The sequence below is a fragment of the Pseudomonas mucidolens genome, assembly GCF_900106045.1.
Taxonomy (GTDB): Bacteria; Pseudomonadota; Gammaproteobacteria; order Pseudomonadales; family Pseudomonadaceae; genus Aquipseudomonas; species Aquipseudomonas mucidolens.
This window is the reverse complement of record NZ_LT629802.1, coordinates 738916-853124: the sequence shown is the minus strand read 5'-3', so window position 1 is coordinate 853124 and position 114209 is coordinate 738916. Positions and strand designations below refer to the sequence as shown.

The 114209-nt window shown below is 59.4% G+C and carries 111 protein-coding genes and 1 pseudogene (1 of these 112 running past the window's edge); 25 read left to right on the top strand and 87 right to left on the bottom strand.

The features are described 5' to 3' along the window. Nucleotides 1–60: 60 nt before the first annotated feature. Together BLU75_RS04235 and BLU75_RS04230 are read left to right on the top strand one after the other, a co-directional pair. Nucleotides 61–477 (top strand): OsmC family protein, encoded by a 417-nt coding sequence (locus BLU75_RS04235; RefSeq protein ID WP_084381131.1) that lies wholly within the window; start codon nt 61–63, stop codon nt 475–477. 64 nt (nt 478–541) lie between these two features. Then, on the top strand, nt 542–1408 hold the full coding sequence (locus BLU75_RS04230) for a pirin family protein (protein WP_084381132.1): 867 nt from the start codon (nt 542–544) through the stop codon (nt 1406–1408). A gap of 100 nt (nt 1409–1508) precedes the next feature. On the opposite strand, the gene BLU75_RS04225 is transcribed toward BLU75_RS04230, so the two are convergent. The 4 genes from BLU75_RS04225 to BLU75_RS04210 all read right to left on the bottom strand — a co-directional run bounded on the left by BLU75_RS04225 (nt 1509) and on the right by BLU75_RS04210 (nt 5235). Beyond that, a complete protein-coding gene (locus BLU75_RS04225; RefSeq protein WP_084381133.1) occupies nt 1509–2237 on the bottom strand; it encodes a dienelactone hydrolase family protein in 729 nt (242 codons plus the stop codon). Between the two features lie 65 nt (nt 2238–2302). Further along, complete coding sequence (gene htpG / locus BLU75_RS04220; protein WP_084381149.1) at nt 2303–4207, bottom strand: molecular chaperone HtpG; 1905 nt, start codon at nt 4205–4207, stop codon at nt 2303–2305. 90 nt (nt 4208–4297) lie between these two features. Beyond that, the gene (locus tag BLU75_RS04215; RefSeq protein ID WP_084381134.1) at nt 4298–4762 is read right to left on the bottom strand and encodes a PaaI family thioesterase; all 465 of its coding nucleotides are present in this window, start codon (nt 4760–4762) and stop codon (nt 4298–4300) included. Next, nucleotides 4759–5235: a PaaI family thioesterase gene (locus BLU75_RS04210; protein WP_084381135.1), complete on the bottom strand. Its 477-nt coding sequence runs from the start codon at nt 5233–5235 to the stop codon at nt 4759–4761. Before BLU75_RS04210 ends, BLU75_RS04215 begins: the two co-directional genes overlap by 4 nt. Nucleotides 5236–5393: 158 nt before the next feature. Between BLU75_RS04210 and BLU75_RS04205 the strand changes: the two genes are divergently transcribed. Continuing rightward, complete coding sequence (locus BLU75_RS04205; protein WP_084381150.1) at nt 5394–5645, top strand: hypothetical protein; 252 nt, start codon at nt 5394–5396, stop codon at nt 5643–5645. A 191-nt stretch (nt 5646–5836) separates the two neighbouring features. Here the strand turns inward: BLU75_RS04205 and BLU75_RS04200 are convergent, their stop codons facing one another. From BLU75_RS04200 to sdhC, 12 genes are all read right to left on the bottom strand, one after another. Then, on the bottom strand, nt 5837–6832 hold the full coding sequence (locus BLU75_RS04200) for a zeta toxin family protein (RefSeq protein WP_084381136.1): 996 nt from the start codon (nt 6830–6832) through the stop codon (nt 5837–5839). A gap of 251 nt (nt 6833–7083) precedes the next feature. Next, nucleotides 7084–7824 (bottom strand): DUF599 domain-containing protein, encoded by a 741-nt coding sequence (locus tag BLU75_RS04195; protein WP_084381137.1) that lies wholly within the window; start codon nt 7822–7824, stop codon nt 7084–7086. A gap of 141 nt (nt 7825–7965) precedes the next feature. Continuing rightward, complete coding sequence (gene brnQ / locus BLU75_RS04190; protein WP_084381138.1) at nt 7966–9279, bottom strand: branched-chain amino acid transport system II carrier protein; 1314 nt, start codon at nt 9277–9279, stop codon at nt 7966–7968. 444 nt (nt 9280–9723) lie between these two features. Then, a complete protein-coding gene (gene sucD / locus BLU75_RS04185; protein WP_084381139.1) occupies nt 9724–10605 on the bottom strand; it encodes a succinate--CoA ligase subunit alpha in 882 nt (293 codons plus the stop codon). Further along, complete coding sequence (gene sucC, locus BLU75_RS04180) at nt 10605–11771, bottom strand: ADP-forming succinate--CoA ligase subunit beta (protein ID WP_003190011.1); 1167 nt, start codon at nt 11769–11771, stop codon at nt 10605–10607. Before sucC ends, sucD begins: the two co-directional genes overlap by 1 nt. Nucleotides 11772–11973: 202 nt before the next feature. After that, nucleotides 11974–13410 (bottom strand): dihydrolipoyl dehydrogenase, encoded by a 1437-nt coding sequence (gene lpdA, locus BLU75_RS04175; RefSeq protein WP_084381140.1) that lies wholly within the window; start codon nt 13408–13410, stop codon nt 11974–11976. Nucleotides 13411–13509: 99 nt separating this feature from the next. Then, nucleotides 13510–14730, bottom strand: a complete 1221-nt coding sequence (gene odhB, locus BLU75_RS04170; RefSeq protein WP_084381141.1) for a 2-oxoglutarate dehydrogenase complex dihydrolipoyllysine-residue succinyltransferase — start codon at nt 14728–14730, stop codon at nt 13510–13512. 43 nt (nt 14731–14773) lie between these two features. Next, a complete protein-coding gene (locus BLU75_RS04165; RefSeq protein ID WP_084381142.1) occupies nt 14774–17605 on the bottom strand; it encodes a 2-oxoglutarate dehydrogenase E1 component in 2832 nt (943 codons plus the stop codon). Between the two features lie 262 nt (nt 17606–17867). Beyond that, a complete protein-coding gene (locus tag BLU75_RS04160) occupies nt 17868–18572 on the bottom strand; it encodes a succinate dehydrogenase iron-sulfur subunit (protein ID WP_034118919.1) in 705 nt (234 codons plus the stop codon). Between the two features lie 11 nt (nt 18573–18583). Further along, a complete protein-coding gene (gene sdhA / locus BLU75_RS04155; protein WP_084381143.1) occupies nt 18584–20356 on the bottom strand; it encodes a succinate dehydrogenase flavoprotein subunit in 1773 nt (590 codons plus the stop codon). A 3-nt stretch (nt 20357–20359) separates the two neighbouring features. Then, nucleotides 20360–20728, bottom strand: coding sequence for a succinate dehydrogenase, hydrophobic membrane anchor protein (gene sdhD, locus BLU75_RS04150; RefSeq protein WP_084381144.1), 369 nt, complete (start codon nt 20726–20728; stop codon nt 20360–20362). Then, entirely contained in the window at nt 20722–21096 is a 375-nt protein-coding gene (gene sdhC, locus BLU75_RS04145) for a succinate dehydrogenase, cytochrome b556 subunit (RefSeq protein ID WP_084381145.1), read from the bottom strand. Before sdhC ends, sdhD begins: the two co-directional genes overlap by 7 nt. 362 nt (nt 21097–21458) lie before the next feature. On the opposite strand from sdhC, the gene gltA reads away from it, so the two are divergent. Continuing rightward, a complete protein-coding gene (gltA, locus tag BLU75_RS04140; protein ID WP_084381146.1) occupies nt 21459–22748 on the top strand; it encodes a citrate synthase in 1290 nt (429 codons plus the stop codon). 305 nt (nt 22749–23053) lie between these two features. Further along, nucleotides 23054–23971 carry an IS110 family transposase gene (locus BLU75_RS04135; RefSeq protein WP_084381955.1) on the top strand — a complete coding sequence of 306 codons (918 nt, stop codon included), beginning with the start codon at nt 23054–23056 and terminating at the stop codon, nt 23969–23971. 174 nt (nt 23972–24145) lie between these two features. Here the strand turns inward: BLU75_RS04135 and BLU75_RS04130 are convergent, their stop codons facing one another. The 3 genes from BLU75_RS04130 to BLU75_RS04120 form a co-directional block, all read right to left on the bottom strand. Further along, the gene (locus tag BLU75_RS04130) at nt 24146–25804 is read right to left on the bottom strand and encodes a cation acetate symporter (RefSeq protein WP_084380817.1); all 1659 of its coding nucleotides are present in this window, start codon (nt 25802–25804) and stop codon (nt 24146–24148) included. Continuing rightward, on the bottom strand, nt 25801–26112 hold the full coding sequence (locus tag BLU75_RS04125; RefSeq protein WP_084380816.1) for a DUF485 domain-containing protein: 312 nt from the start codon (nt 26110–26112) through the stop codon (nt 25801–25803). Before BLU75_RS04125 ends, BLU75_RS04130 begins: the two co-directional genes overlap by 4 nt. Nucleotides 26113–26343: 231 nt before the next feature. After that, the gene (locus tag BLU75_RS04120; protein ID WP_084380815.1) at nt 26344–27195 is read right to left on the bottom strand and encodes a glycine betaine ABC transporter substrate-binding protein; all 852 of its coding nucleotides are present in this window, start codon (nt 27193–27195) and stop codon (nt 26344–26346) included. A gap of 271 nt (nt 27196–27466) precedes the next feature. Between BLU75_RS04120 and BLU75_RS04115 the strand changes: the two genes are divergently transcribed. Beyond that, entirely contained in the window at nt 27467–29035 is a 1569-nt protein-coding gene (locus BLU75_RS04115; protein ID WP_084380814.1) for a glycoside hydrolase family 17 protein, read from the top strand. A gap of 7 nt (nt 29036–29042) precedes the next feature. Here BLU75_RS04115 and BLU75_RS04110 read toward each other — a convergent pair whose 3' ends face one another. Further along, nucleotides 29043–29411, bottom strand: a complete 369-nt coding sequence (locus BLU75_RS04110; RefSeq protein ID WP_084380813.1) for a hypothetical protein — start codon at nt 29409–29411, stop codon at nt 29043–29045. 236 nt (nt 29412–29647) lie between these two features. Here BLU75_RS04110 and BLU75_RS04105 point away from each other — a divergent pair, with 236 nt between their 5' ends. Further along, the gene (locus BLU75_RS04105; protein WP_084380812.1) at nt 29648–30946 is read left to right on the top strand and encodes a serine/threonine protein kinase; all 1299 of its coding nucleotides are present in this window, start codon (nt 29648–29650) and stop codon (nt 30944–30946) included. After that, nucleotides 30939–31727: an MlaA family lipoprotein gene (locus BLU75_RS04100; protein WP_084380811.1), complete on the top strand. Its 789-nt coding sequence runs from the start codon at nt 30939–30941 to the stop codon at nt 31725–31727. Before BLU75_RS04105 ends, BLU75_RS04100 begins: the two co-directional genes overlap by 8 nt. Nucleotides 31728–31784: 57 nt before the next feature. On the opposite strand, the gene BLU75_RS04095 is transcribed toward BLU75_RS04100, so the two are convergent. Next, entirely contained in the window at nt 31785–32699 is a 915-nt protein-coding gene (locus tag BLU75_RS04095) for a DUF808 domain-containing protein (RefSeq protein ID WP_084380810.1), read from the bottom strand. Between the two features lie 134 nt (nt 32700–32833). Here BLU75_RS04095 and BLU75_RS04090 point away from each other — a divergent pair, with 134 nt between their 5' ends. Next, the gene (locus BLU75_RS04090) at nt 32834–33442 is read left to right on the top strand and encodes a TetR/AcrR family transcriptional regulator (protein WP_084380809.1); all 609 of its coding nucleotides are present in this window, start codon (nt 32834–32836) and stop codon (nt 33440–33442) included. 208 nt (nt 33443–33650) lie between these two features. Here BLU75_RS04090 and BLU75_RS04085 read toward each other — a convergent pair whose 3' ends face one another. Beyond that, nucleotides 33651–34091, bottom strand: a complete 441-nt coding sequence (locus BLU75_RS04085) for a GlcG/HbpS family heme-binding protein (RefSeq protein ID WP_084380808.1) — start codon at nt 34089–34091, stop codon at nt 33651–33653. A gap of 243 nt (nt 34092–34334) precedes the next feature. On the opposite strand from BLU75_RS04085, the gene gcl reads away from it, so the two are divergent. From gcl to BLU75_RS04035, 9 genes are all read left to right on the top strand, one after another. Beyond that, nucleotides 34335–36110 carry a glyoxylate carboligase gene (gene gcl / locus BLU75_RS04080; RefSeq protein ID WP_084380807.1) on the top strand — a complete coding sequence of 592 codons (1776 nt, stop codon included), beginning with the start codon at nt 34335–34337 and terminating at the stop codon, nt 36108–36110. Between the two features lie 71 nt (nt 36111–36181). Next, nucleotides 36182–36964, top strand: coding sequence for a hydroxypyruvate isomerase (gene hyi / locus BLU75_RS04075; RefSeq protein WP_084380806.1), 783 nt, complete (start codon nt 36182–36184; stop codon nt 36962–36964). 150 nt (nt 36965–37114) lie between these two features. Then, nucleotides 37115–38005 (top strand): 2-hydroxy-3-oxopropionate reductase, encoded by an 891-nt coding sequence (locus tag BLU75_RS04065; protein WP_084380805.1) that lies wholly within the window; start codon nt 37115–37117, stop codon nt 38003–38005. A gap of 180 nt (nt 38006–38185) precedes the next feature. Further along, nucleotides 38186–39466, top strand: coding sequence for a glycerate kinase type-2 family protein (locus BLU75_RS04060; RefSeq protein ID WP_084380804.1), 1281 nt, complete (start codon nt 38186–38188; stop codon nt 39464–39466). Beyond that, nucleotides 39456–40871, top strand: a complete 1416-nt coding sequence (gene pyk / locus BLU75_RS04055) for a pyruvate kinase (RefSeq protein WP_084380803.1) — start codon at nt 39456–39458, stop codon at nt 40869–40871. Before BLU75_RS04060 ends, pyk begins: the two co-directional genes overlap by 11 nt. A gap of 119 nt (nt 40872–40990) precedes the next feature. Further along, the gene (locus tag BLU75_RS04050; protein ID WP_084380802.1) at nt 40991–41863 is read left to right on the top strand and encodes an urea transporter; all 873 of its coding nucleotides are present in this window, start codon (nt 40991–40993) and stop codon (nt 41861–41863) included. A 31-nt stretch (nt 41864–41894) separates the two neighbouring features. Beyond that, nucleotides 41895–42719 (top strand): ion transporter, encoded by an 825-nt coding sequence (locus BLU75_RS04045; protein WP_084380801.1) that lies wholly within the window; start codon nt 41895–41897, stop codon nt 42717–42719. A gap of 105 nt (nt 42720–42824) precedes the next feature. Next, the gene (locus BLU75_RS04040; protein ID WP_084380800.1) at nt 42825–43829 is read left to right on the top strand and encodes a sulfate ABC transporter substrate-binding protein; all 1005 of its coding nucleotides are present in this window, start codon (nt 42825–42827) and stop codon (nt 43827–43829) included. A 160-nt stretch (nt 43830–43989) separates the two neighbouring features. Then, on the top strand, nt 43990–45192 hold the full coding sequence (locus BLU75_RS04035; protein ID WP_084380799.1) for an MFS transporter: 1203 nt from the start codon (nt 43990–43992) through the stop codon (nt 45190–45192). Between the two features lie 14 nt (nt 45193–45206). Here BLU75_RS04035 and phnN read toward each other — a convergent pair whose 3' ends face one another. Next, nucleotides 45207–45773: a phosphonate metabolism protein/1,5-bisphosphokinase (PRPP-forming) PhnN gene (gene phnN / locus BLU75_RS04030; protein WP_084380822.1), complete on the bottom strand. Its 567-nt coding sequence runs from the start codon at nt 45771–45773 to the stop codon at nt 45207–45209. 475 nt (nt 45774–46248) lie between these two features. On the opposite strand from phnN, the gene BLU75_RS04025 reads away from it, so the two are divergent. Continuing rightward, nucleotides 46249–46794, top strand: a complete 546-nt coding sequence (locus tag BLU75_RS04025; protein WP_090221373.1) for a hypothetical protein — start codon at nt 46249–46251, stop codon at nt 46792–46794. A 191-nt stretch (nt 46795–46985) separates the two neighbouring features. Here the strand turns inward: BLU75_RS04025 and BLU75_RS04020 are convergent, their stop codons facing one another. The 10 genes from BLU75_RS04020 to ccmA all read right to left on the bottom strand — a co-directional run bounded on the left by BLU75_RS04020 (nt 46986) and on the right by ccmA (nt 54299). Next, on the bottom strand, nt 46986–47390 hold the full coding sequence (locus BLU75_RS04020; protein ID WP_084380797.1) for a hypothetical protein: 405 nt from the start codon (nt 47388–47390) through the stop codon (nt 46986–46988). A 15-nt stretch (nt 47391–47405) separates the two neighbouring features. Beyond that, on the bottom strand, nt 47406–48599 hold the full coding sequence (gene ccmI, locus BLU75_RS04015; protein WP_084380796.1) for a c-type cytochrome biogenesis protein CcmI: 1194 nt from the start codon (nt 48597–48599) through the stop codon (nt 47406–47408). After that, on the bottom strand, nt 48592–49065 hold the full coding sequence (locus BLU75_RS04010) for a cytochrome c-type biogenesis protein (RefSeq protein WP_084380795.1): 474 nt from the start codon (nt 49063–49065) through the stop codon (nt 48592–48594). The genes ccmI and BLU75_RS04010 overlap by 8 nt, the downstream gene beginning before the upstream one ends. Beyond that, a complete protein-coding gene (locus BLU75_RS04005; RefSeq protein WP_084380794.1) occupies nt 49062–49598 on the bottom strand; it encodes a DsbE family thiol:disulfide interchange protein in 537 nt (178 codons plus the stop codon). The genes BLU75_RS04010 and BLU75_RS04005 overlap by 4 nt, the downstream gene beginning before the upstream one ends. Next, on the bottom strand, nt 49595–51583 hold the full coding sequence (locus tag BLU75_RS04000) for a heme lyase CcmF/NrfE family subunit (RefSeq protein WP_084380793.1): 1989 nt from the start codon (nt 51581–51583) through the stop codon (nt 49595–49597). The genes BLU75_RS04005 and BLU75_RS04000 overlap by 4 nt, the downstream gene beginning before the upstream one ends. A 3-nt stretch (nt 51584–51586) precedes the next feature. Then, nucleotides 51587–52042, bottom strand: coding sequence for a cytochrome c maturation protein CcmE (gene ccmE, locus BLU75_RS03995; RefSeq protein ID WP_084380792.1), 456 nt, complete (start codon nt 52040–52042; stop codon nt 51587–51589). Then, complete coding sequence (ccmD, locus tag BLU75_RS03990; protein ID WP_084380791.1) at nt 52039–52215, bottom strand: heme exporter protein CcmD; 177 nt, start codon at nt 52213–52215, stop codon at nt 52039–52041. Before ccmD ends, ccmE begins: the two co-directional genes overlap by 4 nt. Continuing rightward, complete coding sequence (locus tag BLU75_RS03985; RefSeq protein WP_084380790.1) at nt 52212–52967, bottom strand: heme ABC transporter permease; 756 nt, start codon at nt 52965–52967, stop codon at nt 52212–52214. Before BLU75_RS03985 ends, ccmD begins: the two co-directional genes overlap by 4 nt. 85 nt (nt 52968–53052) lie before the next feature. Further along, nucleotides 53053–53721, bottom strand: coding sequence for a heme exporter protein CcmB (gene ccmB / locus BLU75_RS03980; protein WP_029292588.1), 669 nt, complete (start codon nt 53719–53721; stop codon nt 53053–53055). Continuing rightward, complete coding sequence (ccmA, locus tag BLU75_RS03975) at nt 53718–54299, bottom strand: cytochrome c biogenesis heme-transporting ATPase CcmA (RefSeq protein ID WP_231982609.1); 582 nt, start codon at nt 54297–54299, stop codon at nt 53718–53720. The genes ccmB and ccmA overlap by 4 nt, the downstream gene beginning before the upstream one ends. Nucleotides 54300–54550: 251 nt before the next feature. On the opposite strand from ccmA, the gene fliK reads away from it, so the two are divergent. Beyond that, nucleotides 54551–56128 (top strand): flagellar hook-length control protein FliK, encoded by a 1578-nt coding sequence (gene fliK / locus BLU75_RS03970; protein ID WP_084380821.1) that lies wholly within the window; start codon nt 54551–54553, stop codon nt 56126–56128. Next, entirely contained in the window at nt 56125–56454 is a 330-nt protein-coding gene (locus tag BLU75_RS03965) for an EscU/YscU/HrcU family type III secretion system export apparatus switch protein (RefSeq protein WP_084380788.1), read from the top strand. The genes fliK and BLU75_RS03965 overlap by 4 nt, the downstream gene beginning before the upstream one ends. Before the next feature lie 32 nt (nt 56455–56486). Here BLU75_RS03965 and BLU75_RS03960 read toward each other — a convergent pair whose 3' ends face one another. From BLU75_RS03960 to BLU75_RS03705, 52 genes and pseudogenes are all read right to left on the bottom strand, one after another. Beyond that, complete coding sequence (locus BLU75_RS03960) at nt 56487–56879, bottom strand: DUF2802 domain-containing protein (RefSeq protein ID WP_084380786.1); 393 nt, start codon at nt 56877–56879, stop codon at nt 56487–56489. Next, nucleotides 56880–57362, bottom strand: a complete 483-nt coding sequence (locus BLU75_RS03955; protein ID WP_084380784.1) for a chemotaxis protein CheW — start codon at nt 57360–57362, stop codon at nt 56880–56882. Nucleotides 57363–57433: 71 nt separating this feature from the next. Beyond that, nucleotides 57434–58222, bottom strand: a complete 789-nt coding sequence (locus tag BLU75_RS03950; RefSeq protein ID WP_084380782.1) for a CheW domain-containing protein — start codon at nt 58220–58222, stop codon at nt 57434–57436. Nucleotides 58223–58306: 84 nt separating this feature from the next. Further along, nucleotides 58307–59095: a ParA family protein gene (locus BLU75_RS03945; protein ID WP_084380780.1), complete on the bottom strand. Its 789-nt coding sequence runs from the start codon at nt 59093–59095 to the stop codon at nt 58307–58309. 51 nt (nt 59096–59146) lie between these two features. Then, nucleotides 59147–60034, bottom strand: coding sequence for a flagellar motor protein MotD (motD, locus tag BLU75_RS03940; RefSeq protein WP_084380778.1), 888 nt, complete (start codon nt 60032–60034; stop codon nt 59147–59149). Between the two features lie 15 nt (nt 60035–60049). Next, entirely contained in the window at nt 60050–60790 is a 741-nt protein-coding gene (locus BLU75_RS03935) for a flagellar motor protein (RefSeq protein WP_084380776.1), read from the bottom strand. Continuing rightward, entirely contained in the window at nt 60790–61935 is a 1146-nt protein-coding gene (locus BLU75_RS03930) for a protein-glutamate methylesterase/protein-glutamine glutaminase (protein WP_084380774.1), read from the bottom strand. Before BLU75_RS03930 ends, BLU75_RS03935 begins: the two co-directional genes overlap by 1 nt. Before the next feature lie 49 nt (nt 61936–61984). Further along, complete coding sequence (locus tag BLU75_RS03925; protein WP_084380772.1) at nt 61985–64204, bottom strand: chemotaxis protein CheA; 2220 nt, start codon at nt 64202–64204, stop codon at nt 61985–61987. 13 nt (nt 64205–64217) lie between these two features. Continuing rightward, nucleotides 64218–65006 carry a protein phosphatase CheZ gene (locus BLU75_RS03920; protein WP_084380770.1) on the bottom strand — a complete coding sequence of 263 codons (789 nt, stop codon included), beginning with the start codon at nt 65004–65006 and terminating at the stop codon, nt 64218–64220. Nucleotides 65007–65024: 18 nt separating this feature from the next. Then, a complete protein-coding gene (locus tag BLU75_RS03915; protein WP_165447502.1) occupies nt 65025–65399 on the bottom strand; it encodes a chemotaxis response regulator CheY in 375 nt (124 codons plus the stop codon). Between the two features lie 170 nt (nt 65400–65569). After that, nucleotides 65570–66310: an RNA polymerase sigma factor FliA gene (gene fliA, locus BLU75_RS03910; protein ID WP_084380766.1), complete on the bottom strand. Its 741-nt coding sequence runs from the start codon at nt 66308–66310 to the stop codon at nt 65570–65572. Further along, entirely contained in the window at nt 66307–67140 is an 834-nt protein-coding gene (gene fleN / locus BLU75_RS03905; protein ID WP_003192912.1) for a flagellar synthesis regulator FleN, read from the bottom strand. The genes fliA and fleN overlap by 4 nt, the downstream gene beginning before the upstream one ends. 106 nt (nt 67141–67246) lie before the next feature. After that, nucleotides 67247–68563 carry a flagellar biosynthesis protein FlhF gene (gene flhF / locus BLU75_RS03900; RefSeq protein ID WP_084380762.1) on the bottom strand — a complete coding sequence of 439 codons (1317 nt, stop codon included), beginning with the start codon at nt 68561–68563 and terminating at the stop codon, nt 67247–67249. Between the two features lie 11 nt (nt 68564–68574). Further along, a complete protein-coding gene (flhA, locus tag BLU75_RS03895; protein ID WP_373863661.1) occupies nt 68575–70689 on the bottom strand; it encodes a flagellar biosynthesis protein FlhA in 2115 nt (704 codons plus the stop codon). A gap of 324 nt (nt 70690–71013) precedes the next feature. Then, complete coding sequence (locus BLU75_RS03890; protein WP_084380758.1) at nt 71014–71220, bottom strand: cold-shock protein; 207 nt, start codon at nt 71218–71220, stop codon at nt 71014–71016. Nucleotides 71221–71759: 539 nt separating this feature from the next. Then, the gene (locus tag BLU75_RS03880; RefSeq protein WP_084380756.1) at nt 71760–72101 is read right to left on the bottom strand and encodes an FKBP-type peptidyl-prolyl cis-trans isomerase; all 342 of its coding nucleotides are present in this window, start codon (nt 72099–72101) and stop codon (nt 71760–71762) included. A 341-nt stretch (nt 72102–72442) separates the two neighbouring features. Then, nucleotides 72443–73579 (bottom strand): flagellar biosynthesis protein FlhB, encoded by a 1137-nt coding sequence (gene flhB, locus BLU75_RS03875; RefSeq protein ID WP_084380754.1) that lies wholly within the window; start codon nt 73577–73579, stop codon nt 72443–72445. A gap of 3 nt (nt 73580–73582) precedes the next feature. Next, nucleotides 73583–74368, bottom strand: coding sequence for a flagellar biosynthetic protein FliR (fliR, locus tag BLU75_RS03870; protein ID WP_084380752.1), 786 nt, complete (start codon nt 74366–74368; stop codon nt 73583–73585). Between the two features lie 4 nt (nt 74369–74372). Then, the gene (gene fliQ, locus BLU75_RS03865; RefSeq protein ID WP_034099472.1) at nt 74373–74642 is read right to left on the bottom strand and encodes a flagellar biosynthesis protein FliQ; all 270 of its coding nucleotides are present in this window, start codon (nt 74640–74642) and stop codon (nt 74373–74375) included. A gap of 3 nt (nt 74643–74645) precedes the next feature. Then, nucleotides 74646–75389, bottom strand: a complete 744-nt coding sequence (gene fliP / locus BLU75_RS03860; RefSeq protein ID WP_084380750.1) for a flagellar type III secretion system pore protein FliP — start codon at nt 75387–75389, stop codon at nt 74646–74648. Beyond that, nucleotides 75389–75826, bottom strand: coding sequence for a flagellar biosynthetic protein FliO (fliO, locus tag BLU75_RS03855; protein WP_084380748.1), 438 nt, complete (start codon nt 75824–75826; stop codon nt 75389–75391). The genes fliP and fliO overlap by 1 nt, the downstream gene beginning before the upstream one ends. A gap of 1 nt (nt 75827) precedes the next feature. Further along, nucleotides 75828–76295, bottom strand: a complete 468-nt coding sequence (gene fliN, locus BLU75_RS03850; RefSeq protein ID WP_084380746.1) for a flagellar motor switch protein FliN — start codon at nt 76293–76295, stop codon at nt 75828–75830. Nucleotides 76296–76335: 40 nt separating this feature from the next. Beyond that, entirely contained in the window at nt 76336–77304 is a 969-nt protein-coding gene (fliM, locus tag BLU75_RS03845) for a flagellar motor switch protein FliM (protein WP_084380744.1), read from the bottom strand. A gap of 9 nt (nt 77305–77313) precedes the next feature. Then, nucleotides 77314–77814: a flagellar basal body-associated protein FliL gene (fliL, locus tag BLU75_RS03840; RefSeq protein ID WP_084380742.1), complete on the bottom strand. Its 501-nt coding sequence runs from the start codon at nt 77812–77814 to the stop codon at nt 77314–77316. A gap of 117 nt (nt 77815–77931) precedes the next feature. Further along, nucleotides 77932–79278: a flagellar hook-length control protein FliK gene (locus tag BLU75_RS03835; RefSeq protein ID WP_084380740.1), complete on the bottom strand. Its 1347-nt coding sequence runs from the start codon at nt 79276–79278 to the stop codon at nt 77932–77934. A gap of 83 nt (nt 79279–79361) precedes the next feature. After that, nucleotides 79362–79709, bottom strand: coding sequence for an Hpt domain-containing protein (locus BLU75_RS03830; protein ID WP_084380738.1), 348 nt, complete (start codon nt 79707–79709; stop codon nt 79362–79364). Between the two features lie 30 nt (nt 79710–79739). After that, complete coding sequence (locus BLU75_RS03825) at nt 79740–81443, bottom strand: ATP-binding SpoIIE family protein phosphatase (protein WP_084380736.1); 1704 nt, start codon at nt 81441–81443, stop codon at nt 79740–79742. 11 nt (nt 81444–81454) lie between these two features. After that, nucleotides 81455–81760: an STAS domain-containing protein gene (locus BLU75_RS03820; RefSeq protein WP_084380734.1), complete on the bottom strand. Its 306-nt coding sequence runs from the start codon at nt 81758–81760 to the stop codon at nt 81455–81457. Between the two features lie 512 nt (nt 81761–82272). Next, nucleotides 82273–82722 (bottom strand): flagellar export protein FliJ, encoded by a 450-nt coding sequence (gene fliJ, locus BLU75_RS03815; RefSeq protein ID WP_084380732.1) that lies wholly within the window; start codon nt 82720–82722, stop codon nt 82273–82275. A 6-nt stretch (nt 82723–82728) separates the two neighbouring features. Next, nucleotides 82729–84087, bottom strand: coding sequence for a flagellar protein export ATPase FliI (gene fliI, locus BLU75_RS03810; protein ID WP_084380730.1), 1359 nt, complete (start codon nt 84085–84087; stop codon nt 82729–82731). Beyond that, nucleotides 84077–84841 carry a flagellar assembly protein FliH gene (gene fliH / locus BLU75_RS03805; RefSeq protein ID WP_084380728.1) on the bottom strand — a complete coding sequence of 255 codons (765 nt, stop codon included), beginning with the start codon at nt 84839–84841 and terminating at the stop codon, nt 84077–84079. The genes fliI and fliH overlap by 11 nt, the downstream gene beginning before the upstream one ends. A 10-nt stretch (nt 84842–84851) precedes the next feature. Beyond that, complete coding sequence (fliG, locus tag BLU75_RS03800) at nt 84852–85871, bottom strand: flagellar motor switch protein FliG (protein WP_084380726.1); 1020 nt, start codon at nt 85869–85871, stop codon at nt 84852–84854. Continuing rightward, nucleotides 85864–87642 carry a flagellar basal-body MS-ring/collar protein FliF gene (gene fliF / locus BLU75_RS03795; RefSeq protein WP_084380724.1) on the bottom strand — a complete coding sequence of 593 codons (1779 nt, stop codon included), beginning with the start codon at nt 87640–87642 and terminating at the stop codon, nt 85864–85866. Before fliF ends, fliG begins: the two co-directional genes overlap by 8 nt. A gap of 16 nt (nt 87643–87658) precedes the next feature. Continuing rightward, nucleotides 87659–87988 (bottom strand): flagellar hook-basal body complex protein FliE, encoded by a 330-nt coding sequence (fliE, locus tag BLU75_RS03790; protein ID WP_084380722.1) that lies wholly within the window; start codon nt 87986–87988, stop codon nt 87659–87661. A gap of 131 nt (nt 87989–88119) precedes the next feature. Next, complete coding sequence (locus BLU75_RS03785) at nt 88120–89505, bottom strand: sigma-54-dependent transcriptional regulator (protein WP_084380721.1); 1386 nt, start codon at nt 89503–89505, stop codon at nt 88120–88122. Between the two features lie 6 nt (nt 89506–89511). After that, nucleotides 89512–90723 (bottom strand): sensor histidine kinase, encoded by a 1212-nt coding sequence (locus BLU75_RS03780; protein ID WP_084380719.1) that lies wholly within the window; start codon nt 90721–90723, stop codon nt 89512–89514. Nucleotides 90724–90833: 110 nt separating this feature from the next. Next, nucleotides 90834–92309 carry a sigma-54 dependent transcriptional regulator gene (locus tag BLU75_RS03775; protein WP_084380717.1) on the bottom strand — a complete coding sequence of 492 codons (1476 nt, stop codon included), beginning with the start codon at nt 92307–92309 and terminating at the stop codon, nt 90834–90836. Between the two features lie 173 nt (nt 92310–92482). After that, nucleotides 92483–92779, bottom strand: coding sequence for a flagellar protein FliT (locus BLU75_RS03770; protein ID WP_084380715.1), 297 nt, complete (start codon nt 92777–92779; stop codon nt 92483–92485). Between the two features lie 25 nt (nt 92780–92804). Further along, on the bottom strand, nt 92805–93194 hold the full coding sequence (gene fliS, locus BLU75_RS03765; protein WP_084380713.1) for a flagellar export chaperone FliS: 390 nt from the start codon (nt 93192–93194) through the stop codon (nt 92805–92807). A 125-nt stretch (nt 93195–93319) separates the two neighbouring features. Beyond that, complete coding sequence (fliD, locus tag BLU75_RS03760; protein ID WP_084380711.1) at nt 93320–94687, bottom strand: flagellar filament capping protein FliD; 1368 nt, start codon at nt 94685–94687, stop codon at nt 93320–93322. Between the two features lie 82 nt (nt 94688–94769). Further along, nucleotides 94770–95114: a flagellar protein FlaG gene (locus tag BLU75_RS03755; protein WP_084380709.1), complete on the bottom strand. Its 345-nt coding sequence runs from the start codon at nt 95112–95114 to the stop codon at nt 94770–94772. A gap of 72 nt (nt 95115–95186) precedes the next feature. Then, nucleotides 95187–96890 carry a flagellin N-terminal helical domain-containing protein gene (locus BLU75_RS03750; protein WP_084380707.1) on the bottom strand — a complete coding sequence of 568 codons (1704 nt, stop codon included), beginning with the start codon at nt 96888–96890 and terminating at the stop codon, nt 95187–95189. 161 nt (nt 96891–97051) lie between these two features. Then, complete coding sequence (locus BLU75_RS27145) at nt 97052–97204, bottom strand: hypothetical protein (RefSeq protein WP_157720752.1); 153 nt, start codon at nt 97202–97204, stop codon at nt 97052–97054. A 16-nt stretch (nt 97205–97220) separates the two neighbouring features. After that, on the bottom strand, nt 97221–98150 hold the full coding sequence (locus BLU75_RS03745) for a ketoacyl-ACP synthase III (RefSeq protein ID WP_084380705.1): 930 nt from the start codon (nt 98148–98150) through the stop codon (nt 97221–97223). Between the two features lie 288 nt (nt 98151–98438). Beyond that, nucleotides 98439–100058: a flagellar hook-associated protein 3 gene (locus BLU75_RS03740; protein WP_084380703.1), complete on the bottom strand. Its 1620-nt coding sequence runs from the start codon at nt 100056–100058 to the stop codon at nt 98439–98441. A gap of 14 nt (nt 100059–100072) precedes the next feature. Beyond that, complete coding sequence (gene flgK / locus BLU75_RS03735; RefSeq protein WP_084380701.1) at nt 100073–102118, bottom strand: flagellar hook-associated protein FlgK; 2046 nt, start codon at nt 102116–102118, stop codon at nt 100073–100075. 10 nt (nt 102119–102128) lie between these two features. Next, on the bottom strand, nt 102129–103385 hold the full coding sequence (flgJ, locus tag BLU75_RS03730) for a flagellar assembly peptidoglycan hydrolase FlgJ (RefSeq protein WP_084380699.1): 1257 nt from the start codon (nt 103383–103385) through the stop codon (nt 102129–102131). Nucleotides 103386–103395: 10 nt separating this feature from the next. Continuing rightward, a complete protein-coding gene (locus BLU75_RS03725; protein WP_090221610.1) occupies nt 103396–104484 on the bottom strand; it encodes a flagellar basal body P-ring protein FlgI in 1089 nt (362 codons plus the stop codon). Between the two features lie 27 nt (nt 104485–104511). Continuing rightward, complete coding sequence (gene flgH / locus BLU75_RS03720; RefSeq protein ID WP_084380697.1) at nt 104512–105207, bottom strand: flagellar basal body L-ring protein FlgH; 696 nt, start codon at nt 105205–105207, stop codon at nt 104512–104514. A 53-nt stretch (nt 105208–105260) separates the two neighbouring features. Further along, nucleotides 105261–106046 carry a flagellar basal-body rod protein FlgG gene (flgG, locus tag BLU75_RS03715; protein WP_084380695.1) on the bottom strand — a complete coding sequence of 262 codons (786 nt, stop codon included), beginning with the start codon at nt 106044–106046 and terminating at the stop codon, nt 105261–105263. 75 nt (nt 106047–106121) lie between these two features. Continuing rightward, complete coding sequence (locus BLU75_RS03710) at nt 106122–106862, bottom strand: flagellar basal body rod protein FlgF (RefSeq protein ID WP_084380818.1); 741 nt, start codon at nt 106860–106862, stop codon at nt 106122–106124. 349 nt (nt 106863–107211) lie between these two features. Beyond that, nucleotides 107212–108772 (bottom strand): annotated as a pseudogene (locus tag BLU75_RS03705) (sigma-54-dependent transcriptional regulator). Nucleotides 108773–109049: 277 nt separating this feature from the next. On the opposite strand from BLU75_RS03705, the gene phhA reads away from it, so the two are divergent. The 3 genes from phhA (at nt 109050) to BLU75_RS03690 (ending at nt 111499) form a co-directional block, all read left to right on the top strand. Continuing rightward, nucleotides 109050–109841 carry a phenylalanine 4-monooxygenase gene (gene phhA / locus BLU75_RS03700; RefSeq protein ID WP_084380691.1) on the top strand — a complete coding sequence of 264 codons (792 nt, stop codon included), beginning with the start codon at nt 109050–109052 and terminating at the stop codon, nt 109839–109841. Nucleotides 109842–109946: 105 nt separating this feature from the next. Next, nucleotides 109947–110303: a 4a-hydroxytetrahydrobiopterin dehydratase gene (locus BLU75_RS03695; protein WP_084380689.1), complete on the top strand. Its 357-nt coding sequence runs from the start codon at nt 109947–109949 to the stop codon at nt 110301–110303. Continuing rightward, nucleotides 110300–111499, top strand: a complete 1200-nt coding sequence (locus tag BLU75_RS03690) for an amino acid aminotransferase (protein WP_172832061.1) — start codon at nt 110300–110302, stop codon at nt 111497–111499. The genes BLU75_RS03695 and BLU75_RS03690 overlap by 4 nt, the downstream gene beginning before the upstream one ends. Before the next feature lie 50 nt (nt 111500–111549). Here BLU75_RS03690 and BLU75_RS03685 read toward each other — a convergent pair whose 3' ends face one another. Beyond that, nucleotides 111550–112467 carry an IS110 family transposase gene (locus BLU75_RS03685; protein WP_084381955.1) on the bottom strand — a complete coding sequence of 306 codons (918 nt, stop codon included), beginning with the start codon at nt 112465–112467 and terminating at the stop codon, nt 111550–111552. 250 nt (nt 112468–112717) lie between these two features. Next, on the bottom strand, nt 112718–113527 hold the full coding sequence (locus tag BLU75_RS03680) for a UDP-2,3-diacylglucosamine diphosphatase (protein ID WP_084379375.1): 810 nt from the start codon (nt 113525–113527) through the stop codon (nt 112718–112720). 134 nt (nt 113528–113661) lie between these two features. On the opposite strand from BLU75_RS03680, the gene BLU75_RS03675 reads away from it, so the two are divergent. Then, nucleotides 113662–114209 carry the 5' portion of a helix-turn-helix transcriptional regulator gene (locus BLU75_RS03675; protein WP_084379376.1) on the top strand. It continues 211 nt past the right edge of the window, so only the first 548 of its 759 coding nucleotides appear in the window; its start codon is at nt 113662–113664; its stop codon lies beyond the right edge, outside the window.

Sequence of the window (114209 nt, the reverse complement as noted above, 5' to 3'; positions counted from 1 at the left end):
CACGTGCCAGCATGCTCTATAACTGCATGTCCTTCATCCTGTCACCTTATGAGGTTTGCCATGCCTGTTACCGTGAATACGCTGAACGCCGAAAACTTCCGCCATAGCGTCCACGTCAATAAACACGAGTTGTTTACCGACCTACCGAAAAGTCTCGGCGGCGACGATTCAGCGCCCTCCCCCCACGACTATTTCGATGCCGCACTTGCTTCATGCAAAGCCTTGACAGTCAGGCTCTACGCCCAGAAAAAAGACATCCCGCTCACTGGCGTAACGGTGGAAGTGACCCACGACAGCGAGGAAGAGCAAAAAGGCAAGTACAGACTCAGCGTCAAACTGACGCTCAAGGGCGTGCTCACCGACGCGCAGCGCGATGAACTGCATCGGGTAGCTGACAAGTGCCCGGTACACAAGCTGATGACCACCGCCGAAATCAGCATCGAGACCCGACTTGCAGAAGGCGCTTTCAGCCAATAACCCCCCTGTCCCGTCGAGCGGGTTATGCTCAAGCCCTCCAGACCCGCTCAGATTGGAATGCACCATGACCACATTGACCGTGATCCACCCTCGTCCCGAAGATGTCGAGGGCCAACCGATCCTGCGTCCGCTGCCTTCAAGGGAGTGTCGCAGCGTCGGGCCCTTCGTGTTCTTCGACCACATGCTTGCAACCCGCTACGCCCCGGGCACCGGCATGAACATTCGCCAGCATCCGCATATCGGTTTGTCGACCCTGACCTATCTGTTTGAAGGCGAACTGCTGCACAAAGACAGTCTCGGCTCCGATCAGCTGGTCAAGGCCGGGGATGTCAGCTGGATGACCGCCGGCAGCGCCATCGCACACGTCGAGCGCACGCCCCAGGCTCTCAAGACCAGCGGCTTCAGCCTGCATGGACTGCAAGTGTGGTTGGCCTCGCCCAAAACGCATGAGCAGGGACCTGGGCATTACAGCCATCATCCGGCCGCGACCTTGCCGCTCAGTGACACCTTGGGCGTCAGTATTCGTCTGATTGCCGGCACCGGTTTTTGTCTGGAATCACCGGTCCCGGTGCTGTCGCCGACGCTGTACGCCCAGGTGCGGATGCAGACGGCGACCACCCTGCTGATCCCCGATGAGCATGAGGAACGGGCGGTGTATGTGCTGGAGGGAGAAGCACAACTGGACGACGAACCGCTGGAGGCGCATAGCCTGGTGGTATTACCCAAGGGCCAGAGCATGGCGCTATTTGCCGAAACCGACTGCCATCTGGTGATCTTCGGTGGCGCACCTCTGGACGGGCCACGGCGGATCAACTGGAACTTTGTGGCGAGCGACCCGGCGTTGATCGAGCAGGCGCGACAACGGTGGGCGGCCGGGGATTGGCCGACGGTGCCTGGTGAAACTGAAAGAATTGAGTTGCCTGTGAGGTAGCATTCGCGAGCAAGCCCGCCGACCGCATTCATCCTGCAGGAATGCGGTCGAATGTGGGAGCGGGCTTGCTCGCTAAGAGGCCAGAACAGGCACTGAAGATTTAGCCCTCGAACACTTCATCCAGCAAGTTATGCATCGACTGGAAGGCCCGCGCAGCGGTTTTCGCGTCGTACATCATCTTGCCCGGCACATTCGCCTGCGGGTCAGTAAACGAATGCACCGCGCCGCCATAACTCAACAGTTGCCAATCCACGCCCGCCGCGTTCATCTCTTCTTCAAATGCCGGCAACTGCTCTGTTGGCACCAGCGGATCGGAGGCACCGTGCAGTACCAGGACTGAGCCCTTGATACGCTTCGCGTCCGCCGGATTTGGCGTGTCGAGGGTACCGTGGAACGAAATCGCGGCCTTCAACGGCGCACCGGTACGCGCCAGTTCCAGGGAGCAGCATCCACCGAAACAAAAACCGAAGGTTGCCAGTTTCGTCTTATCGACTGCTGCTTCGGTTTGCCCTTGCAATTGCTCGAACGCCATTTGCATGCGCGTGTTCAGCAATGCCCGGTCGTTCTTCAATGGCATCATCGCAGCGCCGGCTTCGTCGCCGTTGGCGGGACGAACGGCCTGCCCGTACAGGTCGGCGATCAGCACCACGTAACCCTTGGCAGCGACCGCCCTGGCAATCTCTTCGGCGCCCGCACTGACCCCCATCCAGTTCGGCGCCATCAACAGGCCTGGACGCGGGGTCTTCTGACTCGCATCAAACGCCAGTCGGCTTTCATAGGACTGGCCATCAATTTGATAGATCACGGAACGTACGGTGACTTGGCTCATCATCTTCTCCAGTTAAGGTCACTAGAACGAAAAAACCCGCCGAAGCGGGTTTTTCTACAGCGGTGTTAAACCGACAATTCAACCAACAACTTGTTCAGTCGACGCACATAGGCGGCCGGGTCTTTCAAGCTGTCGCCGGCAGCCAGGGCTGCCTGGTCGAAGAGGATGTGCGACAGGTCGCCAAAGCGCTCTTCACTCTGCTCGCCATCGAGTTTCTCGATCAGCGGATGCGCCGGGTTGAATTCGAAGATCGGCTTGGAGTCCGGAACCTTCTGACCGCTGGCTTCGAGGATCTGGCGCATCTGCATACCCAGGTCCTGCTCGCCGATGGCCAGGATTGCCGGCGAATCGGTCAGACGGTGGGAAACCCGCACTTCACTGACAGCATCGCCCAACGCAGTCTTGATTCGCTCAACCAGGCCTTCCTTGGACTTGGCCACTTCTTCAGCGGCTTTTTTGTCCTCTTCCGAATCCAGGTTGCCCAGGTCCAGATCACCACGCGCCACGTCGACAAAGGTCTTGCCGTCGAACTCGTTGAGGTAGCTCATCAGCCACTCGTCGATACGATCAGTGAGCAGCAGCACTTCGATGCCTTTCTTGCGGAAGACTTCCAGGTGCGGGCTGTTTTTGACCTGCGCGTAGGTTTCACCGGTCAGGTAGTAAATCTTGTCCTGACCTTCCTTGGAGCGAGCCAGGTATTCGGCCAGGGACACAACCTGTTCGCCTTCTTCGCCCTGGGTGGACGCGAAGCGCAGCAGGCCGGCGATTTTTTCCTTGTTGGCGAAATCTTCTGCCGGACCTTCTTTCATGACCTGGCCAAAGTTTTTCCAGAAGCCCTTGTACTGCTCAGGCTCGTTCTTCGCCAGTTTTTCCAGCATGTCGAGGACACGCTTGGTCAGTGCCGACTTCATCGAGTCAATGATCGGATCTTTCTGCAGGATTTCACGCGACACGTTCAGCGACAGGTCGTTGGAATCAACCACGCCTTTGATAAAGCGCAGGTACAGCGGCAGGAAGGATTCTGCCTGATCCATGACGAATACGCGCTGCACATACAGCTTCAGGCCTTTCGGCGCTTCGCGCTGGTACAGATCGAATGGCGCACGGGCCGGTACGTACAGCAGCGAGCTGTATTCCAGCTTGCCTTCGACCTTGTTGTGGCTCCAGCTCAGCGGGTTCTCGTAGTCGTGACCAATGTGTTTGTAGAACTCCTGGTATTCCTCGTCCTTGATCTCGGTACGCGGACGGGTCCACAGGGCGCTGGCGCGGTTGACCACTTCCCACTCCGCGGCAGGCGCTTCTTCGCCTTCCGCCGCGGCTTGTTCTTTCGGCAGCTCGATCGGCAGGGCAATGTGGTCAGAGTATTTTTTGATGATGTTGCGCAGGCGCCAGCCATCGGCAAACTCGTCGTCAGCGGACTTCAGGTGCAGGACGATACGCGTGCCACGCTCAGCTTTCTCGACGGTAGCGACTTCAAACTCGCCCTCGCCTTTTGACGACCAATGCACGCCTTCGCTGGCGGCAAGGCCGGCGCGGCGGCTGAATACTTCAACCTGGTCGGCAACGATAAACGCGGAATAGAAGCCCACGCCGAATTGGCCGATCAAGTGCGAGTCTTTTTTCTGATCGCCGGACAGGTTCTTCATGAAATCGGCGGTGCCGGATTTGGCGATGGTCCCCAGATGGGTGATCACATCCTCGCGGCTCATGCCGATACCGTTGTCTTCGAGGGTGACGGTTTTCGCGTCCTTGTCGAAGCTCACGCGGATTTTCAGTTCAGCGCCACCTTCCAGCCACTCGGGCTTGGACAGCGCTTCGAAACGTAATTTATCGACAGCATCAGAGGCGTTCGAGATCAATTCGCGAAGGAAGATTTCCTTGTTGGAATACAGCGAATGGATCATGAGGTGCAGCAATTGCTTCACCTCGGTCTGGAAGCCCAGGGTTTCCTTTTGAGTTTCCACACTCATGGTCATCAAACTCCAATATGGATGGCAATGGCCGCCCCCTTGAGGGTTGGCGACGGGTTGTCATCAAAGTTGGGGGCTAAGACCAGGATTTCAAGGGCGGCTGTACTCCGGGATTTTGAAATGGGCACGGGCGGTGGCGATAGGTTCAGCCTGGGTGCTTTGCCAGGCGGTGATCGCGACATTGGCCACCCGTCGCCCCTGACGCCACACCTGGCATTTGGCGTAAGTGTCGCGCAACTGCCCGGCACGCAGGTAATCCAGGGAAAAATCGATGATCTTCGGCAGGCTTGCCTGCGTGTCCGGCGCGCCGATGAATACCAACAGATGCAGGGCTGCCGACAGCTCCATGAAGCCTGCGATCACCCCGCCATGGATTGCCGGCAATATAGGGTTACCAATGTTGTCCTTGTTGGCTGGCATGCAGAACAACAACTCGTCGCCCTGGCGCGTGCATTCGATGCCAATCAGCCTGGCATAGGGAATCTGATCGAGCAGTGTCTTGTAGTCACCACGTCGGTGCGCCTGCTCCATACGCGTCCTGAATTGATGAGTCATGCCCGCTCTCCCTTGACCACACTGCCCAAACCCTGTGCGCCCTTGAGCCGCTTGCCCATGCGCATGAACGTGCCCACCACATGGGCAATCGGTCGCTCTGGATCATCCTGATAGGCAACACCACGGGTAAAAATCACATCCGTGGTCACGCGATAACATTGAGCGAAACCGAACACCGCTTTGTGAGGCTCGGCCTGGTGCATGTAATCAATGCGCAAGTCCAACGTCGGACACACTTCGAACTCCGGCAGCACACACAAAGTGGCCATGCCACAGGCCGTATCCATCAACGAGGTCAGCGCTCCGCCGTGGATCACCCCGGTTTGCGGATCGCCGATAATATCCACGCTGTAGGGCAACAGCAGCGTCATGCCATCGAGATTCGCGTCATGTACCTGGATACCCAGCACCTGACAATGGCGCAAGGCCGAAACGAAGCGTGCGGCACGCTCTAAAATGGGCTTGTCAGTCATTTGATAAAGACTCTTATTAGTGTTGCCTCGGTAAAAAAATCATCACGAAAGAGGGTGCCATAGCGAAATGCCTTATATATCTTTAAGACCGAAGGAACTAATACGCGCACCCTATGCTCGAAAGGCCAGTAGATATCTTCAATAAGGAGAAACACCCCATGCGCAAGACTTTCGCTGTTTCCTTGATGTTGGCCGCTGCCCTTGGCCTCGCTGCCTGCGATAAAAAATCCGAAGACAAAGCTCAGGATGCCAACCAACACGCTGAACAAGCTCAAGAAAAAATGAGTGAAGCTCAGGATAAAGTGAACGACGCTGCAAAAGAAAACGCCGAAGCAGCCAAAGCCCAAGCCGAATCTGACGCAGCCGCGGCTAAAGAAACTGCTCCTGCTACACCTGCAACCGGTTCTTGAGTCTGACGACTTCAACAGCCATGTTGTGAAAGCACGCCCGTCCTGAGGAAATGTTGGTAACGTCACTGCTGTCGCGTTGCCAGTTAGTCAGGAGCCGGGATAAAAAATGCCCCAGTCGTTATGACCGGGGCATTTTTTGTCGAACATTCAGGCCAGGCCGTTTACCCTGCCTGCCCTTGATAACCTGCGAATCAAACGTTGTTGCACCTTAATTCCGGGTTCCTGAACTGCAAGTTGAACGCCACCAGCGCCGCCAGCTTTTCAAACAAACCTGACGGGTCGGTCTGACTGCTAGCCCTTCCGCGCTCGATAGCCTCGACAATTTCGTCAGCTGACACCTTGCCGGAGGATTGATAGTAGGTTTCTGCGCCGCGACCGCGCACGACTACTTCGTGCAGTTCGGGCAGCAGCCTGTTCAGCTTCTGCGGATCGGTCAGGCTTGTATAGGCATCCTCATGATAGTTCATGGGTGTGCATCTCGCGCCCTCGGCAGAGTTGCTTCCTTGATTGATGTTTTTCAGGCCGGACTCATACCTGGAAAGAACCCCCATCGTACTGGTGGCTTTATCCACCGCCAGAATAGTCAAGGAAACATGATAGCCATTGTCCCTGGAAGACTTGACCAACTTGAACATTTCATCGTCTCGGGTATTGATGGATTCTTGCACCACCATGTTCAGTCGGTTATCAAAACCATAGTTTTTTAACCCTTCGACCAAATAGCGCGCAGTTTCCTTGCTGCCGGGCACTGTGCCGGGATATCCCTTGCAGGCCTGCGCCGAATAGCCCGGCACAAAACGTTTAAGGTCGTCGTAATCAATAATTAGAGCACCGTCCAGCTTTTCCGAAATACGGCTGGTGGCGGTTGACTTGCCGGCACCCATTTGGCCGGTAATGATGTGCATCTGCGGGTGTTTGCGGGGGGTTGCATGGGCTGCCAGTTCTTTAATAGCCGCGGTCAATATCCGACTGTTCTGTAGATCGTCGGCTGGCATGACCTGCCGAGGATCTGTCGTCACTGCGACCTGACGCAGCTCATGAAAACTATGGCACCTGCCTTGGCTTCCCAGGCGCGCTTGTGGCGCAGCACTCAGGCTGCGCGTTTGCTCTCTGGATGGGTGGTCAATAACAGCATGGGCGATATAAGTTGTATTTGCCGATCCTTGGGAAACAATCATATTGTTCATGCCACCGCAAAGTAGTTGAAAGAGCGGCGATTTTTACTTGCTAAAAACACATCGGTCAAGCTACCGAAAAGCGCGGATATAGATATAAATATTTCAGCAACCAACTGTATGAAATTTCTTGCCGGGTAAGCATTTCAATTATTTCGACATATATTATTTTTCAATATATAACTTCAGGATGTTCATCGCTACGTCCAACGCCAACCCCCAAGACTGCCCCTTAACCGCAATCAACACACCAGATGCGATAGTCACGACGTCGTATCTTTGGTCGATTCAGGCAAGGGTGCCTCTGTAGGGGTATAGACCATCACCTCCAGAACGTCGGAATGAAATTCCCGGCGGTACAACACCAGCACGACGCCTGCACTCATCAGCATGAACAGCCATGGGCTGATAAACCAGGCCAGCATGGTCATGCCGAAATAATAGGAGCGCAGGCCAAAGTTGAACTGGTTGGCGGCCATGGAAATGACGCGCGCTGCTCGAGAGGCAAATGCCTTGCGCTCCTGCTCCGAGACAAGTCGTTCGCCGACCATCGGCGCCGAGCCCACCAGAATTGCCGCAAAGTTGTATTGACGCATGCACCAACTGAACGTGAAGAAGGCATACACGAAGACCAACGCCAAACACAGTAACTTGATCTCTGACATGCCTCGGGATGCTTGTTGCACCATTGGAATATCCGCCAGCAACGATACCGCCCGCTCAGACGCACCCAGCACGGTTAAAATACCGGCAAGAATAATCAGGGTGCTGGAGGCAAAGAACGACGCGTTACGCTCCAGATTGCCAATCACGCTGGCATCAGCGATGCGGTTGTCGCGCAACAGCATCCGACGCATCCAGTCTTCACGATAAAGGTGCAGGACGCTGGCCAGGCACGCGGTATCCCGCGCTTTCCAGCTGGCGTAACGGGTGTACCCACCCCAGCAGATGACAAACCAGAGCGCGGCAAGCAGGTGAATCAGGTTGGCTTCGACGAACGACATGCGGTTCCCTATAGGCATTGGCGAAATGACTCTGTGCCTGTTCGACGTTAGCTCAGAGAAAAAGACACTGCCTGTCGTCCATAAAAAATGCCCCGGATCGTTTGATTCGGGGCATTTCAGTGTCAGCTGGGGACAGATATTTTAGGCAATGGCTTCGCTGCGCTTGCCGAGCATCCGGTCAATGACCACAGCCACCACCAACGTCATCACCGACGGCACCAGCCAGGCCAGGCCCTGATCGCTCAGCGGCAGATGAGCCAGTTGCGTCGGCATCCAATGCGTCAGGCCTGCGCCTTTGAGCGCGTCAATGCAACCGAAGATGAACGACACCAGCATGACCGGACCGACAATACGCCCTTGCTCTTGCCAGAAGTCCTTGCAGAAGCTCAGGGCCACCAACACGATGCAAGGCGGGTAGATCGCGGTGAGCACCGGGATCGAGAACGCAATCAGCTTGGTCAAGCCGAGATTCGACACCACCAGCGAGAATACTGCGAGGATCACGACCAGAGTCTTGTAAGACAGCGGCAGCACACGGCTGAAATACTCGGCGCAAGCGCAGGTCAGGCCTACCGCGGTCACCAGGCATGCCAGGGAAATCAGTACCGCCAGGAAGCCGCTGCCCAGGGAGCCAAAGGTGTGCTGAACGTAAGCGTGCAACACTGCCGCGCCGTTAGCCGCGCCCGCCGCCACTTCGTGGCTGCTTGAGCCGAGGCGAAACAAGCTGATGTACACCAGCGCCAGGCCAACACCGGCAATCAAACCGGCAATGATCGCGTAGCGAGTGATCAACTGCGGTGACTCGACACCACGAGAACGAATGGCGTTGACGATGACGATACCGAATACCAGCGCGCCAAGGGTATCCATGGTCAGGTAACCATTGATGAACCCCTGGGAGAACGGTGCCGCCACGTACTCGGGCGTCGCGATCCCTACATTACCGGCCGGCAGCGCAAAGGCCGCGATGCCGAGTACCGCCAGGGCGATGATCTTCAAAGGCGCCAGGAAACGGCCCACTGTGTCCAGCAAACGCCCTGGGTACAAGGAAATGAAGAACACCAGCAGGAAGTACACCGAACTGTAGAGGAACAGCGCCAGCGGGCTTTCGCCGGTCAAGGGTGCCAGGCCTACTTCAAAAGACACCGTCGCGGTACGCGGGGTAGCGAACAACGGCCCGACCGCCAGGTAGGCAACCGCGGCCAGCAAGCCACCGGCGAACTTGCCGATGGGGCTGCTCAACGCATCCATCCCGCCACCGACCTTGGCCAGAGCGACAACGGTGACGACAGGCAAGCCGACGGCGGTAATCAGGAAGCCCAACGCCGCCATCCAGACATGAGGTCCGGACTGCAAACCGACGATAGGCGGGAAGATGATATTGCCAGCGCCCACGAACAGGGCAAATGTCATAAAGCCCAACGCCAGGATATCCTGGCTTTTCAACACTTTCATTTGAGGAAATACCACACTACTGAATCGGAATTTAGAGGGGGATTCCCTATGGATGAGGGAACTGCTGCCAACCCGGATGGGGGTCGACCGTTCTAGCGTGCAGCTTCTTTTTGGGAGGCGGACGCATAAAGAGGCGGCAAGGTTACCGAATTCGCCTGACAAACGCACTGTTGCGGTGCGGACTGTCCGATAAGCGACATTGTAATGTCGCGTTTTCGTACGATTCGAGCCTTACACGCCACCTGTAGGAACGAGCTTGCTCGCGAAAAAACCGACGATAACGCGTTCCTTCCGGTTTAACGCGGTGACCCGGAGTACTTCGCGAGCAAGCTCGCTCCTACATAATTTCGGTGAGCCCAAAAAGATAATTCTGGTGAGTCCATAACGCACAAAGGCCACCCGAAGGTGGCCTTTGTGTGGTGAAGCGTCAGCTAAGCGCGAAGCTTACTTGACTGCCCAACCCGTCAGCTCGGCCAGGGCCTTGCCGATGTCTGCCAGCGAACGCACGGTTTTAACACCTGCGTCTTGCAGCGCAGCGAATTTTTCGTCCGCAGTGCCCTTGCCGCCAGAGATGATTGCGCCAGCATGGCCCATGCGCTTGCCCGCAGGAGCAGTCACACCAGCGATGTAGGAGACAACCGGCTTGGTCACGTGTGCCTTGATGTAGGCAGCCGCTTCTTCTTCAGCCGAACCGCCAATCTCACCGATCATCACGATCGCTTCGGTCTTCGGGTCTTCCTGGAACAGCTTCAGGATGTCGATGAAGTTCGAACCCGGGATCGGGTCACCGCCGATGCCGACGCAAGTCGACTGACCGAAACCGGCGTCAGTGGTTTGCTTCACAGCTTCGTAGGTCAGGGTGCCGGAACGCGAAACGATACCGACCTTGCCTGGCAAGTGAATGTGACCTGGCATGATGCCGATCTTGCATTCGCCTGGGGTGATCACGCCTGGGCAGTTAGGGCCGATCAGGGTAACACCCAGCTCGTCGCACTTGACCTTGGCATCCAGCATATCCAGGGTAGGAATGCCTTCAGTGATGCACACGATCAGCTTGATGCCGCCGAATGCTGCTTCCAGGATCGAATCCTTGCAGAAAGGAGCTGGAACGTAGATCACACTGGCGGTAGCGCCAGTTTGAGCAACAGCGTCTTTCACGGTGTTGAACACTGGCAGGCCCAGGTGCTCGGTACCGCCTTTGCCTGGCGTTACGCCGCCAACCATCTTGGTGCCGTATTCGATGGCTTGCTGGGTGTGGAAACTACCTTGCGAACCGGTAATACCCTGGCAGATAACTTTGGTGTCTTTATTGATCAGGACGCTCATTATTTGCCCTCCGCAGCTTTGACAACTTGTTGAGCAGCGTCGGTCAGGCTGGTTGCAGCGATGATGTTCAAACCGCTTTCTGCCAGTACTTTAGCGCCCAGTTCAGCGTTGTTGCCTTCAAGGCGAACAACAACCGGGATTTTCACGCCGACTTCTTTCACTGCACCGATGATGCCTTCGGCAATCATGTCGCAACGAACGATGCCGCCGAAGATGTTGACCAATACTGCGGCGACGTTGGAGTCGGACAGGATGATCTTGAACGCTTCGGTAACGCGTTCCTTGGTAGCACCGCCGCCCACGTCGAGGAAGTTGGCAGGTTTGCCGCCATGCAGGTTGACGATGTCCATGGTGCCCATGGCCAGGCCAGCACCGTTGACCATGCAGCCGATGTTACCTTCCAGGGCTACGTAGTTCAGTTCGAACTTGGCAGCGTGCGCTTCGCGCGGATCGTCCTGCGACGGATCGTGGAAAGTCTTCAGCTTAGGCTGACGGTACATGGCGTTGGCATCGATGTTGATCTTGGCATCGAGGCAATGCAGATCGCCGTCAGCCTTGATCACCAGCGGGTTCACTTCCAGCAGGGCCAGATCGTGATCCTGGAACAGTTTGGCCAGACCGACGAAGATCTTGGCGAACTGGGCAACTTGCTTGCCTTCCAGACCCAGCTGGAAAGCCAGCTCGCGACCTTGGAATGGCTGAGCGCCAACCAGTGGATCGATAGTGGCCTTGAGAATTTTTTCCGGGGTTTCGTGAGCGATCTTCTCGATGTCCACGCCACCTTCGGTGGAAGCCATGAACACGATGCGACGGCTCGAACGGTCAACGACAGCGCCCAGGTACAGCTCTTTAGCGATATCAGTGCACGATTCAACCAGGATCTTGGTGACTGGTTGGCCATTGGCATCAGTCTGGTAGGTCACCAGACGCTTGCCCAGCCACTGCTGTGCGAAGGCTTTGGCGTCTTCTTTACTGCGAACCAGCTTGACGCCGCCCGCTTTACCGCGACCACCAGCGTGGACCTGGGCTTTGACAACCCACTCGCTGCCGCCGATTTTGTCGCACGCTTCTGCTGCTGCTTCCGGGGTGTCTACTGCGTAGCCCTTGGAAACTGGCAGGCCGTATTCAGCGAACAGCTGCTTACCCTGATACTCGTGAAGATTCATGCTTTTTACCGTCTTCGTTAGGTACTGCGCATTCGGCGCTGCGCTCTTTATGAGTGCCGCGCCACCTGTGACTGCTGCTTGCCCAGCTCCACCGCCCTAAGGCCTGCAAAGCTGCGCAAGGCTGCGTCCAGCGGATATTCCGCGGTGAGTCTTGCGCGCAAGGCTCACGACGGGCAACCGCCGTGGTTTCTTATTATCTCGATTAGCGCTTTTTCTTGTTGGCGATGTGGATGGCATGGCCATTCACTGCCAACGCGGCTTCATGCAGCGCTTCGGACAACGTCGGATGGGAGAAGACCATCATACCGATGTCCTCGGCACTGGTGCCGAATTCCATACCGATTGCGCCCTGCTGAACCAGTTCCGCTGCGCCTGGGCCAATCACATGGACGCCCAATACGCGATCAGTCTTGGCATCAGCGATGACTTTGACAAAACCACCGGTGTCGTTCGCTGCCATGGCACGGCCAGAAGCGGCAAACGGGAAGGTGCCGACGTTAACTTCAACGCCTTCAGCTTTCAACTGCTGTTCGTTCTTGCCGACCCATGCAATTTCCGGATGGGTGTAGATGACCGACGGGATCAGGTCGTAGTTCATCTGGGTCTTGTGACCCTTGATGCGCTCAACCACCATGATGCCTTCTTCGGACGCCTTGTGTGCCAGCATCATGCCGCGGACCACGTCACCGATGGCGTAGACGCCTGGAACGGTGGTCGCGCAGTAGTCGTCAACGTGGATGAAGCCACGCTCATCGATGGTCACGCCACAGTCGGAGGCCAGCAGGTCAGTGGTCACCGGACGGCGACCAACGGCAACGATCAGCTTGTCGAAAGTGATGGTCTGTTCGCCATCCTTGTCGGTGTAGGTCACGACAACTTCTTCGCCGTTGACCTTGGAACCGGTCACACGAGCGCCCAGCTTGATATCCAGACCTTGTTTGGTCAGGGTTTTCAGCGCTTCTTTGGACACTGCGGTGTCGGCAGCCAGCAGGAACGTGTCCAGGGCTTCCAGCACGGTCACTTCGGAACCCAGACGGGACCAGACCGAACCCAGTTCCAGGCCGATCACACCAGCGCCGATCACACCCAGGCGCTTTGGAACCGATTGGAATTCCAGAGCGCCGGTCGAATCAACGATCACGTTCTGATCAACTGGAGCCGGTGGAATGTCGATTGGACGGGAGCCTGGCGCGAGGATCACGTTCTCGGCTTCGATGATTTCAGTCGAACCGTCGGGCTTGGTGATTTCAACTTGCTTGCCGGCCAGCAGTTTGCCGTGACCTTGCAGGGAAGTGACGCCATTGGCCTTGAACAGAGTGGCAACGCCGGAAGTCAGGCCTTTAACGATGTTGGCCTTGCGGCCGACCATCGCTGGCACGTCCATGGTCACGCCAGCGTGGTTGATGCCGTGGATGGCAAAACCGTCCTGGGCTTCGTGGAACTTCCAGGAGCTGTCCAGCAGCGCCTTGGACGGAATGCAACCAACGTTCAGGCAAGTACCGCCGAGCGCCAGTTTGCCTTCCTTGTCAGTGTATTTTTCGATGCAGGCAGTCGAGAGGCCCAGCTGTGCGGCCTTGATGGCGGCAACGTAGCCACCAGGGCCCGCACCAATCACTACAACGTCAAATTTCTGAGACATGAAAATAGATCCTCTATTTAGCGGCAAGCTTCAAGCTTCGAGCTGCAAGCCAAGCTGCTTTTCTTGCAGCTTGTAGCTTGCAACTTGAAGCTGCTTCAATCAAATATCCAGGAGCAAGCGAGCCGGGTCTTCCAGCAGGTTCTTGATGGTCACCAGGAACGTCACGGCTTCTTTACCGTCGATCAGGCGGTGATCGTAGGACAGTGCCAGGTACATCATCGGACGGATCACGACTTGACCGTTGATCGCCATAGGACGCTGGATGATGTTGTGCATCCCCAGGATCGCTGCTTGTGGCGGGTTGACGATCGGCGTCGACATCATCGAACCGAAAGTACCACCGTTGGTGATGGTGAAGGTACCGCCGGTCATCTCATCGATGGTCAGCTTGCCGTCACGGGCTTTCTTGCCGAAGCTGGCGATGCCGCCTTCGATTTCAGCCAGGCTCATCAGTTCGGCGTTACGCAGAACCGGCACTACCAGGCCACGGTCGCTGGATACGGCAACGCCGATGTCCGCGTAACCGTGGTACACGATGTCGCTGCCGTCGATGGAGGCGTTGACTGCCGGGAAGCGTTTCAGCGCTTCGGTGGCCGCTTTCACAAAGAACGACATGAAGCCCAGGCGCACGCCATTGTGGGACTTCTCGAACAGATCCTTGTACTTCGAACGCAGCGCCATGACTTCGGTCATGTCCACTTCGTTGAAGGTGGTCAGCATCGCCATGTTCGACTGAGCTTCAACCAGACGCTTGGCCACAGTGGCACGCACGCGGGTCATCGGTACACGCTTCTCGGTGCGGTCGCCAGCGGCGAACACTGGAGCAGCGGCAGCCGGGGCAGCAGCCTTGGCAGGCGCGGCAGCCGGAGCGGCTTTCTTGGCCTCGACCGCGGCAACCACGTCTTCCTTGGTCACACGACCGTCTTTGCCCGTGCCCTTGACGGAAGCCAGGTTGATACCATTCTCTTCAGCCAGCTTGCGAGCGGCAGGCGCGGCGATAGCATCTTCGTCAGCAGCAGCCGGAGCGGCGGCTGGGGCAGAAGCAGCTGCAGGAGCGGCGGCGGCCGGAGCTGCAGCAGCGCTGCCCTCTTCGATCGAGCCCAGAACCTGGTTGGACAGAACGGTGTCGCCTTCATTGGCAACGATTGCGCCCAGCACGCCGTCGGCTTCGGCCAACACTTCGAGAACGACTTTGTCGGTCTCGATGTCGACGATCAGGTCGTCACGCTTGACGGCCTCGCCTGGTTTCTTGTGCCAGGTGGCAACGGTGCCATCGGCAACCGATTCCGGGAATGAGGGGGCTTTGATTTCGATAGCCATTATCTGTGGTCCTTAAAATTCGGTTTCAGTCAGCGCGAAGGCGTTAAACAGTGAAAGCATCTTGCAGCAGTTTTTCCTGCTGCTCGGCGTGCATCGATGCATAACCACAAGCAGGTGCGGCAGAAGCGTCACGGCCCGCGTACTCGAGTACGAGAGACTTGTTGTGACCGCCAACGATGCGACGCATGTGGTGCTGGCTGCAGTACCAGGCCCCTTGGTTCATCGGCTCTTCCTGACACCAAACGATGTGTTTGAGGTTGGAATAAGGCGCCAGGACTTCAATCAAGTCGTCCTCGGGGAATGGGTACAACTGCTCAAGACGCACGATGGCAATGTCATCACGACCTTCGGCACGGCGTTTTTCCAGCAGGTCGTAGTAGACCTTGCCGCTGCACAGCACCAGACGAGTGACCTTTTTCGGATCATGCGCATCGATTTCCGGAATAACGGTCTGGAACGAACCTTCGGCCAGATCTTCCAGGGTCGAGATGGCCAATTTATGACGCAACAGCGATTTCGGCGTCAGGACTACCAATGGCTTACGCAGGGGACGAATCACCTGACGACGCAGCAAGTGGTAGATCTGGGCCGGCGTAGTCGGCACGCACACCTGGATGTTGTGCTCGGCGCACAGCTGCAGATAACGCTCCAGACGGGCCGATGAGTGCTCCGGCCCCTGACCTTCATAACCGTGTGGCAGCAGCATGGTCAGGCCGCAGAGACGACCCCACTTGTGCTCGCCGCTGGTGATGAACTGGTCGATAACCACCTGTGCACCGTTGGCGAAGTCACCAAACTGGGCTTCCCAGATCACCAACGCTTGAGGCGTGGTGGTGGCGTAGCCATATTCGAACGCAAGTACGGCTTCTTCGGACAGGAACGAATCGTACAGATCGAAGCGTGGCTGGCCCTTGTACAGGTTTTGCAACGGGATGTAGGTGCCCGCGTCTTTCTGGTTGTGCAATACCGCGTGACGGTGCGAGAACGTACCACGGCCAATGTCCTGGCCAGTCATGCGGATCGGGTGACCTTCGAACGCCAGGGTCGCGTATGCCATGGTTTCGGCATAACCCCAGTTGATCGGCAGGCCGCCGGCTTGCATCTTCTGCCGGTCTTCGTAGATCTTCGCGACCTGACGCTGAACCACAAAGCCTTCCGGAATTTCCAGCAGCTTGGCGGACAGTTCCTGCAAGGTCTTGAGATCGAACGTGGTGTCGTGACGCGCAGTCCAGGCGTGGCCCAGGTACGGACGCCAGTCAACGAACAGCTCTTTGTTCGGTTCCTTGACCAGGCTTTTCACAACATGCAGACCGTTATCCAGCGCGTTGCGGTATTCATCGACTTTCGCCTGAACACGCGCCTCGTCCACCACGCCGGCCTTGATCAGGCTATCGGCATACTGTTCGCGGGTGGTGCGCTGCTTGGTGATCCGCTGGTACATCAACGGCTGGGTGCCGCTAGGCTCATCCGCTTCGTTGTGACCGCGACGACGGTAGCAGACCAGGTCGATCACCACGTCACGCTTGAACTGCATGCGGTAGTCGATGGCCAACTGGGTCACGAACAGCACCGCTTCCGGATCATCACCATTCACATGGAGGATCGGCGCCTGGATCATCTTGGCGACGTCGGTTGCGTACTCGGTGGAACGCGAATCCAACGGGTTGCTGATCGTGAAGCCAACCTGGTTGTTGATGACGATGTGGACCGTGCCGCCAGTCTTGAAGCCGCGAGTCTGCGACATCTGGAAGGTTTCCATGACCACGCCCTGACCGGCGAATGCCGCGTCACCGTGGATGGAAATCGGCAGGACCTTCTCACCGCTCGAATCATTGCGACGGTCCTGACGAGCACGCACCGAACCCTCGACCACTGGGGAAACGATTTCCAGGTGGGATGGGTTGAATGCCATGGCCAGGTGGACTTCGCCGCCGGTGGTCATCACGTTGGACGAGAAACCCTGGTGGTATTTGACGTCACCGGAGCCCAGCTCGACCTTCTTCTTGCCTTCGAACTCGTCGAACAGCTCGCGCGGGTTCTTGCCGAAGGTGTTGACCAGCACGTTCAGGCGACCACGGTGGGCCATGCCGATGACGATTTCCTTGGTGCCGTAGGAGCCGGAGCGCTGGATCAGTTCGTCGAGCATCGGAATCAGGCTTTCGCCGCCTTCCAGGCCGAAACGCTTGGTCCCCGGGTATTTTGTGCCCAGGTATTTTTCCAGGCCTTCGCCAGCAGTGACACGTTCAAGCAGATGGCTCTTGATGTCAGCCGAGTAAACCGGACGACCGCGCACGCCTTCCAGGCGCTGCTGGAACCAGTGGCGCTGCTCGGAATCGGTAATGTGCGTGAATTCAGCGCCAATGGTGCGGCAATATGTCTGCTGCAACGCTTCGTGAATTTCGCGTAGGCTCGCTTCCTCTTTGCCGATGAACAGGTCGCCGGCACGGAAGGTCGTATCTAGATCGGCATTGGTCAAGCCGTAGTGATTGATCGACAGGTCTGCAGGTGCAGGACGCTGCCACAGCCCCAGCGGGTCAAGCTGGGCTGCCTGGTGGCCACGCATACGGTAGGCCTGGATCAGTCGCAATACTTCAACTTGCTTCTTCTCGTGCTCACTGCTCACGCTGCCGGCAGATACCGGTTGGGCGCGGCGCTGGTTCTTTGCCAGCAGCACGAACTGATCGCGAATCGTAGCGTGCGATACATCGGTGGCAGCGTTGCCGTCAGTAGGCAACGTCTGAAATTTGGTGCGCCATTCTTCTGGCACAGCGTTAGGGTCGTGCAGGTAGAGCTCATAAAGCTCTTCCACATAGGCAGCGTTACCACCTGAAAGATAGCCGCTGTTCCACATGCGCTGCATCACGCTTTCTTGCATGCTTGGTCACCCTCGATTTGGGGACACCACCGGCGAAAACACCGAGTTTGCTTGCAGAAGTCCGAGTGCAGCGACTAAAACAAGCCACTTAGGATCACGCTGATAGTTCGGGTACCAACCCGAATGCCCCTGCTTGTCTCATTTCTTCAAAATAAGAGCCACGGCTTTGTAAGTCGCTGCTCAAGTTAAAACTACGGCGCCGGTTGAAGCCTGCGCCGCAGCATCTACGGGCACAACGGTCCTGCTTTTACCACAACGTCAGTTACACGCCGCTCTGCAGCAGCATGTTACGGATGTGACCAATGGCCTTAGTCGGGTTCAGGCCTTTGGGACATACGTTGACGCAGTTCATGATCCCGCGGCAGCGGAATACGCTGAACGGGTCATCGAGTGAAGCCAGACGCTCGGAGGTCTTGGTGTCACGGCTGTCTGCCAGGAAGCGATAGGCTTGCAGCAGGGCAGCTGGACCCAGGAACTTGTCCGGGTTCCACCAGAAGGACGGGCACGAAGTCGAGCAGCAAGCGCACAGGATGCACTCGTACAGACCGTCGAGCTTCTCGCGCTCTTCCGGGGACTGCAGACGCTCGATGGCCGGAGCCGGCGTGTCGTTCTGCAGGAACGGCTTAACTTTCTCGTATTGCTTGTAGAAGATGCTCATATCGACGACCAGGTCACGGATAACCGGCAAACCAGGCAGAGGACGAACGATCAGCTTGTTGCCTTTGACGACAGCGGACAGCGGCGTGATGCACGCCAGGCCGTTTTTGCCGTTGATGTTCATGCCGTCGGAACCGCAGACACCTTCACGGCAAGAGCGACGATAGGAGAAACCCTCGTCCTGCTCTTTGATCAGGGCCAGCACGTCCAGCACCATCAGGTCTTTACCACCGGTATCGACCGAGAATTCCTGCATGAACGGCGCAGCGTCCTGATCAGGGTTGTAGCGATAAACACTGACTTTCAACATGGCAGCCACCCTTAGTAAGTCCGAATCTTCGGTTCAAACGTCGGAACCGTCTTCGGCGAGAAGTTCACGGCACGCTTGGTTACGCGCTTGTCACCCGGGAAGTACAGGGTGTGGCACAACCAGTTTTCGTCATCGCGATCTTCAAAGTCTTCACGGGCGTGAGCACCACGGGATTCTTTACGAACCTCGGCGGCGATCGCAGTCGCTTCAGCCACTTCCAACAGGTTTTGCAGCTCAAGGGCTTCGATACGAGCGGTGTTGAACGCCTGGCTCTTATCGTTGATCTTGACGTTGGCGATACGCTTGCGCAGGTCAGCCAGCTGGGCAATACCCTTCTGCATGTATTCGCCGGTACGGAATACACCGAAGTAGTTCTGCATGCAGCTTTGCAGCTCGCGACGCAGGGTTGCCACGTCTTCGCCATCAGTGCGCTCATTCAGGGCGCTCAGGCGCGCCAGTGCGGCTTCGATGTTGGCGTCGGTGGCGTCATCGTATTCGATGCCGTCGGTCAGCGCCTTTTCCAGGTGCAGGCCGGCAGCGCGGCCGAATACCACCAGATCGAGCAGCGAATTGCCGCCCAGGCGGTTGGCACCGTGAACCGATACGCACGCCACTTCGCCTACCGCGAACAGACCATGAATGATCTCGTCCTGGCCTTCGGCGTTCTGGGTGATCGCCTGGCCATGAATGTTGGTCGGCACGCCGCCCATCATATAGTGGCAAGTCGGAACAACCGGAACCGGAGCAACCACCGGATCAACGTGGGCAAAGGTCTTGGACAGCTCGCAGATACCTGGCAGGCGGCTGTGCAGCACTTCTTCACCGAGGTGATCGAGTTTCAGCAGTACGTGGTCGCCATTCGGGCCACAGCCGTTGCCAGCGATGATTTCTTTAACCATCGAACGGGCTACAACGTCACGACCAGCAAGGTCTTTCGCGTTCGGAGCATAACGCTCCATGAAACGCTCGCCATGCTTGTTGATCAGGTAGCCACCTTCACCACGGCAGCCTTCGGTCACCAGTACACCAGCGCCGGCGATACCGGTCGGGTGGAACTGCCACATTTCGATGTCTTGTACCGGTACGCCAGCACGCAGTGCCATGCCGACGCCGTCGCCGGTGTTGATCAGGGCATTGGTGGTCGACGCGTAGATACGACCTGCACCGCCAGTGGCCAGAACGGTAGCCTTGGCGCGGATGTAGGTGGTTTCACCGGTTTCGATGCAGATGGCGATCACACCGACGAACTCGCCTTGCGCGTTCTTGACCAGGTCAACCGCGTAGTACTCGTTCAGGAACGTGGTACCGGCTTTCAGGTTGCCCTGATACAGCGTGTGCAGCAGCGCGTGACCGGTACGGTCGGATGCGGCGCACGTACGGGCAGCCTGACCACCTTTACCGTAATCCTTCGACTGGCCGCCGAATGGACGCTGGTAGATACGACCCTGTTCGGTACGGGAGAACGGCAGCCCCATGTGATCCAGCTCGAACACCGCAGCCGGGCCTTCCTGACACATGTACTCGATAGCGTCCTGGTCACCGATGTAGTCGGAACCCTTGACGGTATCGTACATGTGCCAGCGCCAGTCATCGTTCGGATCCGCGGAAGCGATGGCACAGGTGATGCCACCCTGGGCCGATACGGTGTGGGAACGGGTCGGGAACACTTTGGTGATCACGGCCGTCTTGTGACCGCCCTGGGCCAGCTGCAGCGCTGCGCGCATGCCGGCGCCGCCGCCACCAATAATGATAGCGTCAAAAGAAATCGTTGGAATGTTAGCCATGAATCAGATACCCCAGAGAATCTGCACACCCCAGACGAAGTAAGCGAACATTGCAACGCCGCATACTGCCTGGAAAAGGAAACGTACTGCAGTCGCGGACTTGCCCAGCGCCATCGGCGTCAGGTAGTCGGTCGCGATGGTCCACATGCCGACCCAGGCGTGAGCGCCCAGGGCTACAAGGGCCAGCAGACTGAAGATACGCATTCCGTTGTGGGAGAACAGACCGTGCCATTGAGCGTAATCAATGCCAGGGTTTGCAACGAGGTACCCGATCAGGAAAATGAAATAAGCCGCGAGAACGACCGCAGACACGCGTTGTGCCATCCAATCATAGAGGCCCGAACGCGACAGATTCGTAACGCTGGTTACCATATCCAAACTCCCGCAAGAACGATTACCACCACGGAAACGGCGATAACGATTTTCGAGCCCAGCTTGCCGCCTTCCAGCGTCTCACCGATACCCATGTCCATGATCAAGTGGCGCACACCGGCCACCAAGTGATACAGCAGAGCGGACAGGAGGCCCCACGCCACGAACTTGGCCAGCGGACTGGTCATGCATGCCTTCACCTCGGCATAACCTTCCTCGGAACCCAGGGATTTGCTCAATGCGTAAAGCATGATGCCCAAGCCCAGGAAGAGGATGATGCCGGAAACACGGTGCAGGAATGACGTTACGCCGGTGATGGGGAGTTTGATGGTCCTTAGGTCTAGGTTTACAGGTCGTTGGCTATTCACGGCTTTTTTTCACACTGAAGAGCCCCTAACAATCAGGGCAAAGTTGTTGGGGAGTGCACTGGTCAGGTAACCACCACCCAGGGATGCGACCCCCATCAGAACGGGCCCAAAAGCCCCTGGCGGTCGGAGGCCGAGTATAGACAGTTAGGTTACTAATGACAACGCGCACTCCTCACCCTAATAGCTGATTGCGCTGACGGCATAAAAGGCGTAAACGGCAGTCAATTTCGAGGAAAAAGTAGGGTTAAAGCCTTCTAGAGCAAGACTTTAGGCAAATTGACATCTGAATTTATCTCACTATAGTGGTGCGGGCCCTGCGTGGGGGGTCTGTCTGATGATTTGAAGCATAAATAGGAGGCCACATGGCTGACAAAAAAGCGCAGTTGATCATCGAGGGCGCAGCCCCCGTCGAGCTGCCCATTTTAACCGGCACCGTGGGTCCCGATGTTATCGACGTGCGGGGCCTGACGGCCACGGGCCGTTTTACATTTGACCCTGGCTTCATGTCGACTGCCTCTTGCGAGTCGAAGATCACCTATATAGATGGTGATAATGGCATTTTGCTGCACCGTGGCTATCCGATCGAACAGCTTGCAGAGAAATCGGATTATCTGGAAACCTGCTATCTGTTGTTAAATGGCGAATTGCCAACAACCGAGCAAAAAGCCCAGTTCGTCAGCACCGTGAAGAACCACACCATGGTGCATGAACAGTTGAAGACCTTCTTCAACGGCTTCCGTCGCGACGCCCACCCGATGGCGGTCATGTGCGGCGTAGTCGGCGCCCTGTCGGCCTTCTATCACGACTCCTTGGACATCAATAATCCGCAGCATCGCGAAATTTCCGCGATCCGTCTGGTTGCCAAGATGCCAACCCTGGCCGCAATGGTTTACAAGTACTCCATGGGTCAACCCATGATGTACCCGCGCAACGACCTGACGTACGCGGAAAACTTCCTGCACATGATGTTCAACACGCCGTGCGAGATCAAACCGATCAGCCCGGTGCTGGCCAAGGCCATGGACCGGATCTTCATCCTCCATGCCGACCACGAACAAAACGCCTCCACCTCTACCGTACGTCTGGCAGGTTCCTCGGGTGCCAACCCGTTCGCCTGTATCGCCGCCGGTATCGCTGCACTCTGGGGCCCGGCCCACGGCGGTGCGAACGAAGCCGTGTTGACCATGCTCGATGAAATCGGCGATGTGTCCAACATCGACAAGTTCATCGCCAAGGCCAAGGACAAGAACGATCCGTTCAAGTTGATGGGCTTCGGTCACCGGGTCTACAAGAACCGTGACCCACGCGCCACCGTCATGAAGCAGACCTGCGACGAAGTGTTGAAGGAACTGGGCATCAACAACGATCCGCAACTCGAACTGGCCATGCGCCTGGAAGAGATCGCCCTGACCGACCCGTACTTCATCGAACGCTCGCTATACCCGAACGTCGACTTCTACTCGGGGATCATCCTCAAGGCGATCGGCATTCCAACCAGCATGTTCACCGTGATCTTCGCCCTGGCGCGGACCGTGGGCTGGATTTCCCACTGGAAGGAAATGCTCTCCAGCCCGTACAAGATCGGCCGCCCGCGCCAGCTGTACACCGGCTACGAGTCGCGTGACATCACCAAGCTGGAAGACCGCAAGTAAGCATGTAACTGCTTGGCTGCACCGAATACGGCCTCCCCTGTGGAGGCCGTTTTTATTTGTGCTGTCCGCCAACCGCTTTCGCGAGCAAGCCCGCTTGTGTCTTGATCTAGGAATAAACTCTGGGGTGAGAGGGGTGGATGGCAAGCTGCAAGTCCGCGGTGCTCAAAGCACGTGTGGGAGCCGAGCTGCCATCCACCTTTCCACTCTGGCCTACAAGCCCGAACAGTTGGACGAGCAGCCACTCGAAATCACAAGCGTGGGCAAAGCCAGAGCACTCTCACATCTGAGTGTAAGAGGGTTTTGCCATGATTTCCTGGGTCGGTATCGACATCTCAAAATCAAACCTTGTCGTCTGGGTTAAACCACAGAGCGAAGGTTTCGATGTTTCAAACACTTCAGAAGGATTTCTTGAGCTGATTCGACGATTGAGTCAGTTTGAAGTCAGTCTGATTTTGCTGGAGGCCACCGGGGGCTATGAGCGTAATGCCATGGCGGCTCTGCAAGGCGCAAACTTCAAGGTGCTCAGGGTCAATCCTCGCCGAGCCAGATCCTTTGCCGTGGCGATGGGCAAGAATGCGAAGACTGACGCTATTGATGCGGCCGTTCTAGCAGACTTTGCTGAAGTGCTGAATGCCTCAAGCAGCAAGGTTATTTCGCCTGAGCGTGAAGCGCTCCGCGAGCTGGTTCAGCAGCGCGAGCATTTCGTTCAGCAACGAGACGACAATAAGCGCCGTCTTCAGCAAGCCCAGCTACCAGCCGTTATTGCGCTGATCAAAGGCCATATTCACTTCCTGCAAACGCAAATCAGGCAACTTGATAAGGCCATCAATCAGAGCATGCACGAACTGGACGCAGAAAAAGCCCAGCGGCTCATCTCTGTTAAAGGTATCGGTACGGTTGCCACCGCGAGTTTGCTGGTTTATCTGCCCGAACTAGGTGAGCTTGATCGCCGTGAGGTTGCGGCCTTGGCAGGTATCGCGCCCTTGAACGACGACAGCGGTAATCACAGCGGGAAGCGACATATCTATGGAGGCAGAGCCCGTGTCAGACGGGCTCTGTACATGTCCTGCTGGGTTGTAATCCGCCATCAGCCCGACTTCAAGGCACGCTACGAAGGCCTTCGAGAGCGAGGTAAGAGCGCGAAGGTCGCGCTCATCGCCTGCATGCGTGTACTGCTGATTAGGCTCAATGCCATGTTGCGAGATGGCACTGAGTGGCGGTGACGAATGGCATGGTGAAGACAGTTGCTCCCACATTCGACCGCACTCCAAAGGATGTACTCGGTCAAATGTGTACAAGCGGGCTTGCTCGCGAAAGCAATGACCCGGCCACCCAAAACCCCAGGCAAAAAAATGCCCCAGCCTTTCGGCCAGGGCATTTCTTGTTCAGCTACACCTTCAGTGGTTAACCGCCCCACTCGCTCCCAGGCCAGTCTGCGAACGCACAAACTGCGGGAAGTACAGCGCACGCTCTTTCTCCGCCGCCGCCGACTTGTCGGTGATGGAGAAGAACCAGATACCAATGAACGCAATGATCATCGAGAACAGCGCCGGGTACTCATACGGGAAGATGGCTGTTTCATGATGCAGGATCGAGACCCAGATGGTCGGACCGAGGATCATCAGGCCGACGGCACTGACCAGGCCCAGCCAGCCGCCAATCATGGCGCCACGGGTAGTGAGGTTTTTCCAGTACATGGAAAGCAGCAACACCGGGAAGTTACAGCTCGCGGCAATGGAGAACGCCAGGCCGACCATGAACGCAATGTTCTGACTTTCGAACAGGATGCCCAAGCCAATCGCCAGCACCGCCAGGGCAATGGTGGTGATCTTCGAGACGCGAATCTCATCCTTGTCGTTGGTCTTGCCTTTCTTGATCACGCTGGCATACAGGTCATGGGACACTGCGGAAGCACCGGCCAGCGTCAGACCGGCAACCACCGCGAGGATGGTGGCAAACGCCACAGCCGAGATGAAGCCCAGGAAGATACTGCCACCCACCGCGTCAGCCAAATGCACCGCCGCCATGTTATTGCCACCCAACAGAGCGCCTGCCGCGTCCTTGAACGCCGGGTTGGTGCTGACCAGCAGAATCGCGCCGAAGCCGATGATAAAGGTCAGGATATAGAAGTAACCAATGAAGCCAGTGGCGTACAACACGCTCTTGCGCGCTTCCTTGGCGTCACTCACGGTGAAGAAGCGCATCAGGATATGCGGCAAGCCTGCGGTGCCGAACATCAGCGCCAGTCCCAGGGAAAGCGCCGAAATCGGATCCTTCACCAGGCCACCCGGGCTCATGATCGCTTCACCCTTGGCGTGAACCTTGGTCGCCTCGGAGAACAGCATGTTGAAGTCGAAATTGACGTGCTTCATCACCATCAGCGCCATGAAGGAGGCACCGGACAACAGCAGCACCGCCTTGATGATCTGCACCCAGGTGGTCGCCAGCATGCCGCCGAACAGCACATACAGGCACATCAGGATACCGACCAGGATCACCGCGACATGGTAGTCGAGACCGAACAGCAGTTGGATCAGCTTGCCCGCGCCGACCATCTGTGCGATCAGGTAGAACGCCACCACCACCAGCGAACCACAGGCCGACAAGCTGCGAATCTGGGTTTGCCCGAGACGATAGGACGCCACGTCGGCAAAGGTGTACTTGCCCAAGTTACGCAGGCGCTCGGCGATCAGGAACAGGATGATCGGCCAGCCCACCAGGAAGCCGATCGAATAGATCAGGCCATCGTAACCGGAGGTGTATACCAGCGCGGAAATCCCCAGGAAAGACGCCGCCGACATATAGTCGCCGGCAATTGCCAGACCGTTCTGGAAACCGGTGATCTTGCCGCCGGCCGCATAGTAATCGGCCGCCGAGTTGTTGCGCTTGGAAGCCCAGTAAGTGATGCACAGTGTGGCGCCGACGAAAGCGACAAACATCACAATCGCCGGGATGTTGAGCGGTTGTTTCTGGACTTCGCCGGTCAATGCTTCCGCTGCCCAGACGGCAGGAGCAAAGAACGAAGCGCCGAGTACAGCCAATAGACGACGGATCATTGCGCAGCCTCCTTGAGAATCGCATTGTTCAAGTCGTCGAATTCGCCATTGGCGCGTCGAACATAGATGCCTGTCAGAACAAAGGCCGAGACAATCAGGCCGACCCCGAGCGGGATTCCCCAGGTAATCGACGAATCGGGGCTGATCTTGGCTCCCAACAAGTGCGGTCCGTAGGCAATCAACAGGATGAATCCGGCGTACAACCCAAGCATGATCGCCGAGAGAATCCAGGCGAATCTTTCCCTTTTTCTGACCAGCTCCTTGAAGCGCGGGCTGTTTTGAATCGAGAGGTAAATGCTGTCGTTCATTGTTTTTATCCTCGCAGCACAGCTTTTTATTATTGGAACAGTAGCCACTTTATGCGGCTTCGGCACAGGTTCCAGACGACCTTAGTCTTAGAGCGAGCTTAGCGAGGATGAGAAAAAGCTGTAGGAGCGAGCTTGCTCGCGAGAAACGCCGACGATAACGCGTTCATCCTGGATGACCGCGGTACTCTGGCGTTCTTCGCGAGCAAGCTCGTTCCTACAGTTACCGCGGGGTTATGGGGCGGTCCACTCGGCGACACGCTCAGGGTGCTTGGCAACCCAATCCTTGGCGGCGGCATCCGGCTTGGCGCCTTCCTGGATGGCCAGCATGACTTCACCGATCTCGTCTTTCGAGGCCCACTGGAATTTCTTCAGGAACGCGGCCACTTCCGGCGCTTTCTTTTCCAGGTCCTTGCTGCCGATGCTGTTGACGGTCTCGGCAGCACCATAAATCCCTTTTGGATCGTCAAGGAAACGCAGCTTCCACTTGGCGAACATCCAGTGTGGTACCCAGCCGGTGACCGCAATGGATTCCTTCTTAACTTCGGCACGGCTCAATTCGGCAATCATCGCGGCGCCGGAACTGGCTTGCAGCTTGTAGTCCAGACCGTATTGCTTGATGGCTTCGTCGGTCTTGAGCATCACGCCCGAGCCGGCATCGATACCGACGATCTTGTTCTCGAACGTGGTGTCAGTCTTCAAGTCCTCAATGGACTTGGCCTTGACGTATTCCGGCACGATCAAGCCGATCTTGGCGTCCTTGAAGTTGGGGCCGTAGTCGACCACCTTGCTCTTGTTCTTGGTCCAGTACTCACCGTGAGTCACCGGCAGCCAGGCCGAGAGCATCGCGTCGAGCTTGCCGGTGGCCACGCCTTGCCACATGATCCCGGTGGCGACCGCCTGCAGTTTCACGTCATAACCGAGCTTGGCCTTGATCACCTCGGCCGCCACATGGGTGGTGGCGACACTGTCCGACCAGCCATCCACATAGCCGATGCTCAGCGTCTTGCTGTCGGCGCTAGCCAGTGTGGAACTCATCGCAACTACCAGCGTGGCAGCTGCACCCAAGAGTCGTCGCATCTTCATAGTGCTTCCCCGAAAGTGCTGCGCTCGACGGATGCCGAGCGACGTCAACCTGTTGTTATGTGGTGCACTTCGATAATCAACCTGCAGCCACCGACGACCTGCTCTGACTACGACCTCAGGTAAGCAAGAAACGACATCACATAGCCAGCAACGCCATCCAGCAAAAAACGCCGGGAGAATCCGCCGGGACCTTGCATATCAACCGCACGCGCCCCCTGAAAATACGCAAATACAGGTAAGATGCGCGGCTTCGCCCCCAGACGGCCTGACCATGCCAGCGACTGCCCGCTTCCCTGCCCTGCCTTATTTATTCGCATTGACCCTTGGCCTGTTCGCCCTCATTGGTTACTGGTACGGCCTCGGCCAACCGGTGGCATTGCCGGATGTCGCCAGCGCCTCGCACAAGTTGCACTGCGCATCCTACACGCCCTTCGACAAGGACCAATCACCCTTTGACCAGCCGCTCAAGTTGCGTCCCGAGCGCATGGACGCCGATCTGGCACTGCTGGCTACGCGCTTTGAGTGTATACGCACTTACTCCATGACCGGTCTTGAAGCGTTGCCGGACCTGGCGCGCAAGCACGGCCTGAAGCTGATGATGGGTGCCTGGGTCAACCGCAACCCGGTGGACACCGCCAAGGAAGTCGACTTGCTGATTGCCTCGGCCAACGCCAACGCAGACGTGGTCACCTCGGTGATCGTCGGCAACGAAACCCTGTTACGCAAGGAAATCACCGCGACACAATTGGTGAGGCTGATTGAAAAGGTCAAGCGTCATATCCAGCAGCCCGTCACCTATGCCGACGTGTGGGAGTTCTGGTTGCAGCATCCGGAGATTGCCCCGGCCGTGGACTTCCTGACCATCCACCTGCTGCCTTATTGGGAAGATGACCCGGCGGGCATTGACCAGGCCCTGCGGCATGTCGGCGATATCCGTCAGACCTTCGGCAATCGTTTCGCGCCCAAGGATGTCATGATCGGCGAAACCGGCTGGCCCAGCGAAGGCCGCCAGCGCGAGACCGCGCTGCCGAGCCGGGTCAACGAAGCCAGGTTCATTCGCGGGTTTGTCGCAATGGCCGAAGCCAATGGTTGGCAGTACAACCTTATAGAAGCCTTTGACCAGCCCTGGAAACGCGCCAGCGAAGGAGCGGTCGGCGGCTATTGGGGGCTGTTCGATGCCGATCGCCAGGACAAGGGCATCTTGGCCGGACCGGTGACCAATGTGCCGTACTGGCCTATCTGGCTGGGCCTGGGCGGAATAATCGTGTTGGCTACGCTGCTGCTCGGCGGTCGTGTGCGCGGCACCCGCGCGGCCTTGTTGTTGCCGCTGCTGGGCGCAGTAGCCGCGGGCTCGATGGGCTCCTGGGCCGAACTGAGCCGCGTGACCGCACGCTTCACCGATGAGTGGATCTGGGCCGGCCTGCTGATGGCGCTGAACCTGCTGGTGCTGGCTCACGCCGCCCTCGCACTGAGTACGCGCCAGGGTTGGCGCGGACGCTGCTTCACCTGGCTGGAGCAGCGCGCCGGCTGGTGGGTGGCGATCGCCGGGTTTGCCGCTGCGGTGATGATGTTGGCGCTGGTGTTTGATCCGCGTTATCGCAGCTTCCCCAGCGCGGCCCTGCTGTTGCCGGCACTGGTGTACCTGCTGCGCCCGGTCAGCGGGCCACGCCGGGAGATTGCCCTGTTGACTTTCATTATCGGTGCCGGCATCGCACCACAGTTGTACCGTGAAGGCTTGCTGAACCAACAGGCCTGGGGCTGGGCGTTGGTGAGTGTGCTGATGGTTGCGGCCTTGTGGCGTTGCCTGCGAGTGCGTAGGTTTGACGCGCCCACAGGTTAATGCTCAGTCATGCAGCCCGTTGCGCCCTGACAAGGCGCAAGCCTGCAATCACCAGCGCAAACACCGCATAACTGGTGTTGTACAAAGCCAGCGCCGGTAATCCGAAGGCCAGCGCCAGTACCGCCAGGCCCCAACCGGCGCGCCCCGGCAACAAAAAACCGAGCACTGCGGTGATCAACGCGGCCCAGCCCATTACCTTGAAATGAATCATCAAACCCAGCTTCGCCCGTACCTGGCACTCCCAGCGACTGGCTTCATCCGCGCAAATGCCAACCCATTGACCGTGCTCCATAAACCCATAACGGGCGGCATAACTGGCGGCCAGCCATAAGGGCAAGGCGACGAGCAGCACAATCAACGGCAAACGGCGGGACATAGGGTGCTCCGATAGGCAAAAACGGCGCTCAGCTTAATCGTCCGGTTGCCGTTGGCAAGGTTTGTGCGCAGATAAGTGTTCAGTTACGCGTCCCAACGTGTATCGTCTAACTACTATTACCCCGACTCCTACGTTTTTATCCGAATTTTCGTGCCGAAGGCTGGCACTTCGGCTGCAACGCGGTGGTCATAGCCTGCGAACTTCATTCAGCACGTTTCCTCTTTAGGGATTTAGTCATGCTCCGTTCCTTGCGCTGTGTTGCCCTCCTGGGCGGCCTTTTTCTGAGTGCGTCAGCACTGGCAGTCGACGTCGACCCGGCCAGCTATGGCTATCCTTTGACCAATCCGTTCGAAGCGACCATCGCCACCACGCCACCGGACCTGCGGCCGGATTTGCCGTCCGTCGACGACATCAACCAATCCGACTACGACCTGACCATGCGTCCGGAGCGTGCATTCAGCCTGCCCGACAATTTTTGGTCAGTGAAAAAGCTGACCTACCGCATCGCCAAGCAGGACCGGGCAGCGCCGCTGATTTTCCTGATCGCCGGCACTGGCGCGCGCTTTGACAGCAGCATCAACGAATACCTGAAAAAACTCTATTACAAGGCTGGCTACCATGTCGTTCAGCTGTCGTCGCCCACCAGCTTCGACTTCATCAGTGCCGCCTCGCGTTTCGCCACCCCCGGCATCACCCAGGAAGACGCCGAAGACATGTACCGCGTGATGCAGGCTGTGCGTGCGCAAAACCCCACCCTGCCGGTCACCGACTTCTACCTCACCGGTTATAGCCTGGGTGCGCTGGACGCGGCCTTCGTCAGCAAGCTGGACGAAACCCGACGCAGCTTCAACTTCAAGAAAGTGTTGCTGCTCAACCCGCCGGTCAATCTCTACACCTCGATCACCAACCTCGACAAGCTGGTGCAGACCGAGGTCAAGGGCATCAACAACAGCACCACGTTCTACGAGCTGGTACTGAACAAGCTGACCCGCTACTTCCAGGAAAAAGGTCACATCGACCTCAATGACGCGCTGCTCTACGACTTCCAGAGTTCCAAGCAGCACCTGAGCAACGAGCAAATGGCGATGCTGATCGGCACCTCGTTCCGCTTTTCGGCAGCCGACATTGCCTTCACCTCGGACCTGATCAACCGCCGCGGCCTGATCATCCCGCCGAAATACCCGATCACCGAAGGCACCAGCCTCACGCCGTTCCTCAAGCGTGCACTGCAATGCGACTTCGACTGCTACCTCACCGAACAAGTGATCCCGATGTGGCGCGCCCGCACCGACGGCGGCAGCCTGTTGCAACTGATCGACCAGGTCAGCCTGTACGCCCTCAAGGATTACCTCCACGACAGCCCGAAAATTGCCGTCATGCACAACGCCGACGATGTGATCCTCGGCCCCGGCGACTTGGGCTTCCTGCGTAAAACTTTCGGCGATCGCTTGACCGTCTACCCGTTTGGCGGCCACTGCGGCAACCTTAATTACCGCGTCAACGCCGACGCCATGCTGGAGTTCTTCCGTGGCTAAATTCTTCCTGCTTCTCGCTGCCTTGATGTGCGCAGGCGTGGTTAATGCCGACAACAGCGAAGCCCATACGCCGACCGTGGTCGACGAAGATGGCTTCAAGCAGCCCCTGAGCAAACTCAAATTCAACCCCGGCCTGGATCAGCGCGAGTTCGAGCGATCGAGCCTCAACGCCCTTAACATCTATGACCCGCTGGAGTCGTGGAACCGTCGGGTGTACCACTTCAATTACCGGTTCGACGAATGGGTATTCTTGCCGGTGGTCGAGGGTTATCGCTACGTCACGCCAAGCTTCCTGCGCACCGGCGTCAGCAACTTCTTCAACAACCTGGGCGATGTGCCCAACCTGTTGAACAGCCTGCTGCAACTCAAGGGACATCGCTCTCTCGAAACCACCGGCCGCCTGCTGGTAAACACCACCCTTGGGGTCGCGGGCCTGTGGGACCCGGCCACGGCGATGGGCCTGCCTCGCCAAAGCGAAGACTTTGGCCAGACCCTGGGCTTCTACGGCGTGCCCGGCGGCGCCTACCTGGTGCTGCCGATCCTTGGCCCGTCGAACCTGCGGGATACCGGCGGCCTGCTCGTCGACTACGGTGCCGAGTCGCAGATCAACTTCCTCAACGTGTCCGAGGTCAGCTCCAACCACCCGGAAGTCTGGGGCCTGCGCGCGGTGGACAAGCGTTACCAGACCAGCTTCCGCTACGGCCAGTTGAACTCGCCGTTCGAGTACGAGAAAGTGCGCTACGTGTACAGCGAATCGCGCAAACTGCAGATAGCCGAGTAATCCCCAAACATAAAAAAGGCCATTCGATTGAATGGCCTTTTTTCATCGCGACAGACCTCAAGTCTTGAGGGCTTTCCAGGTTTTACCGAGCACACTGACCACCGCCAATACCAACGCCCCGGCAATAATTCCGGCCACCGCATTCAACAATGTCGGCATCAGCCAGCTGATTCCACCAATGCTCTGGCTGACCGTCTCGATCCAGTGATGCACCACCGGGATACCATGGGTGAGAATTCCGCCGCCAACCATGAACATCGCCGCCGTGCCAATCACTGACAGGCTTTTCATCATGTACGGCGCAGTCCGCAGAATCCCGGCACCGATGCTGCGCGCTATCTGGCCCGGCTTTTGGGTGAGCCACAGGCCCAGGTCATCCAGCTTGACGATACCCGCCACCAGGCCATAAACCCCCACCGTCATCACAATGGCAATGCCCGACAGCACGATCACTTGTTGCATCAGCGGCGCATCGGCCACCGTGCCCAGGGTGATGGCGATGATTTCCGCCGAAAGGATGAAGTCAGTACGGATGGCGCCCTTGATCTTGCCTTTCTCGAACGCCACCAAGTCCGTCGCGGGATCAGCCACCGCCTCGACCAGTTGGGCATGTTCGGCCTGTTTTTCAGCCTTGCTGTGCAGGAATTTGTGGGCGAGCTTTTCAAATCCTTCGAAACACAGATAAGCACCGCCCAGCATCAACAGCGGCGTCACTGCCCACGGCGCAAAGGCGCTGATCAGCAGCGCGGCCGGTACCAGGATCAGCTTATTGACGAACGAGCCCTTGGCCACCGCCCATACCACCGGAATTTCCCGTTCGGCACGTACACCCGAGACTTGCTGGGCGTTGAGCGCCAAATCGTCTCCAAGCACGCCGGCGGTTTTCTTGGCGGCCACTTTTGTCATCAACGCCACGTCGTCGAGCACGGCGGCGATGTCATCGATCAATAACAACAAGCTGCTTCCTGCCATGAATCAGGTGTCCTTCAGAAGAAATATGCGCGAGCATAGCGCGGCGCGGCGTGTCGCGGGCACATTCTTGAGACTCGCGGATAGCCGGTGCTACCATGCGCAACCGCCTGTTTCGGCAAGGAACCCTCTGGTCCATGAGCACCATTCGCGAGCGCAACAAAGAACTGATCCTGCGAGCTGCCAGCGAGGAGTTTGCCGACAAGGGCTTCGCCGCGACCAAAACCAGCGACATCGCCGCCAAGGCCGGGCTGCCCAAACCCAACGTTTATTACTACTTCAAGTCCAAGGAAAACCTCTACCGCGAGGTGCTCGAAAGCATCATCGAGCCGATCCTGGCCGCTTCCACGCCTTTCAACCCGGATGGCGACCCCAAGGAAGTGTTGAGCGGCTACATCCGCTCGAAAATCTGCATCTCCCGCGACCTGCCCTTTGCCTCGAAAGTGTTCGCCAGCGAAATCATGCACGGCGCGCCACACCTGAGCGCCGAGCAGGTCGAGCAACTTAACGCGCAGGCCAAGCACAACATAGATTGCATCCAGAGCTGGGTGGATCGTGGGCTGATTGCCGCGATTAATCCCAACCACCTGATGTTCAGCATCTGGGCCGCAACCCAGACGTATGCCGATTTCGACTGGCAGATCTCGGCGGTGACCGGCAAGACCAAACTGGATGAGGCGGATTACGAAGCGGCGGCACAAACGATTATCCGGTTGGTGTTGAAGGGGTGCGAGCGGGATCTTTGAATGGTGTGTCCGGCGCTGGATCCGCCCCTCACCCCAGCCCTCTCCCCAGAGGAGAGAGGGAGCCGATTGGGGGATATCGGGCAACTGCGGCGACCTGAACATGCGACACTGAATCCATAATCGACGCGATGGTTCAGGTCGCAAAATTCATCCGCATACGTCGGTCAGTCCCCTCGCCCCCTTGGGGAGAGGGTTAGGGTGAGATACCTCAAGCAGGCACTCCTGCATCCGCCAGCAATCCCAGGCTTTCGATCGCACTGATCGCGCACTGCTCATCAATATCCGACGTATCGCCGCTGATCCCGATCGCCCCCATCACGCGCCCGGCCTGATCCCGAATCAGCACGCCACCCGGCGCCGGCACCACACTGCCCTGCCCCAGGCTGTTCAACGCCGCAATAAATGCCGGCCGCTGCTGCGCATCCAACGCCAATAGGCGTGAGCCCTTGCCCAAGGCAATCGCACCCCACGCCTTGCCGATGGCAATTTGCGGGCGCAGCAGGCTGGCACCGTCTTCACGTTGCAAGGTAATCAGGTGTCCACCGCTGTCGAGTACCGCAATAGTCAGTGGTGCGGTCGAGAGGGTGCGACCTGCAGCGATCGCCTGGCTGGCCAAGTTGACTGCGACGTTCAAGGTTAGAGCGCTCATGGGTGCCGTCCTTATTTTGTTATTGGAAAAACTCAATACAACAAATAGAACACAATAGATTTATTTTTTGTATACAATATTTCTAAACATATGCACCACACGTCGAAATAAACGCGCTTGAAAGCCTTCCGACGAACGTAATGGCCCGGGTACGAAATGGATTGACCTGTGCCGCTCGCCGTGAATACACTTCAAAGCAACACCACTTGTATACAATTACAAAACGCAAGAGGCACCAAAACCATGAGCAAAATGAGAGCAATCGAAGCCGCCGTCCTGGTGATGCGCCGTGAAGGGGTCGATACCGCCTTTGGCATTCCGGGCGCTGCGATCAACCCGTTGTACTCGGCCTTGAACAAGGTCGGCGGCATCGATCACGTCCTCGCTCGCCACGTGGAAGGCGCTTCGCATATGGCCGAGGGCTACACCCGCACCAAGGCCGGCAATATCGGCGTGTGCATCGGTACTTCGGGTCCGGCGGGTACCGACATGGTCACCGGCCTGTACAGCGCTTCGGCGGATTCGATTCCGATCCTGTGCATCACCGGGCAAGCACCACGAGCGCGTATGCACAAGGAAGATTTCCAGGCAGTCGACATCACCAGCATCGTCAAGCCGGTGACCAAATGGGCGACCACCGTGCTGGAACCCGGCCAGGTGCCGTATGCGTTCCAGAAGGCCTTTTATGAAATGCGCTCCGGCCGTCCGGGTCCGGTGCTGATCGACTTGCCATTCGATGTGCAAATGGCCGAGATCGAGTTCGATATCGAGGCCTATCAGCCGCTGCCCCTGGCCAAGCCGCTGGCGACCCGTGTCCAGGTCGAGAAAGCCCTCGCCATGCTGGATCAAGCCGAGCGCCCGCTGCTGGTCAGCGGTGGCGGCGTGATCAATGCCGACGCCAGCGAACTGCTGGTGGAATTCGCCGAACTGACGGGTATCCCGGTGATCCCGACGCTGATGGGTTGGGGCACCATCGCCGACGATCATCCGCTGATGGTGGGCATGGTCGGTCTGCAAACTTCGCACCGCTATGGCAATGCCACAATGCTCAAGTCGGACGTGGTGCTGGGCATCGGCAACCGCTGGGCCAACCGCCACACAGGATCGGTCGAGGTTTACACCGAAGGTCGAAAATTCATCCACGTGGACATTGAACCTACGCAAATCGGTCGCGTATTCACCCCCGACCTGGGTATCGTTTCCGACGCAGGTGCAGCACTGACGATGTTTATCGAAGTCGCCCGTGAGTGGAAAGCCGCCGGCAAGCTCAAGGACCGCGGCGCCTGGCTCAACGACTGCCAACAGCGCAAAGCCACCCTGCACCGCAAGACCCACTTCGACAACGTGCCGGTCAAGCCGCAACGGGTGTACGAAGAGATGAACCAGGTGTTCGGCAAAGACACCTGCTACGTCAGCACCATCGGTCTGTCACAGATTGCCGGCGCGCAGTTCCTGCACGTCTACAAACCTCGGCACTGGATCAACTGCGGCCAGGCCGGTCCATTGGGCTGGACCATCCCGGCAGCGTTGGGTGTGGTCAAGGCTGATCCGAGCCGCAAAGTGGTGGCATTGTCCGGTGACTACGACTTCCAGTTCATGATCGAAGAACTGGCAGTGGGTGCGCAGTTCAAGCTGCCGTATATCCACGTGGTGGTGAACAACTCGTACCTGGGACTGATCCGTCAGGCGCAGCGCGGGTTTGAAATGGACTACTGTGTACAACTGTCCTTCGATAACCTCAATGCGCCGGAACTCAACGGTTATGGCGTCGACCACGTAGCAGTCGCCGAAGGGCTGGGCTGCAAGGCCTTGCGTGTATTTGAACCGGGCCAGATCCAGCCGGCATTGCGCCGCGCCCAGGAAATGATCGAAGAGTTCAAGGTACCGGTGATCGTTGAGATTATTCTGGAACGGGTGACCAACATTTCCATGGGCACCGAAATCAACGCCGTCAACGAATTCGAAGACCTGGCGCTGGTGGGCAACGACGCCCCTACCGCGATTTCACTGCTCGATTGATGATGCTGGATTAAAGAGTGTGCGTTCCCGTGGTTGTGCACGGGAACGTTGACGTTTTTGAGGAGACTCACATGCCGCGTTTTGCCGCCAACCTGTCCATGCTGTTCACCGAACAGGATTTCCTTGCTCGCTTCAAAGCTGCAGCCGACGCTGGTTTCAGCGGCGTGGAATATCTGTTCCCGTATGAGTTCAGCTCTGCCGAAATCAAGGCACAACTGGACGCCCACGGCCTGACTCAAGTGCTGTTCAACCTGCCGGCCGGCGATTGGGCCAAGGGTGAACGAGGCCTGGCCTGCCACCCGGATCGGGTCGAGGAGTTCCGCGCCGGGGTCAACCTGGCGATCGCCTATGCCCAAGTGCTGGGCAATACTCAAATCAACTGCCTGGCGGGCATCCGTCCACAAGGCGTCGATGAGGCGGTCGTGGAGAAGACTTTCGTCGACAACCTCAAATATGCCGCCGACAAACTGCAAGCGGTGGGCATCAAGTTGGTGATGGAAGCCATCAACACGCGCGACATCCCGGGCTTCTACCTCAACCACACCGCCCAGGCCTTGGCGATTCGCGAGCAAGTGGGCAGCGCCAACCTGTTCCTGCAATACGACATCTATCACATGCAAATCATGGAAGGCGATCTGGCCCGGACCATGGCCGCGCACCTGCCGCAGATCAACCACATCCAATTGGCGGACAACCCAGGGCGTAACGAACCGGGAACAGGCGAGATCAACTACCGCTTCCTGTTCGAACACCTGGACCGCATGGGTTATCAGGGGTGGGTTGGCTGTGAGTACAAGCCGCTGACCACCACTGAAGCCGGCCTTGGCTGGCTCAAGACCCACAACGCGATCTAAGCCACACCATAAAAACCTGTGGGAGCTGGCTTGCCTGCGATGCGGACACCACGATGCATCAGGCATACCCAGGTGATGCTATCGCAGGCAAGCCAACTCCCACAGGGGGCAGCGCCAGACCTGCACAACTAATAAAAAGAGGATTTCTCCATGGCTAAAATCGGATTTATCGGCACCGGCATCATGGGTCAACCCATGGCCGCCAATCTGCAGAAAGCAGGTCACCAACTGTTTCTTTCCGAACATCACGGCAAGGCGCCTGAGCCACTGATCGCCGCCGGTGCCGTGGCCCTGGCCACCCCGCAGCAGGTGGCTCAGGAAGCCGAGTTCATCATCGTCATGGTACCTGACACCCCGCAGGTCGATGACGTGCTGTTCCGCGAAGACGGCGTTGCCGCAGGTTTGTCACCGAACAAAGTGGTGATCGACATGAGTTCGATCTCGCCGACCGCCACCAAAGCCTTCGCTGCAAAAATCAACCAGGCCGGCGCGCAGTACCTCGATGCGCCAGTGTCCGGGGGAGAAGTCGGCGCCACGGCCGGGACCTTGAGCATCATGGTCGGCGGCGAACCGGGCACCTTCGAGCGCGCCTTGCCGCTGTTCCAGAGCATGGGCAAGAACATCACCCTGGTGGGCGGCAACGGCGACGGCCAGACCGCCAAGGTGGCGAACCAGATCATCGTCGCCCTGAATATCCAGGCCGTGGCCGAAGCGTTGTTGTTCGCCTCGAAAAACGGTGCGGACCCAGCCAAGGTGCGTGAAGCGCTGATGGGGGGATTTGCCTCGTCGAAGATTCTGGAAGTGCATGGAGAACGGATGATCAAGGGCACCTTTGATCCCGGTTTCCGCATCAACCTGCACCAGAAGGACCTGAACCTGGCCCTGGCCGGCGCCAAGGAACTGGGAATCAACCTACCCAACACGGCTGGCACCCAGCAAGTCTTCAGTACCTGCAACGCGCTCGGTGGCGGCAACTGGGACCACTCGGCGCTGATCAAGGGGCTGGAGCATATGGCGAACTTCTCGATTCGCGACAAGTAAGTACGCCTGCGATCCGCCTTTGGAACGCGATCAAAATGTGGGAGCGGGCTGGCTCGCGATAGCGGTGTAGCGGTCAACATGGATGTTGAATGCAAGACCATCGCGAGCCAGCCCACTCCCACATTTTGATTCGGTTCCAAGTCTCACATCTAATAACAAGCATTCTCCGGGAGCCCACTTATGTCGGTCGATCCGCAACACTTGCTCCGTGAGCTGTTTGCCACAGCCATCGACGCCGCCCATCCCCGGCAAGTCCTTGAGCCCTATCTGCCCGCCGACCGTAGCGGTCGTGTGATCGTGATTGGCGCGGGCAAAGCGGCGGCGGCGATGGCGCTGGTGGTGGAAAACTGCTGGCAAGGCGACGTCTCGGGCCTGGTCGTCACGCGATATGGCCACGGCGCGCCGTGCAAAAAAATCGAAGTGGTGGAAGCCGCGCACCCGGTACCGGATGCTGCGGGCCAGGCCGTGGCCAAGCGCGTACTGGCACTGATCAGCAACCTGAATGAAGACGATCGCGTGATCTTCCTCTTGTCCGGCGGCGGTTCGGCCCTGCTGGCGCTGCCTGCCGCGGGCATCACCCTGGCTGACAAACAAAGCATCAACAAAGCCCTGCTCAAATCCGGCGCGACCATTGGCGAGATGAATTGCGTGCGCAAGCACCTCTCGGCCATCAAGGGCGGCCGACTGGCCAAGGCCAGCTGGCCGGCGACGGTCTACACCTATGCGATTTCCGATGTACCGGGCGACCAGGCCAGCGTGATTGCCTCCGGCCCGACCGTCGGCGATCCGAGCACCTCGCAACAGGCGCTGGCAATCCTCAAGCGTTACCAGATCGAGGTCCCGGCGGCTGTACGCGATTGGTTGCAGAGTCCGGAATCCGAGACCGTCAAACCTGGCGATCAGTGCCTGGCACGCAGTCATTTCCAGTTGATCGCGCGCCCGCAGCAATCCCTCGAGGCCGTGGCGGTCAAAGTCCGCCAGGCCGGCTTCAGTCCGCTGATCCTCGGCGACCTGGAAGGCGAAGCGCGGGACGTGGCCAAGGTCCACGCCGGCATCGCCCGGCAAATCGTGCAACACGCTCAGCCACTCGCGGCGCCCTGCGTGATCCTGTCCGGCGGTGAAACCACCGTCACCGTGCGCGGCAATGGCCGCGGCGGACGTAATGCCGAATTCCTCCTGAGCCTGACTGACAGCCTCAAAGGCCTGCCCGGTGTCTACGCCCTGGCCGGTGACACCGACGGCATCGACGGCTCCGAAGACAACGCAGGCGCAATCATGACGCCGACCAGCTACGCCCGCGCCGAAGCCTTGGGCCTGTCGGCCAGCGATGAGTTGGACAACAACAATGGCTACGGCTACTTCGCGGCCCTCGACGGGTTGATCATCACCGAGCCGACCCGCACCAACGTCAACGACTTCCGCGCCATCCTGGTGCTCGAGAGCAATGAACATGACGCCTGACAAGAAAGTCAAAATCCTCGCCACCCTGGGGCCTGCCACCGACGACATTGATGACATCCGCGATCTGGTCGAGGCTGGGGTCAACATTTTTCGCCTGAACTTCAGCCACGGCGACCACGCCGATCATGCCCAGCGTTATGCGTGGATTCGCCAGGTCGAACGGCAACTGAACTATCCCCTGGGCATCCTCATGGATTTGCAGGGGCCGAAGCTGCGGGTCGGCCGCTTTGCCGAGGGCAAGGTGCAACTGGTGCGTGGCCAGGCCTTGCGCCTGGACCTGGATACGACGCCCGGTGATCAGCGGCGGGTCAACCTGCCCCATCCGGAAATCATCGCGGCCCTTGAACCAGGTATGGACCTGCTGCTGGACGACGGCAAGCTGCGCCTGCGAGTCACCCACAAATACAACGACGCCATCGACACCACCGTACTCAATGGCGGAGAACTGTCCGACCGCAAAGGTGTAAACGTCCCACAGGCTTTATTGGAGCTGAGCCCATTGACCGCCAAGGATCGGCGCGATCTGAGTTTCGGCCTGGAGTTGGGTGTGGACTGGGTCGCGCTGTCCTTTGTGCAACGCCCGGAAGACATTCGCGAAGCCCGCGATCTGATCGGCGACAAAGCCTTCCTGATGGCCAAGATCGAGAAACCCTCGGCCGTGCAACGTTTGCAGGAAATTGCCGAGTTGAGTGATGCGATCATGGTCGCCCGAGGTGACCTGGGCGTAGAGGTCCCGGCCGAAAGCGTGCCGCAGATTCAAAAAGACATCATCACCACCTGCCGCCAGCTGGGTAAACCGGTGGTCGTCGCCACGCAGATGCTCGAATCCATGCGATTCTCGCCCGCACCGACTCGCGCCGAAGTCACCGACGTGGCCAACGCCGTGGCCGAAGGCGCCGACGCAGTGATGCTCTCGGCGGAAACCGCTTCGGGAGAATACCCACTGGAGGCCGTGCAGATGATGAGCAAAATTATCCGCCAGGTAGAGAACGGTCCGGACTACGCGACCCAACTCGATGTCAGCCGGCCCAAGGCCGATGCCACGGTGTCCGACGCCATCAGCTGCGCGATCCGCCGTATCAGCAGCATTCTGCCGGTGGCAGTGCTGGTCAACTACAGCGAGTCCGGCACCTCCACGCTGCGCGCAGCGCGGGAGCGCCCGGCGGTGCCGATCCTCAACCTGACACCGAACCTCTGCACCGCCCGCCGCTTGAGCGTGGCCTGGGGTGTACATTCGGTGGTCAATGACCGCTTGCGACAAGTCGATGAGGTGTGTTCCACGGCACTGGAAATTGCCCAGGCCCAAGGGATGGCAGAGCGCGGCGATACGTTGGTGATCACGGCGGGCGTGCCGTTCGGCCAGCCAGGTTCGACCAACTCGTTGCGTATCGAAACGTTGATTTAGCGCCTGCCAGGGCCTCATCGCGAGCAAGCCCGCTCCCCCCATTGATCCGCGAACAGGGTCAAGTGTGGGAGCGGGCTTGCTCGCGATGGGGGCAACTCGGTCCTACTGACTCACCCACCATGCCCAATCCATCCTGCCCCGACTGGGCCGAAGCCGTGCTCAACGGTTTCAGCCAGATCTTCCTGCAACGTCACCCTGTGTGTGGCTTGCTTTGTCTGCTGGCGATATTGCTCTGCGCTCCGCAGTTGCTCGGCGGTGCGCTCCTGGGCGGGATCGCCGGCTTGATCACGGCCCAACGCCGGGACTATCCCAAGGCCGAGCGCCAGGCCGGACTCTATAGCTATAACGGCGTACTGCTCGGCTTGTTGATCAGCCAACACTGCGCATGGTCGGCGCTGTTACCACCGTTGATCCTGGCGTGCGGCGGGTTGAGCGCGATCCTCACACGGCAATGGCTCAAACGTGCGAATAATCCGACTAACCTGCCCGCCTACACCGCGCCCTTTGTCGGGTTGGGCTGGCTGCTGCTCGGTGCCAGCCCGGCGTCGGCGCCAACGGCGATAACCGTCGATGCCGGGTCATTGCTTGGCGCGCCATTGACCGGTCTCGGCCAGATCATTCTGTTGGATCAGCCGCTGGCCGGCCTGCTGATCGCCCTTGGTCTGCTGCTGGCCAACCGTCGCGCGGCGTTCTGGGCGCTGATCGGCGCCAGCGTCGGCGTGCTGTTTGCCTTGCAGTCGGACGCACCCGCCGCCCTGCTTGGCCTGCACAGCTATAATCCGGCGCTCGCGGCAGTGGCGCTCAGCCAACTGCGGCGGCAACCCTGGCCGCCGCTCTGCGGCATCTTCCTGGCAATCCTGCTGACGCCAGGCTTCGCCGCCTTGCACCTGGCGGCCCTCACCGCGCCGTTTATCCTCGCCTGTTGGCTGGCGCGCGCGACGGTGCGCATGATGCCCAGCGCCAACATGGACAGCCCGTTCGAATCCCCCTAGGCTTGCCCGATACTTGATTCAGGCGAACTCCATGCACAGCAAGAACGACTGGCGCCAGCGGCTCTACGTGATAATTTTCCAGACCGACACGGTGGCCGGACGCCGATTCGACAGCACCCTGCTGCTGCTCATCCTCTCCAGCCTGGTGGTGGTGATCCTCGACAGCATCGACGCGGTCCACCAGAACTACGCCAACGTGCTGGCCTACATCGAATGGGGCTTCACCCTCATCTTCGCCGTCGAGTACGGGCTGCGGCTGTACTGCTCGCCCAAGCCGCTGCGCTATGCCTTCAGTTTTTACGGACTGGTGGACTTGCTGGCCATCGTCCCCAGCATCCTCGCGCTGTATTACAGCGACGCCCAATACCTGTTGATCGTGCGGATTATCCGCATGCTGCGAATCTTCCGTGTGCTCAAGCTCAGCCCTTACCTCAAGCAGGCCAACTACCTGATGTCGGCGCTGCGGGGCAGCAAGCAGAAGATCGTGGTGTTCCTGGTCAGCGTCTGCACCCTGGTGACGGTATTCGGCACCTTGATGTACGTGATCGAAGGGCCGGAACATGGGTTCACCAGTATTCCCAAGGGTATCTACTGGGCCATTGTCACCCTGACCACCGTGGGCTTTGGCGACATCGTGCCGAAAACCGCGCTGGGCCAGGTTATCTCGTCGCTGGTGATGATTACCGGTTACTCGATCATCGCCGTGCCCACCGGGATTTTTACCGCTGAACTGGCCAACGCCATGCGCGGCGACCAACTGCGGCATGACTGCCCGGTGTGCAAGAAAAACAACCACGAACCCAACGCCGCCTTTTGCTCACGTTGTGGAAATGGGCTGTACAAGAAAGTGGAATAAGCAAAGTTCTTTTTAATCTTTAAGCGTCTATGGTGCTGCGGCTATAGTCCGAGGCTATAAGCCAGCACTGAATTGGCAACCTTTACCAACAGCAAGGAATGAGCAGTGAAAAAATTCGTTAGCGCCTCTCTCCTGGCCGCCGCCCTGACGCTGTCTGGCGCTGCGCAAGCCGCATCGACCACCTTGCTCAACGTCTCTTACGACGTCATGCGCGACTTCTACAAGGACTACAACGCCGCCTTCCAGAAACACTGGCAAGCCGAACACCCGGACGACAAGCTCACCTTGCAAATGTCCTTCGGTGGTTCGAGCAAACAGGCGCGCTCGGTGATTGACGGTCTGCGGGCTGACGTAATCACCATGAACATGGCCACCGACATCAATGCCCTCGCGGACAACGGCAACCTGGTGCCAGACGACTGGGTCACTCGCCTGCCGAACAACAGCGCGCCGTTCACCTCCGCCACCGTCTTTATCGTGCGCAAAGGCAACCCCAAGGCGCTGAAAGACTGGCCAGACCTGCTCAAAGAGGGCGTGCAAGTCATCGTGCCCAACCCGAAGACCTCTGGTAACGGGCGCTACACCTACCTGTCGGCCTGGGGTTATGTGTTGAAAAACGGCGGTGACGAGAACAAAGCCAAGGCATTTGTCGGCAAGCTGTTCAAGCAAGCGCCCGTGCTGGATACCGGCGGCCGTGCCGCTACCACCACGTTCATGACCAACCAGATCGGCGACGTGCTGGTGACCTTTGAAAACGAAGCGGAAATGATTGCCCGTGAGTTCGGGCGGGATCAGTTCGAAGTGGTCTACCCAAGCGTTTCCGCCGAAGCCGAGCCACCGGTGTCGGTGGTCGACAAGGTGGTCGAGCGAAAAGGCACCCGCAGCGCCGCCGAAGACTACCTGAAATACTTGTGGTCGCCGCAAGGCCAGGAAATCGCCGCCAACAACTACCTGCGCCCACGGGACCCGGCGGTGCTGGCCAAGTACACCGACCGCTTCCCGAAAGTCGATTTCCTGTCGGTGGAAAAAACCTTCGGTGACTGGCGCACCGTGCAGAAAACCCACTTCAACGATGGTGGGGTGTTTGACCAGATCTACAACGGGCAGTAAAACCCTTGAGGATTGATCGTTCCCGCACGGGTGGGAACGGTCCCTCCATGACTCAGCCATCAATCCCGGACATGAGTGAAATCAGCACAAGCGGTCTATCCCCGGCCTCGCCGAGCGTTTAACCTTTCACGCCATCCTCCCCCGCGTTAAAGAGCGAACCATGACAGCGATTTCCAACGCCTCCCATCCCGGCACCATGACCCGAGGCATGGTGATGCTGTTTGCGTTCTGTTGCGGCGCCATCGTCGCCAACCTCTACTACGCACAGCCGATCATCGAAATGATCGCCCCGGACATCGGCCTGACACCGGCCATGGCCAGCCTGATCGTGTCCCTGACCCAGGTCGGTTATGCCTTGGGCCTGTTCTTCCTGGTGCCGCTGGGCGATTTGCTGGAAAACCGCAAACTGATGATCACCACTACCGTGGTGTCCATCGCCAGCCTGTTGGGCGCCGCCCTCATTGAACAACCGAACCTGTTCCTGCTGGTGTCATTGCTGATCGGCTTCAGTTCGGTGTCGGTGCAAATCCTGATTCCGCTGGCCGCGCACCTGGCTCCGGCTGACTCCCGTGGTCGGGTGGTAGGCAGCATCATGGGTGGCCTGTTGCTGGGCATTCTGTTGGCGCGGCCGATATCCAGCGTGGTCGCCGATCACTTCGGCTGGCGGGCGATGTTCATCGCGGCGGCAGCGCTGATGGCGGTGATCAGTGTCGTACTGTTGCTGACGATTCCCAGGCGCCAGCCGGACCATCGCGCCAGCTACGGACAGTTGTTGCGCTCGCTGAGTACCTTGCTACGCCAGCAACCGCTATTGCGCCAACGCGCGTTTTACCAGGGTTGCCTGTTCGCCGCCTTCAGCCTGTTCTGGAGCGCAGCACCGCTGGAGCTGGTGCGCAACCATGGCCTGAGCCAGAGCCAGATCGCGATCTTCGCCCTGGTCGGCGCGATTGGTGCCATAGCCGCGCCAATTGCCGGGCGCCTGGCCGACGCCGGCCACACTCACCGGGCCTCGTGGCTGGCGATCATGGTGGCGGCGCTGAGCTTTCTGCCGGCGTTGGTCCACCCGATCTATAGCGTGATCGGCATGGCCGTCACCGGCGTGGTCCTGGACTTCTGCGTGCAGATGAACATGGTCCTCGGCCAACGTGCGATCTACTCCCTCGACGCCAACAGTCGCAGCCGCTTGAACGCGCTGTATATGACCAGCATCTTTATCGGCGGTGCGTTCGGCTCGGCCATCGCCAGCAGCGTGTATGAGTACGGTGGCTGGTTGGCGGTGGTGGTAATCGGCAGCGCCTTCCCGTTAGTAGCGCTGCTGCGCTTCATGAGTGTGTCGAAGGCCGCCGCGGCGGTGAATGCCTGAACCTGAGCGCCCGCTCAGGCGCGGGCACAATGACCGTCGGCGAGCGCCGCAAGCAAGCGTTCGACGGTATGCTCCAGCGGGCCGGAGTTATCCAGCAGGTGTACACCGGCGGTTGCCATCAGACGCTCACCGAACTGCGCGTTGCGCGCCAGGCGCGCCTCGATTTCGCTCGGCGACTCCCGCCCCCGCGCCAACAAGCGTTGGCGCAATACGCCAGCGTCCACCGTCAGCAACACCACCTGCAACGTCGGGTAACGCAGGCGGGCTTGCGCCAGGTGGCCCCGGGAGCCGTTGACCAACACATCCTCCCCCACCGCCAGCCAATCGTCGATCTCCCGGGGAATACCATAGGACAAGCCATTCGCCTGCCAGCACAGGGCAAACGCACCGCAGGCCTGCAGCGCGGCGAATTGCGCCGGGCTCACGCCTTGCGCCGCCTCGCCCAGCGCTTGCACCGAGCGCGTGATAACCCGTTGCACAATGCGACAGCCGCGCGCGGCCAAGCGCGCACGCGCGGCATCCAACAGGCTGTCCTTGCCCGAACCGGAAGGTCCGATGAGATAGATCAACCTGCCTGTCATCAACATACCCTGTGGTTTTTCGCCAGACTTGCCGGATTACGGGTCTGTGGCAAGGGGTTTGACTGCCTGGAATCAAACTCGAAGGGCGCCGCTACTTGTGGCGAATTACAATCGAAAAGGCAGCGTCGCAGAACGTTGAGCTCGAACACTATTGCAAGCTGATTACTGCGCTCAAACTTCACCCGAAGAATAAGCAGAGACAGCTCCTTTCAACTCGCCGAGCCGCTCGCCGATGCGCGGACGAATGCCCAACAAGACCTGATTCAACGTGGCTGACGCACTATCTGAGCATGACATCATATTTGCTCAAGTGGATTTTATAACAGCTGGGTAATCATGAACTACGCTGTTTAATGTAACCCTGGGACGCTCCTGCGTCACAGCCATCATGTATTTACCGATGCCGATGTCTCAATGGATCTGTTTACAGACTCCTCGTGTGGCACCCCTTGTTGATACCGCCGAGGAGAACATCGTGATCCAGAACATTTTATTCGTATCGCTGGCCATAGTGCCATTCGCCGCGTTCAGCGCCGCTCTAACTGTGGAAAACCAATCCACAAACGCTGGCGTGATTGTCGACAAGGAACTTTACCCAGCGTGCGAACCGCACCCGGGTAACAGCGCCTGGTGCATGTTGCCCCCCACCCGACAGCTGGTCTATACATTGCCGAGCTATGCCAGCAAGGAGCTCACCTTCGTCTCTCTCATCGAGACCAAACCCGACGATCAGAAGCCAGATATCGAGTACAAAGTAGGCACCAACGGCCGTGCGTACCAATTGCTGGGGTCAGGCAGCTATACCTACAATAGCAGCGAGAGTTCCAAGACCCAGCGCCTGTCCTGCAATACCCTGGGCAAACCCAGTACCAGTCAGATCAGTATCTCGATCCCCGAGCAGTTCAACCAGACCTGCACAGGACCCCACGATCAATTTGTCAAATGGGTGGACAACCGAGATGATCTGGAGATGAGAATCGACTTCAAAATAACAACTGCATCGACTACTGCGATCAAGTAAGCCCTAGTGTGGTATTTCATAAATACCACACTAAAACCTGTTACGCCTGAACCCCGAGTCACGCGTGATGCCCGAAGAATGTCGGGTGAAACTCTACGGCCTGCTAGTGTTGGACGTCCGCCTTCGCCCGAACTTTTTCAGTTCTTTGGCCTGGAGCACGGCCATTTTCGATTGCCAACCGTTACAGCTACTTACTTCGCGTAGTGCTTGCTCAAGCCCGGCGGCACGCCCTGCACATTGGTTTCTTCCCACGGCCCATTCGGGCTGATGGAACGGCTCCAGCCATTGCTCCAGCGGTAGTACGTGCGCTGGCGATAGAACGTATCCGGCTGTTCGTCCAGCACATACACGCCCATCTTGCCGTCCCAGTGACTTTCGGCGCCCGGTGGTGGCGCGAAAGTCGCCGAGGTACGGGGGATCGGCCGTGGCGCGGGGGTCGCCGGGGTCGACGGTTGCGTCGATGGCCGGGTGCCGGGTTGGGTAGCCGGGCCTGACGACGGAATGGTCGGGCCGGTCTGCGCCGGCGGCCGATGCACCGCACAGGCACTCAACCCCAGAACCAGGCTAAGCAAGGTGATACGAGCGATGGCGGTCATGGGCGTTTCCTCGAATTACTTGTCCGGACTGTCGATGATCAATTGCTGCGTCGCAGTGGTGCTGCTCGCCAAGGGTTGGCTGCGGCCGATCCACTCACCGGCAGTCGGTTGACCTGCCCGGGAGATGCGCGCAACGAGTTGGACTTCGGGAAAGTTGGACAGTTTCAACTGCGGCATCATCGCGTCAGCATCACCCAGTTCGACACTGATCGGCAGGTCAGCCACGCTCACGCGCTTGGCGGCCAGCGGTGCCGGCGGGCCGCCGACCGCACGCACGAAAATGAATACGCTGTCGGTCGGCCGAGCCTTGGCTTTTACCTCAGCCGACACCTCGACGCGGACTTTGAGCCGCGCGGCAGCCTGGGTCGGCGCGACTGCACCACCACCCTCTTTCAACTTCTCGGCCGCCCGGTCAATCCCGCCCTGCAGCGCCGCGCGGGATTTATCCTGCTCCGGCAACTGGGCCAACAGACGGTTCCAGTAATCAATGGCTTGCTGGTAACGCTGGCCTTCAAAGGCGGCGATACCGAGCAAACCCAGGCTGGTGACTTCCTTCGGATCAAGCTTCAGCGCTTCATCGGTCAAGGCCTGGATTTTCGGCGACCATTGTTTGTTATCCGCGAAGTACTGCGCCTGCGCCCATTGCCCGAGCAACTCAGGCTGACGACCGGCCAGGCTCACGGTGCGTTCGAAGACTTTCGCCGCGTCCGCCGACCGATCCTGAGCCATGTAGGCCCGACCGAGGAAATACAGGCCTTCGGCCGAATCCGGTTGCGCGGCCGCCGCACGTTCCAGGCGCTGGGTCATGTCTTCCATGGACACCGGCGGTTGGGAAAATTCGCGGGTCAGTTCGACCTTGTCGCTGGCGCCGAAGTGCAAGTACAAACCAAGGCCCAGGACCGGCACCAGGAACGCCGCGAGCAATGGCAAGGGCTTGCCCAGTCGCGACTCGCGTGGTTTTTCCACGCCTTCGGTATCGGCCAACAATTCTCGAGCGGCCTCAGCGCGGCCTGCATCCAGTTGCGCGGCGTCAAGTACACCTTCGCTTTGCTGGGTTTGCAGCTCGGCCACGCGCTCCTGATACAGCGCGACGTTCAGAGCGGTGCGATCCTCCTCACGCTGGGCACGGCGCACGCGCAATACCGGGATCAGCAGGATACTCAAGGCAACCAGGAGCAGCAGGCCTGCTGCGAGCCAGAAATCAATCATCGGTTTTTTCGTCCAGCAGTTGGTCGAGGCGTTGACGCTCGGAAGCGGATAGCGTGTCCGAACCATCGGTCGGAGCGACGCGGCGACGGCGGACGATCACCGCCATGATCACCAGCCCACCCAGCAGCAGGCCGGCGGGGCCAAACCAGAGCAGCGCGGTCTTGGCGGTGAGGGCCGGTTTGTAGCGGACGAAATCACCGTAGCGGTCGACCATGAAGTCGATGATCTGCTGATTGTTCTTGCCCTCCCCCAACATGCGGAAAATTTCTTTGCGCAGGTCGGCAGCAATCGGCGCGTTGGAGTCGGCGATGTCCTGGTTCTGACACTTGGGACAGCGCAGTTCCTTGGTCAATTCGCGGAAACGCTCGCGCTCACCGTCATTGGCAAACTCGTAGGTGTCGATCGCGGCGTGGGCCACGCCCATCAATCCCAGCGTCAATACAGCAGCGGTCAACCAACGCTTCATGGTCTGGCCTCATCCACCAGCGCCTGGTATTTGGCGGCCAGTTGCTCACGCCAGACCACTTCGTCGATCACACCGACGAACTTGTCGCGAATCACGCCCTTGGCATCGATGAAGAAGGTTTCCGGGGCACCATAGACGCCGAGGTTCAGGCCAAGATTGCCGTCTTCATCGCGGATATCCAACTGATAAGGATTATGGAACTCCGCCAGCCACTTCAAGGCCGCCGCATTGTCGTCCTTGTAGTTGACCCCGTAGATCACCACACCTTTTTCGGCCAGCTTGTTCAATACCGGATGCTCGACGCGGCAGGAAATGCACCAGGTCGCCCAGACGTTGACCAACGCCGGCTTGCCCTGCAGGTCGGCCTGGGTCAAGGTCTTGTCGCCCTGCACGGTAGGCAGGGAAAAGGCCGGGAATGGCTTGCCGATCATCGCCGACGGTAACTCCGCCGGGTCCAGGTACAGGCCGCGATACAAGAACACCGCCACCAGCAGGAACAGCGCCAGCGGCACAACCATCAACCAACGCTTCATACCTCTGCTCCTTGCAGGCCGAGGGCTTCACGCACCCGGCTCTTGACCTTGACCCGATAACGCCGATCCATCGCCGCCAGCAAACCGCCGAAACCTGTGAGCAGGCCGCCGAACCAGATCCAGCGCACGAACGGCTTGACGTGGACCCGTACCGCCCAGGCGCCGTCGCCCAATGGCTCGCCGAGGGCGACGTAGAGGTCACGGGTGAAACCGGCGTCGATCCCGGCCTCGGTCATCATCGAGTTCTGCACGGTGTACAGGCGCTTTTCCGGGTGCAGCACGGCAATTTCCTTGCCCTTGCGTACCACGCGCACGGTGCCTTTGTCCGACGTGAAGTTCGGCCCTTCGAAGTGCTTCGCGCCTTCAAAGACAAACTGGTAACCGGCCAGGTCCATGGACTCGCCAGGCGCCAGGCGCAGATCGCGTTCGGCACTGTTCTGGCTGGACAACACCACGCCCAGCGCGCAAACCGCGATACCGATATGCGCGATCTGCATGCCCCAATAGCTGCGAGTCAGGCTCGGCAGGCCCTTGATCAAGCCTTTATGGCGGGTCTTGTCGACGATGTCTCGCACACCAGCCAACAACACCCAGGCCGCCAGCATGAACGTGGCAAGCACCGCCCAATTGAAGTCACCGTAGGCGATTCCGGCGACCACCGACAATGCAGCGCTGCCCAGCAGTACCGGGATCAACATGCCCACCAGCCATTTGACCGGCGTGTCTTTCCAGCGCACCAGCATGCCGATGGCCATCACCACCATCAGCAGACCCATCAACGGGATAAACAACGCATTGAAATAGGGTGGCCCGACCGAGAGCTTGGCGCCGGTCAGCGCATCGAGCATCAGCGGATACAAGGTGCCCAGCAGGATCATCGAGGCAGCCACCACCAGCACCAGGTTATTGCCCAGCAGCAAGGTTTCCCGTGACCACAGGTTGAAGCCAACGTGACTCTTGACCACCGGCGCGCGCAAGGCGAACAGCGTCAGGGAACCGCCCACGACCAGCAGCAGGAAGATCAGGATGAACACCCCGCGCTCGGGGTCGGAGGCAAAAGCGTGAACCGAGGTCAGCACGCCTGAACGGACCAGGAACGTACCCAGCAGACTCAGCGAAAATGCGGCGATGGCCAGCAACACGGTCCAGCTCTTGAACACGCCGCGTTTTTCGGTAACAGCCAACGAGTGAATCAGCGCGGTGCCCACCAGCCACGGCATGAACGAGGCGTTTTCCACCGGGTCCCAGAACCACCAGCCACCCCAGCCAAGTTCGTAGTAGGCCCACCACGAACCCAAGGTGATGCCGATGCCGAGGAAGGCCCAGGCAACGATGGTCCACGGCCGCGACCAGCGCGCCCAGGCCGCATCGAGGCGCCCGCCCAACAGTGCGGCGATGGCGAAGGCAAAGGCCACCGAGAAACCGACGTAGCCCATGTACAACATCGGCGGGTGGACGATCAGGCCGATGTCCTGCAGCAACGGGTTGAGGTCACGACCGTCGGTAGGGATTTGCGGCAGGATCCGCTCAAACGGGTTGGAGGTCATGATCAAAAACAGCAGGAAGCCAATGCTGATCATGCCCATCACTGCCAGCACTCGGGCCAGCATCACTTGCGGCAACTGCCGGGAGAACACCGATACCGCGAACGTCCAGCCGCCGAGAATCAAAGCCCACAGCAACAGGGAGCCTTCGTGGGCCCCCCACACCGCGCTGAACTTGTAGTACCAGGGCAAGGCACTGTTGGAGTTGCTCGCGACGTAAGCGACAGAAAAATCGTCAGTCATGAAAGCGTAGGTCAGGCAGCCAAATGCGAACCCGAGAAACGCGAACTGGCCCCAGGCGGCTGGCTGGGCCAGACTCATCCACAGGCGATCACCGCGCCAGGCGCCCAGCAGCGGGACAATCGCCTGGACGACAGCGAAGCACAGGGCGAGGATCATCGCCAACTGGCCCAGTTCGGGAATAAACAGTGCAGAGGTCATCAGTTAGCCCTCCTTGGCAGGTGTGGGAGCCGACTGACCGCTTTCGTTCAGGGCTTTGGTCACTTCCGGCGGCATGTACTTCTCATCGTGCTTGGCCAGCACTTCATCGGCGACCACCACGCCATCAGCGTTGAGCTTGCCGAGCGCGACGATGCCCTGGCCTTCACGGAACAGGTCCGGGAGGATGCCGCGGTAGGTGATGGTCACCGATTTATTGAAGTCGGTGACCACGAATCTGACGTCCAGGGAGTCACCGGAACGTTTCAGGGAACCGGCCTCGACCATGCCGCCTGCGCGAATGCGCGTGTCCAGCGGTGCTTCGCCGTTGGCAATCTGGGTCGGGGTGTAGAACAGGTTGATGTTCTGCTGCAAGGCACTCAAGGCCAGGCCCACGGCGAGGCCGACACCGAGCAGAATGGCGAGGATGATCAACAGACGTTTTCGACGCAGCGGATTCACTTATCGGTCTCCCGGCGCAGACGACGCGCCTCTTGTTGCAGGTAACGCTTGCGGGCCAGGATCGGCGCAGCGACGTTGAGCGCCAGCACCACCAGGCAAATGCCATAGGCCGTCCAAACGAACAGGCCGTGATGGCCCATGGCGAGAAAATCACTGAAAGAGGCGAAACTCATCCTCGGGCTCCCAGGCTGTTTTGCACTTCGACCTTCACCCAACTGGCGCGGGCTTCACGCTTGAGCACCTCGAGGCGCATGCGCATCAGCAATACGGCACCGAAGAAGCAGTAGAACCCCAGAACCATCAGCAACAGCGGCGCCCACATTTCCACGGGCATCGCCGGTTTTTCAGTCAGGGTAAAGGTCGCGCCCTGGTGCAGGGTGTTCCACCACTCCACCGAGTACTTGATGATCGGGATGTTGATCACGCCGACAATCGCCAGTACCGCACAGGCCTTGGCGGCACTCTCACGATTGCTGATGGCGTTGCCCAGGGCAATCAGACCGAAGTACAGGAACAGCAGAATCAGCATCGACGTTAGTCGCGCATCCCAGACCCACCACGAGCCCCAGGTCGGCTTGCCCCAGATCGCCCCGGTGATCAGCGCCACCGCGGTCATCCAGGCACCGATGGGCGCAGCACATTGCAGGGCAACGTCGGCCAGTTTCATCTTCCAGACCAGGCCGACGATGCCGCACACCGCCAGCATCACGTAGATGGACTGGGCCAGCAACGCACTGGGCACGTGGATATAGATGATGCGAAAGCTGTTGCCTTGCTGGTAGTCAGGCGGCGCGAAGGCCAGGCCCCAGACCAGGCCGATGCCGATCAGCAACACAGCGGCGACACTGAGCCATGGCAGGAGTTTGCCACTGATGCCATAGAACCACTTGGGCGAGCCGAGCTTGTGAAACCAGGTCCAGTTCATTGCTGTTTCCATCACGGTTGCTTCTTGTCATTGCAAGAAGCTTAGGGTCTTTACTGACTCAGCGAAAACACCGGGTCAGACCTCATTATTCGCCGACGCTGATCTTCAGGCCAGCCGCTATAGCAAAGGGTGTCAGGGTTACCGCCAGGGCGGTCAGGCTGCCAAGCCACAACAGGTAACCGGTCGCCGGCATCCCCATGAGCGCGGCCTGCAAGGCACCGCTGCCCAGGATCAACACCGGGATATACAAAGGCAAAATAAGCAGGGCCAGCAACAGTCCCCCACGTTTCAAACCGACAGTCAGCGCCGCCCCCACCGCGCCCAGCAGGCTCAACACCGGGGTGCCGAGCAATAACGAAGCGAGTAGCACTGGCAGGCATTCGGAAGGCAATCCCAGCATCATCGCCAGCAGCGGCGCGAGCAACACCAGCGCCAGCCCGGAAAACGCCCAGTGTGCCAGCACCTTGGCCAGAACCAGAAGAGGCAAGGGGTGCGACGAAAGGACCCACTGCTCCAGGGAACCATCTTCGAAATCACTGCGAAACAGCCCGTCCAGCGAGAGCAGGACGGACAAAAGTGCCGCCACCCAGACCAGCCCCGGCGACAAGGTTTGCAACAGTTTTGTCTCGGGCCCGACCGCCAACGGAAACAGCGCGATGACGATGGCAAAGAACACCAGCGGGTTGGCCAACTCAGCCGGACGGCGACACAGCAACCGCGCTTCACGGGCCACCAACAGGGCAAATACACTCATACCGACCACCGTCCCAGGTCCAGCTCACGGTAACCATGCGGTATCCGGGCCAGCGTATGGTGAGTGGTCAGGACCACCATGCCACCGTGCTCACAGTGTTTGGCCAAGTGCTCTTCCAGTTGCGCCACGCCCTGTTTATCGAGGGCGGTGAACGGTTCGTCGAGAATCCACAACGGCGGGCCCGGCAGATACAAGCGGGCCAGGGCCACCCGCCGCTGCTGGCCGGCAGACAGGGTGTGACACGGCACGTCTTCAAACCCCTTCAGGCCCACGGCGGCCAACGCCCGCCAAATCGACTCGCGGTTCGTCGGATGATGCAGGGCGCTAAGCCAACCGAGGTTCTCTTCAGGCGTCAGCACATCCTTGATCCCGGCGGCATGGCCGATCCACAGCAGATTACGCGCCAGCTCAGTGCGTTGCTCGGTCAACGGCTTGCCGTTGAGCCGCACCTGCCCCGCCGTCGGCTGCATCAGGCCCGCCAACAGGCGCAACAGGCTGGTCTTGCCGCTGCCGTTAGGTCCGCTGATCTGCACCATGTCGCCGCCCGTCAGACGCAGTTCGAGGTGATCGAACAACATCCGCAGGTCTCGCTCACAGGTGAGCGCAACGGCTTCTAAAAGTGGACTGGTCAAGAGATCGCGGGCCTTTACAGTTCAAGTCGGCAATGGAACGGCCGTTAAAGAGATGCACAATAAACCCATTGGCGGCCTGTTTTAGAGAGCTGGATCAATCAGGTGTGATGTTTTTGACCCGCTCTTTGAAGACGGGCGGCATTATACATGCGATGCCCTACTCTAAAGAGGGCAATTTCCTTGAGATGGCGACCACGATGACCGGTGACATCAACCTTCCACCCCTTCCTCCGGCCACGACCACCGGACCTCGACCCCCACCTGCGGTGGGTGAACTGTTGAAACTGCTGGAGCCCCAGACCGGATTGATCGATGCCGGAAAAACCGTGAATGCCGAGGTGCTGGCTCTCAAGCAGGGCGGTGAAGCCTTTCAGTTGCTGCTCAAGCTGACCCTGGAAGGTGGTCGACAAACCCTGGTACAGGCCGCCAGCAACCAGCCGCTGCCGCTGGGTAGCAACGTGGCGGTGAGCCAGACCGCATCGGGTGACCTGGCCATCACTCTGCAACAAGCGCTTAGCGCCAACGTCGCCGCCCTCACCCGGATTGATACCACCCAATTGCCGATAGGCACGTTGCTGCAAGCCAAGGTTCTGACGTCCCAGGCGCTGCCTCAGGGCGCCGGGCAGCCGGCGCTCTTTCGTTCGTTGGTTTCGGTGCTCAACAACGCGCTGGTTGGCACTACCTTGACGCTCGAAAGTCCGCAGCCCTTGCGCGTCGGCAGCTTGCTCAGCGCGGTGGTCCAGAGTGCCCAGACCCTGAACTTCGTACCGCTGAGCGGGCGCCAGGAACAACTGGCGATCAGTCAACAACTCGCCACCCAGCAAAGCCGCCAGGGCTCCCTGGAGGGGCTGCTCAATGCGTTGCAAAACATGCCCCGCAGCGCCGACACACCGGTGCAACTGCGGGTTGCCGTAGAGCGCCTGCTGGCCGGTTTGCCAGACCTCGCTCAAGCCAGCAACCCCAAGGCATTGGCGCAATCGCTGCACAACAGCGGCATCTTTCTTGAAGCCAAATTACTGGCTGGGCAAAACCCGCAAGTACCGCCCCTCGACATGAAGGGCAGCCTGCTGCGCCTGGTGGCCGAACTCACGCCGGCCCTGCCCGCCCACACCAACCTCAATGCCATCCTCGCCGCCAACACCCTCGCGCACATGTTGCCCAGCTTCGTGCGCAGCCCGTTGGGGACCCTGGGTCAGCTCGGCGCTCGCACCGCGGCCAACAGCTTCCCGCTACCGGAACGGCTGATGCAACGCCTGGAAGGTGAAAGCAGCCTGGAAAACCTGCTGCGCCTGGCCGCCGCTGCCATCTCGCGCTTGCAAAGCCATCAACTTTCGAGCCTGGAACAAACCGGCACCACGGCCGATGGCAAACTATTGACCACCTGGCAACTGGAGATCCCTATGCGCACGATGCAGGACATCGTGCCATTGCAGGTCAAGTTCCAGCGTGAAGAGCCGACGCCGGACAAGGATGAACCTGAACGCAAGATCGAACGCGACGCGAAAAAAATGCTCTGGCGCGTCGAGCTGGCTTTTGACATGGAGCCGCTGGGGCCATTGCAAGTCCAGGCGCAATTGAACCAAGGCAAACTCTCCAGCCAGTTATGGGCAATCCGCCCCTACACCGCCAGCCTGATCGAAAGTCACCTGGGCAGTCTGCGTGAGCGCCTGGTGTCTTCGGGGCTGAACGTCGGCGATCTCGACTGCCACCTCGGCACCCCGCCCCGCGGGCCAAAAACCGGGCTTGAACAACGCTGGGTGGATGAAACCGCATGAAAAACCCCAATCCGCCGCGCCAGGCCATCGCCCTCAAGTACGATGGCAAACTCGCCCCCACCTTGAGCGCCAAAGGCGACGACGCCTTGGCCGAAGCGATCCTCAAATTGGCGCGGGAAAACGAAGTGCCGATTTATGAAAATGCCGAGCTGGTCAAATTGCTCGCGAGAATGGAGCTGGGTGACAGCATCCCCGAGGAGCTGTACCGCACCATTGCCGAGATCATTGCGTTTGCCTGGACATTGAAAGGCAAGTTCCCGGCGGACTACGACCCGGAGGCGGGGCCGGTGGAGCGTGACGTGACAGCTCAGGGAGAAGACTACTGAGCCCCCGCGCCACAGCGAGATAACCCGGCTGTTCAGCCCTTGTGCAACTTGCTCATCAACTGCGCCTCAGCCTGGGTCAAGCCACAGGACTGGGTCAGTTCATCCACCGTGGCGCCCATACCCACCAGCTTCGCCGCCTGGGCGAAAGACAGGCTTGAAGGATCACGCTGCTCAAGCGCCGACAACTTGTCCGGCAGGGGCGCGAGGATTGCACGCAACTCATGCACGTCATCGCCTACCCGAACCGCGCTCTGCTGGAAGTTATCCACCCGCCGCACCAGCTCCTTGATGCGCTGATCACGCACCGCATCGCGCTCGGCCTGCTGCATCGCCAACGCGCGCTGCTGGCGCATATAGCGCAGCAGGAAACCGAGAGTCCCAACCCACAGCAGGGCCAGGACGATCACCACTACCTCGAGGATCAATCAGATGTTCTCCAGATCCGACCACTCTTCTTCGCTCATCATCTTGTCCAGCTCAACCAGAATCAGCAGCTCGCCGTTCTTGTTGCACACGCCCTGGATGAACTTGGCTGATTCTTCGTTGCCGACATTCGGCGCGGTCTCGACTTCCGACTGACGCAGGTAAACCACTTCGGCCACGCTGTCGACCATGATCCCGACCACTTGCTTGTCGGCTTCGATGATGACGATACGAGTATTGTCGTTGACCTCGGCGGATGCCAGGCCAAAGCGCTGGCGCGTGTCGATCACGGTGACGACATTACCGCGCAGGTTGATGATACCCAGCACGTAGCTGGGCGCACCCGGCACCGGTGCGATTTCGGTGTAGCGCAGCACTTCTTGCACGCGCATCACGTTGATGCCGTAAGACTCGTTGTCCAGCTTGAAGGTAACCCATTGCAGGATCGGATCATCCAAACCCTGTGCGGACGCTGACTTGTTCATACCCCTGACCCCTTCAAATACCGTTGATGACGGCGTGTTCTTTTTAGGCAGCACAACCGTGCTGCGTCGCTTCAAGTACGTTTGTTGCCTTGCATATCTTTCACCCCACCGCTGGCGATCAGTTCCGCCAGTTCCGCGACATCCAGCAGTGCGCACATGTGCTCAATCACCGTGCCCGCCAGCCAAGGCCGCTGGCCTCTCTGGCTGCGCCATTTGATTTCATTGGGGTCCAGGCGCAACGAGCGGCTGACTTGATGCACCGCCAACCCCCACTCGTAACCCTGAACCGAAATCACATACTGCAGGCCCTGACGAAAATCATCGCGGTAGCGGTCGGGCATGACCCAGCGCGCCGTATCCAGCACCTTGAGGTTGCCTGCCTGGCTCGGCAGGATTCCGAGGAACCAATCCGGCTGGCCAAACAACGGCGTCAACTCCTGGCCTTCCAGGGAGTAAATCGATCCCAGGCACACCAGCGGCACTGCCAGTGTCAGCCCGGCCACGTCGAACAGCAGGCATTCGAACGGTTCGGCGGCCCACGCAGGTCGACCTTCGGGTTCCTTCGGCGGCGGTGTAATGCTTGGCGCAAGATGAACCTCCGCCACCGGCGGCACCAGCACCAGAGGTACTGCAGCTACCGGAACCGACTCAACCAAGGCATCGCGGGCCTGCTCTTCCAGTACCGCCAATTGAAACTCATCCAGGCTGGCCTCAGGCTCGACGCTTTGCGCAACAATCACTTCATCCAGCACCAGAATCGGTGCGGGCAGCGCGTCCTCTGTGGCCTCTTGCAGCAACGCATCCAGATAAGACTGCAACGCCAGTTGCGGCGGGCTCTTGGTATCCACAGGACGATTCATCTGTATGCCCACGCGCAAGTCCTGTTACCCCTGTCTTGAGAGGTTATCGGCTCGATGGCCCACTGACTTGAATAAACTCTCATCTCACGCCACCTGCGCTACAAGCTGCTGCGCCAGCAGATGCTTGAGCAATGCCCGATAAGCCAGTACGCCGCGGCTTTTGCCATCGAATTGCGACGGTGTCAGACCGGCGCGGCTGGCATCGCGCAAGCGTGTGTCGACCGGGATGTAGCCTTGCCAGATAGTGTCCGGATAGGCGTCACGCAAGACGCGCAACGTGCCAAGCGAGGCTTGGGTACGGCGATCGAATAAGGTCGGGACGATGCTGAACGGCAGCGCCTGCTTGCGCGAACGGTTGATCATGGCGAGGGTGCTGACCATGCGTTCCAGGCCCTTGACCGCCAGGTGCTCGGTCTGTACCGGGATCACCAACTGCTGGCTAGCCGCCAAAGCGTTGACCATCAGCACACCGAGCAACGGCGGGCTGTCGATGATCGCGTAGTCGAAGTCCTGCCACAGCTGCGCCAGGGTCTTGGCGATCACCAGGCCCAGGCCGCTTTGCCCTGGCGATTGTCGCTCAAGGGTGGCCAAGGCCGTGCTGGAGGGCAGTAACGAAATGCTCTCATTGCTGGTGGACAGCAGCAGTTGCCCCGGCAACCCGTCAGGCACGCTGCCCTTGTGCAGGAACAGGTCGTAGCAACTGTGTTCCAGCGCATCCGGGTCGTAACCAAAATAGCTGGTCATCGAGCCGTGGGGATCGAGGTCGACAATGACCACACGTTTGCCCGCCTCGGCCAGCAAGCCGGCTAAGGCGATGGACGTGGTGGTCTTGCCGACCCCACCCTTTTGACTGGAAACTGCCCAGACTCTCATTCGGATTGTTCCTCCCGGTGGGCACTGGCTCGACCGAGAAATAGCACGAGGTTATAGAGCCGGTGACGGAGAATTGACGGCGTTCGCACGAACCGGCGGCTTTACGGGCGTCGGTGCAGTTTGTGTGCCAGCCCGCTTCAATGCTGCATCCGGTCGTGCATTGGCGGCCCCGGTGGCGGTCAGGCTGCGGCGCACATCCAGGTTGCGCGAGACCACCAGCACGACCCGGCGGTTACGCGCCCGGCCTTCGGCGGTCGCATTATTGGCCACGGGCTGGAATTCGCCGTACCCCACGGAAGCCAGGCGCTCGGGATTAACGCCCTGCATCGCCAACATGCGCACGATGCTCGCCGAACGCGCCGACGACAATTCCCAGTTGGTGGGGTACAGCGCCGTGTGGATCGGCAGATTGTCGGTAAAGCCCTCGACGTGAATCGGGTTGTCGAAAGGTTTCAAGATCGCTGCGACCTTATCGATGATGCTGAACGCCATGTCGCTGGGGAGGGCATCGGCGCTGGCAAACAGCAGACTGGAGTTGAGTTCGATTTCCACCCACAGCTCATTGCCACGAATCGTCATCTGGTTGGAACTGATCAAGTCGCCAAACGCCGCGCTGATGTCGTCGGCGATACTCTTGAGCGGATCGCTGCCGCCACTGATGCCGGCGTCGGTCTCATCGCTGTCTTTGACCAACGGTTTGGCCGGCGTCACGCTCTTGGGGCGTTCGTCACCAATCGGAATCGGCTTGAGGGCGCGGTCGGAGTCGGTAAACACACCCACCAGCGCCTCGGAGATGACCTTGTACTTGCCTTCGTTGATCGAAGAAATGGAGTACATCACCACGAAAAAAGCGAACAGCAAAGTGATGAAGTCGGCGTAGGACACCAACCAGCGTTCATGGTTGACGTGCTCTTCAGGTTCGCGGCGACGACGGCTCACAGGCAATACTCCCCATCAATCCATGAAGCCCTGGAGCTTCAATTCGATGGAGCGCGGGTTCTCGCCCTCGGCAATCGACAGAATGCCTTCAAGCAGCATTTCACGATAACGTGACTGGCGTAGGGCAATGGACTTGAGCTTGCTGGCGATCGGTAGCAGCAACAGGTTGGCACTGGCCACGCCGTAGATGGTGGCGACGAACGCCACGGCAATACCGCTGCCCAATTGCGAAGGATCGGCCAGGTTGCCCATCACGTGGATCAAGCCCATGACCGCGCCGATGATGCCGATGGTCGGCGCATAGCCACCCATGCTTTCAAAGACTTTGGCGGCGTTGATATCGCGACTTTCCTGGGTGTAGAAATCCACCTCCAGGATGCTGCGAATGGCTTCCGGCTCGGCGCCGTCGACCAGCAATTGCAGACCTTTGCGCGCATAGCTGTCGGGTTCCGCATCGGCCACGCCTTCGAGGCCAAGCAGGCCTTCCTTGCGCGCTGTGAGGCTCCAGTTGACCACGCGGTCAACGCCACCGGCCAAATCCACGCGGGGTGGAAAAATGATCCACACCAGAATCTGCATCGCGCGCTTGAACGAACTCAAGGGCGACTGCAACAGCGCCGCGCCCACCGTACCGCCAATCACGATCAACGCCGCCGGACCGTTGGCCAGGGCACCGAGATGCCCTCCTTCGAGGTAGTTGCCGCCGATAATGGCGACAAACGCCAAGATGATGCCAATCAGACTCAACACATCCATCAGAGACAAGCCTCCACTAGGTGCTTGCCAATGTCATCCAGGCTGTAGACCGCATCGGCCAGGTCGGCCTTGACGATGGCCATCGGCATGCCGTAGATCACGCAGCTGGCCTCATCCTGCGCCCAGATCGCGCTGCCGCCCTGCTTGAGCAGGCGCGCACCTTCACGGCCGTCGGCGCCCATGCCAGTGAGCACCACCGCCAGAACTTTGTCACCGTAGGACTTGGCCGCCGAGCCGAAGGTGATGTCCACACAAGGCTTGTAGTTCAGACGCTCGTCACCCGGCAGGATTTTCACCGCACCGCGGCCGTCAATCATCATCTGTTTGCCGCCTGGCGCCAGCAACGCCAGGCCCGGGCGCAGAATGTCACCGTCCTCGGCTTCCTTGACGCTGATGCGACACAGTTTGTCCAAGCGTTCGGCAAAGGCCTTGGTGAACGCAGCGGGCATATGCTGGATCAACACGATCGGCGCCGGGAAGTTGGCCGGTAGCTGGGTCAACACCCGCTGCAGAGCCACAGGGCCGCCAGTCGAGGTGCCGATGGCAACCAGCTTGTAGGCTTTGCGCTTGGGTGAAGCCGCACTCGAGACGGGCGTGCGCGCCGGCGCCACGGCTGGACGCGAAGCTGGCACCGGGCGCCCGAAAGTGCTGGGCGCCGATGGCGTGGCCACGGGCGCCGGTGTCGGTGTCGGTGTCGGTGTCGGTGTCGGTGTCGATGTTGGCGCGGAAGCCCTGAAGCTGCCACGATTACTGCGCGAGATGCTATGCACCTTCTCGCAGAGCATCTGCTTGACCTTTTCCGGGTTGCGCGAAATGTCTTCGAAGTTCTTCGGCAGGAAGTCCACGGCGCCAGCGTCCAGCGCATCGAGAGTGACTCGGGCGCCTTCGTGCGTCAGCGACGAGAACATCAATACCGGGGTCGGACAGCGTTGCATGATGTGCCGAACGGCGGTGATGCCATCCATCATCGGCATCTCGTAGTCCATGGTGATCACGTCCGGTTTCAGCGCCAGCGCCTGATCAATCGCCTCTTTGCCATTGGTGGCCGTACCGACCACCTGGATATTGGAATCCGCCGAAAGAATTTCCGAGACGCGGCGGCGGAAGAAGCCCGAATCGTCCACCACCAGAACCTTGACTACCATAACCACTCCGTTAGGCGGGGCGAGGGACTGCCGCCCTGCCCCACCAGAATCAAATACGCCGCGCGGCGTAACGCTTGAGCATGCTCGGAACATCGAGAATCAGCGCGATCCGACCGTCACCGGTAATGGTCGCACCCGACATGCCCGGGGTTCCCTGCAGCATCTTGCCCAAAGGCTTGATCACGACTTCTTCCTGGCCTACCAGTTGATCGACCACAAAGCCGATGCGCTGAGTACCCACGGAGAGGATCACCACATGGCCTTCACGCTGCTCCTCATGCTTGGCCGAAGCCACCAGCCAGCGTTTGAGGTAGAACAGTGGCAGCGCCTTGTCGCGCACGATGACCACTTCCTGGCCGTCCACCACATTGGTACGCGACAGGTCGAGGTGGAAAATCTCGTTGACGTTGACCAGCGGGAAGGCAAACGCCTGATTACCCAGCATTACCATCAGGGTCGGCATGATCGCCAGGGTCAACGGCACCTTGATGACGATCTTCGAGCCCAGGCCCTTGGTCGAATAGATGTTGATCGAACCGTTAAGCTGGCTGATCTTGGTCTTCACCACGTCCATGCCGACGCCACGTCCAGACACGTCGGAAATCTCGGTCTTGGTCGAGAAGCCCGGCGCAAAGATCAGGTTGTAGCATTCGGTGTCGGTCAGGCGATCGGCGGCATCCTTGTCCATCACGCCGCGCGTGACCGCGATACCGCGCAGGATATTCGGGTCCATGCCTTTGCCGTCGTCGGTGATGGACAGCAGGATATGGTCGCCTTCCTGTTCGGCCGCCAGGATCACCTTGCCGCCCCGGGACTTGCCCGCGGCCTCACGTTCTTCCGGGGTTTCCACGCCGTGGTCGACGGCGTTGCGCACCAAGTGGACCAGCGGGTCCGCCAGGGCTTCGACCAGGTTTTTGTCGAGGTCGGTCTCTTCGCCGACCAACTCCAGGTTGATCTCTTTCTTCAACTGCCGAGCCAGGTCGCGAACCAGGCGCGGGAAGCGGCCGAAGACTTTCTTGATCGGCTGCATCCGCGTTTTCATCACCGCGGTTTGCAGGTCGGCGGTGACCACGTCAAGGTTCGACACCGCCTTGGACATGGCTTCGTCGCCGCTGTTGAGGCCCAAGCGCACCAGGCGGTTACGCACCAGCACCAGCTCGCCAACCATGTTCATGATGTCGTCCAACCGGGCGGTATCAACGCGCACGGTGGTTTCGGCTTCACTGGCGGGGGCTTTGTCGCCGGCTGGCGCGGGTGCTCGGGAGGGAGCCGGGGCCGGGGCCGATTTTGCGGGCGCGGGCGCCGCAGCCTTGGCGACAGCGGGTGCTGGCGCGGCAACTACGGCGGCCTTGGCGGCAACCGGTGCCGAAGCAGCCGCGGCCGGTGGCACTTCGGAAAACTTGCCCTTGCCGTGCAACTCGTCCAGCAGGGATTCGAATTCGTGATCGCTGATCAGGCCGTCAGCGGCCGGTGCGGCAGTCGGTGTCGCAGGTGCAGCGGCCGCGGCGACCGCCGGCAAGGCGTCAACCGCGAATGAGCCTTTGCCATGCAACTGATCGAGCAGCGCTTCGAATTCATCGTCGGTGATGTCGGTGCTGACGGGGGCCGCGGGTTCGACCGGTGCAGGTGAGGCCGCCACCGCGTCAGGGGCAAACTGGCCTTTACCGTGCAACTGATCGAGCAACGACTCGAACTCGGCGTCGGTGATGTCTTCCGTGCTGGGGGCCGCTGCTGGTGCGCAAGCCTGGGAAGCTTCGGCCTCGGCCTTGACTGTATTGAGGGAGTCCAGCAGTTGCTCGAACTCACTGTCAGTGACATCTACTTCGGGTTCGGCAACCGGCTCCGACGCCGCCTCGACCAGCGGCGCCGCCGTCAGGTCGGCTGGTTCTGCCAGGCGCGCTAGAGCGGCCAGCAGTTCCGGGGTCGCAGCAGTGATCGGTGCGCGTTCACGCACTTCATTGAACATGCCGTTGACCGCATCCAGGGCCTCCAGGATCACGTCCATCAATTCCGAGTCGACGTGTCGCTCACCCTTGCGCAGGATGTCGAACACGTTCTCGGCGATGTGACAGCATTCCACCAGCTCATGCAGCTGGAGGAAGCCGGCGCCCCCTTTTACAGTGTGAAAACCGCGAAAAATTGCATTGAGCAGGTTCGCATCTTCTGGCCGGCTTTCCAGCTCGACCAGTTGTTCGGACAGTTGCTCTAAAATTTCGCCGGCCTCTACAAGGAAATCCTGAAGGATCTCTTCATCGGCGCCGAAGCTCATGGGTGCGTGCTCCTTAGAAGCCTAAACTGGATAACAGGTCATCTACGTCATCCTGACCTGACACAACGTCTTCACGTTTATCGGCATGAATCTGCGGACCTTCACCCTTGGCGAGATGTTTTTGTGGATCTTTTTCCGAGAGGATCGCTTCACGGTCATGTTCGATGCCGGCAAAACGATCAACCTGACCCGCCATCAACACCAATTTGAGCAAGTTGCTCTCCACTTCGGTGACCAGTTGGGTCACGCGCTTGATCACCTGACCGGTGAGGTCCTGGTAATCCTGGGCCAGTAAAATATCGTTGAGGTTGCTGGAGACCGTGCGGTTCTCCTGCTCGCTGCGCGACAGAAAGCCGTCGACCCGACGGGCGAGTTCACGAAACTCCTCGGCCCCCACTTCCCGACGCATGAAGCGACCCCAGTCAGCGCTCAGCGCCTGGGCCTCGCTGGCCATGCCGTTGACCAGGGGCGTGGCGCTTTCCACCAGGTCCATGGTGCGGTTGGCCGCCGCCTCGGTCAGCCTGACCACATAGGACAGGCGTTCGGTGGCATCGGTGATCTGCGAAATTTCTTCGGCCTGGGGCATGCGCGGGTCAATCTGGAAATTGACGATTGCACTGTGCAGCTCACGGGTGAGCTTGCCCACTTCCTGATACAGGCCGCGGTCTCGGGTCTGATTGAGCTCATGGATCAACTGCACCGCGTCGCCGAACTTGCCTTTTTCCAGACATTCGACCAACTCGCGGGCGTGTTTTTTCAGGGTCGATTCAAAATCGTCCTGCGATAGTTCGTTATGCTCCATAGCTCCCCCGTGGCGGTATCAACCGTGGATACGTTCGAAGATCTTTTCGATCTTCTCTTTCAAGGCCAATGCTGTGAATGGCTTGACCACGTAACCATTGACCCCGGCCTGGGCGGCTTCGATGATCTGTTCGCGCTTGGCTTCGGCGGTCACCATCAACACCGGGAGGCTGCGCAGTTTTTCATCAGCGCGCACGTGGCGCAGCAACTCGATACCGGTCATGCCTGGCATGTTCCAGTCGGTTACCAGAAAGTCGATACTGCCGCTGTTGAGAATCGGAATCGCCGTAAGACCGTCGTCCGCCTCGACCGTGTTAGTGAACCCAAGGTCACGCAACAGGTTTTTTATGATCCGCCGCATCGTTGAGAAGTCATCAACGATGAGGATTTTCATGTTCTTGTCCAATTCGACCTCCAAGCAGTCTTAAACGCGTCCAGCACCTGGCCGCGCCATTTCATTCAACAGGCATTACACAAAAAGGATTGCAGGGGTCGCACCACGGGCCGCTCCCGCCCAGGCCAAGCGCCCGGGCGGTGTCGTTCACAGTGTCCCCACACTGCCTGTCAGCGCGTGCGCCACTCTCCCAAACGCCCCCGCAAGCGGGCGGCGCATTGGCTGTGCAATTGGCTGACCCGCGATTCGCTGACACCCAGGACCTCACCGATTTCCTTGAGGTTCAGCTCTTCGTCGTAGTACAGCGCCAACACCAGCCGCTCACGCTCCGGCAGATTGGCGATTGCGTCCGCCAGCGCGCTCTGGAAACGCTCATCTTCCAGATCGCGCGACGGTTCGAGATGACCACTCGCGCCGTCCTCGTGCAGCCCTTCATGCTCGCCATCCTGTAACAGGTCGTCGAAACTGAACAAGCGGCTGCCCAAGGTATCGTTCAAAATCCCGTAGTAATCGTCGAGACTCAATTGGAGTTCGGCCGCAACTTCATGATCTTTAGCGTCACGACCGGTTTTTGCTTCAATTGAGCGAATTGCGTCACTCACCATCCGAGTATTGCGGTGTACCGAACGCGGCGCCCAATCCCCCTTACGCACTTCATCGAGCATTGCTCCACGGATGCGAATCCCCGCATACGTCTCGAAACTCGCGCCTTTGCTCGCGTCGTACTTGGTCGACACCTCGAGCAGGCCGATCATGCCCGCCTGGATCAGGTCTTCGACCTGGACGCTGGCGGGCAGGCGTGCCAGCAGGTGATAGGCAATGCGCTTGACCAGAGGCGCATAGCGCTCGATCAACTCCCCCTGACTGTCACGTGCCGAATTTTTGTAAAGGTTGTAGCCGCTTGATGTCATAGCACCGGTCCTGCGCTCGTCTGATGCACCAAGCGCTCGACGAAAAACTCCAGATGCCCCCGAGGATTGGCGGGCAGTGGCCAGGTATCGACTTTCTGGGCGATAGCCTTGAACGCCAACGCGCACTTGGAACGAGGGAACGCTTCATAGACTGCACGCTGCTTTTGCACAGCCTTGCGCACACACTCGTCATAGGGCACTGCGCCGACGTATTGTAAAGCGACATCGAGGAAACGATCGGTGACCTTGGTCAACTTGGCGAACAGGTTGCGCCCTTCTTGCGGGCTCTGGGCCATGTTCGCCAAGACCCGGAAACGGTTCATGCCGTAGTCGCGGTTGAGTAGCTTGATCAGCGCATAAGCGTCGGTGATCGAGGTCGGCTCGTCGCACACCACCAGTAACACTTCCTGGGCTGCACGCACGAAGCTGACCACTGACTCGCCGATCCCGGCGGCGGTGTCGATCACCAGCACGTCGAGGTTGTCGCCGATATCACTGAAGGCCTGGATCAGCCCGGCATGCTGCGCCGGACTCAGATGAACCATGCTCTGGGTGCCCGAGGCGGCCGGTACGATGCGAATCCCGCCCGGCCCCTGCAACAGCACATCGCGCAGCTCACAGCGGCCTTCAATCACATCAGCCAGGGTATGTTTGGGCGTCAGTCCCAGCAGAACGTCGACGTTCGCCAGTCCCAGGTCGGCATCCAGCAGCATGACGCGGCGGCCAAGCTCTGCCAGGGCCAGGGACAAATTCACTGACACGTTAGTCTTGCCGACGCCACCTTTGCCGCCGGTCACCGCGATCACCTGTACGGGATGCATGCTGCCCATGTGCTTTCTTTACCTTGTCTTGCTTAGACGCAGGCTACATAAGGTGGTCGCGCTAACCGCTTGCTGACCATCGATGTAGGTACATTTCACTATGTTCATATAGCCCTCAGCCGACCCGCTTGGCCGGACTGTGGTAGAGGTCAGCGAACATGTCGGCCATCGCTTCCTCACTCGGTTCTTCCTGCATTTGTACGCTGACGGCCCGGCTGACCAACTGATGGCGGCGCGGCAGATGCAAATCATCTGGAATCCGCGGCCCGTCGGTCAGGTAGGCGACCGGCAATGCATGACTGATGGCCAGGCTCAACACTTCGCCAAGGCTAGCTGTTTCATCGAGTTTAGTCAGAATGCAGCCCGCCAGCCCACAACGTTTGTAGCTGTGGTACGCAGCAGTCAGAACCTGTTTTTGGCTGGTGGTTGCAAGGACCAGGTAATTTCTTGACTTGATCCCGCGCCCGGCCAGACTTTCCAGCTGCATGCGCAAGGCCGGATCGCTGGCTTGCAGGCCGGCCGTATCGATCAACACGACGCGCTTGCGCAGCAGCGGATCAAGGGCGTTGGCCAGCGATTGGCCCGGATCGACATGGGTCACGGGCACATTGAGGATACGTCCCAGGGTCTTGAGCTGCTCCTGAGCGCCAATCCGATAGCTGTCCATGCTCACCAGCGCGATGTTGTTCGCACCGTACTTGAGCACATAACGCGCTGCCAGTTTGGCCAGAGTGGTGGTCTTGCCCATGCCGGCAGGCCCCACCATGGCAATCACGCCACCCTCTTCCAGGGGTTCGATTTCCGGAGTGACGATCATCCGCGCCAGATGCGCCAGGAGCATGCGCCAGGCCTGGCGAGGTTCTTCAATGCCGGTGGTGAGTTCCAGCAGGTCGCGGGACAACGGGCCGGACAGGCCAATGCGTTGCAGGCGACGCCAGAGGTTGGCCTGTTGCGGCTTGCTGCCCTGCAACTGATTCCAGGCCAGGGAGCCCAATTGGACTTCCAGCAGCTCGCGCAGACCATTGAGTTCAAAGCGCATCGAGTCGAAAACCCGCTGGTCGACTGCGGCGGCCGGTGCTGGCGCCGCAGGACGTGGCGGCTCGACAAAAGTCGGTTCCACCAACGGCTCGGCCGCGGTCAGTGGCAGACCGGCGAACAATTGGCGATTGGTGGTCGCATCGCTGTCACCGCGCATGCTCAACTCGGCCTGGGCCGAGACAATGCGCGAGGCCGTCTTGCGCAGCTCGTCTTCCAGTTCCATGTTCGGCACACGTGGCGTCAGCGCCGAGGGTGTGTAATCCAGGGCAGCCGTCAGCTCGACACCGCCGGCAATACGCCGGTTACCGATAATCGCAGCATCGGCGCCCAGCTCATCACGAACCAGTTTCATGGCCTGACGCATATCGGCGGCGAAAAAACGCTTCACTTGCATAACCCACTACCTCAGCCGTTGGGCCCTACTGTCGCGACGATAGTCACTTGCTTATTGTCAGGAATTTCCTGGTAAGCCAAAACGTGCAAATTCGGTACTGCCAGACGTCCAAACCGCGACAACATCGCCCGAACCGGGCCGGCCACCAGCAAAATCACCGGTTGGCCCTGCATTTCCTGGCGCTGCGCGGCGTCAATTAACGAACGCTGGAGTTTTTCAGCCATGCTTGGCTCCAGCAGAACGCCCTCTTCCTGGCCTTGTCCTGCCTTCTGGATACTATTGAGCAATATTTGTTCCAACCTGGGTTCCAAGGTAATCACAGGCAGCTCGGAGTCAAGCCCTACAATGCTTTGGACGATGGCACGCGACAACCCGACGCGTACCGCAGCCACCAGAGCGGCGGTATCTTGACTCTTGGCGGCGTTGTTGGCGATAGCCTCGGCAATGCTGCGAATGTCCCTTACCGGCACCTGCTCGGCCAGCAACGCTTGCAGCACTTTGAGCAACTGCGACAACGACAACACGCCCGGCACCAGCTCTTCGGCGAGTTTTGGCGAAGCCTTGGCCAGCAATTGCATGAGTTGCTGGACTTCTTCGTGACCAATCAGCTCGTGGGAGTGTTTGTAGAGAATCTGGTTGAGGTGAGTCGCGACCACCGTACTGGCGTCCACCACGGTGTAACCCAACGACTGCGCCTGACTGCGTTGGCTGACTTCGATCCACACCGCATCCAGGCCAAAAGCCGGATCTTTGGCGGTAATGCCACTGAGGCTGCCAAACACCTGGCCGGGGTTGATCGCCAGCTCGCGGTCCGGATAGATCTCCGCTTCCGCCAGGGTCACGCCCATCAAGGTCAGGCGGTACGCGCTGGGGGCCAGGTCAAGGTTGTCGCGAATGTGTACGGTGGGCATCAGAAAGCCCAGGTCCTGGGACAGCTTCTTGCGCACACCCTTGATCCGCGCCAGCAATTGGCCGCCCTGATTACGGTCTACCAGGGGAATCAGGCGATAGCCCACTTCCAGGCCGATCATGTCGATCGGAGTGACATCATCCCAGCCAAGCTCCTTGGTTTCCTGGGCGCGGGCCGGCGACGGCAGCAATTCCTGCTGGCGCTCCACTTCTTGCAAGGCCTGGACCTTGACCGCGTTCTGCTTTTTCCAGAACAGATACGCACCGCCCGCCGCCAACGCTGCCATGGTCAGGAACGACACGTGGGGCATACCCGGCACAATGCCCATGATCGCCATGATGCCGGCGGCCACAGCCAGGGCCTTGGGCGAGGCAAACATCTGACGGTTGATCTGCTTGCCCATGTCCTCGGAGCCGGACGCACGGGTCACCATGATCGCCGCGGCGGTGGACAACAGCAGTGATGGCAATTGCGCCACCAAACCGTCACCGATGGTCAGCAAGGCGTACACCTTGCCCGCGTCGCCGAACGTCATGCCGTGCTGGAAGATACCGACCGCAATGCCACCGATCAGGTTGATAAACAGAATCAGCAGTCCGGCAATCGCATCGCCGCGCACGAACTTGCTCGCGCCGTCCATGGAGCCGTAGAACTCGGCCTCCTGGGCCACTTCGGAGCGGCGCGCCTTGGCTTGATTCTGATCGATCAGGCCGGCGTTGAGGTCGGCGTCGATCGCCATTTGCTTGCCGGGCATCGCGTCAAGCGTGAAACGCGCGCTCACCTCGGAAATACGCCCGGCGCCCTTGGTGACCACCACGAAGTTGATGATCATCAGGATCGCGAACACCACGATACCGACCACGTAGTTGCCGCCGATCACCACCTCGCCGAAGGCCTGGATCACCTTGCCGGCCGCGGCGTGACCATCCTGACCGTGGAGCATCACCACCCGCGTGGACGCCACGTTAAGGGCCAGGCGCAACAGCGTGGCAACCAGCAAGATGGTCGGGAACACCGCAAAATCCAGAGGCCGCAGGGCGTAGACACACACCAGCAGCACCACGATGGACAGGGCAATGTTGAAGGTAAAAAACACGTCCAGCAGAAACGGCGGAATCGGCAACATCATCATTGCCAGCATGACCAACAGCAACAGCGGCACGCCCAGATTGCCTCGCGAGAGGTCAGCCACGGAGCCACGGGCAGTGTTGAGCATTTGAGAACGATCCACCGGTATTCCTCGTTTCCTTGAAGCAAACTTTTGACGCCGTTTGGCGACCTGGAGGCGCTATTGCAAGAAGCCGTCCAACTTTTGCTTGAGGATTTCGGAAACGTTGCGGTGTGCCGGAAAACGGGCTTGGTGCGTTACCCTCCGGCCTATTGCCAGCGTGCAGATGACGCATTTGGCGTCAGATAATCAATCAAGTTTGCCCAGTTGACGACTGATCGGATGCCGGCATGTGGAATAGCCATGTCGATGGAGGCCAACAAACCTCAAGCCAGGCATCTGAATGCCGCTCGTGCCAATGCGCGAGAACGCTCATGGGATAGGCCGAACCTCAGCTGCCTGGGCGCCTTTGGGTCCTTGGACAACAACGTACTGCACCTTTTGATTCTCCTGAAGTGTTTTGAAACCTTCGACTTGAATACTCGAGAAGTGAACAAACAAGTCATCGCCTCCGCCATCCTGCGTAATGAACCCAAACCCTTTTGAATCGTTGTACCACTTGACCGTACCCGTTTTCATTGTCGTTCTCCTGCACCTTCACCCGAGCACCCGCTCAGGTGGCATTGATCGATTGGACACCTGACGCATAGATGCCATCGGGTCGATGGATCATTTGAAACCGCACTTCGAGGTCAACTGAAAGCCGGACCCCGCCCGAACCGTGCAGATCCACCCACACCTCCTCTTCCCTTTCATCCAGCGCAATCGATCCTACGCCAGTCTTCTGGTCATAGGATTTAACCCTGCCTCTAAACACCATAATTACCACCCTCCCTGCACCTCGCTGCGCGGTGCGTAAGCCAATAGAACCGCGAGAACGCGACGGTGACTACTGTCAAAGTTGACAGGTAGCGCGAGTTTCTAGACGAATGGCGGGGAGGTATGGCTGCAACTTCGCTGTGGGCATCGCGCTTTCGGTGGCGAGGGGCTTGCCACAAGTAGGGTCGCGAGGCAGGACTGGTGGGTCTCGGCCATCGCTCAGCGCGCCCATGCCAGATCAGGTAAAAACTGTAACCTGTGTTTGTCATTGGTCAGCGGTTGCTACTGGTTGGGAATGATCAGACCTCGAGCAACTCTATTTCAAACACGAGCGTCGCATTCGGAGGAATCACCCCACCTGCCCCCCTTGCGCCATAGCCAAGTTCGGGCGGGATCGTCAGCTTGCGAATCCCGCCGACCTTCATTCCTTGCACTCCCTCGTCCCATCCGCTAATGACCATCCCCAGACCCAGTCTGAATTTCAATGGGTCGCCACTATCCCTACTCGAATCGAACCTCTGACCATCCGTCAGCCAACCGGAGTAGTGCACACGAACGGTCTGGCCAGCTTTTGCTACTGCACCAGTACCTTCCCTTTCGTCCTCATATTGAAGACCGCTTTCAGTGGCGATAACGCTCATTTGATGCTCCTTTGACCCTGAGAGTCCTGAATCGCGCAACACGCGCCTCACGGGTCATCAAACTACGAAAGCACGGCGGCAGCTACTGTGAGAGTTGACAGGTACGACCGAATTCAAGACGAAGGGCACGCTGTCCCGAGTGCAACTTTCCGGCGGCCAGAGGGCAGGTCCTCATGCCGATCAGTCAAGCCGTTGCTGTAGGCGCGCGGGAGTGGCCTAGCCCTTGCTCGCGAGGAACTCCAAGGCACTGGGTTTATGCGGAATGCGCGCGTCATCGTTGACGATTTTCGCGAGCAAGCTCGCTCCTACATCAGCATTAAGGCTTGGCCCCTCGCCACAGGTCAGTCGTCGCGGCGAAGGTCGGGCGGGATGGGCAGGTCTTTGAGCGGGTCGGGGCGCTTGCCCTTGCCCGCGCGGTACTGGCGGATCTGGTAGACGTAGGCCAGGACCTGGGCCACGGCCAGGTACAGTCCGGCGGGAATCTCCTGGTCGAGGTCCGTGGAGTAGAAGATCGAGCGTGCCAACGCCGGCGACTCCAGCAGCAGGATGTCGTTGGCCTGGGCGATTTCGCGGATTTTCAATGCCGTAAAGTCGCTGCCCTTGGCCAGCAGCATCGGCGCCCCACCCTTCTCCGGATCGTACTTGAGCGCTACGGCGTAGTGGGTCGGGTTGGTAATGACCACATCGGCATCCGGGACCGACGCCATCATCTTGCGCTGGGACATTTCGCGTTGCAGTTGGCGAATTCGCTGCTTCACCTCGGGACGACCTTCCTGGTCCTTGTGTTCGTCACGCACTTCCTGCTTGGTCATCAGCAGTTTCTTGTGGCTTTCCCACAGCTGGATCGGGGCATCCACCGCCGCGATCAGGATCAGCCCGCAGGCCATCCACAACGCGCTCCAAGCCACCAATTGCACGCTGTGGATGATCGCCGACTCCAGAGGCTCGTGGGCGATGCGCTGCAAATCGTCAACGTCGGCGCGCAATACCGCCAATGCCACGAACAAAATGATGAAGAACTTTGCCAGGGCTTTAAGCAACTCCACCAAGGCCTTGGTGGAAAACATCCGCTTGATCCCCGCCCCCGGGTTCAATCGACTGAATTTAGGCGCCATGCTACCGGCGGCGAACAACCAGCCGCCAAGGGAGATCGGTCCGATCAACGCGGCCAGAAGCAAGGTGATCAGTACCGGTTGCGCGGCCAGGATTGCGATTTTTCCTGAATGCAGCAGGTAAATTCCCATGGCGCGCGGATCCAGCAACACTTCCCGTGGCAGGGAGAAGTTATGCTTCATCAGCTCCATCAGGTCATGCGCCAGGCCGCCGCCATAGATCAGCAGGCCACCGGCGCCAGCCAGCATCACTGCCAGGGTGTTGAGCTCTTTGGATCGGGCAATCTCGCCCTTTTCCCTGGAGTCCTTTTTACGTTTCTCCGTGGGGTCTTCTGTTTTGTCCTGACCACTCTCGCTCTCGGCCATGGCTCAGCGCGCCCGTGCCAGATCACGTAAAAACTGCAAGGCATCACTGGCCAGCGGTTGATACTGATTGAGAATATCGGCCAGGCCGATCCAGAAAATCCCCATGCCCAATACCAGGGTCAAGGGGAAACCAATGGCGAAGATGTTCAGTTGCGGAGCCGCGCGGGTCATCACGCCAAAGGCAATGTTGACCACCAGCAACGCGGTAATCGCCGGCAGCACCAGCAACAATGAAGCTCCCAGCACCCATGAAAGTCGGCCGGCCAGTTCCCAGAACTGATTGACCACCAACCCCTCGCCCACCGGCAAGGTGGTGAAGCTCTCGATGAGCACTTCAAATGCCACCAGATGGCCGTTCATTGCCAAAAACAATAGCGTCACCAACATGGTCAGGAACTGCCCGATCACCGCCACGGATACGCCGTTGGTGGGGTCGACCATGGAGGCAAAGCCCATGCCCATCTGAATCGAGACAATTTGCCCGGCGATCACAAAAGCCTGGAAAAACAGGGTCAGCGAGAAGCCCATCAAGGCGCCGATGAGGATTTGCTCGGCGATCAGCAGTAGCGCACTGAGGTCCAGCGCATTGACCGCCGGCATCGGTGGCAAGGCAGGCACAATGACCACGGTAATCGCCACCGCGAAATACAGACGAATCCGCTGCGGCACCAGTGTTGTACCGAATACCGGCATGGTCATCAGCAGCGCGGCCACGCGAAACAGCGGCAGGATGAACGAAGCCACCCACGTGCTGATCTGGGTGTCGGTCAACGCCAGTAAGGGCTGCATCAGGTCAGCCGATCAACTGCGGAATACTGCCGTACAACTGCAGGATGTATTCCATGAAGCTTTGCACCAGCCAGGGACCTGCGACAATCAGGGTGACCAGCATCACCAGCAGACGCGGGAGAAAGCTCAGGGTCTGTTCGTTGATCTGGGTCGCGGCCTGGAACATGGCCACCAACAGGCCCACCAGCAGGCTGGGCACCACCAGCACGGCCACCATCACCGTGGTCAGCCACAGGGCTTCGCGAAACAGGTCGACTGCGACTTCTGGCGTCATACGCTAAACCCCACCGAAACTGCCCGCGAGCGTGCCGATAATCAGCGCCCAACCATCCACCAGTACAAACAGCATGATCTTGAACGGCAGAGAGATGATCAGCGGCGACAGCATCATCATACCCATCGCCATCAGCACACTGGCCACCACCAGGTCGATGATCAGGAACGGAATGAAGATCATGAACCCGATCTGGAACGCCGTCTTCAATTCAGAGGTGACGAACGCAGGAACCAGGATAGTCAGTGGCGCTTGATCCGGCGAGGCGATATCGGTGCGCTTGGACAGCCGCACAAACAGTTCAAGATCGCTGGAACGGGTCTGCGACAGCATGAAGTCCTTGATCGGCCCTTGCGCCCTGTCCACCGCATCCTGAGCCGAAAGCGTCTCCGCCAGGTAGGGTTGCAGTGCTTGCTGATTCACCTTGTCGAACACCGGCGCCATGATGAACAGCGTCAGGAACAGCGCCATGCCGGTGAGGATCTGGTTCGACGGCGTCTGCTGCAGGCCCAGGGCCTGACGCAGGATCGAGAAGACAATGATGATGCGGGTGAAGCTGGTCATCAGCATGACAAACGCCGGAATAAAACTCAGCGCGGTCATGATCAGCAGAATCTGCAGGCTGACCGAATATTCCTGCGCCCCGTCGGCGTTAGTGCCCAGGGTAATGGCGGGGACCGACAGCGGGTCGGCGCCCAAGGCCAGCGGCGTGACCAGCAACAGCATGAGCGCCAATAAAACGCGCATTACTTCTTATCCTTCTGGTCCTTACCCATCAACTCCATCAGACGCTGGGCGAACTCTGGCGTGGGGGTTTGAGTCTGGGTGACGTCCACAGGCTGCTTGAGCACGTGCAACGGGGTGATGCGCCCGGGAGTGAGGCCGAGCAGGATCTGCTCTTCACCCACCTGCACCAGCACCAGCCGATCACGCGGCCCGAGGGCGCGCGAGCCGATCAGCTCGATGACCTGGGCATTGCCCGGACCGATGCGCTGCATCCGCCGCAACAGCCAGGCCAGGGCAAAAATCAGCCCCACCACCAGCAGCAAGCCCAGGACCAACTGGGTCAACTGCCCGGCCACGCCGCTGCTGGCCGCCGGTGCGGCGGCAGCAGGCGCCAGCGTTTCAGCCGCCAGCGCGCCCAATGGCAACGCCGCCAACACTCCCACCACCTGGCGCCACATATCAGCGCAGCTTCTTGATGCGTTCGCTGGGGCTGATCACGTCAGTCAGGCGAATACCGAACTTCTCGTTGACCACCACCACTTCGCCATGGGCGATCAGCGTTCCGTTGACCAGCACATCCAGCGGCTCGCCGGCCAGGCGATCAAGTTCGATGACCGAGCCCTGGTTGAGCTGCAACAGGTTGCGGATATTGATCTCGGTACTGCCCACTTCCATGGAAATCGACACCGGAATGTCGAGGATCACGTCCAGGTTCGGCCCGTCCAGTGACACCGGTTCGTTGTTCTTCGGCACGCTGCCGAACTCTTCCATCGGCAGGCGCTTGCCCGCCGGTGCAGTGGCGGCGTCAGCCGCGAGCAAGGCGTCGATGTCGGCCTGGCTGGCATCGCCGGTTTCTTCCAGGGCAGCCGCCCATTCGTCAGCCAGCGCCTGGTCTTCGGCGGAAGTGTTTTCGTGTTCGGTAGCCATTACATGTCCTCGGCGAAGCAAACAATCATGAATTAGGGGATCAGCGACGGTTGATCGGTTCGATCACTTGCAACGCCAGGTTGCCTTTGTGGGAACCGAGCTTGACCTTGAATGACGGCACGCCGCTGGCGCGCATGATCAACTCTTCCGGCAGCTCGACGGGAATCACGTCTCCCGGCTGCATGTGCAAGATGTCACGCAGGCGCAATTGGCGGCGGGCCACCGTAGCGTTCAATGGCACATCAACATCCAGCAAATCTTCGCGCAGGGCCTTGACCCAGCGCTCGTCCTGGTCGTCCAGGTCTGACTGAAAGCCGGCGTCGAGCATTTCCCGCACGGGCTCGATCATCGAGTACGGCATGGTCACGTGCAGGTCGCCGCCACCGCCATCGAGTTCGATGTGGAACGTGGAGACAACAATCGCTTCACTGGGACCGACGATGTTGGCCATGGCTGGGTTCACTTCCGAGTTGATGTACTCGAAATTGACTTCCATGATCGCCTGCCAGGCTTCCTTCAAGTCGATAAAAGCCTGTTCCAGCACCATGCGTACTACTCGCAGCTCGGTGGGCGTGAACTCACGGCCTTCGATCTTGGCGTGGCGACCGTCACCGCCGAAGAAGTTGTCCACCAGCTTGAACACCAGCTTGGCATCGAGGATGAACAACGCGGTACCGCGCAACGGCTTGATTTTCACCAGGTTGAGACTGGTAGGCACGTACAGCGAGTGCACGTACTCACCGAATTTCATCACCTGCACGCCTCCCACCGCCACATCCGCCGAGCGGCGCAGCATATTGAACATACTGATGCGGGTGTAACGGGCGAAACGCTCGTTGATCATCTCCAGGGTCGGCATGCGTCCACGGACGATGCGATCCTGGCTGGTCAGGTCATAACTTTTGACGGTGCCGGGCTCGGCATTCATTTCGGTCTGTACCAGACCGTCGTCGACGCCATGCAACAGCGCATCGATTTCATCCTGGGACAGCAGGTCTTGCACGGCCATGTCGTGATCCTACTGCAATACGAAATTAGTGAAGAGCAATTGCTCGATCACGACTTTGCCGACTTCCTTCTGGGCCACTTCCTGCACACTGGCGGTGGCTTTCTGGCGCAGCATTTCCTGGCCCACCGGAGTAGCCAGACTGTCGAAGTTTTGCGCGGAGAACAGCATCACCAGGTTGTTGCGGATAACCGGCATATGCACCTTGAGGGCATCCAGGTCCGCCTGGTTACGCGCCATCAGGGTAATGCTCACCTGCAAGTAGCGCTGACGTCCGTTCTGATTGAAGTTGGCGACAAAGGCCGGGAGCAACTGCTCGAAGATTGCCGGTTGCTTGACGTCACTGGCTGCTTGCGACGCGGCCTGCGGCGTGCTCTGGGCGCCCTGCATGAAGTACCAGGTAGCGCCCACCGACACGCCGATAGCCAGTAGCAAGGCCAGGACAATCAACAGGATAAGCTTGAGCTTGCCTTTGCCTGCGGGTGCTGTTGCTGCGTCGTCACTCTTCGCCATGCCAATAATCCGTCACTATTCGGGGTTTCATAGATCCACGGGAAGGCAAGAGCAAGTGTTATGCCAGAGTTGTCTGGAGAAAAAGGTTTGCACCCAGGGCGAGGAAGGGCCTCACTGTCAGGCGTAGTAGTCCACAGCGCTGGATCCAATCACACTGCTGACAATCGGGGCAACGGTTTCCGGCGTATCGCCTGCAATGCCCGCGTCCATGCCGTCAGCGCGCCCGCCGCCGGCGCCCACGCCACGGGCCTGATGCTGTTGTTGCTCCTGGCCTTGGCCCTGCCAACCACGGGACTGATCGGAGACGTTGACGTCCACCTGGCCCATGCCCTGCTGGGCGAACATTTCTCGCAAGCGACCCGACTGGCTTTCCAGTGCTTCACGCACCACGGCATGACCGCTCATGAAGCTCACTTGGGCCTGCTGCTCCGCCGTCATGTTCACGCGAATGTCCAGACGCCCCAACTCGGCCGGCTGCAACTGAATCTCGGCGGATTTCAAATTGGCGCTGGAGAGGTACATGACCCGATTCACCACTTCTTCGGTCCAGCCGCTCTGATGCATGGCCAATGGCTGCTGGGTGATGGGCAAGGCATTGGCGGTCTTGGGTGTCGTGGCCTGGGTCAGCGCCGCCAGGCGATTGGCGAAATCGTCGACGCGGGTATCGCTGCTGGCGTTTTTCAAATCTTTGAGACCGTCATCGATCAGGCCGCTGAAGGCATTGTCACCACCTTGATCAGTACTGTCCTTGGAGGCCTGCTGGTCAACCATGGCCGCGAGGCCGTTGGCGAAACTCTGTGCGGCCGTGGGTTCAGCCTGCGTCAGCAACGGCGCCGGGGCGGCTTTTTGCGCAGCCTGGCTGGCGGCGGACACATGACCGCCCTGCTCCATGGCCAGGCGCACCGCCGGCAATGCATCCAGCGGATCGGCTTCTGGATCGAAGGGCTTGACCTCTTCTGCGACAACCGGTGGCGCCGTCACGACGACCGGGGTCACCACCTCATCCACCGCGGCTGCCGGTGCCGGGGCAGGTGCTACAGCGGCGACCAAGGCAGGATCAACCACCGGATCGGCCACCGGATCGGCCACCGGATCGGCCGGCGGTTGCTGAACCAACGTCGTATCGCTGGCGCTGTCATCCTCTTTACTTGAGACCGCATCGTTCTTGTCCGCCGGCTGGGCAGGCAAGGTCTTGCCGCTATCGGCAACCGCGGGGGTGGCAGCGGCAGGCTTGTCGTTGCTCACATCCTTCCTGGCGCTGATGTCGGCCGATTTGTCGCGACTCGGCCTGGGCGTCATGTCGGTGGATTTGGCGGGTGCCACCTGCGCTTCCTTGGCGAATACCTGGGCGAAGCCTGGCGCTTTAGTCCGCGTGTTCGCGGCCATTGCCGGAGCAGTGGCGGACGAAGCCTGAGGCTTGGCCGCGGGGGCAGCCTGAAGGAGCGAGTGTGGGGCGAGAGGCATAAGTCAGGTCTCCGCTGCGCAGGGTCGAGGACGCAGTGGGAAGAGATAGAGCAAGAGTCGGGCCAGCTTTCCAAACAGACCGATCAAATCGAAAACCGTTGCCGCTCCGATTCATACAGCGGTTTCACCAAGGCAAACTCATGATCAATCTGATCCACCAGCTCCCCAAGATCTGCGACCGCGGGTTTCGCCGACTCGGCCTCCAAGCGTTGACACAACTGTGCCAGGTGCACCGCACCGAGGTTGCCACTGCTGCCTTTGAAGCTATGGGCAATACGGCCCAGGGCTTTGGCATCATCGCGCGCCTTGCGCAGGGCTTCGACACGTTTTTGCGAATCATCCAGGAAGGTATCGAGCAACTTGGAGTACTCGTCCTCCATCACTTCCTGCAAACCCGATAACACTTCAGGGTCCAGATGAACTTCAGTCACTTGCTCTCTCCTTGATCAAGAATCGGCGGATTATGCCTGAACCGCCCAGGAAAACTCCACGCGGACGCTGCGCCCACCGTCCGACCAGCGTACATCGCTGGCCAAATGCCGGACCAGATTCAAGCCCCGGCCAGACAAACGGTCGACCTCCAAGGGCTGCGCCAGGACCTGTGCCACATCAAAGCCCTGGCCGCTGTCTTCGATTCGCAGGGTCAGGCAGCCGCCGGCAACGGTCGGCACCACATCCATATGCACGCGAATATAACCACTCTTCAATTGCATCAAGCGCTCATTGCGCTGGCGGTAATAACTGGCAAACCCCTGGGCATCGCGCTTTAGCCGCGAGTCCAATCCCAGCACACCATGTTCCAGGGCGTTGGCGTACAGCTCGGCCATCACGGTGTACAGCGCCCCGCTCTGCCCGCGCAGACCGTGGATCTCTAGCAACAATTGCAGCATATGCGGCAATGGGTTGTGGCGCTTGAGCGTCTCGGCACGAAACTCGAAGCTGACTGACCAATCCAGTGGGCACGACTGGCCGCTGTCGGTATACAGGATGCCGGGTGAGCACGTAGGTGGGTCGGGGCGCAGGCTGATTTCGACCATACTCACATCGTCACGCACTTCGCCGCGGAACCCGGCGAGTGCCTGTTCTATTTCTTCAAACAATCGTTCAGGCGCGCGATTGGCGGCGAATACCTGCTGCAGCCGCTCGACACCGAACAACCGATCATCACCGTCCACCGTATCCAGCACGCCATCGGACAGCAGGAACACGCGGTTGCCCACCCCCATCGGCCAGACCTCGGTACGCTCATCAAACGCCTCGGCCGACAACACTCCCAAGGGCAAATGCCGCGACACCAACGGCGTGTACTTGCCCGTGACCACTTCCTGTATGTAGCCATCCGGCATACCGCCATTCCACACTTCGACCACGCGTCGCTGGGTACTCAGGCACAGTAACGTGGCGCAACAGAACATATCCACCGGCAGGATGCGTTTGAGCTTGGCGTTCATTTCCCGCAGGGTTTGCGCCAGGCCATATCCCTTGGCGGTCATGCCATAGAACACTTCGGCCAGCGGCATGGCGCCCACCGCCGCCGGCAAGCCATGCCCGGTGAAATCCCCCAGCAGCAGGTGCATGTCTCCCGAAGGGGTGTAGGCGGCCAGCAGCAGGTCGCCATTGAACAAGGCATAGGGCGATTGCAGATAGCGAATATTGCGCGCCTCGTTAAGGCAACCGGAATGGGCGACCTTGTCGAATACGGCCTTGGCCACCCGCTGCTCATGGAGCAGGTATTCATGGTGCCGGGCGATCAGATCACGCTGCTGCAGGACGGTGGCGTGTAAACGCCGCAGCCGGTCCATGGCGTTGATCTTCGCGGCCAGAATTACTTGGTTGTAGGGCTTGGCCAGGAAATCGTCGCCACCCGCCTCCAGGCAGCGGGCCAGCGCTTCACTCTCGCGCAGAGAGGTGAGAAAGATGATCGGCACCAGCGCCTCCCCCGCCAATCGCTTGATCTGCCGGGCAGCCTCGAAGCCGTCCACCACGGGCATCAGGGCGTCCATCAACACCAACTGTGGGCGTTCGCGCACGAACACCTCCACCGCCTCCTGGCCGTTTGCCGCGGTCAGTACGCGGTGTCCCTGGCGATGAACGATGGTTGACAGCAAAAGACGGTCGGCGGGACTGTCTTCGGCGATCAGCACAGTCAACGCATCGGCAGCCATGTCCAGGCCGCTCAAGGAATGTCGAACAGTTTGTCGAAATTGGAGATAGCGAGGATCTTGCGTACGTCGGCGCTGCAGTTGATCACGCGGATATCAGCGGCATCGCCTCCGGCGTAATCGCGCAGCAACAACAGCATGCCGAGGGCGGAGCTGTCGAGGTAGGTGGCTTCTTTCAAGTCCACTACGTAGGTGTCGGGAGCCTGGTAAAACCGCTCATAGGCTTCGCGAAACAGCTGGTGACTGCCGAAATCAAAGCGGCCCTTGACGGCGATCGTCAACTTTTTCCCATCCAGGGACACTTCCGATTCGACTGACATACGACTGCTTCCTTGTCGGGGGCATGTGCAAAAAGGTTTAGCAGGTGATCGGGATGTGGGCAAATGATACGCCCCACCCTAACCCTCTCCCCAAAGGGGCGAGGGGACTGACCGAAGGGTGCTGAGAAAATTTGCGACCTGGAAAATCGTTTCGATTGCGCATTCAACGTCAATCTTTCACGTCGAAAAATATCTGAAATATCCCCTCGCCCCTTTGGGCATGGGTATCTACACAATTTTGCCTCAACACTAAAATCAAAGCAGATAGGGCTGTTGTGGCGAGCGGGCTTGTCCCGCGTTGGGCTGCGAAGCAGCCCCAGTAAGCCGAATGCGGTGTATCAGGTACTCCGTAGCGGCTGATTTTGGGGCTGCTTCGCAGCCCAATGCGGGACAAGCCCGCTCGCCACAAGGAAATTCGTCAGTTTCTGAAAGTTGTGTAGATACCCATGCCCAAAGGGACGAGGGGGTGGCTCGCAAAATCTCCTACCTGGCCCCAGCCCAACCGCCCCGAATCAGTCCGAATCCTGACGCGGCAAGCGTTGGGACAACTCATCCAGCAGCTTTTGCTCACGCTTGTCTTCCAGCGCCCGCGCCTCATCACGATAACGCTGCACCAACTTGCGCAAGCCTTCGACCCGTGCATAAGCCTGTTGCCAGCCTTCGCGAGCCTGGTCGAGATTATTCTGGTGCCAGGCCAGGCTCTGGCGCTGCTGACCCACGGCGGTTTCCAGTTGATTGAGGAAGTGCTGGTAATTCATCAGCCACTGCCCGGAAACACCCTGGCTGCCGCGCGCAATCCATTGTTGCTGGTATTCGCCGCGAAAGCGTTCCAGGTCCCCCAGCTTGCTTTCGGCCAAGCGCACTTGACCTTGAAAGTGCCCGAGACGCTGGGCGGCGGTACGTTCGGCGCTTTCGGCCATTTCCACCACGGGCGCCAGGCGGGCGGCGCGACTGGTTGCCATGTTGCGTTAACCGCCAGGCGCGGGCGCGAACACCGACGCCAGGTGTCCTTCGCTTTCGGCCAGGCTGATGTTGTCGTTCAGGCCCTGGCGCAGGTAAGTCACCAGTTGCGGTTGCAGGGCAATCGCCAGGTCGGTTTCGCGATCGCCACCGGCTACATAGGCGCCAACGCTGATCAGGTCGCGACTCTGCTGATAACGCGACCACAACTGTTTGAACTGCTGGGCGCGGGCCATGTGCTCGGGGCTGACCACCGACGGCATGACCCGGCTGATGGACGCTTCGATGTCGATGGCCGGGTAATGCCCTTCCTCGGCCAAACGTCGCGACAGCACGATGTGTCCGTCGAGTACGCCTCGGGCCGAGTCGGCAATCGGGTCCTGTTGGTCATCACCTTCGGACAATACGGTGTAGAACGCGGTGATCGAGCCGCCACCGGCTTCAGCATTACCGGCGCGTTCCACCAGTTTCGGCAGTTTGGCGAACACCGAGGGTGGATACCCCTTGGTCGCGGGCGGCTCGCCGATGGCCAGGGCAATTTCCCGCTGGGCCTGGGCGAAACGCGTGAGGGAGTCCATCAACAACAGGACATTCTTGCCCTTGTCGCGAAAATACTCGGCGATCCGCGTGCAATACATGGCCGCGCGCAGACGCATCAGCGGCGCGTCGTCCGCTGGGGACGCGACCACCACGGAACGCTTGAGGCCTTCTTCGCCCAGGATGTGTTCGATGAACTCCTTGACCTCACGGCCGCGCTCCCCGATCAACCCGACCACAATGATGTCGGCCTCGGTAAAACGCGTCATCATGCCCAACAGTACACTCTTGCCCACGCCGGTACCGGCGAACAGGCCCAGGCGCTGGCCGCGTCCGACCGTCAATAAACCGTTGATGCAACGAATGCCCACGTCCAGCGGCTGGCTGATCGGGTTGCGTTTGAGCGGGTTGATAGTCGGGCCGTCCATCGGCACCCAGTCTTCGGCTTTCATCCCGCCCTTGCCGTCGAGCGCGCGGCCGGCGCCATCCAGTACGCGGCCGAGCATGCTCATGCCCATGGGCAAGCGGCCGGTGTCGGCCAGCGGTACGACACGCGCGCCGGGGGCGATGCCGGCAAGGCTGCCGACGGGCATCAGGAAAATCTTGCTGCCGGAGAAGCCCATGACTTCCGCTTCGACCTGCATCGGGTGATAGCTGTCATCGTTGATCACCAGGCAGCGGCTGCCCATGGCGGCGCGCAGGCCTTCGGCTTCCAGGGTCAGGCCGACCATGCGCAGCAGCCGGCCTTCAAGAATCGGCTGGCCGGGTAACTGGGTGGCTTCGATGTAGCCGCCCAGGCGTTTGGCGAAGCTGGTGCGATCAAGGCGCATCAGGCGCGTCCAGGTCAACACTCACATCCGGCGCCGCCGGGTGCAGCACCTGCTCGTGCAACTGGTCGAAGAGCTTGGCCATGATCTGCGTGATACGGGTCTCGACCGTGGCATCAATACGGCTGTGCTCGGTCTCGACCCGACAACCGCCGGGCTGCAATGCCGCATCTTCGACAATGCGCCAGGTTTCCTCATGGCGTTCGCGCAAGGCCTTGACCTGCTCGAAATCCTGCGGATTGATGTACAAACGCACATTGCCAACGCCCAAGGGCAGCAACATCAGGGCTTCGCGCATCACACTTTCGATCTGGCTGGAGTCCAGCACCAGTTCACGCTGGATCACTTGGCGGACGATGTGCTCGACCAAGCCAACCATGGCTTTTTCCAGCTGTGCGTCCTGTTCGGCAATCGGTGCGAACAGGTTGCCCATCAGCCGCTCCAGGCTGTTCAGGCGGATATTCAGGGCGGCCTCGGCTTCTTGGCGAACCTTGAGGGTGGTGCTGTGGAAGCCTTCCTTTTCGCCGATGGCAAACCCCTCGTTGTAAGCTTCCTGACGGATGCTTTCCAGCTCTTCCAGGGTCAGCGGCTGGACTTCCTCCAGCGGGACTTCTTCCATCTCAACGGGAGGTTCTTCTACAGGTTCCGGCTCGGGTTCGGGCTGGTACGGGTCGAAGCTGGGCAGCGACCAGACGTCGAACCCGCCGACATCCCGGGCGCGAATCAGATCGCTGGGCGTCTCATCATTGGTCGACATGCGCTGCGCCTTAGATCATTTCTTCGCCGCCCTTCCCGCCGAGAACGATTTCTCCGGCTTCGGCCATACGGCGGGCAATGGTGAGGATTTCCTTCTGTGCGGTTTCCACGTCGCTGACGCGCACCGGTCCCTTGGCTTCCAGGTCGTCGCGCAACAGTTCCGAGGCACGCTTGGACATGTTCTTGAAGATCTTCTCCTTGACGCCCTCATCCGAGCCCTTGAGGGCAAGCACCAGCACGTCGGAGGAGACTTCACGCAGCAACGCCTGGATGCCACGGTCGTCGACATCGGACAGGTTATTGAAGACAAACATAAGGTCTTCGATCTGCACCGACAGCGTGTCGTCGATCTCGCGGATCGAGTCCATCAACTGACCTTCCACCGAGCTGTCGAGGAAGTTCATGATATCCGCTGCGCGCTTGATGCCGCCCAGGGTGGTGCGCGCGGCGTTGGAGTTGCCGGAGAACTGCCTCTCCAGAATGGTGTTCAATTCCTTCAGCGCCGCTGGCTGTACGGTGTTCAGCGACGAGACGCGCAGGATGATGTCCAGGCGCACCTTGTGGTCGAAATGGCCGAGCACTTCGCCCGCCTGGTCCGGGTCCAGGTAAGCCACGACAATCGCCTGGATCTGCGGGTGCTCGTAACGAATCACGTCCGCCACCGCACGCGGCTCCATCCACTTCAAGCTGTCGAGGCCGCTGGTGTTGCCGCCCAGCAGGATACGGTCGATCAGGCCGTTGGCCTTGTCTTCGCCCAGGGCCGAGGTCAGCATTTTGCGGATGTAATTGTCGGAACCGACGCCCAGGCTGGTCTGGTCGCCGACAATTTCGACGAACTCACTCATCACCTGCTCAACTTGCTCACGGTGCACATTGCGCATTTGCGCCATGGCCACGCCGACCCGCTGCACTTCCTTGGGCCCCATATGCCGCAACACTTGGGCCGCGTCGGTCTCTCCCAGGGACAGCAGCAGGACAGCTGCCTTGTCGACCCGGGACAGCTTGGCAACAGAGGCTCGATTATCACTCATCTGCGTTGATCCACTCTTTCACGACCTGGGCCACACGACCCGGATCTTCTGCCACCAGACTTTTGATTGCGTTCAACTGTGCGTCATAGCCTTCGCTCGGGCTTGGCAACAGAATGCTCTGCGGCCCGCCGAGGCTGACGCGGTCGTTGGCCAGTTCGCCATCCAGGCCGCCCATGCCGCCCAACTCGACATCGCTGCCACCGAACGGCGCCAACTGTTTCTTACCGTTACCGGTAATGTTGTTGAGTACCGGACGCAGCACACCGAACACCAGCACCAGGATGAACAACACACCCAGCACTTGTTTGACCACGTCCCAGAACCAGGGTTGCGAGTAGAACGGGATTTCGGCAATCACCTCGCTGCGCTCCTGGGAGAACGGCATGTTGATCACGCTCACGCTGTCGCCACGGCTGGCGTCAAAGCCCACGGCGTCCTGGACCAGGCGGGTAAAGCGCGCCAATTCGTCGGCGCTCCAGGGTGCACGGGTGGTTTCGCCGTTGGCGGCATCGACCTTGACCTGATCATCCACCACCACCGACACCGACAAGCGGTTCAAGCGGCCTTGTTGCTGCTTGGTGTGACTGATGGAACGGTCCAGTTCGAAGTTTTTGGTGGACTGCTGACGCTTGTCCGCAGGGTATGGCGCGAGCATCGGCTGGCCGGTGGCCGGGTCCATGATTTGCTGGCCGTTGGCGTCCAGCAGGGGTTGGCCGGGCGGGATCGCGGCGACGGCGGCGGCGGCGCCACCAGCGACTTGCGGAGCCGTCGCCGGAGTCGGAGGCTGGTTGCTCAGGGCTCCCGGCACACCTTGGGGGCCGTTGGAGGCGGTGCGTTGCTCACTGGTCGATTGTTCACTGCGCAGGGCCGGCTGGTCCGGGTTGAACTGCTCGGACGTGGATTCGACAGCACTGAAGTCGACATCGGCGGACACTTCGGCCTTGTAGCGGTCATTACCCAGCACCGGTTGCAGGATGTTATGCACCCGCTGGGTCAGCATGCTTTCCATGCGCCGGCTGTAGTCGAACTGTTTGCCAGCCATGGTCAGCGCTGAATTTTCCGCTTGATCGGAAAGCAGGTTGCCCTTTTGATCGACGACGGTGATTTGCGACTTGCTCAATTCAGGAACGCTGGTGGCCACAAGATTGACGATCGCCAAGACCTGGCCCGGCTCCAGCGAACGACCGGAAAACAGTTCGACCAATACCGAAGCGCTAGGCTTGCGCTCATCGCGCACAAACACTGAGCTTTTCGGAATTGCCAGGTGCACGCGCGCACCTTTGACATTGTTCAGGCTGGCGATGGTACGCGCCAGTTCACCTTCCAGGCCGCGACGATAGCGGGTGGCTTCCATGAACTGACTGGTCCCCAGGCCCTGGTCCTTGTCGAGGATCTCAAAACCGATATTGCCGTCGGTAGGCGCAACGCCGGCCGCGGCCAGCTTCAAGCGGGCACGGGCGACGTCGTCAGCCTTGACCAGCAAGGCGCCAGAATTCGGTTCAACGGTGTAGGCGATATCGGCGGTGGCCAGGGTTTCCATGACCTGCTTGGCGTCCATACCGGCCAGGCTGCCATAGAGCGGCCGGTAATCAGGTTGCTGCGACCACAGCACCACGGCAAAACCAATCGCCACGCTGGCAGCCAGGCCGACCATCAGGCCCACCTGACGCAACATGGTCATTTCCGAAAGGTTTTCCAGGAACGACAGGCCAAACAGCGGCGGTTTGCCGTCTGTCTTGGCGGGTGCGTTATCCACGACTGCTTCTGCCATGACTTAAATCTCGTCCTTAAACCGGCATCTGCATGATGTCTTGATAGGCCTGAACCAGCTTGTTACGCACCTGGGTCAAGGCCTGGAAGGAAACGCTGGCCTTCTGCGAGGCAATCATCACGTCGGTGAGATCCACGCCGCTCTTGCCAATTTCGAAGGCAGTGGACAGCTGACTGGACGCCTGCTGGGTGTCGCTGACTTTGTTGATGGCTTGACCGAGCATGTCGGAAAAGCTGCTTTGGCTCAGTTCCGGCGCCTGGACGACGGATTTTGGCTGAGCCATCGCGTCCATTTGCATGGATCGCATATCCAACATCAACCGATTGAACTCAACACCTTGGCTCATGAACTTCTCTCTCCGACGACCCGCAAATTTTTGACACTACGCTGCGGTTAGTAGGAACGGTAGCAACAAGGGTGCCAGCTCCATGGCTACTTGTAAGAAAAGCCGACAAAGCTTGTCAGCATATATGTATGTCAGCTAGCGAAAAGATACGCTTCCACGTCCATCCCGGCATCGCGCATTTGCGCCAGCTTATAGCGCAGCGTGCGTGGACTGATGCCCAGACGCTCCGCAGCTTCTTTGCGACGGCCCCGCTCGGCACGCAGGGTGTCGATGATCATCTGGAATTCGCGGCGGCGCAGGTCGTCCCCCAACCCTCCGGCCACCTCGGCGGGCGCGCTTTCGGCGACCACCGTCGGTATCGCCAGACTCGGTATCGGCACACTGCCGGCGCCCATCGCCAGGCAGAAATCCTGGGGCTGGATCAAGCCACCCTGCTGCAAAATCAACGCGCGCTGAATCGCATTGTCCAGCTCTCGCACATTACCCGGCCATGGGTAATTGATCAGGCACGCCTGGGCTTCGGCCGACAACCGCGCCTGAGCATGCTTCATTTTATTGACGTGCTTGTTCAGCAAGCGCTCGGCCAGCGGGACGATATCGGCCGGGCGCTCACGCAGCGGGCGCCAGGCCAGCGGGAACACCGAAAGACGGTAGAACAAGTCTTCACGAAAGCGCCCCGCCGCCACGTCGCCCGCCAGATCGCGGTTGGTGGTGGCAACCACACGGATGTCCAGCTGGATCGGCTTACGTGCACCGACCCGCTCCACCTCGCGCTCTTGCAGCACCCGCAGCAACTTGGCTTGCAGGCCGAGAGGCATTTCGGAGATTTCATCGAGCAAGATGGTGCCGCCATCGGCCTGCTCGAACTTGCCCGCCTGGGCCGCGATGGCACCGGTAAACGAGCCTTTTTCATGACCAAACAAAGTAGCTTCGAGCATGTTGTCAGGGATCGCGGCGCAGTTGATGGCGATAAACGGCTGGTTGGCACGATGGGACTGCTGGTGAATGTAACGCGCCAACACCTCCTTGCCGGTACCCGACTCACCAGAGATCAGCACCGTGGAATCGCTGCGCGCGACCCGCGCCGCCAACTCCAGCAGTTGCGCACTGGCCGGCTCGACGGCAATCGGCCCCTCGCCGTCCGCCAGCGCCACGACACCGAGGGCATGGCGAGCGACCAGTTCGATCAGCGCCTTGGGCTCGAACGGCTTGACCAGATAGTCCGCCGCGCCCTGGCGCATGGCGTCGACCGCCCGCTCCACGGCGCCATGCGCCGTCATCAGCAACACCGGCAGTTGCGGTTGTCGCGCACGCAACAGGCCCAGTAACTGGTGCCCGTCCATGCCGGGCATATTGACGTCACTGACCACCAGACTGAAAGATTCCTGCTCCACCGCCTGCAAAGCTTCCTCGGCCGAGCCGACCGCCCGATAGTCATGACCCGCCAGCAACAGCGTGTCAGCCAATGCTTCACGCAGGGCGCGATCGTCTTCAACCAATAAAACCTTGATAGCCATTTACCTTTACTCCGCGCTTGCCGCGCCAGAAAACAACGGCAGCGTTATCAATGCACAGGTGCCGCGCCCCAATCGGGAAGACAAGCGCAATTCTCCCTGATGCGCACGAGCGACCGCCTTGACCACCGTCAGTCCGAGACCGGTGCCGTTGGTCTTGGTGGTAAAGAAAGGTTCGCCCAGACGTTGCAACACCGCCGGGTCAATCCCACTGCCGTAGTCGCTGACGCACAGGCGCAGGGTGTCGGCGCGACGGTACAAGTGAACCTTGAGGCGCGCACCGACACCGCTGGCCTGGGTGGCGTTTTCAATCAGGTTGAGCAGCGCGCCCACCAACGTATCGCGGTTGCACAGCAATTCGCCCTGATGGCTATCGCACTGCCAACGGACTGACGCCTCTTGAATATGCGGGGCCGCGGCCGCTTGCAGGGCTTGCATCAACGCCGCGGGCGTGACCCGGTCAGTCAGCGGCAATTCGCCACGGGCAAACACCAGCATGTCGCGCACCTGATGCTCCAGCTCATGCAGGCGCTCCTTGAGCCGCCCGGCAAAACGCTGGTGAGTCGCCGTCGGCAACTGTTCGTCAGTCAAATGACTGGCATAAATCAGCGCAGCCGAAAGCGGCGTGCGAATCTGATGCGCCAGAGAAGCGACCATCCGCCCCAGGGACGACAGGCGCTCATGGCGCGCCAGTTGATCTTGCAAGTGACGGGTTTCAGTCAGGTCGTTGAGCAACACCAATTGACCAGGCTCCGCGTCGAGCGAGCGGGTAGCAATGGACAGGCGACGACCATCCTTGAGGGAGATCTCGTGACCGTCATCTTCCCGGGGCGCAAAACAACGGGTGATTACCTGGCGCCACAACTCACCTTCCAGCGGCAAACCCAGCAGATCGCACGCGGCGGGGTTGGCTTCGCGCACGCGGCCCTGGTCGTCGATGACAATCACGCCACCAGGCAACAGATCGAGGAGATTTTGCAGGCGGTTGGCCAGACGCTCTTTCTCGGCCAACTCTTGCATGCGCTGGGCACTGACCACCGCCAACTCGCCCTTGAGCTCCGAGACCCGGGCTTCCAGCAGGCTGTAAGAGTCAGTCAACTGGCTGGACATCTGGCTGAACAGCGAAAACGCCTGTTCAAGCCCTTTCCGGCTCATCTGCTCTACGGACGGGACGAGCCCCTGAGTGCCAGGGACGGAAGATAGTTGGGCGGCGTGGGGCATTGTGCTCTCTCGCTTGGCTGACCGTCAGTTAAACGGAACGTTGCGAGTGCTGTAGCAATACCCGTGCCTAAAAAAAAACGCTTATTAATGAATGACTTGAAAAACAGGCGTCAATCATCCGCCTGTTCATCACCTTCACGACGGCTCATGCCGTACTTGCGCATCTTCTCGACCAGGGTGGTACGACGGATACGCAAACGCTCGGCGGCACGGGCGACGATACCGCCGGCGTCATCCAGAGCCTGCTGGATCAACCCTTGCTCCAGACTGCCGAGGTAGTCCTTCAAGTCCAGGCCTTCGGGGGGCAACAGGGCGCTGGCGCTAAAGTCCGGGGCATGCCCGTTGATGGCTACCCGCTCTTCCAGGTCGCTGCGCAGGCTGTTTACTAACTGCTCGTCTTCGTCATCGACATAACGGAACTTCTTCGGCAATTCGACCACGCCAATCACCCCGTATGGGTGCATGATCGCCATGCGTTCCACCAGATTGGCCAGCTCGCGGACGTTGCCCGGCCAGCCGTGACGGCACAGGGACATGATCGCCGCCGAGTTGAAACGGATCGAGCCGCGCTTTTCGTGCTCCATGCGCGAGATCAGTTCGTTCATCAGCAACGGGATGTCTTCCACGCGCTCACGCAGCGGCGCCATCTCGATTGGGAATACATTGAGGCGGTAATAGAGGTCTTCGCGGAAGCTGCCGACCTCGATCATGCTTTCGAGGTTCTTGTGGGTCGCGGCAATGATGCGCACGTCGGCGCTTTGGGTCTTGTTGCTGCCCACCCGCTCGAAAGTGCGCTCCTGCAACACGCGCAACAACTTGACCTGCATCGGCAACGGCATGTCGCCGATTTCGTCGAGGAACAGCGTGCCGCCATTGGCCAGTTCAAAGCGTCCGGCACGGCTGGTGATCGCCCCGGTAAAGGCGCCCTTCTCGTGGCCGAACAGTTCGCTTTCCAGCAGCTCTGCGGGAATCGCCCCACAGTTGACCGGCACAAATGGCCCGTCACGGCGCTTGGAGTGGTAATGCAGGTTGCGCGCGACCACTTCCTTGCCGGTACCGGATTCGCCAAGGATCAGTACGCTGGCATCGGTATCGGCCACTTGCTGCATCATCTGGCGCACGTGCTGGATGGCACGACTGGTGCCGACCAGGCTGCGGAACAGATTGGGTTCGCGGTGACGGCCGCGCTCGCGGGCCTGGTCATACATCTCGCGGTAAACCTGGGCACGGTGCAGGGAATCGAGCAATTTGCTGTAGCTGGGAGGCATTTCCAGGGTGGAAAGCACGCGGCGGCGCTGGTCTTCCGGAAGCTCCACGGAAGAAATATCACCCATTAGCAACACCGGAAGGAACTCATCCCAGGTTGAGAGTGTCTTTAGGAGGCCAAGAACCGCGCCAGGAGCGTTTACCGTCCCGATCAGCACACAAATGACTTCACGGCTCGACGACAACGAGCTGACAGCCTGCTGCCAATCGTGGCTGCCGCAGGGCAAATTTTCTTCACCAAGAAAATTCAAAATCACCGCCAGATCGCGGCGACGAACGCTATCGTCATCAATTAGCAGAATTTTGGTTTCACGCCACATGCAATAGCAACTTCCCTAGTAAAACTCAAATGCCCTTGAGTCGGGGCAATCTAGATAGCGGTAGGCATTTTCTGCGCTACGGCTATCTGACGTCTGAAAATAGCACTAGTTAAGTCAAAAAAAACTGCACGGTCAAATTTATGACGCGCTTTGTTCGGATTAACTGAGCCAGATCAGCCGAACAGATGGTAAACCTTTGACGCATTTTTAGCTTGGTTGATCTGCGACATCTCTTCAAAAATCGCCTGGCGCTCGCCGGTCGTCACTTCCAGCAACTGTTGATAAACCACCAGCAGGCTCTCCAGCTTTTCGCGCAGCACGCTTTCGTCGACCGGCACTTCGCTCAGCACCTCGTCGATCGCCGCGCGGCAGCCCAGATCCAGCTCGCCGATGGTATCCCAGTCACGCTCCGCCAACGCGCCGATCAGGGCATCGCGGGTGTCGTCAATCCGTTGCAGTGCATGGCTCATGACGTGTTCCTCAAGGCCGGTGGCCTTATTGCGGAGCGATGGCATCCCAGCCGGTTTTGACTGTGATCAGCAAACGGGCGACTTCGTCGATCATGTCGGCATCGTTCACGCGATTGGCTTCGACCAAGCGGTTACCCATGTAATCGTACAACGCATCCAACTGCTGCACGGCGGCCGGATCTTCGGCTTTCTCCGGCTCCAGGCCATCGCGCAGACCGGAAATAATCTCAATCGCCTTGCCCAGCATCAGCCCCTTCTGGGCGATGTCACCACGGCTCAATGCGCCCTTGGCCTGAGCCATGCGATCAAGCCCACCTTCCATCAGCATCTGCACCAGGCGGTGCGGGCTGGCTTCAGAGACCTGAGCGTGGGAATTGACCTTCTGGTATTGGCGAAGGGCTCTCATAGGGTTCATGTTGCTACCTCGTTACAGGCCACAGTCGAATAAATTTGCTTAACCAGTTTTTCGACTGTGCCGAGAAAAACTTTAATCGGGAACTGTGCGTCCAGGCCCTTTTACCGGTTCCGGACGCCCGCCGGTCAGTTCGACTTCGGATTGTTCAGTGAGTTGAGGGTGGTCATGATGCTGGAGCTGCTGGCGTTAATCTGCGCGATCATCGTATCCATCGCCGTGTACTTGGCGGACAAGGATTTCTGCAGGGATTCCATCCGTCGGTCCAGGTTTGCCTGTTCGGTGGTCAAGTCGGTCAGCTTGGTATTGAGGTCCGTGGCGCGGGTCGCCAGCGTCCCTGTGGAGCCCACATAGCTGGAGGTCGCCTTGTTCATGCGGGAGATCAAACCGGTGTCACCGGTGAACAGCTTGGCGATGTCACCCGCACCTTTGACCACGGCCTTGTCCCACGCCTTGTCGTCCAGGCTCAACAGCCCGGTTTTCTGGTCGGTGGTAATGCCCGCCTGGGACAGGCTGCTGATGGTTCCGGCACCAGAACCGTTGACCAACTCACTGCGCAGACTGGCGACCAATTGACGCATCGACGAATCACCGGTCAAGGCGCCCGCCGTGGTCGTCGAAGCATCGCCGGTGGCGGTGACTTTGGTCTGGGTGTTGATCGCAGTCATCAGCGCGTTGTAGGCGGTGACGAACGATTGCACCGAGGTCTTCAAGGTCTCGGTATTGCTGGCAACGGTGATAGTGACCGGCTTGGCGGGATCTTCGGCAGCCACCAGATCCAACGTCACACCACTGATCGCGGACGTCACCTTGTTGCTGGTGGACTCCATCGAGATGCCGTCGATGGTGTATTTGGCGTTCCTCGCCGGTTCACCCGCGTCATAACCGACGGCCAGCTCCGAATCACCGCTGAGGGTGATATCGGTGCCTTCGCCGCTGGTGGTCGAGGTGAGTACCAGTCGCGCACCGTTGGCATCGCTCAACACGTTGGCGCTGATGCCTTGGGAAGACAGCTGGGTATTGATCGACTCCCGCACCTGTTGCAGGGTCGCGCCACCAGGAATCACCACGTCGTAGCTTTTGCCCGACTGGTTGATCGTCAGTGTCTGGTCTTCATCACTGGTATTGGCCTTGCCCGACGCGCCGTCTTCGATCACCTTGCTGGTGACTTTCGACGCGGTGGCGAGGTTCTGGACCACAACGGTGTATTTACCGGCGGACGCGCCATCACCCAGGGTGACCTTGACGTTTTTTTCTTCGGAGGTACTGGCCGCCAGTCCATTGAACGCGGAGACATTGTTCAACTTGGTGATTGCCGACTGGTAGGCTTCCAATGCCGTCTTAATAGTACCGACAGCCGACAACTTGACGGTCGTCTGTTTTTGCTGATCGGTAATCTGCGCCTGTTTAGGCGCCTTTTCGGCCCCCACCAACGCGCTGACGATGGCTTGGGTGTCGTAGCCCGAACCTGGGCCGGAAATCGTTGAACTAGCCATTTGCTATTCTCCTTGTCCTGCGGCTGCCGCTTTATTGGCGCAACGCGCCCAAGCAGCAATCAGAAACATGTTTCGTGCCAACTCAAGCCCGGGTATCAAACAACAGGCTGCTGACATCGCTCAGATTCTGCGCCAACTTCAGCGCGGTCTCCGATGGTATCTGTCGAATCACTTCGCCACTGTCGGTGGCGATCACCTTGACGACCACTTTGCCGGTGGTGTCATCGATGGAAAAGTCCAGGTTACGTTGAGTAGCCTGCACGTATTCACGAATATCGGTTACCGCTTTTTCCAGCGCTACCCGCTGCGGCTCCTCGTCAGAGGTCGACTCGGTATTGGCCGTGGGCGGGTTCTGGGCCGGGGTTGCGTTACTAGTCTGGGTTACGCCAGCCGGGTAAGACGCGTTCAGCTTGATACTCATGTCCATGTCATCACCTCAAAACTGAAAAAACGGAAGGGCACGTAGACGCGCCCTTCCGTTGACTGACCGCTACCGATATTACTGAAGCAGCTTCAGTACAGCGGATGGCAGCTGGTTGGCCTGGGACAGGATCGCGGTGGAAGCCTGTTGCAGGGTTTGTTGCTTGGTCAGTTCAGCGGCTTCAGCAGCGAAGTCAGCGTCTTCTACGCGGCCTTTGGCGGCCGAGGAGTTCTGCGAAATGCTCTGCAGGTTGGCCACGGTGCTGGCGAAACGGTTTTGCACCGCACCCAGCTGCGAACGCTGGCTGTCGATCTGCTGCATGGCATCGTCCAGCGCCTGGATGGCCTGCTGCGAAGAAGCGGCAGTCAGGACGCTCAGGTCGGAAACGCTGGTTTCCATGGTCACGGCAGTTTTGGTGCCGTTACCAGCAACAGTGGTCAGACCCAGGGCAGCCAGACCCGTACCGGCGCTACCGTCCTTGATGGTGATGTCTTTGTCAGCGAACAGGTTCAGGGTACCGTCAGCGTTTTTGCTGGCTTGAACACCGGTGCTGGCGCTGTTGATCGAAGCTACGATCGCGTCAGCGGTGTCACCCTTCTTGAACTTGACTTCAACGCCGTTTACGTCGATCGAGGTGTCAGCGGTCAACTTGGCCTGAGTAGTGCCAGCCGAGAGGCCCAACTGCGACAGCGAACCGCTATCGGTGTTGGCCAGCTTGATCTCTGCACCATCACCCGAGGTCACCTTGACACGACCGCCTACCAGTTCCGCGGTAGCGCCAGTACCGGCCTCAGCAGCGATGGCGGCCAGAACGGTTGTCATGTCGTCGGTATCAACCCAATCAACAGCGACTCCGTTGACCGAGATACCACCGGCAGCGCCCATGATAGACGCGCCAGTGGGAGTTACAGCAGCGTTGCTACCAGCAGTCATGCCGAGAGCGGCCAAGCCATCAGTACCAGTGGTTGGTGCCGCGAGAACAATGGCCTTGGTCGATATCAGGCTCACTGTACCGGTAGCATCGGCAGTGGCAGTCACACCTGTGATGTCCGACTGAGCGTTGATAGCGGCAATGGCAGCGGTAGCGGCAGGAACACCAGCAGCACCCGCGCCCAGCGTGATATCAAGGCCGTTGATGTTGATCGCTTCGCCAGCGAGAATGGTGGCGTCCGCGGTACCGGTCACAGTAGCCTTGGTCAATACCGAACCAGTAGCGGTAGCCGCCAGGCCAGTCATTGCAGTACCGTCTACAGCCGCTTCGCTGAAGTTGCCTTTCAGAGCGGTAGAGCTGATGTCGGTCATGCCGAACGAGATAGTTTCGTTGGCGTTGGCGCCGATCTGGAACGCTACGTTGTTGAACGAGCCGTCGAGCAGGTTACGACCACCGAAGGTGGTGGTGCTGGCGATACGGTTCAGCTCGCCGACTTTAGCGGTGAATTCTTGTTGCAGGGAAACACGGTCAGCGTCGCTTTTATCACCGTTGGCCGCTTGCAGGGCGAGTTCACGCAGACGCTGCAGGGTGTTGGTGGATTCTTGCATTGCGCCTTCAGCGGTCTGGGCAATCGAAACACCGTTGTTGGCGTTGGAGATTGCAACGTTCAGGCCTTTGACCTGGTTGTTCAGACGGTTGGCGATCTGCATGCCAGCAGCGTCGTCTTTGGCGCTGTTGATTTTCAGGCCCGAAGACAAGCGGTTCATCGACTGGCTCAAAGCGTCGGATGCTTTGTTCAGGTTCTTCTGGACGCCCAGGGAAGTAATGTTGGTGTTTACGGACATTGCCATGACGAAATCCTCGTGAGTTGGATACTGCGGCTTCCGGCCCTGGCAACCGCCGGGTGTGGCCTAGAGAACCTTCGTAATAGTTATCGTCGTGAATGCAGGTTGCTTGAGGATTTTTTTGATTTTTTTTACTAGCCCTGTGCCATCCCTTGTATTTCAAGGCCTTAGCCCCGCAAAAACCCCAAGCGGGAGCAGGCTTGCTCGCGATGGCGCTGGATCAAGCACAGATGCGGTAACTGACCCAGCGCCATCGCGAGCAAGCCCACTCCCACACACACAAAAACGCCGATGATCTTTCGATCATCGGCGTTTTTCATGCAGCCTATCAACGCATCACGGCCGATAGATGATCGCCGAGCCCCAGGACAGGCCCACACCAAAACCGCTGATCGCCACGCGTTTCCAGGTGGCGTCCATCACGTGCTTCTCCAGCAACAGGGGAATGCTCGACGACACCGTATTGCCGGTCTCGACCATGTCCTTGATGAACTTGTCCACCGGTGCGTCTTCAAAGCGACGGGCCACGGCGTCGACAATCGCCGCGCTGCCCTGGTGGATGCAAAATGCGTCGATATCGTCCGCCTTGAGGTCAGACTCATCGAGCAACTGGTGCAAATGCGCCGGCACTTTGATCAGGGCGAAGTTGAAGACCTGACGCCCGTTCATGAAGAACACGCCGTCGCTGACCTTCAAGTGCGGCGCCCCGGAGCCGTCGGTGCCGAACTTGGCTTTGCCCAGCACCCATGGCGCATCTTCGCCCATCCAGGTGGCGGTGGCGGCATCGCCGAACAGCATAGTGGTGTTGCGGTCTTGCGGGTCGACAATCTTCGAGTACGGGTCAGCGGTGATCAGCAGGCCATTTTTCAGGCCCGCGGCTTCCATGAAGCCTTTCATCGCATAGATGCCGTAGACGTAACCGGAACAGCCCAGGGAAATATCGAAGGCGGCAACGTGGGTCGGCAGGCCCAGTTTGTCCTGGACGATGGCGGCGGTATGCGGCAAGCCCTCTTCATCGCCGTTCTGGGTCACGACGATCAGCGCATCAATGGCGTCGCGCTGCAGATCCGGGTTTTTGGCAAACAAGGCGTTCACTGCTTCGACACACAGGTCGGAAGTTTCCTGCGCAGCATCCTTGCGCGGCAGAAAAGCCGAACCGATCTTGCCAATGATGAATTCTTCATCCTTAGCGAATTTTGCACCCTGGGCGTAGTTATCAAGCCCGTCTGCCGGCACATAGCTGGCGATGCTTTTTATGCCAATCATTGTGGCTTCCCAATACTAAATAGCTGGAGAACACCCCTGAATGCATTCAGGAGCGCTGACAATAAAGGGGATAACCCCGCAGAAAAACCGCCGAAAGCGCCACCCGGCACCAATGAAACGGGCTCGGCAGCCACCTGTCCTTTTTACACGATACAGTGAAGATGCCCTTTATGACTCACAGGTCACTGATTTTTTGTGCGCATTGTACAAAAGCACGAAGAACTTCGCGCCCGCAAACGACAACGGCCCAGCCTGTTGCCAGGCTGGGCCGTCGGGTCTTGCCGCGAATTACATGCGGCTGAACAGGCTCAACTGCGAGATTTTCACGAACGCCAGCTGTGAGGCCTCGAGCATCGCCTTCTGAAACGCCAGATCAATGGATGCCGTCGCCACATCGGTGTCGCCAATCGCCGAAACCGTCGATTTGTTGGCCAGGACCATGCTGGTGTTTTCCGTCTCCTGGATCTGCAACGAGTTCAGCCGCGCGCCAATCGAGCCACGCACGCTGTCCACCTGGGCATAGGACGCCTGCAGATTGGTGATGGTCGCGTTGACCACATCGCTCAGTTTGCCCTGGGCAATCGGATCACCATCGGAGGGTGTCTCCAGCGCCTGGCGTAACTGACTGAGGGTATCCAGGGCGTTCTGCGACTTGTGGGTGCTGGAACCGACCGAAAACTGATCCCCGGCCCCCGGCGCGCCCGCCACATTAAAGGTCACCCCTGCCGCGGTGATGGTGTCCGGCGTCGCCGGCACCGGTGGCGGCCCCGGCAACGCCGGTGTGCCAGGTGTCACCGAACCGGCAGACACGGGTTTGCTGTCGGCGTTGATCGGCTGGGCGTACACCTCATAATCGGTGGCCGAGGTGAACTTGATCACCGCGCCCTTGTTCGGGAATGTGCTGGAGTAGTCCGCCTGACTGGTCACGTTGCCCGCCGACAACTGCGCCGTGGAGGCGTTGCTCGGGGTGCGCGATACGCTGAAGCTGTCCGGTTTGGTTTCCAGGGTATACACCCGATCCTGGTAAACCGCATCGGTGTCGGGACCGGGCTTGACGTCGGTGAAGTTCTGGTCGATATCGAAGGTCACGCCCCGCAGACTGATGGAGGCGCTGCCTTCCTTGGTCGCGTCAAACACGCCATTGCCGGCCGTCTCCGAGGTGATGTCGTTGCCCGCCGAATCCGTCACGGTGTACTGGGTGCTGCTGAGAAAGGTCAGCTTATAGGGCTGGCCCTCGGTAAAACTCTTGTCATAGGCCGACGGCGATTCAATCGTGCCCGCCGAGACCCAGATCTTGCCATCGTTGACCTCGGGAGTCGCCTGGGTACGACCGGCGTTAGGCGTACCTTCCAGAATGCTCTTGCCCGTGTCGTTAACCACCATCGACAAGGTGTCCGAGACCTTCAGGCTCAGCGCAGTTTCATCGCCCTGATAGCTGTAGGTGCCATCGCTGTTGCGCGCATAAGGCGGCGTGTCGCTCTTGCCGCCGGAAAACAGATAGTGACCGGACGAGTCCTTGCTGTTGAGCAGGCTCAGTACCTGCTTCTCGATTTCACCGATCTCGGCGGCCACGGCCTTGCGGTCGTCGTCGCTGATACCGCCGCCGCCCTTGCCCGCGACCTTGATCGCCAGCTCGCCGGCACGCTGCAAGGCGGTATTGATACTTTCCAGCACACTTTCCTCGCTGTTGAGCGAGTTTTTCATGCTGCTGATGTTGCCCGCGTACTGACCCAGCATGTCTTGCTGTTGTTGCAACAGCAACAAACGCGCGGCGCCGACCGGATCGTCCGCCGCTGTCTGGATGCGCACGCCGGAGTCGATCTGCTGCTGAGTCTTGGTGACATTGGAAAAGTTGTTCGAATAACGCGAAGCACTGGTATCGAAATACTGTTCGGTCGAGATACGCATCGTCTCAAACTCCCTTAAAGACTGTTGATCAGCGTGCTGAAGGTTTCTTGCGCAGCCTTGATGATCTGCGACGACGCGGTGTAATACTGCTGGAACCGGATCATGTCACCCGCTTCTTCGTCCAGGTTGACCTGGGACACGGAGCTGCGGCTGGACTTGGCGGAAGCGAGCATGGCATCAGTGGCGGAGTTGTCGACATTCGCCTGGCTGGCCTTGCCGCCCACGGAGGACACCAACTGGCTGTAGGCGGTGGTCATGCTGACGCCGGCATTGCCGTCGGTCGCGCCCACGGTCTTTTTGGTTTGCAGCTCAAGCAGGCTCAGGGCGTTACGGTTGTCCAGAGTGCCGCCGGCGTTGAACGACACGCTGAAGTTGTCACCCTCTTTCGGCTCACCACGAATCATCGTGTCAACGCCAAAGGTTCTGGGGTTGCCGGCAGCGTCATTGATCACATTACCGGCCGCGTCCAGCATCGGCACGTTGATGGTCAACTTATTGTCCTGGCCCGGAATAATGGTGCCGTTACCAATCGGGTTGCCCTTGGCGTCGTTGATCACGTAGCTCTGAGTGCCATCGGCGGCGGGCTTGCCGAACACCATCTTCACCGGCAGAGAATCTTTGATGGCGGCTTCGAGCTGAGCGGTGTCGGCACCGCCGTGGATATCCAGGGGCACCGACAAAGTCGGTGCGCCAAACACGCCGGTACCGCTGTTGTTCTTGTTACCCTCGGCGAGCAACGGCCCGGAGAACGCCAACTTGTTCGGGTCGCTCATCACCACCTTGAGGTTCGTTGCGCCATTGGCGGTCGGGCTGACCTTGAACGTGTCGCCCTGGGCCATGCCGCCCTGGCCGTCGAGCACCAGGGTAAAACCATCGATGACCGGCGCCGGCTGAGTCATGTCGAACGCGCCCATGGACTTGCCGTCCGAACGGATCACCGTGTAATTGTTGGCGTCGGTGAAGGTCACTTTATAGTCAAAGGTCGTCAGCTCACTGGCGTTTTTGATACTGACGTTCAGGTTGCCCGCACTGCTGTTGTTCGGACCGCCGACACTGCGCTGGCTGATGGCCGTGGCGCTGTTGATATCATTGAACAGCGCGCCACCAAACTGACCGTTGGCGTCCAGGCCCTGGCCCAGTTGAGTGTTGATGCTCTCGGCAACCACCAGCGCCGTACGCCCCAGATCGTTGATGGCGGGCATCAATACATCACTGCGGTAGCGCAACAGGCCGCCGATGGAACCGCCACTGATGACCGAGCTTACATCCATCTGTTGCGAACCGCTGGCCAGCATGATCGTGTACTGGCTCTTGTCGTTTCGACTCGGCACCGCCGACAGCGGGTTGGAAATACCGTCCGACACCAGCGACTGCCCGGTACCGAGGCTGACCTCGAAGTGGCCGTTGGTTTCGGTGACCTTCACGCCCACCAATTCGTTGAGCGCACGCACTGCTTCGTTCCGCGAGTCCAGCAGGTTCGCTGGCTCTGCATTGCCCGAGCCGCGCGCCTGGCTGATCTGCTGGTTAAGGGCGGCGATGGACGCGGTCAACTGATTGACCTGGCCGGTGATGGTTTCCAGCTGACCGTTGATGCCTTCCTTCTGCTTGTTCAGCTCAGCGCCGATCGAGTTGAATCGATTGGCCAAGGTCTGGCCGATAGTCAGCACCAGTTGGCGCGCCGAGTTGTCGCTGGGGTTGGCGGACGACGTCTGCAACGCCGCAAAAAAACTGTTCAGCGCCGCGCTGACGCCAGTGCTCTGGTCGGACAGCAGCTTGTCCACCGACCCGATCTGGTCCAGATAAGCCTTGGCATCGCTATTGAGCGATGTCGTGGTCTGCAACTGGGTGTCCAGGTACTGGTTGTAGACCCGGCGCACATCCGCCAGGGTCGTGCCGGTACCGACAAACACCCCATCGAACCCGGTCATGCCGTTGGCTACCTGGGTGGTCTGCTGACGCGAGTATCCCGCAGTCTTGGCGTTGGCAATGTTGTTACTCAAGGTCGCTAGCGCCCCTTGAGAGGCATTGAGCCCCGACATCCCGATATTGAGCAAACCCATGGTTCAGACCTTATAAAAGAGTGGGCGCCTGCGCGGCAGCGTAATTCTGGTAGCTGTTCATCGTCTTGGCGATCTGCGAAATCTTGCTGGCATAGTTCGGATCAGTGGCGTAGCCGGCTTTCTGCAACTCGCGTACAAATCGTTCCGGGTTATCGGCCGACTTCAGAACTTCTTTATATCTTTCATTGCTTTGCAGCAGCGTCACGAGGTCATGGAAGCTGTCCTGATAGGAATCGTAGGAACGGAACTGCGCCGTTTCCTTGACCATCGCGCCGTTGCGAAACTCGCTGGTGATTGCGCGGGCTTGAGGGCCCTGCCAGCTCTGCCCGGCCTTGATCCCGAACAGGTTATGGCTGCTGGTGCCGTCTTGCTGGCGCATCACCGATTTGCCCCAGCCGGTTTCCAGGGCGGCCTGGGCCACCAGGTAACGCGGGTCGATGCCAATGCGCTCGGCAGCCTGCTTGGCCATCGGCAGCATGGTGGAGACAAACTGGTCTTGCGAACTGAAGGCTTTCTTCGCCGGCGCCAGCGGCGGCTGGGCCACGGCACGGCCGTGAATCTGCATGTTCGCGTCGCGCAGCGCAAAGGTACGCGCGGCGCCGTTGATCACGCCATCTTCCAGGGCACTGTTGCGCAGCGGCGCGGCCTTGGCGCTGCTCGCGGCTTCAACGCCCGGCACAATCCCGGCCAGCAGGCGATCCGTCAACGTGCTCGGCAAGGAAATCCGCCGCTGATTCATCAGCGCCATGTCGTTATGTACCACGCCGTCATCCACTCGCGGCGCCACCGCCACGCGCGATGCCCACAATGGGCGCTGACCGTTGGAGCGACCCAGCGGGCCATCCGCCAAGGTACCGGCGGCAATCGGGGTCGGCACATCGACTTTCTTCGGCGCTTGCTCCGGCCCCTGCAAGGTCGAGGCCTGCCCTTCCACTGGCTGGTTCTTTTGCATCTGGCGCATCAGCACGTCCGCCAGACCGATGCCGCCGCCCTCTCGGGACAACGACACCGCCAGTTGCTGGTCGTACATTTCCTGATACTGCTTGGCCGCCGGCGTGTTCAGCGGGTTGTCCTGGCCCAGCGCATCGGTGGCCGAGCGCATCGACTTGAGCATCTCGTTGAGAAACAGCGACTCGAACTCCTGCGCCACCTTGCGCATGTTGCCTTCGCTGTTTTTGTCGCCATATTTGAGCTGGTTCAGCCGGTTGAGGTCGGAGTAAGAACCCGAGTCCGCCGTACTGCTGATACCGCTCTTGCGCATGTCCATGACCAAGACCTCAAATCACAATCAGGTCGGCTTGCAAGGCGCCGGCCTGTTTCAGGGCTTCAAGGATTGCCATCAAGTCGCCGGGCGCCGCGCCCACCTGATTCACCGCGCGGACGATTTCATCCAGGGTGGTGCCCGGACCGAACTTGAACATCGGCTTGGCTTCTTGCTGGGCATTCACCCGTGAGCGCGGAACCACAGCCGTTTCGCCGTTGGAAAACGGCCCGGGCTGACTGACAATCGGGTCTTCGGTAATGGTCACGGTCAGACTGCCGTGGGTCACGGCGGCTGGCGAAACCTTGACGTTCTGCCCGATCACGATGGTGCCGGTGCGGGAATTGATGATGACCTTGGCCACCGCCTGCCCCGGATCGACTTCAAGGTTTTCCAGGATCGACAGGTAATCCACGCGCTGGCTCGGGTCCAGCGGTGCCGTCACCCGCACCGAACCGCCATCGATGGCCTGGGCCACACCAGGGCCAAGCAGATCGTTGATCTTGTCCACCACACGTTTGGCGGTGGTGAAGTCCGAACGGTTGAGGTTCAGGGTCAGGCTGTTGCCCTGATTGAAACCACTGGGCACGGTACGTTCTACCGTGGCGCCACCGGGAATCCGGCCGGCGGACGGTACGTTGACGGTGATCTTCGAGCCGTCACGGCCCTCGGCATCGAAGCCGCCTACCACCAGGTTACCCTGGGCAATGGCGTAGACATTGCCGTCGATGCCCTTGAGCGGGGTCATCAGCAGGGTCCCGCCGCGCAGGCTTTTCGAGTTACCGATGGACGACACGGTGATGTCCACCACCTGCCCCGGCTTGGCAAACGCCGGCAAATCGGCACTGATGGACACCGCCGCGACGTTTTTCAACTGCACGTTGCCCGAGCCGGGCGGCACCTTGATCCCGAACTGCGAGAGCATGTTGTTGAAGGTCTGCAAGGTGAACGGCGTCTGGGTGGTCTGGTCGCCCGTGCCGTTAAGCCCCACCACCAGCCCGTAGCCGATCAGCTGGTTGCTGCGCACCCCGGAAATGCTCGCGATGTCCTTCAGGCGTTCGGCCTGGGCGGCGACGCTCAGGGAAAGCAACAACACCGCCGCCATCAGCTGTTTGAATGTCAAAGTGATCACCTAGAAAGGGAACAGCGGGCTAAGGAAGAAACGGTCAAACCAGCCCGGCTGACTGGCGTCGGCAAACGAACCCGTCCCCGAATAGGTAATGCGTGCATCGGCAATCCGCGTGGAAGGCACGGTGTTGTCAGTGGCAATGTCATCCGCACGCACCATGCCGGCAATGCGCACCAGTTCGTCACCGGTGTTGAGCGTCATCCACTTCTCGCCGCGGATGGCAATGATGCCGTTGGGCAATACATCAGCAACGGTCACTGTGATCGAACCCACCAAGCTGTTGCCCTGCCCCGCCTTGCTGCTGCCGTTGGTGGCGCGATCGCCGCTGTAGCCGACGTCCAGGCTCAAGTCACCCCCACCCAACGGGTTATTGGTATTCAAGCCGCCGCCGAACAGCGAGGTCAGGCCAATCCCGGTCTTGCTGTTCTTGGCCACCTGGGAGTTGGCGTTCTTGCTCGCCGTGGTGCGCTCATTGAGGGTGATGGTGATGATGTCACCGACCCGGAACGCCTTGCGGTCGCTGTACAGGTTCTGTTCGAAACCGGCCTGATAGATCGAACCGTTGTTGGCGGCGGCAGGCAGCGGCGTGCGTGGCAACACCGGCGCGTAGTACGGGTCATTGGGTTTTGGCGTCGGGGCAACGCAGCCCGCGAGCACGGCAATCCCACTCAATGCCAGAACAGAAACAAAGCGACTCATGACCCTTACCTCACGGTGTTGCAGACGCCCCAAACGACGCGTCATGGACTTGGTTACAGATTCTGCGTTACGAACGAAAGCATCTGATCGGCGGTGGAAATCACCTTGGAATTCATTTCGTAGGCGCGTTGCGTGGTGATCATGTTGACCATCTCTTCAACGGTGCTGACGTTGGAGGTTTCCAGGGTGCTTTGCAGAGTGGTACCAAAGCCATTGAGGCCTGGGGTGCCGACTTGCGGCGCGCCACTGGCGGCGGTTTCCAGGAACAGGTTGTTACCGGTGGCTTGCAGGCCGGCCGGGTTGATGAAATCGGCGGTCTGCAGGTTGCCGATCACTTGCGACGCCGGGTTACCAGCGATAGTGACCGACACGGTGCCGTCAGCGCCGACGGTAAAGGTCTGTGCGTCGTTGGGCACGACAATCGCCGGCTCCAGGGCAAAACCGTTGGCGGTCACGACCTGACCGTCGGCGTCCAGGTGGAAGGTACCGTCACGGGTATAGGACGTAGTCCCATCCGGTTGCAGGATCTGGAAGAAACCGCGGCCGTTGATCGCCATGTCCAGCGGCTGACCGGTCTGCTGCAGGTTGCCGGCGCTGAAATTTTTCTGGGTGCCGACAATCGACACACCGGTACCGACTTGCAGGCCAGACGGCAATTCGCTGTCCTGGGTCGACTGGGCACCAGGCTGACGCTTGATCTGATAGAGCAAGTCCTGGAACTCGGCGCGATCACGCTTGAAGCCCGTGGTCGACACGTTCGCCAGGTTGTTGGAAATAACGGTCAGGTTGGTGTCCTGAGCGGACAAGCCGGTTTTGGCAACCCATAGAGCCGGAAGCATGCTGTTCTCCTTCGTGCGCCTGTTTGTTGGCGCCGCGTTGCGCTATTTATTTAAAAGCAGGTAGTGAGGCGGCTATCAGCTCATCTGCATGACACGGGTCATGGCCTGATCGTCTTCTTTGGCGCTGTTCATCATTTTGATGTGCAGCTCGAATTGCTTGGACAGGGCCAGCACCGCGGTCATTTCTTCGACGGCATTGACGTTGCTTGACTGCAGAAAACCCGAGACCACCTTGACGCTGGCATCGACCGGTGCTGGCTGGCCGTCCTTGGTATGGATCGCGCCGTCCAGCCCTTTGGTCATGTTGGCGAGGTCCGGCTTGACCAGCTTGATGCGATCCACCTCAGCCATCACCCGCGGGTCTTCGCCCATGGCGCGGATGCTGATGGTGCCGTCTTCGCCGACTTCGACTTTCTGCTCGGGCGGCACCGCGATCGGCCCGCCGTTGCCCATGATCGGCATGCCGTTGCCGGCCCGCAGAACGCCCAGTGCGTCGATGTTCATGCTGGCGGTACGCACGTAGGCTTCGCCGCCATCCGGGGTTTGCACCGCGATCCAACCATCACCGCCGACGGCGACGTCAAGGTCGCGACCGGTCTCGACCATGGAACCCGGAGAAAAATCGGTGCCCGGCCGCTCGGTCAAGGCAAACGCCCGCGCCGGAAAGCTGTCACCAAACACCGGCATTGAGCGGGCCTGTTCCAAGTCTCGCTGAAAGCCGTTGGTGGAAATGTTCGCCAGATTGTTGGCATGAGCCTTTTGCGCCAGTGCGTTCTGGCTGGCGCCGGTCATTGCCACATAAAGGTACTTGTCCACGCTCATTCCTCTTCCTGACGGACGTTTGCCGCCCACCGTTGCACTGAAGAGTCTTTAGCAATTTACGCACCAACTTTTTGAAATCTTCGCAAAGGCAGGCAGAGCAAGGGGTTGCGGGGTGACCTGGGTGGAGTGGGGATTGAGGGGAGACGGAAAAACGGCGGGATTGTGCCGGTTGCGGCAATGCGCGCGAGTCCCAGTTAAGCAACGCAACCTGTGGGGTGGCCGGCTTTTTGTGAGCAAGCTCCCTACCTGTAGGAGCGAGCCTGCTCGCGAAAATAGTTAACGATGACGGGGGAAATCTGGCCCCCCCGAGGCGAATTCAGGTTTTTCGCGAGCAAGCTCGCTCCTACAGGACCTTGACTACCTCATGCGCGCGCAACTTATTGGCAATGGTCGTATGCGAAACCCCCAACCGCTTGCCCAGCAGCCGACTACTCGGATGATCCACATACAATCGCTCCAGCACCGCCTTTTCAAACCGCCCGACAATCTCTTCCAGGTCGCCCTCAAGAGAGAAATCGCCAAGCGGCTGACGCACGCCGTAATCCGGCAAGCGAATATGCTCGGCCTTGACCGTCCCTCCGTCACACAGAGAAACCGCCTGAAACAACACGTTCTCCAACTGCCGTACATTGCCCGGCCAATGATAATGACTGAGCCGCTCCATCGCCGCCGGCGCCAGCTTCGGCAACGGGCAGCCAATCAACCGGCTGGCCTGATCGAGAAAATGCTCCACCAGCGGTGGCAAGCCATCCAGGCATTCACGCAGCGGCGGGATATGCAGCGACAGCACGTTTAACCGATGATACAAATCCTGCCGAAACTCGCCACGGGCACACAGCTCCGACAAATCCACCTGGGTCGCGCAGATCACCCGGACATCCAGGTAAACCTCTTCATCACTGCCTACTCGGCGAAAACAACCGTCCTGCAAAAAACGCAGCAGCTTCGCCTGCAACCGCGCGCTCATTTCCCCGACGCCGTCGAGAAACAATGTGCCGCCGGCGGTCAACTCCAGCAGGCCCAGCTTGCCCTCGGCCCTGGCCCCTTCAAAGGCGCCAGGCCCGTAGCCGAACAGCTCGGTTTCAGCCATGGACTCCGGCAAGCCCGCGCAATTAAGCGCCATCAATGGCGATTGCCCGCGCGGGCTGGCGAGGTGACAGGCACGGGCCAGCAGTTCCTTGCCGGTGCCGGTTTCACCTTCTATTAATAGCGGCGCATCCAGCGGCGCCATGCGCCGGGCTTCACGGACCACGGCGGCCATGACTTTGGAGCTTTGGAAAATACTGTCGAAGCCGCGCAACTCTTGTTTGCGCACGTTGTAGATGCGTTCTCCGACCCGGTCGGCGCGGTGCAGGGTCAGCACGGCACCCGCCATGGCTTCGCTGTCATCGTGTTCCGCAGACTGCAGCGGTGCGATGTCGGCGAGGAATACGTCGCCCTTGACCTTGACCCGCAAGCCATTGATCCGCGATTTACTGGCACGCACCAGCTCCGGCAAGTCGAAGTCTTCGGCGTAGCGCGACAAGGGAATCCCGGGGACTTCGTCCACCCGCACCCCGAGCAATTGCGCCGCAGCCCGGTTGGCCGCGACAATCGAGCCGCCCATGTCGATGGACAACACCGGGAACTCCAGCGCCCCCCAACAAGGCGTTGAGTTCCATATGCCTACGCTCGCTCGGCATCAACCCTACGCGCTTGACCCCAAATACCCCGGCAATCGCCGCGAACTGCGGGCGCAACGCCTGGAATTGCATGTTCACCAGATTCGGGCAGTACAGGTAAATGGCGTTGCCATGCTCGCCACCGACTTCGCCTTTGGCGACGTTGACCCCGTACTCGACCAGCAGATTGAGGATGTCCCGCAGGATGCCGATACGGTTCTGGCAATGCACTTTGATACGCATGAAAAGGCCCGATGGGTTAGAGAAGGGCTGATCGGACTGCGTCTTTTTGCCGCCGGACGCAGATAATTGTCAAGATTATGTGACAGCCATCGGCCTTTTTAAACCTGCAAATCGCAATCCCCAGCACTCGACGCACAAGACGTAACGAATAGTTTACAAAACATGCAGACTTTTCCTACTTACCTGGACAACAGGTGGCTGGAATCCAGCTGCGGGAGAGGTATCAATAGGCTCATAGCAGGATATAACAAGAACGAATGCCTAGCAGGAGAGCCGTATGAAGCAGACGCAGTACGTGGCCCGCGAGCCCGACGCGCAAGGTTTTATCCACTACCCGCCTGAAGAACACGCGGTGTGGAATACCCTGATCACTCGTCAACTGAAAGTGATCGAGGGTCGCGCCTGCCAGGAATACCTGGACGGCATCGACAAGCTCGCCCTGCCCCACGACCGTATCCCGCAACTGGCGGATATCAATAAAGTGCTGGCCGAAACCACGGGCTGGCAAGTTGCCCGGGTACCCGCGCTGATTCCCTTTCAGACCTTCTTTGAATTGCTCGCCAATAAGCAGTTTCCGGTGGCGACCTTTATTCGTACCCGCGAAGAACTGGATTACCTGCAAGAGCCGGACATTTTCCACGAGATATTCGGCCATTGCCCACTGCTGACCAACCCTTGGTTCGCCGAATTCACCCACACCTACGGCAAGCTTGGCCTCGCAGCCACCAAAGAGCAGCGCGTGTACCTTGCCCGCCTGTACTGGATGACCATCGAGTTCGGACTGGTGGACACGCCAGAAGGCCGACGCATCTACGGGGGCGGTATTCTGTCCTCGCCCAAAGAGACCGTGTACTGCCTGTCGGACCAGCCCAAGCATCAAGCCTTCGATCCGCTGGAAGCCATGCGCACGCCTTATCGCATCGACATCCTGCAACCGTTGTACTTTGTCCTGCCCACTCTCAAGCGCCTGTTCGAAGTGGCGCAGGAGGACATCATGGGCATGGTCGAGCGCGGCATGCAGTTGGGTCTGCACGCGCCGCTGTTCCCACCCAAACCCAAGGCGGCCTGAACGCCTGCCTTTATCGCCAGGTGAGTCTATGCCCTGGCCGCGCGTTGCTTTAGGGTGACGCCACTGACGACTGACTTCCACCCACTCGATTTCAGGAACACGCTCATGACCACCTTGAACCAAGCCCACTGCGAAGCCTGCCGCGCCGACGCCCCGCAAGTCAGCGATGAAGAATTGCCGGTGCTGATCAAACAGATCCCCGACTGGAACATCGAAGTGCGCGATGGCGTGATGCAGCTGGAAAAGGTCTTTCTGTTCAAGAACTTCAAGTTTGCCCTGGCCTTCACCAACGCCATCGGCGAGATCTCCGAGGCCGAAGGTCACCACCCTGGTCTGCTCACCGAGTGGGGCAAAGTCACCGTGACCTGGTGGAGCCATTCGATCAAGGGCCTGCACCGCAACGACTTCATCATGGCTGCGCGCACTGACGAAGTGGCCAAGGATGCCGAGGGCCGCAAGTGATGCATTTCGCCGCCATTGGCCGCGTCCCCGGCGACCCGATCCTCGGGTTGATGGAGTCTTATGCCAAAGACCCGAACCCGCAAAAGTTCGACCTCGGGGTGGGCGTCTACAAAGATGCCCAGGGCCTGACACCGATTCTGCAAGCGGTGAAACGTGCCGAGCAGCGGCTGGTCGAGCAGCAGACCACCAAGACCTACATCGGCGGACATGGCAATGCCGCCTTTGGCACGTTGATCAGCGAGTTGGTGCTGGGCGCCGAGTCGCCACTGCTCAAGGCACGTCGTGCCGGCGCGACCCAAACCCCGGGCGGCACGGGCGCCCTGCGCCTGAGCGCCGATTTCATCGCCCACAACCTGCCGGGGCGCGGCGTATGGCTGAGCAATCCGACATGGCCGATCCACGAAAGCATTTTTGCCAAGGCCGGACTCAAGGTCAGCCACTACCCTTACGTCGACAGTGACAATCGCCTGGACGTAGCGGCGATGCTCGCGACCCTGACCAACGTGCCCAAGGGTGACGTGGTGCTGCTGCACGCCTGCTACCACAACCCCAGCGGCTTCGATCTGTCCCGGGATGACTGGCGCCAGGTGCTGGAGATCGTCCGCGAGCGCCAACTGCTGCCGCTGATCGACTTCGCCTACCAGGGCTTTGGCGACGGCCTGGAACAAGACGCCTGGGCGGTCCGGCTGTTTGCCAATGAATTGCCCGAAGTGCTGATCACCAGCTCTTGCTCGAAGAACTTCGGCTTGTACAGCGATCGTGTGGGCGCGCTGATCGTCTGCGCCGACGCGGCTGAAAAGCTGCTGGATGTGCGCAGCCAACTGGCCTTTATCGCACGCAACCTGTGGTCGACGCCGCCGGATCACGGGGCTGCGGTCGTCGCGACCATTCTCGGTGACGCCGCGCTGAAACAGCTCTGGAGCACGGAAGTCGAAGCCATGCGCTCGCGGATCGCGCAGCTGCGCTCGGGGTTGGTAGAAGCGTTGGCGCCCCATGGTTTGTCAGAGCGATTCGCGCATATTGGCGTGCAACGCGGGATGTTTTCCTACACCGGTTTGAGCGCCGGGCAGGTGCAACAACTGCGGGAAAAACACAGCGTGTACATGGTCAGCTCCGGGCGTGCGAACGTCGCCGGGATCGATGAAACGCGCCTAGGGTTACTTGCTGAGGCCATTGCAGACGTCTGTAAAGACTGAGGCAAAACGCGATGCAAATGTGGGAGCAACTGTCTTCACCATGCCATTCGTCACCGCCACTCAGTGCCATCTCGCAACATGGCATTGAGCCTAATCAGCAGTACACGCATGCAGGCGATGAGCGCGACCTTCGCGCTCTTACCTCGCTCTCGAAGGCCTTCGTAGCGTGCCTTGAAGTCGGGCTGATGGCGGATTACAACCCAGCAGGACATGTACAGAGCCCGTCTGACACGGGCTCTGCCTCCATAGATATGTCGCTTCCCGCTGTGATTACCGCTGTCGTCGTTCAAGGGCGCGATACCTGCCAAGGCCGCAACCTCACGGCGATCAAGCTCACCTAGTTCGGGCAGATAAACCAGCAAACTCGCGGTGGCAACCGTACCGATACCTTTAACAGAGATGAGCCGCTGGGCTTTTTCTGCGTCCAGTTCGTGCATGCTCTGATTGATGGCCTTATCAAGTTGCCTGATTTGCGTTTGCAGGAAGTGAATATGGCCTTTGATCAGCGCAATAACGGCTGGTAGCTGGGCTTGCTGAAGACGGCGCTTATTGTCGTCTCGTTGCTGAACGAAATGCTCGCGCTGCTGAACCAGCTCGCGGAGCGCTTCACGCTCAGGCGAAATAACCTTGCTGCTTGAGGCATTCAGCACTTCAGCAAAGTCTGCTAGAACGGCCGCATCAATAGCGTCAGTCTTCGCATTCTTGCCCATCGCCACGGCAAAGGATCTGGCTCGGCGAGGATTGACCCTGAGCACCTTGAAGTTTGCGCCTTGCAGAGCCGCCATGGCATTACGCTCATAGCCCCCGGTGGCCTCCAGCAAAATCAGACTGACTTCAAACTGACTCAATCGTCGAATCAGCTCAAGAAATCCTTCTGAAGTGTTTGAAACATCGAAACCTTCGCTCTGTGGTTTAACCCAGACGACAAGGTTTGATTTTGAGATGTCGATACCGACCCAGGAAATCATGGCAAAACCCTCTTACACTCAGATGTGAGAGTGCTCTGGCTTTGCCCACGCTTGTGATTTCGAGTGGCTGCTCGTCCAACTGTTCGGGCTTGTAGGCCAGAGTGGAAAGGTGGATGGCAGCTCGGCTCCCACACGTGCTTTGAGCACCGCGGACTTGCAGCTTGCCATCCACCCCTCTCACCCCAGAGTTTATTCCTAGATCAAGACACAAGCGGGCTTGCTCGCCCCACTTTTTTGACCGCGGTGATCGTCAGCCCACCACCATCTCAGCCTTGAGCTGTGCGTCCCTGGCCTGCTCGTCGGACAATCGATACAACTCGATATGCCCGTCCCAGTGTTCGATCAACGCCGTACACGACTCCACCCAATCGCCACAGTTGAGATAGTCCACCTCGCCTACCTTGCGAATTTCCGCGTGGTGGATATGCCCGCACACCACGCCATGCAGTTCGCGCCGGGTCACCTCGTGGGCGATGGCCTCTTCGAAGTCACTGATAAAACTCACCGCGGTTTTCACCTTGTGCTTGAGGTAGGCCGACAGCGACCAGTAGCCATAACCGTAGCGGGCCCGCCAATGGTTCAGCCAACGGTTGAGGGTCAGGGTAAATTCGTAGGCTGAATCGCCGAGAAACGCCAGCCAGCGGTGATAACGGGTGATGACATCGAACTGGTCGCCGTGGATGACCAGCAAGTGGCGCCCATCGGCCGTCACGTGGACCGCTTCATCCACCAGTTGGATATTGCCCAGGATCAGTTTCGAATAACGCCGCAGAAACTCATCGTGGTTGCCGGTGACGTAAATCACCTCGGTGCCGCGTTTGCTCATGGTCAGCAGCCGACGGATCACATTGGTGTGGGCTTGTGGCCAATACATGCCGCCGCGCATTTTCCAGCCATCGATGATATCGCCCACCAGATACACTCGATCGGCGTGGTAGCCCTTGAGAAATCGCGACAGGTGTTCCGCCTGACAATCCCGGGTGCCCAAGTGCACGTCGGAAATCCACAGGGTACGGACCCGTTGCTTGCGGCTGGGTTTGGCGAGCTCGGCGCTGGTCATGGGCATACCTCAACGGTGTTTTCGCGAGCTTGCTCCCTGGCGATTAATAGCCCATGACAGTGTTGCGTCAATCTGATGACAGCGTTTGCCGGGGCACAAGCGGTGTAAACTGCCGGCCTGCCCGGGAGATTGCAATGAGACCGACCCTGACGCTGCGTCACTACACCCACGACCTGATTTCCCACAGTCACGACCACGCGCAACTGGTGTTCGGCCTGGCCGGTCGCCTGGACTTCGAGGTGGAAGGTGTCGGCGGCGAAATACGCCCGCACGGGGTCATGGTCCTGCCCTTCTCCACGCATCACGCCTGCGGCAGTCCCCAAGGCAGTCATTGCCTGGTACTGGATGTGCCTGATGAGCAGTGGCTGGTGCAATCGCTGGGAGAACACGCCGATGCCAGCCGCCGCTTGCTGGATCAACCCGCACGCGTGCTGCTGGACGCCCGGCAAGGCCAGTTGGTCAACTGGTTGGCGGGCAGCCCGCTGCAAGACCCGCTGATCGCCCAGCAGGGCGCGGTCCTGTTACTGGCCTCCCTCAACGGCCCGGCAGCCGCTCGGCACGGGAGCCGACGCTTACCCTTTGGCGCGTTCAACGCGCATATCGATCAACAGGCCGCTTACCCGTTGCAAGTCGCGGACCTGGCCCGGCTCGCCGATCTATCGGTCGCCCGACTGCATGCACG

Excerpts from the sequence above, each read along its gene's own strand:
- BLU75_RS03775 (WP_084380717.1), bottom strand. The coding sequence starts at position 92,309 with ATGTGGCGTGAAACCAAAATTCTGCTAATTGATGACGATAGCGTTCGT.
- gcl (WP_084380807.1), top strand. The coding sequence starts at position 34,335 with ATGAGCAAAATGAGAGCAATCGAAGCCGCCGTCCTGGTGATGCGCCGT.
- pyk (WP_084380803.1), top strand. The coding sequence starts at position 39,456 with ATGACGCCTGACAAGAAAGTCAAAATCCTCGCCACCCTGGGGCCTGCC.
- BLU75_RS03955 (WP_084380784.1), bottom strand. The coding sequence starts at position 57,362 with ATGAACAAGTCAGCGTCCGCACAGGGTTTGGATGATCCGATCCTGCAA.
- BLU75_RS04135 (WP_084381955.1), top strand. The coding sequence starts at position 23,054 with ATGATTTCCTGGGTCGGTATCGACATCTCAAAATCAAACCTTGTCGTC.
- BLU75_RS03915 (WP_165447502.1), bottom strand. The coding sequence starts at position 65,399 with ATGAAAATCCTCATCGTTGATGACTTCTCAACGATGCGGCGGATCATA.
- BLU75_RS03890 (WP_084380758.1), bottom strand. The coding sequence starts at position 71,220 with ATGAAAACGGGTACGGTCAAGTGGTACAACGATTCAAAAGGGTTTGGG.
- BLU75_RS03945 (WP_084380780.1), bottom strand. The coding sequence starts at position 59,095 with ATGAGAGTCTGGGCAGTTTCCAGTCAAAAGGGTGGGGTCGGCAAGACC.
- phhA (WP_084380691.1), top strand. The coding sequence starts at position 109,050 with ATGAAGCAGACGCAGTACGTGGCCCGCGAGCCCGACGCGCAAGGTTTT.
- BLU75_RS03785 (WP_084380721.1), bottom strand. The coding sequence starts at position 89,505 with ATGGCTATCAAGGTTTTATTGGTTGAAGACGATCGCGCCCTGCGTGAA.
- flhF (WP_084380762.1), bottom strand. The coding sequence starts at position 68,563 with ATGCAAGTGAAGCGTTTTTTCGCCGCCGATATGCGTCAGGCCATGAAA.
- sucD (WP_084381139.1), bottom strand. The coding sequence starts at position 10,605 with ATGAGCGTCCTGATCAATAAAGACACCAAAGTTATCTGCCAGGGTATT.
- fliI (WP_084380730.1), bottom strand. The coding sequence starts at position 84,087 with ATGCGCCTTGATCGCACCAGCTTCGCCAAACGCCTGGGCGGCTACATC.
- fliG (WP_084380726.1), bottom strand. The coding sequence starts at position 85,871 with ATGAGTGATAATCGAGCCTCTGTTGCCAAGCTGTCCCGGGTCGACAAG.
- BLU75_RS04130 (WP_084380817.1), bottom strand. The coding sequence starts at position 25,804 with ATGATCCGTCGTCTATTGGCTGTACTCGGCGCTTCGTTCTTTGCTCCT.
- BLU75_RS03755 (WP_084380709.1), bottom strand. The coding sequence starts at position 95,114 with ATGGACATGAGTATCAAGCTGAACGCGTCTTACCCGGCTGGCGTAACC.
- fliR (WP_084380752.1), bottom strand. The coding sequence starts at position 74,368 with ATGCAGCCCTTACTGGCGTTGACCGACACCCAGATCAGCACGTGGGTG.
- ccmA (WP_231982609.1), bottom strand. The coding sequence starts at position 54,299 with ATGTTGTTCGATCACCTCGAACTGCGTCTGACGGGCGGCGACATGGTG.
- ccmB (WP_029292588.1), bottom strand. The coding sequence starts at position 53,721 with ATGAGTGTATTTGCCCTGTTGGTGGCCCGTGAAGCGCGGTTGCTGTGT.
- fliE (WP_084380722.1), bottom strand. The coding sequence starts at position 87,988 with ATGAGCCAAGGTGTTGAGTTCAATCGGTTGATGTTGGATATGCGATCC.
- fliK (WP_084380821.1), top strand. The coding sequence starts at position 54,551 with ATGACCGGTGACATCAACCTTCCACCCCTTCCTCCGGCCACGACCACC.
- BLU75_RS04160 (WP_034118919.1), bottom strand. The coding sequence starts at position 18,572 with ATGTTGAAAGTCAGTGTTTATCGCTACAACCCTGATCAGGACGCTGCG.
- BLU75_RS03725 (WP_090221610.1), bottom strand. The coding sequence starts at position 104,484 with ATGGCGGCGGTGTTGTTGCTTTCCCTGAGCGTCGCCGCCCAGGCCGAA.
- BLU75_RS04060 (WP_084380804.1), top strand. The coding sequence starts at position 38,186 with ATGTCGGTCGATCCGCAACACTTGCTCCGTGAGCTGTTTGCCACAGCC.
- fliD (WP_084380711.1), bottom strand. The coding sequence starts at position 94,687 with ATGGCTAGTTCAACGATTTCCGGCCCAGGTTCGGGCTACGACACCCAA.
- phnN (WP_084380822.1), bottom strand. The coding sequence starts at position 45,773 with ATGACAGGCAGGTTGATCTATCTCATCGGACCTTCCGGTTCGGGCAAG.
- htpG (WP_084381149.1), bottom strand. The coding sequence starts at position 4,207 with ATGAGTGTGGAAACTCAAAAGGAAACCCTGGGCTTCCAGACCGAGGTG.
- BLU75_RS04110 (WP_084380813.1), bottom strand. The coding sequence starts at position 29,411 with ATGTCCCGCCGTTTGCCGTTGATTGTGCTGCTCGTCGCCTTGCCCTTA.
- BLU75_RS03825 (WP_084380736.1), bottom strand. The coding sequence starts at position 81,443 with ATGGCTGCCGATGCGTTGACTGTGCTGATCGCCGAAGACAGTCCCGCC.
- BLU75_RS03985 (WP_084380790.1), bottom strand. The coding sequence starts at position 52,967 with ATGAACTGGACCTGGTTTCACAAGCTCGGCTCGCCCAAGTGGTTCTAT.
- BLU75_RS03925 (WP_084380772.1), bottom strand. The coding sequence starts at position 64,204 with ATGAGCTTCGGCGCCGATGAAGAGATCCTTCAGGATTTCCTTGTAGAG.
- BLU75_RS03680 (WP_084379375.1), bottom strand. The coding sequence starts at position 113,527 with ATGACCAGCGCCGAGCTCGCCAAACCCAGCCGCAAGCAACGGGTCCGT.
- BLU75_RS04095 (WP_084380810.1), bottom strand. The coding sequence starts at position 32,699 with ATGGCAGGAAGCAGCTTGTTGTTATTGATCGATGACATCGCCGCCGTG.
- BLU75_RS03740 (WP_084380703.1), bottom strand. The coding sequence starts at position 100,058 with ATGCGTATCTCGACCGAACAGTATTTCGATACCAGTGCTTCGCGTTAT.
- BLU75_RS03965 (WP_084380788.1), top strand. The coding sequence starts at position 56,125 with ATGAAAAACCCCAATCCGCCGCGCCAGGCCATCGCCCTCAAGTACGAT.
- BLU75_RS04120 (WP_084380815.1), bottom strand. The coding sequence starts at position 27,195 with ATGAAGATGCGACGACTCTTGGGTGCAGCTGCCACGCTGGTAGTTGCG.
- fliL (WP_084380742.1), bottom strand. The coding sequence starts at position 77,814 with ATGGCGAAGAGTGACGACGCAGCAACAGCACCCGCAGGCAAAGGCAAG.
- sdhD (WP_084381144.1), bottom strand. The coding sequence starts at position 20,728 with ATGGTAACCAGCGTTACGAATCTGTCGCGTTCGGGCCTCTATGATTGG.
- BLU75_RS04210 (WP_084381135.1), bottom strand. The coding sequence starts at position 5,235 with ATGACTGACAAGCCCATTTTAGAGCGTGCCGCACGCTTCGTTTCGGCC.
- BLU75_RS03750 (WP_084380707.1), bottom strand. The coding sequence starts at position 96,890 with ATGGCAATGTCCGTAAACACCAACATTACTTCCCTGGGCGTCCAGAAG.
- BLU75_RS04045 (WP_084380801.1), top strand. The coding sequence starts at position 41,895 with ATGCACAGCAAGAACGACTGGCGCCAGCGGCTCTACGTGATAATTTTC.
- BLU75_RS03880 (WP_084380756.1), bottom strand. The coding sequence starts at position 72,101 with ATGAGCGTTATCGCCACTGAAAGCGGTCTTCAATATGAGGACGAAAGG.
- BLU75_RS04200 (WP_084381136.1), bottom strand. The coding sequence starts at position 6,832 with ATGAACAATATGATTGTTTCCCAAGGATCGGCAAATACAACTTATATC.
- fliH (WP_084380728.1), bottom strand. The coding sequence starts at position 84,841 with ATGTCGACCAATGATGAGACGCCCAGCGATCTGATTCGCGCCCGGGAT.
- flhB (WP_084380754.1), bottom strand. The coding sequence starts at position 73,579 with ATGGCCGAGAGCGAGAGTGGTCAGGACAAAACAGAAGACCCCACGGAG.
- BLU75_RS04195 (WP_084381137.1), bottom strand. The coding sequence starts at position 7,824 with ATGTCGTTCGTCGAAGCCAACCTGATTCACCTGCTTGCCGCGCTCTGG.
- sdhA (WP_084381143.1), bottom strand. The coding sequence starts at position 20,356 with ATGGCTAACATTCCAACGATTTCTTTTGACGCTATCATTATTGGTGGC.
- BLU75_RS03770 (WP_084380715.1), bottom strand. The coding sequence starts at position 92,779 with ATGAGCCATGCACTGCAACGGATTGACGACACCCGCGATGCCCTGATC.
- fliN (WP_084380746.1), bottom strand. The coding sequence starts at position 76,295 with ATGGCTACCGAACACGAAAACACTTCCGCCGAAGACCAGGCGCTGGCT.
- ccmD (WP_084380791.1), bottom strand. The coding sequence starts at position 52,215 with ATGAGTTTCGCCTCTTTCAGTGATTTTCTCGCCATGGGCCATCACGGC.
- hyi (WP_084380806.1), top strand. The coding sequence starts at position 36,182 with ATGCCGCGTTTTGCCGCCAACCTGTCCATGCTGTTCACCGAACAGGAT.
- flgK (WP_084380701.1), bottom strand. The coding sequence starts at position 102,118 with ATGGGTTTGCTCAATATCGGGATGTCGGGGCTCAATGCCTCTCAAGGG.
- BLU75_RS03695 (WP_084380689.1), top strand. The coding sequence starts at position 109,947 with ATGACCACCTTGAACCAAGCCCACTGCGAAGCCTGCCGCGCCGACGCC.
- BLU75_RS04205 (WP_084381150.1), top strand. The coding sequence starts at position 5,394 with ATGCGCAAGACTTTCGCTGTTTCCTTGATGTTGGCCGCTGCCCTTGGC.
- BLU75_RS04020 (WP_084380797.1), bottom strand. The coding sequence starts at position 47,390 with ATGACCGCCATCGCTCGTATCACCTTGCTTAGCCTGGTTCTGGGGTTG.
- BLU75_RS03820 (WP_084380734.1), bottom strand. The coding sequence starts at position 81,760 with ATGTCAGTCGAATCGGAAGTGTCCCTGGATGGGAAAAAGTTGACGATC.
- lpdA (WP_084381140.1), bottom strand. The coding sequence starts at position 13,410 with ATGTCTCAGAAATTTGACGTTGTAGTGATTGGTGCGGGCCCTGGTGGC.
- flgG (WP_084380695.1), bottom strand. The coding sequence starts at position 106,046 with ATGCTTCCGGCTCTATGGGTTGCCAAAACCGGCTTGTCCGCTCAGGAC.
- BLU75_RS03835 (WP_084380740.1), bottom strand. The coding sequence starts at position 79,278 with ATGCCTCTCGCCCCACACTCGCTCCTTCAGGCTGCCCCCGCGGCCAAG.
- BLU75_RS27145 (WP_157720752.1), bottom strand. The coding sequence starts at position 97,204 with ATGAAAAACGCCGATGATCGAAAGATCATCGGCGTTTTTGTGTGTGTG.
- flgH (WP_084380697.1), bottom strand. The coding sequence starts at position 105,207 with ATGAGTCGCTTTGTTTCTGTTCTGGCATTGAGTGGGATTGCCGTGCTC.
- BLU75_RS04215 (WP_084381134.1), bottom strand. The coding sequence starts at position 4,762 with ATGACTCATCAATTCAGGACGCGTATGGAGCAGGCGCACCGACGTGGT.
- BLU75_RS04010 (WP_084380795.1), bottom strand. The coding sequence starts at position 49,065 with ATGAAGCGTTGGTTGACCGCTGCTGTATTGACGCTGGGATTGATGGGC.
- BLU75_RS04105 (WP_084380812.1), top strand. The coding sequence starts at position 29,648 with ATGCTCCGTTCCTTGCGCTGTGTTGCCCTCCTGGGCGGCCTTTTTCTG.
- BLU75_RS04085 (WP_084380808.1), bottom strand. The coding sequence starts at position 34,091 with ATGAGCGCTCTAACCTTGAACGTCGCAGTCAACTTGGCCAGCCAGGCG.
- BLU75_RS03950 (WP_084380782.1), bottom strand. The coding sequence starts at position 58,222 with ATGAATCGTCCTGTGGATACCAAGAGCCCGCCGCAACTGGCGTTGCAG.
- fliP (WP_084380750.1), bottom strand. The coding sequence starts at position 75,389 with ATGCGCGTTTTATTGGCGCTCATGCTGTTGCTGGTCACGCCGCTGGCC.
- BLU75_RS03685 (WP_084381955.1), bottom strand. The coding sequence starts at position 112,467 with ATGATTTCCTGGGTCGGTATCGACATCTCAAAATCAAACCTTGTCGTC.
- fliO (WP_084380748.1), bottom strand. The coding sequence starts at position 75,826 with ATGTGGCGCCAGGTGGTGGGAGTGTTGGCGGCGTTGCCATTGGGCGCG.
- fleN (WP_003192912.1), bottom strand. The coding sequence starts at position 67,140 with ATGGGCAGCATGCATCCCGTACAGGTGATCGCGGTGACCGGCGGCAAA.
- fliM (WP_084380744.1), bottom strand. The coding sequence starts at position 77,304 with ATGGCCGTGCAAGACCTGCTGTCCCAGGATGAAATCGATGCGCTGTTG.
- fliQ (WP_034099472.1), bottom strand. The coding sequence starts at position 74,642 with ATGACGCCAGAAGTCGCAGTCGACCTGTTTCGCGAAGCCCTGTGGCTG.
- BLU75_RS03930 (WP_084380774.1), bottom strand. The coding sequence starts at position 61,935 with ATGGTAGTCAAGGTTCTGGTGGTGGACGATTCGGGCTTCTTCCGCCGC.
- BLU75_RS03745 (WP_084380705.1), bottom strand. The coding sequence starts at position 98,150 with ATGATTGGCATAAAAAGCATCGCCAGCTATGTGCCGGCAGACGGGCTT.
- BLU75_RS04065 (WP_084380805.1), top strand. The coding sequence starts at position 37,115 with ATGGCTAAAATCGGATTTATCGGCACCGGCATCATGGGTCAACCCATG.
- odhB (WP_084381141.1), bottom strand. The coding sequence starts at position 14,730 with ATGGCTATCGAAATCAAAGCCCCCTCATTCCCGGAATCGGTTGCCGAT.
- BLU75_RS03920 (WP_084380770.1), bottom strand. The coding sequence starts at position 65,006 with ATGGAGCATAACGAACTATCGCAGGACGATTTTGAATCGACCCTGAAA.
- BLU75_RS04035 (WP_084380799.1), top strand. The coding sequence starts at position 43,990 with ATGACAGCGATTTCCAACGCCTCCCATCCCGGCACCATGACCCGAGGC.
- ccmI (WP_084380796.1), bottom strand. The coding sequence starts at position 48,599 with ATGATTGATTTCTGGCTCGCAGCAGGCCTGCTGCTCCTGGTTGCCTTG.
- BLU75_RS03780 (WP_084380719.1), bottom strand. The coding sequence starts at position 90,723 with ATGCCCCACGCCGCCCAACTATCTTCCGTCCCTGGCACTCAGGGGCTC.
- BLU75_RS04225 (WP_084381133.1), bottom strand. The coding sequence starts at position 2,237 with ATGAGCCAAGTCACCGTACGTTCCGTGATCTATCAAATTGATGGCCAG.
- fliF (WP_084380724.1), bottom strand. The coding sequence starts at position 87,642 with ATGGCAGAAGCAGTCGTGGATAACGCACCCGCCAAGACAGACGGCAAA.
- fliS (WP_084380713.1), bottom strand. The coding sequence starts at position 93,194 with ATGAACCCTATGAGAGCCCTTCGCCAATACCAGAAGGTCAATTCCCAC.
- BLU75_RS04005 (WP_084380794.1), bottom strand. The coding sequence starts at position 49,598 with ATGAAGCGTTGGTTGATGGTTGTGCCGCTGGCGCTGTTCCTGCTGGTG.
- BLU75_RS04235 (WP_084381131.1), top strand. The coding sequence starts at position 61 with ATGCCTGTTACCGTGAATACGCTGAACGCCGAAAACTTCCGCCATAGC.
- BLU75_RS04090 (WP_084380809.1), top strand. The coding sequence starts at position 32,834 with ATGAGCACCATTCGCGAGCGCAACAAAGAACTGATCCTGCGAGCTGCC.
- fliA (WP_084380766.1), bottom strand. The coding sequence starts at position 66,310 with ATGACATCAAGCGGCTACAACCTTTACAAAAATTCGGCACGTGACAGT.
- gltA (WP_084381146.1), top strand. The coding sequence starts at position 21,459 with ATGGCTGACAAAAAAGCGCAGTTGATCATCGAGGGCGCAGCCCCCGTC.
- brnQ (WP_084381138.1), bottom strand. The coding sequence starts at position 9,279 with ATGAAAGTGTTGAAAAGCCAGGATATCCTGGCGTTGGGCTTTATGACA.
- sucC (WP_003190011.1), bottom strand. The coding sequence starts at position 11,771 with ATGAATCTTCACGAGTATCAGGGTAAGCAGCTGTTCGCTGAATACGGC.
- fliJ (WP_084380732.1), bottom strand. The coding sequence starts at position 82,722 with ATGGCAACCAGTCGCGCCGCCCGCCTGGCGCCCGTGGTGGAAATGGCC.
- BLU75_RS04000 (WP_084380793.1), bottom strand. The coding sequence starts at position 51,583 with ATGACCTCTGCACTGTTTATTCCCGAACTGGGCCAGTTGGCGATGATC.
- BLU75_RS04115 (WP_084380814.1), top strand. The coding sequence starts at position 27,467 with ATGCCAGCGACTGCCCGCTTCCCTGCCCTGCCTTATTTATTCGCATTG.
- BLU75_RS04125 (WP_084380816.1), bottom strand. The coding sequence starts at position 26,112 with ATGAACGACAGCATTTACCTCTCGATTCAAAACAGCCCGCGCTTCAAG.
- BLU75_RS03935 (WP_084380776.1), bottom strand. The coding sequence starts at position 60,790 with ATGGATGTGTTGAGTCTGATTGGCATCATCTTGGCGTTTGTCGCCATT.
- flhA (WP_373863661.1), bottom strand. The coding sequence starts at position 70,689 with ATGCTCAACACTGCCCGTGGCTCCGTGGCTGACCTCTCGCGAGGCAAT.
- BLU75_RS04230 (WP_084381132.1), top strand. The coding sequence starts at position 542 with ATGACCACATTGACCGTGATCCACCCTCGTCCCGAAGATGTCGAGGGC.
- flgJ (WP_084380699.1), bottom strand. The coding sequence starts at position 103,385 with ATGGACATGCGCAAGAGCGGTATCAGCAGTACGGCGGACTCGGGTTCT.
- BLU75_RS04050 (WP_084380802.1), top strand. The coding sequence starts at position 40,991 with ATGCCCAATCCATCCTGCCCCGACTGGGCCGAAGCCGTGCTCAACGGT.
- BLU75_RS04165 (WP_084381142.1), bottom strand. The coding sequence starts at position 17,605 with ATGCAAGAAAGCGTGATGCAGCGCATGTGGAACAGCGGCTATCTTTCA.